The sequence below is a fragment of the Streptomyces axinellae genome (assembly GCF_039532135.1).
Lineage (GTDB): Bacteria > Actinomycetota > Actinomycetes > Streptomycetales > Streptomycetaceae > Streptomyces > Streptomyces axinellae.
The window spans coordinates 461,373-572,466 of the sequence record NZ_BAAARJ010000001.1; the positions used below are offsets into that span (position 1 = coordinate 461,373).

At 72.1% G+C, this 111,094-nt stretch carries 83 protein-coding genes and 3 pseudogenes; 49 read left to right on the plus strand and 37 right to left on the minus strand.

Annotated features, from left to right (window positions below):
* Window positions 1–442: 442 nt before the first annotated feature.
* A complete protein-coding gene (locus tag ABD339_RS01925; RefSeq protein ID WP_344561428.1) occupies window positions 443–1,852 on the plus strand; it encodes a peptidase C39 family protein in 1,410 nt (469 codons plus the stop codon).
* Window positions 1,853–2,099: 247 nt separating this feature from the next.
* On the opposite strand, the gene ABD339_RS01930 is transcribed toward ABD339_RS01925, so the two are convergent.
* Window positions 2,100–2,354, minus strand: coding sequence for a hypothetical protein (locus ABD339_RS01930; protein WP_344561429.1), 255 nt, complete (start codon window positions 2,352–2,354; stop codon window positions 2,100–2,102).
* A gap of 247 nt (window positions 2,355–2,601) precedes the next feature.
* Here ABD339_RS01930 and ABD339_RS01935 point away from each other — a divergent pair, with 247 nt between their 5' ends.
* The gene (locus ABD339_RS01935; RefSeq protein WP_344561431.1) at window positions 2,602–3,012 is read left to right on the plus strand and encodes a hypothetical protein; all 411 of its coding nucleotides are present in this window, start codon (window positions 2,602–2,604) and stop codon (window positions 3,010–3,012) included.
* A 55-nt stretch (window positions 3,013–3,067) separates the two neighbouring features.
* Here the strand turns inward: ABD339_RS01935 and ABD339_RS01940 are convergent, their stop codons facing one another.
* Window positions 3,068–3,640, minus strand: coding sequence for a TetR/AcrR family transcriptional regulator (locus ABD339_RS01940; protein ID WP_344561433.1), 573 nt, complete (start codon window positions 3,638–3,640; stop codon window positions 3,068–3,070).
* A 99-nt stretch (window positions 3,641–3,739) separates the two neighbouring features.
* Between ABD339_RS01940 and ABD339_RS01945 the strand changes: the two genes are divergently transcribed.
* Entirely contained in the window at window positions 3,740–4,993 is a 1,254-nt protein-coding gene (locus ABD339_RS01945) for an MFS transporter (RefSeq protein WP_344561435.1), read from the plus strand.
* Between the two features lie 743 nt (window positions 4,994–5,736).
* Here the strand turns inward: ABD339_RS01945 and ABD339_RS01950 are convergent.
* Entirely contained in the window at window positions 5,737–6,414 is a 678-nt protein-coding gene (locus tag ABD339_RS01950; RefSeq protein ID WP_344561437.1) for a pyridoxine/pyridoxamine 5'-phosphate oxidase, read from the minus strand.
* 255 nt (window positions 6,415–6,669) lie between these two features.
* On the opposite strand from ABD339_RS01950, the gene ABD339_RS01955 reads away from it, so the two are divergent.
* From ABD339_RS01955 to ABD339_RS01965, 3 genes are all read left to right on the plus strand, one after another.
* The gene (locus ABD339_RS01955; protein ID WP_344561439.1) at window positions 6,670–7,524 is read left to right on the plus strand and encodes a LysR family transcriptional regulator; all 855 of its coding nucleotides are present in this window, start codon (window positions 6,670–6,672) and stop codon (window positions 7,522–7,524) included.
* Window positions 7,525–7,640: 116 nt separating this feature from the next.
* Window positions 7,641–8,450 carry a GNAT family N-acetyltransferase gene (locus tag ABD339_RS01960; protein ID WP_344561441.1) on the plus strand — a complete coding sequence of 270 codons (810 nt, stop codon included), beginning with the start codon at window positions 7,641–7,643 and terminating at the stop codon, window positions 8,448–8,450.
* Window positions 8,451–8,580: 130 nt separating this feature from the next.
* Window positions 8,581–9,357 (plus strand): SDR family NAD(P)-dependent oxidoreductase, encoded by a 777-nt coding sequence (locus ABD339_RS01965; RefSeq protein WP_344561443.1) that lies wholly within the window; start codon window positions 8,581–8,583, stop codon window positions 9,355–9,357.
* A 113-nt stretch (window positions 9,358–9,470) separates the two neighbouring features.
* On the opposite strand, the gene ABD339_RS01970 is transcribed toward ABD339_RS01965, so the two are convergent.
* The 4 genes from ABD339_RS01970 to ABD339_RS01985 all read right to left on the minus strand — a co-directional run bounded on the left by ABD339_RS01970 (window position 9,471) and on the right by ABD339_RS01985 (window position 14,919).
* Window positions 9,471–10,355 carry a geranyl diphosphate 2-C-methyltransferase gene (locus ABD339_RS01970; protein ID WP_344561445.1) on the minus strand — a complete coding sequence of 295 codons (885 nt, stop codon included), beginning with the start codon at window positions 10,353–10,355 and terminating at the stop codon, window positions 9,471–9,473.
* 31 nt (window positions 10,356–10,386) lie between these two features.
* Window positions 10,387–11,814: a family 2 encapsulin nanocompartment cargo protein terpene cyclase gene (locus tag ABD339_RS01975; protein WP_344561447.1), complete on the minus strand. Its 1,428-nt coding sequence runs from the start codon at window positions 11,812–11,814 to the stop codon at window positions 10,387–10,389.
* A gap of 125 nt (window positions 11,815–11,939) precedes the next feature.
* A complete protein-coding gene (locus tag ABD339_RS01980; protein ID WP_344561449.1) occupies window positions 11,940–13,352 on the minus strand; it encodes a family 2B encapsulin nanocompartment shell protein in 1,413 nt (470 codons plus the stop codon).
* Window positions 13,353–13,881: 529 nt separating this feature from the next.
* Window positions 13,882–14,919: a sporulation protein gene (locus tag ABD339_RS01985; protein ID WP_344561451.1), complete on the minus strand. Its 1,038-nt coding sequence runs from the start codon at window positions 14,917–14,919 to the stop codon at window positions 13,882–13,884.
* Between the two features lie 138 nt (window positions 14,920–15,057).
* On the opposite strand from ABD339_RS01985, the gene ABD339_RS01990 reads away from it, so the two are divergent.
* The 3 genes from ABD339_RS01990 to ABD339_RS02000 all read left to right on the plus strand — a co-directional run bounded on the left by ABD339_RS01990 (window position 15,058) and on the right by ABD339_RS02000 (window position 18,138).
* Entirely contained in the window at window positions 15,058–15,633 is a 576-nt protein-coding gene (locus ABD339_RS01990) for a TerD family protein (protein WP_344561453.1), read from the plus strand.
* Window positions 15,634–15,870: 237 nt separating this feature from the next.
* On the plus strand, window positions 15,871–16,734 hold the full coding sequence (locus tag ABD339_RS01995; RefSeq protein WP_344561455.1) for an ion transporter: 864 nt from the start codon (window positions 15,871–15,873) through the stop codon (window positions 16,732–16,734).
* A gap of 264 nt (window positions 16,735–16,998) precedes the next feature.
* Window positions 16,999–18,138, plus strand: a complete 1,140-nt coding sequence (locus tag ABD339_RS02000; RefSeq protein WP_344561605.1) for an L-talarate/galactarate dehydratase — start codon at window positions 16,999–17,001, stop codon at window positions 18,136–18,138.
* A 79-nt stretch (window positions 18,139–18,217) separates the two neighbouring features.
* Here the strand turns inward: ABD339_RS02000 and ABD339_RS02005 are convergent, their stop codons facing one another.
* Both ABD339_RS02005 and ABD339_RS02010 read right to left on the minus strand, forming a co-directional pair.
* A complete protein-coding gene (locus ABD339_RS02005; RefSeq protein ID WP_344561457.1) occupies window positions 18,218–19,621 on the minus strand; it encodes a GntT/GntP/DsdX family permease in 1,404 nt (467 codons plus the stop codon).
* 82 nt (window positions 19,622–19,703) lie between these two features.
* Entirely contained in the window at window positions 19,704–20,237 is a 534-nt protein-coding gene (locus tag ABD339_RS02010) for a gluconokinase (RefSeq protein WP_344561607.1), read from the minus strand.
* A gap of 201 nt (window positions 20,238–20,438) precedes the next feature.
* Here ABD339_RS02010 and ABD339_RS02015 point away from each other — a divergent pair, with 201 nt between their 5' ends.
* Window positions 20,439–21,170, plus strand: coding sequence for a FadR/GntR family transcriptional regulator (locus ABD339_RS02015; protein ID WP_344561459.1), 732 nt, complete (start codon window positions 20,439–20,441; stop codon window positions 21,168–21,170).
* A 70-nt stretch (window positions 21,171–21,240) separates the two neighbouring features.
* Here the strand turns inward: ABD339_RS02015 and ABD339_RS02020 are convergent, their stop codons facing one another.
* Together ABD339_RS02020 and ABD339_RS02025 are read right to left on the minus strand one after the other, a co-directional pair.
* Window positions 21,241–22,257: a PHP domain-containing protein gene (locus ABD339_RS02020; protein WP_344561461.1), complete on the minus strand. Its 1,017-nt coding sequence runs from the start codon at window positions 22,255–22,257 to the stop codon at window positions 21,241–21,243.
* Window positions 22,258–22,427: 170 nt separating this feature from the next.
* Window positions 22,428–22,631: a hypothetical protein gene (locus ABD339_RS02025; RefSeq protein ID WP_344561463.1), complete on the minus strand. Its 204-nt coding sequence runs from the start codon at window positions 22,629–22,631 to the stop codon at window positions 22,428–22,430.
* 337 nt (window positions 22,632–22,968) lie between these two features.
* On the opposite strand from ABD339_RS02025, the gene ABD339_RS02030 reads away from it, so the two are divergent.
* Both ABD339_RS02030 and ABD339_RS02035 read left to right on the plus strand, forming a co-directional pair.
* A complete protein-coding gene (locus ABD339_RS02030; RefSeq protein WP_344561465.1) occupies window positions 22,969–23,202 on the plus strand; it encodes a hypothetical protein in 234 nt (77 codons plus the stop codon).
* A 106-nt stretch (window positions 23,203–23,308) separates the two neighbouring features.
* On the plus strand, window positions 23,309–23,968 hold the full coding sequence (locus ABD339_RS02035; RefSeq protein WP_344561467.1) for a GntR family transcriptional regulator: 660 nt from the start codon (window positions 23,309–23,311) through the stop codon (window positions 23,966–23,968).
* Between the two features lie 83 nt (window positions 23,969–24,051).
* On the opposite strand, the pseudogene ABD339_RS02040 reads toward ABD339_RS02035, so the two are convergent.
* The 3 genes and pseudogenes from ABD339_RS02040 to ABD339_RS02050 form a co-directional block, all read right to left on the minus strand.
* Window positions 24,052–24,957: pseudogene (locus ABD339_RS02040) on the minus strand (CaiB/BaiF CoA transferase family protein); the annotation flags it as partial.
* A gap of 187 nt (window positions 24,958–25,144) precedes the next feature.
* Window positions 25,145–26,587: an NADP-dependent phosphogluconate dehydrogenase gene (gene gndA, locus ABD339_RS02045; RefSeq protein WP_344561469.1), complete on the minus strand. Its 1,443-nt coding sequence runs from the start codon at window positions 26,585–26,587 to the stop codon at window positions 25,145–25,147.
* Between the two features lie 167 nt (window positions 26,588–26,754).
* Window positions 26,755–28,557 (minus strand): bifunctional 3'-5' exonuclease/DNA polymerase, encoded by a 1,803-nt coding sequence (locus tag ABD339_RS02050; protein ID WP_344561471.1) that lies wholly within the window; start codon window positions 28,555–28,557, stop codon window positions 26,755–26,757.
* Window positions 28,558–29,270: 713 nt separating this feature from the next.
* Between ABD339_RS02050 and ABD339_RS02055 the strand changes: the two genes are divergently transcribed.
* On the plus strand, window positions 29,271–29,552 hold the full coding sequence (locus tag ABD339_RS02055; protein WP_344561473.1) for a GlsB/YeaQ/YmgE family stress response membrane protein: 282 nt from the start codon (window positions 29,271–29,273) through the stop codon (window positions 29,550–29,552).
* A 15-nt stretch (window positions 29,553–29,567) separates the two neighbouring features.
* On the opposite strand, the gene ABD339_RS02060 is transcribed toward ABD339_RS02055, so the two are convergent.
* Window positions 29,568–30,215 (minus strand): TetR/AcrR family transcriptional regulator, encoded by a 648-nt coding sequence (locus ABD339_RS02060; RefSeq protein WP_344561475.1) that lies wholly within the window; start codon window positions 30,213–30,215, stop codon window positions 29,568–29,570.
* Window positions 30,216–30,426: 211 nt separating this feature from the next.
* Between ABD339_RS02060 and ABD339_RS02065 the strand changes: the two genes are divergently transcribed.
* Both ABD339_RS02065 and ABD339_RS02070 read left to right on the plus strand, forming a co-directional pair.
* Window positions 30,427–31,092, plus strand: a complete 666-nt coding sequence (locus ABD339_RS02065) for an MSMEG_1061 family FMN-dependent PPOX-type flavoprotein (RefSeq protein ID WP_344561477.1) — start codon at window positions 30,427–30,429, stop codon at window positions 31,090–31,092.
* A gap of 64 nt (window positions 31,093–31,156) precedes the next feature.
* Complete coding sequence (locus ABD339_RS02070) at window positions 31,157–32,065, plus strand: PDR/VanB family oxidoreductase (protein ID WP_344561479.1); 909 nt, start codon at window positions 31,157–31,159, stop codon at window positions 32,063–32,065.
* 255 nt (window positions 32,066–32,320) lie between these two features.
* Here the strand turns inward: ABD339_RS02070 and ABD339_RS02075 are convergent, their stop codons facing one another.
* Complete coding sequence (locus ABD339_RS02075) at window positions 32,321–33,691, minus strand: glycoside hydrolase family 18 protein (protein ID WP_425575851.1); 1,371 nt, start codon at window positions 33,689–33,691, stop codon at window positions 32,321–32,323.
* A 383-nt stretch (window positions 33,692–34,074) separates the two neighbouring features.
* Here ABD339_RS02075 and ABD339_RS02080 point away from each other — a divergent pair, with 383 nt between their 5' ends.
* Window positions 34,075–35,250, plus strand: a complete 1,176-nt coding sequence (locus ABD339_RS02080) for an acyl-CoA dehydrogenase family protein (protein WP_344561483.1) — start codon at window positions 34,075–34,077, stop codon at window positions 35,248–35,250.
* Between the two features lie 87 nt (window positions 35,251–35,337).
* On the opposite strand, the pseudogene ABD339_RS02085 reads toward ABD339_RS02080, so the two are convergent.
* The 5 genes and pseudogenes from ABD339_RS02085 to ABD339_RS02105 form a co-directional block, all read right to left on the minus strand.
* Window positions 35,338–36,470 (minus strand): annotated as a pseudogene (locus ABD339_RS02085) (IS630 family transposase).
* 73 nt (window positions 36,471–36,543) lie between these two features.
* The gene (locus ABD339_RS02090) at window positions 36,544–37,419 is read right to left on the minus strand and encodes an alpha/beta fold hydrolase (RefSeq protein WP_344561609.1); all 876 of its coding nucleotides are present in this window, start codon (window positions 37,417–37,419) and stop codon (window positions 36,544–36,546) included.
* A 772-nt stretch (window positions 37,420–38,191) separates the two neighbouring features.
* The gene (locus tag ABD339_RS02095; RefSeq protein ID WP_344561611.1) at window positions 38,192–38,797 is read right to left on the minus strand and encodes a hypothetical protein; all 606 of its coding nucleotides are present in this window, start codon (window positions 38,795–38,797) and stop codon (window positions 38,192–38,194) included.
* Between the two features lie 479 nt (window positions 38,798–39,276).
* Window positions 39,277–40,332, minus strand: a complete 1,056-nt coding sequence (locus ABD339_RS02100; protein ID WP_344561485.1) for a Gfo/Idh/MocA family protein — start codon at window positions 40,330–40,332, stop codon at window positions 39,277–39,279.
* A 149-nt stretch (window positions 40,333–40,481) separates the two neighbouring features.
* Window positions 40,482–40,892: a hypothetical protein gene (locus tag ABD339_RS02105; RefSeq protein ID WP_344561486.1), complete on the minus strand. Its 411-nt coding sequence runs from the start codon at window positions 40,890–40,892 to the stop codon at window positions 40,482–40,484.
* A 304-nt stretch (window positions 40,893–41,196) separates the two neighbouring features.
* Here ABD339_RS02105 and ABD339_RS02110 point away from each other — a divergent pair, with 304 nt between their 5' ends.
* The 5 genes from ABD339_RS02110 (at window position 41,197) to fxsA (ending at window position 47,386) form a co-directional block, all read left to right on the plus strand.
* On the plus strand, window positions 41,197–41,637 hold the full coding sequence (locus ABD339_RS02110) for an Lrp/AsnC family transcriptional regulator (RefSeq protein WP_344561487.1): 441 nt from the start codon (window positions 41,197–41,199) through the stop codon (window positions 41,635–41,637).
* Between the two features lie 217 nt (window positions 41,638–41,854).
* A complete protein-coding gene (locus ABD339_RS02115) occupies window positions 41,855–43,504 on the plus strand; it encodes an amidohydrolase (RefSeq protein ID WP_344561488.1) in 1,650 nt (549 codons plus the stop codon).
* Window positions 43,505–44,231: 727 nt separating this feature from the next.
* Window positions 44,232–45,950 carry an apolipoprotein N-acyltransferase gene (lnt, locus tag ABD339_RS02120; protein WP_425575852.1) on the plus strand — a complete coding sequence of 573 codons (1,719 nt, stop codon included), beginning with the start codon at window positions 44,232–44,234 and terminating at the stop codon, window positions 45,948–45,950.
* A complete protein-coding gene (locus tag ABD339_RS02125; RefSeq protein WP_344561489.1) occupies window positions 45,947–46,714 on the plus strand; it encodes a polyprenol monophosphomannose synthase in 768 nt (255 codons plus the stop codon). The genes lnt and ABD339_RS02125 overlap by 4 nt, the downstream gene beginning before the upstream one ends.
* 18 nt (window positions 46,715–46,732) lie before the next feature.
* Window positions 46,733–47,386 (plus strand): FxsA family membrane protein, encoded by a 654-nt coding sequence (gene fxsA, locus ABD339_RS02130; RefSeq protein ID WP_344561491.1) that lies wholly within the window; start codon window positions 46,733–46,735, stop codon window positions 47,384–47,386.
* A 208-nt stretch (window positions 47,387–47,594) separates the two neighbouring features.
* Here fxsA and ABD339_RS02135 read toward each other — a convergent pair whose 3' ends face one another.
* Window positions 47,595–47,984, minus strand: a complete 390-nt coding sequence (locus tag ABD339_RS02135; RefSeq protein WP_344561492.1) for an RNA polymerase-binding protein RbpA — start codon at window positions 47,982–47,984, stop codon at window positions 47,595–47,597.
* Between the two features lie 438 nt (window positions 47,985–48,422).
* Window positions 48,423–49,109: a membrane protein YczE gene (gene yczE, locus ABD339_RS02140; RefSeq protein ID WP_486388344.1), complete on the minus strand. Its 687-nt coding sequence runs from the start codon at window positions 49,107–49,109 to the stop codon at window positions 48,423–48,425.
* Between the two features lie 220 nt (window positions 49,110–49,329).
* Here yczE and yczR point away from each other — a divergent pair, with 220 nt between their 5' ends.
* Window positions 49,330–50,871, plus strand: coding sequence for a MocR-like transcription factor YczR (gene yczR / locus ABD339_RS02145; RefSeq protein ID WP_344561494.1), 1,542 nt, complete (start codon window positions 49,330–49,332; stop codon window positions 50,869–50,871).
* A 131-nt stretch (window positions 50,872–51,002) separates the two neighbouring features.
* On the opposite strand, the gene ABD339_RS02150 is transcribed toward yczR, so the two are convergent.
* The 3 genes from ABD339_RS02150 to ABD339_RS02160 form a co-directional block, all read right to left on the minus strand.
* Entirely contained in the window at window positions 51,003–52,595 is a 1,593-nt protein-coding gene (locus ABD339_RS02150; RefSeq protein WP_425575853.1) for a P-loop NTPase family protein, read from the minus strand.
* 76 nt (window positions 52,596–52,671) lie between these two features.
* On the minus strand, window positions 52,672–52,866 hold the full coding sequence (locus ABD339_RS02155; RefSeq protein ID WP_344561495.1) for a hypothetical protein: 195 nt from the start codon (window positions 52,864–52,866) through the stop codon (window positions 52,672–52,674).
* 170 nt (window positions 52,867–53,036) lie between these two features.
* Complete coding sequence (locus tag ABD339_RS02160; protein WP_344561497.1) at window positions 53,037–53,792, minus strand: YoaK family protein; 756 nt, start codon at window positions 53,790–53,792, stop codon at window positions 53,037–53,039.
* 429 nt (window positions 53,793–54,221) lie between these two features.
* Between ABD339_RS02160 and ABD339_RS02165 the strand changes: the two genes are divergently transcribed.
* The 6 genes from ABD339_RS02165 (at window position 54,222) to ABD339_RS02190 (ending at window position 63,424) form a co-directional block, all read left to right on the plus strand.
* Window positions 54,222–55,412, plus strand: coding sequence for an acyl-CoA dehydrogenase family protein (locus tag ABD339_RS02165; protein ID WP_344561498.1), 1,191 nt, complete (start codon window positions 54,222–54,224; stop codon window positions 55,410–55,412).
* Between the two features lie 207 nt (window positions 55,413–55,619).
* The gene (locus tag ABD339_RS02170) at window positions 55,620–58,019 is read left to right on the plus strand and encodes a serine/threonine-protein kinase (protein ID WP_344561500.1); all 2,400 of its coding nucleotides are present in this window, start codon (window positions 55,620–55,622) and stop codon (window positions 58,017–58,019) included.
* Between the two features lie 76 nt (window positions 58,020–58,095).
* Window positions 58,096–59,202 (plus strand): NAD(P)H-dependent flavin oxidoreductase, encoded by a 1,107-nt coding sequence (locus ABD339_RS02175; protein WP_344561502.1) that lies wholly within the window; start codon window positions 58,096–58,098, stop codon window positions 59,200–59,202.
* 259 nt (window positions 59,203–59,461) lie between these two features.
* Entirely contained in the window at window positions 59,462–61,012 is a 1,551-nt protein-coding gene (locus ABD339_RS02180; RefSeq protein WP_344561504.1) for an acyl-CoA synthetase, read from the plus strand.
* 181 nt (window positions 61,013–61,193) lie between these two features.
* Window positions 61,194–62,648, plus strand: coding sequence for an amino acid permease (locus ABD339_RS02185; RefSeq protein WP_344561506.1), 1,455 nt, complete (start codon window positions 61,194–61,196; stop codon window positions 62,646–62,648).
* 17 nt (window positions 62,649–62,665) lie between these two features.
* Entirely contained in the window at window positions 62,666–63,424 is a 759-nt protein-coding gene (locus ABD339_RS02190; RefSeq protein ID WP_344561508.1) for an alpha/beta fold hydrolase, read from the plus strand.
* Window positions 63,425–63,529: 105 nt separating this feature from the next.
* Here ABD339_RS02190 and ABD339_RS02195 read toward each other — a convergent pair whose 3' ends face one another.
* Window positions 63,530–65,155 carry an acyl-CoA synthetase gene (locus ABD339_RS02195; RefSeq protein ID WP_344561510.1) on the minus strand — a complete coding sequence of 542 codons (1,626 nt, stop codon included), beginning with the start codon at window positions 65,153–65,155 and terminating at the stop codon, window positions 63,530–63,532.
* A 209-nt stretch (window positions 65,156–65,364) separates the two neighbouring features.
* Here ABD339_RS02195 and ABD339_RS02200 point away from each other — a divergent pair, with 209 nt between their 5' ends.
* The 5 genes and pseudogenes from ABD339_RS02200 (at window position 65,365) to ABD339_RS02220 (ending at window position 69,853) form a co-directional block, all read left to right on the plus strand.
* Window positions 65,365–66,168, plus strand: a complete 804-nt coding sequence (locus tag ABD339_RS02200; RefSeq protein WP_344561512.1) for a crotonase/enoyl-CoA hydratase family protein — start codon at window positions 65,365–65,367, stop codon at window positions 66,166–66,168.
* Between the two features lie 61 nt (window positions 66,169–66,229).
* Window positions 66,230–67,192 (plus strand): Zn-ribbon domain-containing OB-fold protein, encoded by a 963-nt coding sequence (locus ABD339_RS02205; RefSeq protein WP_344561514.1) that lies wholly within the window; start codon window positions 66,230–66,232, stop codon window positions 67,190–67,192.
* Complete coding sequence (locus tag ABD339_RS02210; RefSeq protein ID WP_344561516.1) at window positions 67,189–68,316, plus strand: thiolase domain-containing protein; 1,128 nt, start codon at window positions 67,189–67,191, stop codon at window positions 68,314–68,316. The genes ABD339_RS02205 and ABD339_RS02210 overlap by 4 nt, the downstream gene beginning before the upstream one ends.
* Window positions 68,313–69,533 carry a thiolase domain-containing protein gene (locus ABD339_RS02215; RefSeq protein ID WP_344561518.1) on the plus strand — a complete coding sequence of 407 codons (1,221 nt, stop codon included), beginning with the start codon at window positions 68,313–68,315 and terminating at the stop codon, window positions 69,531–69,533. Before ABD339_RS02210 ends, ABD339_RS02215 begins: the two co-directional genes overlap by 4 nt.
* Before the next feature lie 100 nt (window positions 69,534–69,633).
* Window positions 69,634–69,853, plus strand: a pseudogene (locus tag ABD339_RS02220) (DUF397 domain-containing protein).
* A 169-nt stretch (window positions 69,854–70,022) separates the two neighbouring features.
* Here ABD339_RS02220 and ABD339_RS02225 read toward each other — a convergent pair.
* Complete coding sequence (locus tag ABD339_RS02225) at window positions 70,023–70,277, minus strand: hypothetical protein (RefSeq protein ID WP_344561520.1); 255 nt, start codon at window positions 70,275–70,277, stop codon at window positions 70,023–70,025.
* Between the two features lie 211 nt (window positions 70,278–70,488).
* Here ABD339_RS02225 and ABD339_RS02230 point away from each other — a divergent pair, with 211 nt between their 5' ends.
* Window positions 70,489–70,986 carry a hypothetical protein gene (locus ABD339_RS02230; protein WP_344561522.1) on the plus strand — a complete coding sequence of 166 codons (498 nt, stop codon included), beginning with the start codon at window positions 70,489–70,491 and terminating at the stop codon, window positions 70,984–70,986.
* A 168-nt stretch (window positions 70,987–71,154) separates the two neighbouring features.
* Here the strand turns inward: ABD339_RS02230 and ABD339_RS02235 are convergent, their stop codons facing one another.
* On the minus strand, window positions 71,155–73,182 hold the full coding sequence (locus ABD339_RS02235) for an N-acetylmuramoyl-L-alanine amidase (RefSeq protein ID WP_425575854.1): 2,028 nt from the start codon (window positions 73,180–73,182) through the stop codon (window positions 71,155–71,157).
* 283 nt (window positions 73,183–73,465) lie between these two features.
* Entirely contained in the window at window positions 73,466–74,647 is a 1,182-nt protein-coding gene (locus tag ABD339_RS02240) for an aminoglycoside phosphotransferase family protein (protein ID WP_344561524.1), read from the minus strand.
* A gap of 292 nt (window positions 74,648–74,939) precedes the next feature.
* On the opposite strand from ABD339_RS02240, the gene ABD339_RS02245 reads away from it, so the two are divergent.
* Entirely contained in the window at window positions 74,940–76,484 is a 1,545-nt protein-coding gene (locus ABD339_RS02245; protein ID WP_344561526.1) for a DNA-binding protein NsdB, read from the plus strand.
* Window positions 76,485–76,575: 91 nt separating this feature from the next.
* On the opposite strand, the gene ABD339_RS02250 is transcribed toward ABD339_RS02245, so the two are convergent.
* Window positions 76,576–78,168, minus strand: a complete 1,593-nt coding sequence (locus ABD339_RS02250; protein WP_344561528.1) for a PP2C family protein-serine/threonine phosphatase — start codon at window positions 78,166–78,168, stop codon at window positions 76,576–76,578.
* A 308-nt stretch (window positions 78,169–78,476) separates the two neighbouring features.
* Here ABD339_RS02250 and ABD339_RS02255 point away from each other — a divergent pair, with 308 nt between their 5' ends.
* The 11 genes from ABD339_RS02255 (at window position 78,477) to ABD339_RS02305 (ending at window position 97,871) form a co-directional block, all read left to right on the plus strand.
* Window positions 78,477–80,033: a HEAT repeat domain-containing protein gene (locus ABD339_RS02255; RefSeq protein WP_344561618.1), complete on the plus strand. Its 1,557-nt coding sequence runs from the start codon at window positions 78,477–78,479 to the stop codon at window positions 80,031–80,033.
* Between the two features lie 183 nt (window positions 80,034–80,216).
* Window positions 80,217–83,819, plus strand: a complete 3,603-nt coding sequence (locus tag ABD339_RS02260; RefSeq protein WP_344561530.1) for a hydantoinase B/oxoprolinase family protein — start codon at window positions 80,217–80,219, stop codon at window positions 83,817–83,819.
* 96 nt (window positions 83,820–83,915) lie between these two features.
* A complete protein-coding gene (locus ABD339_RS02265; RefSeq protein WP_344561532.1) occupies window positions 83,916–84,605 on the plus strand; it encodes a GntR family transcriptional regulator in 690 nt (229 codons plus the stop codon).
* Between the two features lie 231 nt (window positions 84,606–84,836).
* Window positions 84,837–86,357, plus strand: coding sequence for a hypothetical protein (locus ABD339_RS02270; RefSeq protein ID WP_344561620.1), 1,521 nt, complete (start codon window positions 84,837–84,839; stop codon window positions 86,355–86,357).
* A gap of 84 nt (window positions 86,358–86,441) precedes the next feature.
* Window positions 86,442–87,365 (plus strand): hypothetical protein, encoded by a 924-nt coding sequence (locus ABD339_RS02275; RefSeq protein WP_425575855.1) that lies wholly within the window; start codon window positions 86,442–86,444, stop codon window positions 87,363–87,365.
* Window positions 87,366–87,625: 260 nt separating this feature from the next.
* Window positions 87,626–92,725 (plus strand): hypothetical protein, encoded by a 5,100-nt coding sequence (locus tag ABD339_RS02280; protein WP_344561536.1) that lies wholly within the window; start codon window positions 87,626–87,628, stop codon window positions 92,723–92,725.
* Window positions 92,726–92,844: 119 nt separating this feature from the next.
* Window positions 92,845–93,093: a hypothetical protein gene (locus tag ABD339_RS02285; protein ID WP_344561538.1), complete on the plus strand. Its 249-nt coding sequence runs from the start codon at window positions 92,845–92,847 to the stop codon at window positions 93,091–93,093.
* A gap of 184 nt (window positions 93,094–93,277) precedes the next feature.
* Window positions 93,278–96,328 (plus strand): sensor histidine kinase, encoded by a 3,051-nt coding sequence (locus ABD339_RS02290; protein WP_344561542.1) that lies wholly within the window; start codon window positions 93,278–93,280, stop codon window positions 96,326–96,328.
* Window positions 96,325–96,774: a roadblock/LC7 domain-containing protein gene (locus tag ABD339_RS02295; protein ID WP_344561543.1), complete on the plus strand. Its 450-nt coding sequence runs from the start codon at window positions 96,325–96,327 to the stop codon at window positions 96,772–96,774. The genes ABD339_RS02290 and ABD339_RS02295 overlap by 4 nt, the downstream gene beginning before the upstream one ends.
* A 61-nt stretch (window positions 96,775–96,835) precedes the next feature.
* Complete coding sequence (locus tag ABD339_RS02300; RefSeq protein WP_344561544.1) at window positions 96,836–97,255, plus strand: DUF742 domain-containing protein; 420 nt, start codon at window positions 96,836–96,838, stop codon at window positions 97,253–97,255.
* Window positions 97,236–97,871 (plus strand): GTP-binding protein, encoded by a 636-nt coding sequence (locus ABD339_RS02305; protein WP_344561546.1) that lies wholly within the window; start codon window positions 97,236–97,238, stop codon window positions 97,869–97,871. Before ABD339_RS02300 ends, ABD339_RS02305 begins: the two co-directional genes overlap by 20 nt.
* A 72-nt stretch (window positions 97,872–97,943) precedes the next feature.
* On the opposite strand, the gene glpK is transcribed toward ABD339_RS02305, so the two are convergent.
* From glpK to ABD339_RS02320, 3 genes are all read right to left on the minus strand, one after another.
* Window positions 97,944–99,455: a glycerol kinase GlpK gene (gene glpK / locus ABD339_RS02310; RefSeq protein WP_344561548.1), complete on the minus strand. Its 1,512-nt coding sequence runs from the start codon at window positions 99,453–99,455 to the stop codon at window positions 97,944–97,946.
* A 218-nt stretch (window positions 99,456–99,673) separates the two neighbouring features.
* Window positions 99,674–100,867, minus strand: coding sequence for a lipid-transfer protein (locus tag ABD339_RS02315; RefSeq protein WP_344561550.1), 1,194 nt, complete (start codon window positions 100,865–100,867; stop codon window positions 99,674–99,676).
* Window positions 100,864–101,331: a Zn-ribbon domain-containing OB-fold protein gene (locus ABD339_RS02320; protein ID WP_344561552.1), complete on the minus strand. Its 468-nt coding sequence runs from the start codon at window positions 101,329–101,331 to the stop codon at window positions 100,864–100,866. The genes ABD339_RS02315 and ABD339_RS02320 overlap by 4 nt, the downstream gene beginning before the upstream one ends.
* A gap of 239 nt (window positions 101,332–101,570) precedes the next feature.
* Here ABD339_RS02320 and ABD339_RS02325 point away from each other — a divergent pair, with 239 nt between their 5' ends.
* Together ABD339_RS02325 and ABD339_RS02330 are read left to right on the plus strand one after the other, a co-directional pair.
* Complete coding sequence (locus ABD339_RS02325; RefSeq protein WP_344561554.1) at window positions 101,571–102,434, plus strand: M15 family metallopeptidase; 864 nt, start codon at window positions 101,571–101,573, stop codon at window positions 102,432–102,434.
* A gap of 124 nt (window positions 102,435–102,558) precedes the next feature.
* The gene (locus ABD339_RS02330) at window positions 102,559–103,365 is read left to right on the plus strand and encodes an SAM-dependent methyltransferase (protein WP_344561556.1); all 807 of its coding nucleotides are present in this window, start codon (window positions 102,559–102,561) and stop codon (window positions 103,363–103,365) included.
* Window positions 103,366–103,453: 88 nt separating this feature from the next.
* Here ABD339_RS02330 and ABD339_RS02335 read toward each other — a convergent pair whose 3' ends face one another.
* Window positions 103,454–105,955: a glycoside hydrolase family 31 protein gene (locus ABD339_RS02335; protein WP_344561558.1), complete on the minus strand. Its 2,502-nt coding sequence runs from the start codon at window positions 105,953–105,955 to the stop codon at window positions 103,454–103,456.
* 265 nt (window positions 105,956–106,220) lie between these two features.
* Between ABD339_RS02335 and ABD339_RS02340 the strand changes: the two genes are divergently transcribed.
* A complete protein-coding gene (locus ABD339_RS02340; RefSeq protein ID WP_344561560.1) occupies window positions 106,221–108,233 on the plus strand; it encodes an acetoacetate--CoA ligase in 2,013 nt (670 codons plus the stop codon).
* A gap of 96 nt (window positions 108,234–108,329) precedes the next feature.
* On the opposite strand, the gene ptsP is transcribed toward ABD339_RS02340, so the two are convergent.
* Both ptsP and ABD339_RS02350 read right to left on the minus strand, forming a co-directional pair.
* A complete protein-coding gene (gene ptsP, locus ABD339_RS02345) occupies window positions 108,330–110,000 on the minus strand; it encodes a phosphoenolpyruvate--protein phosphotransferase (protein ID WP_344561562.1) in 1,671 nt (556 codons plus the stop codon).
* A gap of 140 nt (window positions 110,001–110,140) precedes the next feature.
* Window positions 110,141–110,590 carry a PTS sugar transporter subunit IIA gene (locus tag ABD339_RS02350; RefSeq protein ID WP_344561566.1) on the minus strand — a complete coding sequence of 150 codons (450 nt, stop codon included), beginning with the start codon at window positions 110,588–110,590 and terminating at the stop codon, window positions 110,141–110,143.
* Window positions 110,591–111,094: the final 504 nt, after the last annotated feature.

Sequence of the window (111,094 nt, forward strand, 5' to 3'; positions counted from 1 at the left end):
CGCGTACGGAGGCGGGCAGGCGGCTGTGCCTCGTTCCCGGGCCCTCCCCGCGCCCCGCGCCTGGCTGCTGCCGGTGCGGGCGCATCCGGACGTTCCCGTGCCATGCGGCGCAGGGAACCCCTCGTCGCGCGGTGAACCCGTCCCGTGCCCCGCGGTGAGCCGTGCCCGGGGGGCCTCTGTACCGCGCGGCGAACCCCTCCCGGGCCGCTCGCCGGAGGCCCCGCGTGCCACTGGTCCAGGCCGATGAAAGGCGGCATGCCGAACGGCCGAAGCCCTGGCACGTGCCTCACGGAGCGGAGATAGTTGGCTTTCCGCGGGCGGCCCCGCGCCCGCCCCGCACCGCGAGGACCGCGACGCCGGCGCCCAGCGGATACGGAAACCAGCACCACCAGGCACCGAAGGACAGCTCACCGCACCGCACCATCGACTGGGGGCATCCCGTATGACCAGCAGATCCGCCAATCGCCGTACCGTCCTGGCAGCCGCCGTCGCCGCGGCGGCCTCGGCTGCCGCGGCACCCGCAGCACTGGCAGCCGACAGCCGGTCGGGTGGTCTCACCGGCCCGGCCCGCCCCGCCCCGCCGGCCGGGCCCGGACGTCGGGGAAGGGCATCGCTCGTGGATCTCCACTCCTGGACCACCCACCGGGACTGGGCCTCCGGCGAGAGCCGGGGCACCGGCGCCGAGGCGGGCCCGCGCCCCGGCATCGTGCTGGCCGCCCCCGCGGGCAGCGTCGAGTACGCCGACCCGCACACCGGCCGGAAGGCCACCTGGGACTACGCCACCTGGACCTCGCCCCGCCGCGAGCCCTCGGTGGCGGCCGGCGAGGTCATCGCCTCGTGGAACGCCCACACCCCGGCGGGCACCTGGATCAGGACCGAGCTGCGGGGCACCTACTCGGACGGCGGCGAGACGCCCTGGTACACCCTGGGCATCTGGACGGCGAAGGACGGCGACGACGTGCCGCGCCGCACCTCGGTGGACGGGCAGGGCGACGGCAAGAGCAGCATCTACACCGACACCTTCACCATCGACGACCTGGCTGGCGGGCGGCGCCTCACCTCCTACCGGCTGCGGCTGACGCTGTACCGCGCCCCGGGCAGCGGTGCCACGCCCAAGGTGTGGCGGGTCTCGGCGATGTGCTCCGATGTGCCCGACCGCTTCGAGGTGCCCGCCTCCGAGCCGGGACTGGGCCGCGCCGTCGAGCTGAAGGTGCCGCGCTATTCGCAGGAGATCCACAAGGGGCAGTACCCCGAATACGACAACGGCGGGGAGGCGTGGTGCAGCCCCACCTCCTCACAGATGATCATCGAGCACTGGGGCCGCAAGCCCAGCGCCGAGGACCTGGCCTGGGTCGATCCGGCCTACGCCGACCCGCAGGTGTGCCACGCGGCCCGCTACACCTTCGACTACCAGTACGAAGGCTGTGGCAACTGGCCCTTCAACGCCGCCTACGCCAGCACCTACAAGGACATGCAGGCCGTCGTCACCCGCCTCAACAACCTCAACGAAGCCGAGGAGTTCATCGCGGCCGGCCTCCCCCTGATCACCTCCCAGTCCTTCATCGAGACGGAGCTGGACGGCGCCGGATACGGCACGGCGGGCCACCTGATGACCGTCATCGGCTTCACCAGGAACGGCGACGTCATCGCCAACGACCCGGCCTCGCCCGACAATCCGTCCGTACGCCACGTCTACAAGCGTCGTCAGTTCGAGAACATCTGGCTGAGAACGAAGCGGAAGGACGCGGCAGGCAAGGTCAAGAGCGGTTCGGGCGGCGTGTGTTACGTGTACTTCCCGGTCAGGCCCGCACCAGCGCAGAGGCGGGTCCTCAAGAAGCACGGGCTCTGCTGAGCGGTGAGCGGCCCCGGCGGTCCGGTCAGCCTGCGGCGGCCGTGTCCCGGCCACTGCAGCGCGCCACGCGGCCCCGAGAGGCTCGTACTCGGTTCAGGGCTTTCCGGACCCAGTCGGCGTGACCGGTGACGCAGCGCCGCATCGCCGCATTGCGGCTTCCGCGTCCGGAAGAAGGGGCCTGGTGGTGGCTGTCGTACCCGTTGACGCGTCGGCCGGGCTGGCGGACATGTCGTACGTCGGCGCACGGTCAGGACGGCAGTACCCAGGAGGATCCGCCGGGGCTGTCGAGCCACAGGGCGTGGGTGCCGTCGGCGCCGACCGTGAGGCCGTAGCGCTCGACGGGTGGGCGGCCGGCCTGCTCCCAACAGTCGAGGAGCCCGGGCCGCTCCGCCCACAAGTTGCGGCCGGACGGCCCGTCGTAGTCGATGCGGGCCGTCCGGCCGTCCACCGCCATGCGAGCCCAGGCACCGGACGCGGGGTGGTGAATGACGTGAATCGTCACGGTGTCGGTGTCGGTCCGAGTCGCACCTGGGTTCGCCGGCCCGGGATCTACGAGTACCACCACAAGTGGACAGGTACCGAAAGGCCCTGATCCGACGGGGATATCCGCCAGTACGATCCGTCATTCGACAACAAGGGGATCCACGAACCGCCGACGCGCGCCCAACAGGGGCTGCGGCAACGCTGGTTCGGCCGACCGGTCGGCATCTCGGCCGCTCCCCTTCGGACAGCTCGTACCCGGGGGAATCATGTCCATCAGCAGTCGCGCTGCGGCGGTCGTCGTGGCCGTTGTCATAGCCGGATGTGCTACCGCATGCGGGGGAGACGGCCCTGGCGCCCCGTCGAGCGACCGCAGTGGGCCCGGCAGCCCCGGGAATTCTGTCACGTCGGCGCCCGTCGGGATCGAGGATCCGAGTACATCTCCGAAAGACCTCAGCCCCACGCCCATCGCTTCCGACCGCGCCGAGCTGACCGAGGGTGCGCTCGATGAGAGCTGGTCCGCGGCCGGCGAGGCCGACAAAGACGCGTTGTGCGACGGGCTGAGGATGTTCGGTACGGCGTGGGTCGCCCAGCAGATGCGCGAGAACGAGTCGGATGAGGATGTCGACTGGGACTACGCGGCGCTGCTGGTCAAGGGGAAGTGCGAGGCCCGTTCGTAGCCGTAGCCGTAGCGGCACGGGCATCGCGGCGGCCTGTGTCGGGCCCCGGGGCGGGTCAGTCCGGCAGCAGGTGTGACACGAGGGCGCGTGCCCATTCGGGGGTCAGGGCCTGGTTGGTGAAGACGGCCCGGTAGTAGAGGGGGGCGAGCAGGGCGTCCGTGGCGCGTTCGACGGTCGGGGCCTGATGGCCCCGGGCCTCTTCCCGTTCGAGCATGGCCCGGAGCTGCTCCTGGCGCTCTCTGGTGCACGCGCTGGCGCCTTGTTCGCCGGCCGTGCCGATGGTGGCGCGTACGAGGGGGAGGGTGTCCGGATCGCTGAGGTCCTTGGCGAGGTTGGACGCGTAGCGCTCCAGGTCGCCGCGGAGGCTCCCGGTGTCCGGCACCACGATGTCGCCGGAGAAACGGCTGGTCGCGACGTCGGTGAGCAGTTCACCGACCGAGCCCCAGCGGCGGTAGACCGTGGTGGCGTGCACGCCCGCGCGGGCGGCTACGACCGGGATGGTCAGCAGTTCGTCGCCCTGATCGGTGAGCAGTTCCTCGACGGCCCGGTGGACGGCCGCGCGGATTCGGGAGGAGCGGCCACCGGGCCGGCTGCCGGTGCGGGGCGGAGGGGAAGCCGAAGCGGACATGGGGCCAGTGTCGCATTGATCGCTGCGTTTTAAATGCAGTGATCAATGCGTTTGTGTTAGCGTCAAAGGCACTAACGCACAGATCATTGCGAGGAGCGCATGCCCGTCGAACCCGCTGTCGCCGTCCCCCTGTCCGCCGGCGGCACATACCCCGCGTCATGGAAGGGCGCCTTCTCCTGCGTGGCCGCCATCGCCGTCCTCTTCCTGGCCGCCTCCAGCGCGCCCTCCCCGCTCTATGTGATCTATCAGCGGCAATGGCAGTTCACGGCATGGGTGCTGACCGTCGTCTTCGCCCTCTACGTGGTCGGCCTGCTGGGCTCGCTGCTCGTGGTCGGGGCGCTCTCGGACCACCTCGGCCGCCGTCCGGTGATCGCCGCGGCGATCGGGCTGGAGATGGTCGCGCTCGCCTTGTTCTACGTCGCCGGGGACGTGTACGTACTGTCCGTCGCCCGGGTGCTGCAAGGAGTGGCGACCGGGGCTGCGACGACCGCCCTGAGCGCCACCCTCGCCGATCTCGAACCCCCGCATGCCCGGGGGCGCGCGGGGGTCATCACCTCGGTGGCCCCCATGGCCGGACTCGCCCTCGGTGCCCTCGGCAGCGGGATGCTGGTGGAATTCGGCCCCGCCCCGACCCGGCTGGTCTATGTACTGCTGTTCGGCGCGATGGTGCTGGCAGCGGTGTTCGTCGCCCTCATGCCGGAGACATCGCTCCGCCGGGAGGGAGCCCTCGCCTCCCTGCGCCCGCGCATCGGAACGCCCGCGCACCTGCGCGCCGACATCGTCCCGGTGGTGCCGGCGATGGTCGCGGGCTGGGCGCTGGCCGGGATGTACCTCTCCCTCGGCCCGTCCGTCGCGGCGCAGCTGTTCGGGCTGCGGAGCCATCTGGTCGGCGGCATCGTCGTGACGCTCTTGACGGGCACCGGGGCGATCGCGGTCTTCCTGTTCCGCTCCCGGCCCGCCACCTCACTGCTGGCCCCTTCGTCCGCGGTGCTCGGGCTCGGCACCCTGATATCGGTCGCCGGGATGACGCAGGACCTCGTCTGGCTCTCCGCTGCCGGCACCGTGGTCGCCGGCCTCGGCTTGGGCGCCTCGGCGCTGGCCACGTTCGGCACCTTCGCCCGGATCGCTCGCCCGCACGAGCGCAGCGCGGTCTTCACCCTGGCGAACGTCATCGCCTATCTGGGCAACAGCGTTCCCGCCGTGCTCGGTGGGATTGCCGTCACCTCCCTGGGGCTGAAGCCCGCCGCCGAGGGCTACGCGCTGGTGATCGTGCTGATCACCGTCATCGCCCTGGTGCTGCGCCTGAACCGGGTACGGGCGCAGCGCCGTGTCGTCCTCGCCCCGTGCGAGTGAGGCACCTGCCGGCAGAGACCGGGCGACCACCGATTCCTCCCGGCGACCGGGTACGGCATCCCACAACCACCCGGTACGGCGCCCCACCTCGCGCGACAAGCACAAGAACACGCGCGGCAAACACAGGAACCGGCGCCGGGACGAGAGCAGGGAGACATGGTGACAACCCCGACAAGGCCCCGGCAGAACCTTGAAGTCCGGCGGTCGGGCCACACGGCGATCCGGTACACGGCCGGCCGGAGGGCCGACCCTGGCTCTCATCCACGGCTGGGCCTGCCACCGCGGCGACTTCGACGCGGTGACCGGCCATCTGCCCGAGAACTACCGGGTCCTGGCGATCGACATCGCCGAGCACGGCGACTCACGCTCACGCCGCAGGAGGTGTGGACCATGGAAGAGTTCGCCCGCGACGTGGCGTGCCCGGCCGGAGGGCCGACCTGGCAGCTCAGACCGGGTGGGCCACCTTGCACCACGCGGCCCAAGCCTGGCTCGACGACTCCTCCCAGAACTTGGACGCACATCTCCTGCAAGCCTTCGACGATCTGTGCGCCCTCTCCGCTTCCGCCTCGGCCTCCGCCCCCACCGGCCCCGGTGCGCCTGAACGCCGGCAGCGAGCGCTCCGTCCTGTCCGGCGACCGGCTCTGAACGCGGCGGCACCCATGTCGGAGCGGCAGCCACCTTTGAGCGGCTTCAACGAGGGCGTGTCCCGGAGGCAGGAGACGGGGGACGCGTCCCTCGATCCCCTACGGCCACAACAGGTGCCGCTCCCATGGTGTGTCAGGGGTGAGGCGTTCATAGCTGAGGCGGGTGTGGACGCGGGCCTTGTCCGCCTGCCAGAACTCGACCGCGCCGGGGACGACGGTGTGCAGCGTCCACGCGTCGGTGACCAGGCCGGGGTCCTGTTCGACGCGGGCCAGCGATTCGCCGATGGCACGGTCACGTTCGGCCAAGCCGTCCAGGTGGCGGCTCTGGCGTCCCAGCAGGGCTTCCGCGCGTGCCGTGGTGGAGCGGGCGAGGAAGTCCGCCGCACCGCGCTCGGCGGACTCCGCGACCACCGGCCCCCGCACCCGGACCTGCCGGCCGAGCGCGGGCCAGTAGAAGGTCAGCGCCGCGCTCGGCCGCGCCGCCAGCTGGCGGCCCTTGGGGCTGTCGGCGTGGGCGGCGAACTGCCAGCCGCCCTCGTCGACGTTCTTGAGGATCAGCACCCTCGCCCACGGATCGCCGTGCTCGTCCGTCGTCGAGACGGTCATGGCGTGCGGGTCGGGCAAGCCGGCCTCGACCGCCTCGGTCAGCCACTCCAGGAACAGCGCTACGGGCTCCGCCGGAGCCAGGTCCGGGTCGAAGGCGGCCAGTGGTCCGGCGAAGACCTCCAGCCCGCGCAGCCACTCGCGCACATCCCCCCGCCCGTCCGCTGTGCCCACTGCGCCCTCCCCTTCCGCGGCGTCACCGACCTCCACGAGCCTACTCAGGCCCCTGACTCCCGGTGAGGGCTGCGTTTCCGGTGTGCCTGGTATGTCTGGCGTGTCTGGCGTGTCTGGCGTGTTCGGTTTTTCCGGCCCCTGGGCGAATTCGGTGGCGGGACAGGTGCGGGGTCGTGGGGTGAGTTCGCCGGCAGGGTGCCGTGAGTGTCCACGGCCCGTTCCGCCACGCCGATACCGCACGGGTATCGTCGGATCATGGAGCTACGCACGCTGCGCTATTTCACGGCCGTGGCCGAGGAACTCCATTTCGGCCGGGCCGCCGCGCGGCTGCACATGAGCCAGCCGCCGCTGAGCCGGGCGATCAAGCAGCTGGAGGCGGAGTTCGGCACCGCGCTGCTCGACCGCTCGCCCTCCGGAGTCGCGCTCACCGCGGTGGGGGCGGTGCTGCTCGACGAGGCGCGCGCACTGCTCGACCAGGCCGAACGGGTACGGGTGCGGATGGCAGCCGCGGCCGGCGCCGCGACCCTCACCGTCGGCATCCTGGGCGACGGCGCGGACCCGGGCGCCAACCGGCTGGCCGGTGCCTACCGCCGGAGCCACCCGAGCGTCGAGGTCGCTGTCCGCGACACCGACCTGACCGACCCCACCTGCGGGCTGCACGCGGGACTTGTCGATGTCGCCCTGACGCGGGGGCCGTTCGACGGAACCGGCCTGATGGTGCGCGAACTGCGCGCCGACCCGGTGGGCGCCCTGCTGCGCGCCGATGACCCGCTCGCCCGCCGCGACAGCCTGAAGCTGGCCGAACTGGCCGGGCGCCGCTGGTTCCTGTTCCCCGAGGGCGCCGACCCCGACTGGCAGTTGTACTGGAACGGCGGGCAGCCCCGCGAAGGCCCGGTGGTGCGCACCGTCCAGGAGTGCCGGCAGGCGGTCCTGTGGAACGGCACGGTCGGTATGACCCTCCTGGGCCACGAGCCGCCGCCGGGGCTCGCCGTGGTGCCGCTGGCCGACATGCCGCCGAGCCGCGTGGTGGTGGCCTGGAGCGAGGGTGACGTCAACCCGGTGCTGCACTCGTTCGTCCAGCTCACCGTCGCCGCGTACGGCGGGCTGTAGCGAGGCTTCGCGGGCCTCGGTGGTGGAGAGGAAAGGAGCGGGCCCGGCAGCGGCCGTGCCCGGAGCCGCCCCTCCGGGGGCAGCTCCCTGGCGCCAGGCAGCTTGCGAGGAACCCCGTGCACGTTCCCCCCGACTCGATCGAATCCCTGCAACAGTTGGCGACGGTATGGCGCGCGACGGTGACCGACCGGGACGCGGGCGCGGACACCCGAGACCTTCCGGGCATCACTGTGCGCTGGGCGGATTGCCGGTTCCCCTTCTGGAACTGCGCCATGCTGACCGACATCGGCCCGGACGCCGCGCTCCTGGCGCGCCGCCTGCACGAGGCGGCGGGCATCATGCGCGCCAAGGAACGCCCAGGCTTTCTGTGGGTCTTCGAGGACCTGCTCGACGACACGGCACGCGCGGCGCTCCCGGCAGCGGCCCGGCGAGCCGGTCTTGAACACGCGTTCCCCGGCACCGGCATGGCCGCCGACCTGCCGGACCTTCCCGAACCGGCGCATCCCGACCTGACGTTCGTACGCGTGGCAACCGAGGAACACCTGCGCGCCTACGCGGACATCAACGCACGGGCCTACGGCCTGCCTCTGGAAGACGGCCGCGACGGCCTCGCCGGCTCCACGCTGTGGAAGCACCAGGTGTACGCCTACCTCGGCATCCGGGGCGGCGGCGACGGCGAGCCGGTCACCTGCGCCGCGACGCTGGAAGCCGACGGCCGTCTGTTCGTCCTGCTGGTCGCCACGGCCCCCGGGTGGGAGCGCAGGGGCTACGGCGAGGCGGTGACGCGCAAGGCGCTGTACGAAGGCGCCCTGGCCACCGGAGTGACCCGCGCCGTCCTCCACGCGACCGCCGCCGGGGCACCGGTGTATCCGCGCATCGGCTTCCGGCCGAATTCGGCGGTGGGCTTCTTCGGCCTGGAGAGCTGAGGCCGCGGCGCGGAAGTCCGCACCGGGAGGCGGAGGGCGGGCCGCCGGGCCGGGCGCGTCCTGCGTACCCTGGTCCGGGGCCGCCGACCGGGACCGGCCCAGGGTCACCGCGCAACCGAGGAGCAGTCTCATGGCCGCCGCCGCACCGCCCGCCGCCTCCCGCATCGCTGTCGTCACCGGAGCCAGCAGCGGAATCGGCGCCGCCACGGCGCGCCGGCTGGCGGCTGCCGGCTACCGGGTGGTGCTGACCGCTCGCCGGGAGGAGCGCATCGAGGCGCTCGCCAAGGAGATCAACGAAGCGGGCCACCAGGCCAAGGCGTACCCGCTGGATGTGACGGACCGGTCCGCCGTCGAGGAGTTCGCCCGCGCCTTCAGCACCGTCGGCGTGCTGGTCAACAACGCGGGCGGCGCGCTCGGCGCCGACACCGTCGCTGCCGGGGACCCGGCCGACTGGCGGCAGATGTACGAGACCAACGTGCTCGGCACCCTCAACATCACCCAGGCGCTGCTGCCCGCGCTCACCGGGAGCGGCGACGGGACGGTGGTGGTCCTCTCCTCCACCGCCGGCCACGGTACCTATGAGGGCGGGGGCGGGTATGTGGCCGCGAAGCACGCCGAGCATGTGCTCGCCGAGACCCTGCGGCTGGAGATTGTCGGCACCCCGGTCCGGGTGATCGAGGTGGCGCCCGGCATGGTCAAGACCGAGGAGTTCGCCCTCACCCGCTTCCGTGGCGACGAGGAGAAGGCCGGGAAGGTGTACGAAGGGGTGGCCGAGCCGCTGACCGCCGACGATGTCGCCGACACCGTCGCCTGGGCCGTCACCCGCCCCAGTCACGTCAACATCGACCTTCTGGTGGTCCGCCCCCGCGCCCAGGCGTCCAACACCAAGGTGCACCGCGAGAGCTGACGGGTCGTCACACTCCGGCCACCGTCCGCCCTCGACGCCGGGGCCGGGGCCGGGGCCGGGGCCGGAGTCGTCAGTCGACGCCCCCGACCCCGCCCCCGGTGACCGGCGGCCGGTCAGACACGGTCGGCCGCGATCAGGAGGTACTGGAAGGAGCCGTCCTTGTAGGAGTTGATGAACGCCTCCTCGATTCCGGTGACCAGGGAAGAGGTGGCCCGCAGCTCCCAGTAGGGCAGCGTCGCGGCGGTGAGATCGACGACGGCCCCCGGCACGAGACGGTTGTCGGCCATGGCACGCAGATATTCGCGGCGGGAGTGGATGTTGCACTCGAAGTGCGCGTTGATCTGGGAAACCCACTTCGAAGGCTGGCCATGACGCGGATTCCAGCAGCCGGTGATGGTCACATAGCGACCGCCGGGGGCGAGGATGCGGGAGTGCTCGGCGAACAGATCGTGCAGATCGACATACATGCTCGACTCGTTGTTCCATGAGCCGGCGGCCAGCCCCGTCTCGAAGGGCATGTCGAGCATGTTGCACACGCGGGCCCGCACGTGATCCTCGATGCCCAGTTCCCGCGCGCGCCGGAGGGCGAAGTCGGCCTGCTTGGCCGACAGGGTGACACCCTCGACCTTGCATCCGAAGCGCTGGTGGGCCATGACCATCGAACCGCCCCGGCCGCAGCCCGCGTCCACCAGCGTGTCAGCACGCCCGATGGGGCCCAGATGGTCCAGGAGGACCTGGGTCTGCGCCGACTCCAGACGGTGGAGTTCGGCGATGAGCCGCTTCTCGTACTCGCTGTCTCCGGGGCTTCCGAGGGCGGCCCGGTCAACCTCGCCGATCCCGTAGTGGTGGTGGTAAAGCCCATCGACGTCGCCGAGACGGAGGTTGACCGGCCTGGCCTCCTGGTCCCAGTAGCGGGCGATCTCACCCTGGTAGGGCGACGCCGGGCCGGGGACGAAAACGGACGGAGCCTGGGCATTGGTGAGCGGGGTGCTGGTCACGAGCGGGTCCTCTCTTACAAGAAATCAGGTATTACAAGAAGTCGGGCAGGCTGTATCGGTAGGTATTGGTCTGATGCCAGTAGTGGTTGCCGTCCACCCACGCGGCGACTCCGCGCAAGAAGCGCAGCACGGCCGGGGCTGGGCAGGCGGCGGCCAGCGCGGTGGCTTCGGCTTCGAAGCCGTGCATCAGCTCGTTGTGGACCTCGATCGCCTTCAGATACGCCTCCCGCTCGGAGAGGCCCTCACGTTCGGCGATCACCACGGGCAGGTTGAGGTGCCGCCCGGGGCTCTTGAGTTCCTTGGTGTACGAGTACAGGTCGTTGACGATGGTGGTGGCGTTGCTGCCGAGCGCGATGACCCGCTGCATGGCGGGCTGGGCGTGCAGGTCCGCCGGGAGTTCATAGCCGCCGACGGTGTCGGTGATGGTGGGGCAGGGGCGGAAGTTGTTGAACTGGCGCATCGCCAGGTACTCCCACACCTCGGGCACCTCGTCCGCCTGGGTCCAGGCCGCCTCCGCGAGATAGCCCAGGTGCAGACGGCCCATGTCGTGCCGGAACCGGTCGGCCTGCGACGGGGTGGCCTGCCGGCGGAAGTACTCCATGGCGGAGTGGTAGGCGCGCCGGGGCGCGTCCGAGGCGAGCGATTCCGACCACGGCGGCTCGTACTCCTGCGCCGTGTGCAGCGGATCGAGAGCCGTGTGCGCCAGCAGAAGCCGGCTGCCGAGGCCGATGGGCGAGCCGCCGTGGTCCTCGCAGTAGCAGTCGTCGACCGCGTTCTCGGCGACCATCAGCCGGGTGGCGATCATCAAATGGTCCACCGTGGGGGCGTCCGGATGGCAGGCGACCATGTAGCGGCCCACGGAGAAGCCGTCGAACTGGTCCTCCCACTCCGGGGGATACGCCCGGACCTCGTCCACCGCCCACATCTTGATCCGGCGGCTGACCTCCGCCACCCGCACCGGGTCGGGGTCCGGCACGGGGTGGTGGTAGAGGCCCGGGATCGCCTCTCCCGCCCTGGGCGCCCCGGGGACGGCGGGCTCCGCGTCCGGGGATTCCGCGCCCGTGGGTTCGGCTCCCGTGCGTCCCGCGGTCGCCGGCTCCGGGACGCGGCCCAGGTGCAGACCAGCCGTGCCCAGGCCGGCGGGACCGCGCAGAATCCGCTCCAGGGCGACGCCCGGCCGCCGCACCGAGGCGGCGCTCTCCAGGCCCGCCACGCTCCCCACGGCGTGTGGGGCCAACGCTTCGCCACCCGGGCCGCCATCGGGGACAGGCACCTCCACCGGCACGGCACTCGGGGCGGGGAGGGGGACAGCACGAGAGACGGGGAGGGAGGGCGGGCCGGGCAGCGTCGGCCGGGTGCCGCACGCGGGGGAGCGGGAGTCGGGAGGGGAGTCGGCCCCCGCGCTGCCCGCGGCGGCAAGCGGGCTCGGCTGCCGGGGAGTAGGCCCGGGATCGGACATCCGTGGCTCCTTGTTGAGGTGGGGTGGGCTGCCCCGGATCCTGGGCAGGTGCGCCCGCTCCGGGAGGGTTGGGGCTGTCGTGGCCGGGGAGGGCGCGGGCTGTCGTGGCCGCCGGGCCGGCCCGGTCAGTCGTCCCAGTGGGCGATCTGCACGTTCTCCAGCACGCCGAGCGCGTCGGGCACCAGGATCGCGGTGGAGAAATAGGTGCTGACCAGGTAGGAGAGGATCGCCTGCTCGTTGATGCCCATGAAGCGCACCGACAGTCCCGGCTCGTACTCCTCCGGCAGGCCGGTCTGACGGAGACCGACGACCCCTTGGTTGTCCTCGCCGGTACGCATGGCGAAGACCGAGCTGGTGCCCTCCGCGCTGATGGGGATCTTGTTGCAGGGCAGGATCGGGACTCCGCGCCAGGCCGGGACCTGCTGCCCGCCGAGATCGACGTGGGTCGGGTAGAGGCCGCGCGCGTTGAACTCCCGTCCGATCGCCGCGATCGCTTTGGGGTGGGCGAGGAAGAGCTTGGTGCCCCGGCGGCGGCTGAGCAGTTCATCGAGGTCGTCCGGGGTGGGCGGGCCGTAGCGCGGCTGGATGCGCTGCGAGAAGGCGGCGTTGTGGAGCAGCCCGAACTCCCGGTTGTTGACCAGCTCGTATTCCTGGCGCTCGCGCAGCGCCTCGATGGTGAGCCGCAGCTGCTCCTCCGTCTGGTTCATCGGCCCGTTGTAGAGGTCGGCGACCCTGGTGTGGATGCGCAAAACGGTCTGGGCGACGGAGAGTTCGTATTCGCGCGGGTGGAGCTCGTAGTCGACGAAGGTGCCCGGCAGCTCGGCTTCCCCGGTGTGGCCCGACGACATCGCGATGTCGGCCTCGCCCTTGCGGTTCTGCCGCTGGAGGGGGAGCGTGCCGAAGTGCCGGACGTGGGCCTGGAGGCTGGGTGCCGAGGAGAGGATCGCGGCGAAGTCGTCACGCGAGAGGGTCAGCAGGGTGCCGGAGGTCTGCGCGGTGGCGGTGAAGTCCCAACTGGCATCCGCGTCGAGGAGGGTGTGCTCGCCGAACTGGCCGCCGTCGGCGATCACGCCCACGCCGGTCTCGTCGCCGTACTTGCCGACGGAGGTCCGCTGGATCCGGCCGTGTGCGATCAGGTAGATCCGCTCGGCCGGGGTGCCGCGCTCGACGAGCACCTCTCCGGCGCGGAAGTCGCGCTGTTCGCACCGGTCGGCGATGCGTGCCAGGACCTCGTCGTCCTCGAAGCCGCGCAGCAGGGCCAGTTCGCCCAACTCGCGGGGGATCACCCGGACCTCGGCACCGTCTTGGACGAACTCGATGCGACCGTCGCCGACGGTATAGGTCAGCCGGCGGTTCACCCGGTAGGTGCCGCCCTTGACCTCCACCCACGGCAGCGCGCGCAGCAGCCAGCGGGAGCTGATCCCCTGCATCTGCGGGGCGGTCTTGGTGGTGCTGGCGAGGTTCCGGGCGGCTGCGGTGCTCAGACTGGATTGCCGGGGCGGATCCAGCTGTGCTTCCGGGCTGCTCTCAACGGTCATCGAGCGAACTCTCCTTCGAGCCGGTGGTGATCGGCAGACGGGCGCGCCAACCAACGAAGGGGGAGAATGGGGACAAATCCATAGGAATCCGTGCGCTGCCCTGGCAACAGTACGACCGGTGCGCGCGGGCCGGCTCTTGAGGCCGGGGGAGTTACCTCGATGCGGTGTTCTTGACCCGCAACGGGTTTATCTGAAGAACCGCTGTCATTCGGACACCGTGATCGAGTACGCGCTCGGTCACCTCAACGGGGCCCCGCCTCGGCGCGGCGAACTCACCAGCCGCGCTGGCGCGTTGAGGCCGGGAACCGATCCGGCCCCGACGTCGGCCCGGGAGCCGGCGGGGTGGCTGGATCAGGGTGTGTCAGCGCGCCGCCGGCCGGCTCCCAGGGCCGGCCGGCGGCGCGCTCAGCTGTACAGGTGGGGGCTCTCAGGTGCCGCCGCCGGTGCGGGCCGGTGCCGACCGGTGCGGCCGGGCCGGCGCGGATACCGGTGCGTACGGAGCGGGCCCGCGAGGGCGGCGGCTCGCTGATCAGTCCTCTTCGCCCTCCTCGTCCTCGAACGCGTCGCCGATCTCATCGACGACCTCCGCCGCCACGAGTCCGCCCGCGACCCCGACAGCGAGCCCCGCCGCGCCCAGCGCGACGGCCGTGCCGACGCCGGGCCCGGAAGAGCGCGAGGAGTGGGACGCCGCGTGCCCGTGGCTGTCGTGGTGATGGCCCACGTCGTGGTGGTGACCGCCGTAGTGCGCGCCCGCCTCCTGGTGGTGGCCGGTCAACTGCCGCAGCCATCTGTCGACCTCGGCGTTCCAGTCCGTATGGGCCACCTCGTCATGGCTGACGGTGAAGCGGTTGAGGACGTCGTGCCCGTCGGAGAAGAGGCCGCCGCGCTTGTCGGCCTCCAGGACCACCTCGATGCCGCCCGGATCGGCGAGGAAGGTCACCTCGATCTCGTTGACGGAGTGCGCGAGGTGCGGGGGCGGGGTCAGCTCGATCTCCTGGTAGAAGGGCAGTTGCTGGCCGGTGCCGTTGATGTGCCCCAGCTCCAGATCCGCCGAGGTGAAGCCGCAGCCCAGCTGCCCCAGGGCTTCCAGGACCGCTTCCTGCGCGGGCAGGGGGGCCACTCGGACGGGGTCGAGGTCGCCCTTGTCCTTGGCTCCGGAGATCTCCAGCTCGGTGCGGACGCCGAGCGCGATGCCCAGCGGCTGCCCGTACAGCTCCGTGACGGGCGTCTCCCAGGGGAGGGTGATGGTGAAGGGCACGCTGCGCCGCTCGCCCTCGGCGAGCCGGAAGCCGCCGGTCGGGGTCCCGTGCCAGCCGCCCTCCGGGCCGCCGTCGAGGACGAAGTGCGCGAAGGCCAGGGCCCCTTCCTGCTCTCCGTCGTGGTGTTCGGCCTCCACATGGGCGACGAGTTCGAGACGGATGCGCTCGATCTCCGCGTCCGCCTTCCCGCCTTCCAGGTGCACCTGACCGGACAGGGTGCCGCCCGGCAGCACCGGCCCTTCTTCCAGGACCGTATCGACCGAGGGGCCGCCGACGCCGAGCGCCCCCATCAGCTTCTTGAACACCATCGCGGCGTTCACTCCTTCTGCTTCTGTTGTCGTGCTCACTTCGCTGGACTCAACGGGTGTGACCAGCCACAGCGAGATACTTCTACAGTCCTGTAGGTTTTCGGCACCGGTATACGCGCCAATCACCTGGAGGAAATCGTGGGAGTTTCGCTGTCCAAGGGCGGGAACGTCTCGCTGAGCAAGGAGGCCCCGGGCCTGACGGCAGTCACGGTGGGTCTGGGCTGGGACGTACGTACCACCACGGGGACCGACTTCGACCTGGACGCCAGCGCGCTGCTGGTGGACACCGGCAGCAAGGTCGTCTCCGACCAGCACTTCGTCTTCTTCAACAACCTCACCAGCCCCGACGGTTCGGTCGAGCACACGGGCGACAACCTCACCGGCGAAGGCGAGGGCGACGACGAGGCGATCAAGGTGAATCTCGCCGCCGTGCCGCCGGAGGTCGACAAGATCGTCTTTCCGGTCTCGATCCACGAGGCCGAAAGCCGCCAGCAGAGCTTCGGCCAGGTGCGCAACGCCTTCATCCGCGTCGTCAACCAGGCCGACAACAACGAACTGGCCCGCTACGACCTCACCGAGGACGCCTCGACCGAGACGGCCATGGTCTTCGGCGAGCTGTACCGCAACGGCGCCGAGTGGAAATTCCGCGCCGTCGGCCAGGGCTACGCCTCCGGGCTCCGCGGCATCGCCCAGGACTTCGGCGTCAACGTGTGAGCTGAACCGCCAGCGCGTGAGCTGGACCGCCGACGCGTGATCCGGCCGGAAACGTGTGCCCGGACCGACCGCCCGTGTGTGTTCGAACCAGCCGCGCGTGACCGGACCGCCCACGCGTGATCCGCGCCCCCTCCGCCCGCACGAAGCACCCCGACGGCGGCCCGTGCGGGCGAAGGGGGCGGGCGGCCATGAAGGAAACCCTCCCGTCCGCTGATGAAACCCGCGCCAGGAAGCCCGATGTCCGCGATCTCCTCACCGCCGTTGGGCGGGCACCATCCGCTGCCCGAACGATGCCGCGCGATCACCGAGTCGGGCTGGTTCGGTGTGCTCGCCTTCGCCCTCATCCTGGGCAACGCCGCCCTGCTCGGCGTCGAGACCTATCCGGGCGTCCAAGGGCGCTGGCACGCGGAGCTGAAGGCTGTCGATCACGCCTTCCTCGTCGTCTTCACCTTGGAGATCCTGCTGCGGTTCGCGGCCTGCGCCGACCGCCCGAAGGAGTTCTTCCGGGACCCGTGGAACGTCTTCGACCTCGCCGTGGTGCTCTTCGCCTACCTCCCCTTCGCCCGCGAGAACGCCACGGTGCTGCGCCTGCTGCGCCTCGCGCGTGTGCTGAGGGCCGCGCGGTTCCTGCCGCAGTTGCGCATCGTCCTCGTCGCGGTCGGCAAGAGCCTTCCCGGCACGCTCAGCTTCCTGCTCGTGGGCGCCCTGCTGCTCTACCTCTACTCGATGGTGGGCTGGGTCTTCTTCGCCGGGGAGGACCCCGAGCACTTCGGCTCCCTGGGCCGGGCAGGACTGACGCTGTTCTTGCTGATGACCCTGGACGGCCTGGGCGACGCCGTCCGTACCGGGCTGGAGATCTCCCGGTGGAGCATCGTCTACTTCGCCTCCTACGTGCTCCTCAGCTCCTTCGTCCTGGTCAACCTGCTGATCGGTGTGGTCCTCAACTCCCTTGAGGAAGCGCGGGACGCGGAGGAGGGGGGCCGCCGGACCTACGACGGAGCGCCGGTGCCGGAGACGGAGCTGAGCGCGAAGATCGCGGCGGCCCGCCGGGCCCTGGACGATCTGGAGGGCAGTTTGACGTCCGCCGGGCGGCGGCCGTGACCAGCGGGCGGGTGAAGTCGCCGGACAAGGCGGCGGGAGGACCGGCAGGGGAGCGGAGGGCGGAGTGCGGGTATGGAGGGTTTGCTGTCGGCGGTGGCGCCGGGTACGGGAAGGCTCTCCCCGGCGGCGCCCGACCGCGCACGCGCAGTCCCCGACACGCACACCGAAAGGACCCGCACGGTGACCTCTCGTCCCCGCCCCGCCGCCGCTCCCGCCGCCCCTGGGGCTTCCGGCCATCCGGCCGCGTTCGGCGAGCCGTTCGCCATCGCTCCCGGTGAGGCGGCCCTCGACCGCGTCTCCCAGGTCCGGCTCTCCCTCGTCCGGCTGCCGCTCGCCTCTCCCATCAGCGACGCCAAGGTACTGACGGGCCGTCAGAAACCGTTGACCGAGATCGCGTTCCTGTTCGCACGGATCACCACCGAGGGCGGCCACGAAGGAATCGGCTTCGGATACTCCAAGCGCGCCGGCGGGCCCGCCCTGTACGCGCACGCCGTGGAGATCGCCCCGGAGCTGATCGGAGAGGACCCCAGCGACACCGGCCGGCTGTGGCAGAAACTGGTCTGGGCGGGTGCCTCCATGGGGCGCAGCGGGCTGACCACGCAGTCCATCGCCGCCTTCGACATCGCCCTGTGGGACCTCAAGGCCCGCCGTGCCGGGCTCCCGCTGGCCAAGCTCCTCGGCGCCCACCGCGACTCGGTCAGCTGTTACAACACCTCCGGCGGATACCTGTCGATGCCCATCGAGCAGATACGGGAGAACGCCGACCGCTCCCTCGCGCGGGGCATCGGCGGCATCAAGATCAAGGTGGGCGGCCCCGATACCGGCGCCGACCTGCGACGCCTCACCGCCCTGCGCGAGCACCTCGGCGACCGGGTTCCGCTGATGGCCGACGCCAACCAGCAGTGGGACCGCCCGACAGCGGCCCGCATGGGACGCGCCCTCGAAGAGTTCGGCCTCACCTGGCTCGAAGAGCCTCTCGACGCGCACGATGCGGAGGGGCACGCCGCCCTCGCCGCCACGCTGGACACCCCCGTCGCGACCGGGGAGATGCTGACCAGCACCGCCGAGCACACCGACCTGATCATGAAGAACGCGGCCGACTTCATCCAGCCCGATGCCCCTCGGGTCGGCGGCATCACGCCCTTCTTGCAGATCATGGCCCTCGCGGACCACAAGTGCCTGTCCATGGCCCCGCACTTCGCGATGGAGATCCACCTTCACCTCGCAGCCGCCTACCCGCGCACCACCTGGGTCGAGCACTTCGAGTGGCTGGAGCCGATGTTCAACGAACGCCTGGAACTGCGCGAGGGACGCATGATCGTCCCCAGCCGTCCGGGCCTCGGCCTCTCCCTCAGCGAGCAGGCCGCCGAGTGGACGTCCGAGGAGGCGGCCCTCACCTCGTAGCCGCACCCGGCGGGGTGCCGGGGCGCACCCGGTCCTGCCGCGCGGCGCCCCCGCCCCCACCGGGCCCTGAGAGGCGGGGCTACAGCACCAGTGACAGCAGCAACAGCAGGACCAGTGCGACAACGGAGATGATCGTCTCCATCACCGACCAGGACTTGATCGTCTGCCCGACGCTCATCCCGAAGTACTCCTTCACCAGCCAGAACCCCGCGTCGTTGACGTGGCTGAAGAACAGGGAGCCCGCGCCCACGGCGAGGACCACCAGCGCGGCCTGGGCCGAGGACATGTCGGCGGCGAGCGGCGCGACCAGCCCGGCGGCCGAGACGGTGGCCACCGTCGCGGAACCGGTCGCCAGGCGGATGCCGACGGCGATGAGCCACCCGAGCAGCAGGGCCGGGATGGACCAGTCCCGGGACAGGTCCAGGATCATCTCCCCGATACCCACGTCCACCAGCGTCTGCTTGAAGCCGCCGCCCGCGCCGACGATCAGCAAGATGCCCGCGATCGGTCCGAGGGACGCGCCGACCGTCGAGGACAGCCGGTCCTTGCTGAAGCCTGCGGAGCGGCCGAGCGTGAACATGGCCACGAGCACTGCGACCAGCAGCGCGATCATCGGGTCGCCGACCACGTCCATGACGCGCTGCACGGTGTTCTCGGCATCGTCGACGACGATGTCGGTCAGCGCCTTGGCGAGCATCAGGGCGACGGGCAGCAGCACCGTCACCAGGGTGATGCCGAAGCCGGGCCGCCGCTCCAGGTCGGCCGTCGCGCGCTCCGGTACGACTCCCTCGGGCGGGGTGGTGTCCACCCACCGTGCGGCCACCTTGCCGAAGAGCGGACCGGCCACGATCAGCGTCGGGATGCCGACGAGCAGGCCCAGCGCCAGCGTCACGCCCAAGTTGGCGTGGATGGCGTCGATGGCGACGAGCGGACCCGGGTGCGGCGGGACGAGACCGTGCATCACCGAGAGCCCGGCGAGCGCCGGGATGCCGACCCGCATCACCGAGAAGTTGCCGCGCTTTGCCACCAGCAGCACCACGGGGATCAGCAGCACCAGCCCGACCTCGAAGAACATCGGCAGCCCGATGATCCCCGCGATGAGCGCCATGGCCCAGGGGATGGTGCGCCTGCCGGCCTTGGCCAGGATCGTGTCGACGATCTGGTCGGCGCCGCCGGAGTCGGCGAGCAGCTTGCCCAGAATGGCCCCGAGCGCGATGAGTACACCGACGCCGGAGACGGTGTCCCCGAGTCCGGTGGTGAAGCTCGCGATGGCCTTGTCCAGCGGCGCCGCCGCGACGGCGCCCAATGCGAGCGAGCCGACGGTCAGCGCCAGGAACGCGTGCAGCTTGAAGCGGGTGATGAGGACGACGATGACGGCGATGCCGACGACCGCGGCGATCCCCAGTTGGGCGTTGCCGGCGGACGAGATGGGGTCCGGCTGCTGCGACCCCGCTGCCAGCATCTCGGCACTGAGATGACGCACGGCTCTTCCTTCTTCGCGGTGAGTGGTTCTGTCTTCTTCGCGGTGAGTGGTTCTGTGGGATTGGAGGGGATGGCGGAGGGCTTCAGGGACGGGGGACCGGCCCGGCGGCGGGCCGCAGCGCGGCCAGCGCGCTGAGCGCGTGCTCGACGACCACCTGCGGCCCCGGGGCGACGGAGACGGTGACGCCGAGCTCGTCCGGCTCCAGGGGCTGGAGCGTCGCGAACTGGGAGTCCAGCAGGGCGACCGGCATGAAGTGGTCCTCGCGTGCGGCCATCCGCCGGGCGATCAGGGCGCGGTCGCCGGTGAGGTGCAGGTGGAAGACGCCGGGTGCGGCGGCCCGCAGCCGGTCACGGTAGGCCCGCTTGAGCGCGGAGCAGCTGACGACCCCGCCCCGCCGCTGGTGGCGGTGTGCCCAGGCGCCGATCGCGTCCAGCCAGGGCGCCCGGTCGGCGTCGTCCAGCGGGATACCGGCGGACATCTTGGCCACGTTCGCGGGCGGATGGAAGGCGTCGGCCTCGGCGTAGGGCACCTCCAGCGCCTCCGCGAGGAGCCGTCCGACCGTGGTCTTGCCGGTCCCGGCCACACCCATGACGACCACGACGTTCTGGTCCGTCATCTCACACCTCACTGCCTTGCTGTCCTCATCGACCTCGGCGCCGAGCACACTCAACCTCATAGGTCACATGTATTCAATAGCCGGACATCAATTAGTCATACTTAATTGACGTGACGCGGAGCACGTAGGCTGAACGTCCCGGGCGCTCGCCCAGCGGGGCGCGCGGGGCGGGGGCGGAACAACTCAGGAGAGCCACGACTCATGACCAGCCAGGCGGCACATCCGGACGGGGGACCGGCGCGCGAGCGGGGACTGCACGCCCAGGTGCTCGCCTCCCTTGGACCCGCGATCACTGCGGGCGAGCACCCCCCGGGCACCGTCCTGCTCACCGAGGAACTGGCCGCCCGGTACGAGGTCTCCCGCACGGTCGCCCGGGAGGCGGTACGGGTGCTGGAGTCCATGCACCTGGTCGAATCGCGCCGCCGGGTGGGGGTCACGGTCCTGCCCACCGAGCAGTGGAACGTCTATGACCCGCAGGTCATCACCTGGCGCCTCGCAGGCGCCGACCGTGGCCGCCAGCTTCGCTCCCTCACCGTGCTGCGCTCGGCCGTCGAACCGGTCGCCGCCCGCCTCGCCGCCGAACTGGCCACCCCGCAGGAGTGCGCCGCGCTGACCGAGCACGCCCTGGGCATGGTCGCCACCTCACGCGGCCAGCAGCTCGACAACTACCTGGTCCACGACATCGCCTTCCACGGCACCGTGCTGCGCGCCTCCCACAACGAGATGTTCGCCCGGCTCGGCGACGTCGTGGCCGCCGTCCTCACCGGGCGTACCCAGCACGAGGTCATGTTCAGCGACCCCCGCCAGGAGGCCGTCACCCTCCACGTGCAGGTGGCGGAGGCCGTCCGCGAGGGCGACGGCCCGCGCGCCGAGCGCGCCATGCGCACCATCACCGAGGACGCGATGGCCGAACTGGACGTCCTGGCTCCCTAGACGCAGAGTCGGCCAGGGCGCGGCGAGCACGCGCCCGCCGGGGCCGGGCGCGGTCCACGAGCGGTGGCGGTCACGCCCCGCCGGTCCAGCGCAGCAGCGCGTCGGTGGCAAGGGTGTTGATGACGCGCTCCACCGGCACCCCGCACTCGGCGGCGCGCACGCAGCCGCCCTCTTGCCAGCCGAGCTGACCGGGCGCGTGCGCGTCGGTGTCGATGGCGAAGTACGCCCCCGCGGCGAGGGCCCGCCGCAGCAGCCGGCGGGGCGGATCGCGGCGCTCCGGACGGCAGTTGATCTCCACCGCCGTCCGCGACTCGGCGCAGGCGGCGAAGACGGCGTCGGCGTCGAACTCCGACTCCGGGCGCCCTCTGCCCGAGGAGAGTCGGCCGGTGCAGTGCCCCAGCACGTCCACCAGGGGGTTGCGGACGGCGCGGACCATGCGCCGCGTCATCTCCCCGCGCGGCATCCGCAGCTTGGAGTGCACCGACGCGACCACCACATCGAGCCCGGCCAGCAACTCCTCCTCCTGGTCGAGCGCGCCGTCCTCCAGAATGTCGCATTCGATGCCGGTGAGCAGCCGGAACGGCGCCAGCCGTTCGCTCACCTCCGCGACCACCTCCAACTGCGCGCGCAGCCGGTCGGCGGACAGGCCGCGGGCGATCGTCAGACGTGGCGAGTGGTCGGTGAGCACCGCCCACTCGTGCCCGAGCGCCTTCGCCGTCGCCGCCATCTCTTCGATGGGGCTGCCACCGTCCGACCAGTCCGAGTGCAGATGGCAGTCGCCGCGCAGCGCCGCCCGCAGCTCCCGCGCCGCGCCGGGCAACGGCGGCTCCGCGTCCGCCCCGGCCTCCAGCCGGGCCAGGTAGCGCGGCACGTCGCCGCTCAGCGCCTCCCGCACGACCTGCGCGGTCTTGGGCCCCAGGCCCTTCAGCGACTCCAGCGTCCCCGCAGCCGCCCGCCGCTCGGCCTCCCCGTCCGGAAGCCCGGCCAGCACCTGCGCGGCCGTGCGGAAGGCCCGTACGCGATACGTCGGCGCCTGGGCGCGCTCCAGCAGGAACGCGATCCGCTCCAGTGCCGCCCGCGGCTCCATGGCCGCCCCTTCCGCCGGTCCCCGAGCCGTCTCCTCCCCGCTACGGTGACGCACCTGGGTCCTTCTCGCCCGCCGGGACTCCTTGGGCTCCCTCCTGGCGGGGCTCCTCGCCGGGCCTCCTTCCACGGGCTCCCCGTTGCGGCCGGTGCTCCGCCCGGCTGCCCGTGCTGTCAGTCGCGGAAGGAGCCGTCCGCCCGGCGCGCGTGGCCCGACAGCAGATGCCCGCACTGGGGGCAGTGGCGCCGTAGCCCCCGTTTGACGACATAGCCGATCCCCACCGTGCAGAGGTACATGAGCCCTACCGCCGTCTTCTGGACGAGCTTGCCCACACCGGATTTGGTGCACGTCGCGCAGTCGCGGCAACCGGATGCCATGGGGTTCCCCTTCGCTTGCTGTCACTTCGTGTTCCTGTGCGAAGAGACGCGCAGGGCGGGAGGGCGGGGTGCCCGGGCAGCGGCCCGGGGACCGCACCGGCACCCGGCTGTTACGGGAAGTGGACAATCGGCTCCCGGACGGGTGAACCACACCGGCTTCCGGAGGCGCCCCCGCCCACCAGCAGGTACGCATCAGAGCATGACAGAGCACACCAGCAGGACCCCGAGCACAGACGCGACCCCGGACACCGTCACAGCCAAGGCCGCGGGCCCCGGCCCGGCTGCGAAGACCGGTACAGCAGTGAAATCCGATACGGCCGTGAAATCCGATACAGCTGTGAAGACCGATACGGCCGTGAAGGCCCGTATGGGGGGACTCGTACGTGCCGCACTTCTCTGCGCTCTCACCGCCGGGGCGCTGACCCTGACCGCCCCCGCCCAGGCCGGGCCCGCCCACACGTCCACCTCGGCCCCTGCCCTCGCCCCGATGAAGCGCTGCCCGACGGGGGCCTACTGGGAGCCCCGCAACAGGGCGTGCGTGCCCATGTCGCGCCCGCTGGTGCGGCGTTAGCGCGGTGACCGGGGGGCCGGGCGGACCGGAGCCGGCGGATGGGGGCGTGCTCCGGGCCGCGAGGTAAAGTCTCCGCACCACTGTCGATGGGGAGGTCGCGGTCGAATTGGCTGAGCCCGGCCGTTCGCAGAGCAAAGCGGACTACGTCTACGATTCCCTGCTGCGCGAGATTCGCACCGCCGAGATTCCCGGCGGAACTCCCTTGCGGGCCGCAGCCGTTGCCGAGCGGCTGGGGGTCTCCATCACGCCGGTACGCGAGGCGCTCCGACGGCTGGAGCGGGACGGCCTGATCAGCTACGAGCGGCATCACGGGGCGACGGTCATCGACCTCAGCGATGAGGCCCTTTCGGAGTTCTACAGCGTCCGGGCCGCGATCGAGGGTCTGGGGGCGAGACTGGCCGCGGCCAGGATCACCAGGGAACAGCTCGACGAATTGTGGCAGTCGCACGCGTCGATGGTGGAGGACGAGCGGCGGGGAAGGCACGAACTGCTGGGCGAGCAGAGCCGTCAGCTGCATCTGGCGGTCACCGAAATCGGCGGCCCCGCCTTTCTGGGGGCCCACGCCCGATCCGTGCGCAACAGCTATCCGGTGCCTCCGGGCGCCTCGTTGTGGCTCGACCCGGCTCACGCGAAGAACAACCTGAACGTGCACGAGCGGATGCTCCGGGCCCTCCAGGTCGGGGACGGCAACACGGCCGAGCGCATCATGGTCGAGCACGTGCAATTCAGCAGCGACTACCGGCTGGGACGGCGCGGCCCCTGCTGAGGCGGGCGCTGATCGCCGCCGTCGCTCCGCCGGGGCCCGCCATGCGCGGTCGGTCCCACCGTTTCGCCAAGGGAACACGCAGGGGAGCCCTCGGGCTGGAGCTGGGCGGGATCGTGCTCGGTGGGACCGTCTCCGGCCAGGGCGAGCCGAGGGCCCGTCCACCGGATCGCGCCCGGGGTCCCGGACAGTCTGAACAGCACGTTCTGAACGCTCACGTGGCCCAGTTCCTCGTCCGGCATGTCCAAGATCGTGTTGAGCGCCCGGTATTGAGGGTCTTCGGCGATGTCGGAGGCGTCGTAGACGGGTGCGAACGCGGCCTGCGCCGCGCCGAACGCCTCGATCACCTCGTCCGCGTCGCGCTCGGCTATCCAGCGGCCGACCGCCGTGTCGAGTTCGTCCACGTGCTCGACCCTGCCCTGGCCGGTGGCGAACCACGGCTGCTCCACCAGGTCGCCCCTGCCGACCAGGCGCATCACCCGTGCGGCGATGGGCTGGGCGCTCGTCGAGATCGCCAGCCAGCGTCCGTCGCGGGTGCGGTAGGTGTTGCGCGGGGCGTTGCTGTGCGAACGGTTGCCGGTGCGCTGGGGGAGTACGCCCAGCGCGTTGTAGGCCGCGACCTGGGGGCCGAGAACCGACAGGATCGGTTCGATGAGGGCCATGTCGATCACCTGGCCCTGCCCGGTCTCGTCCCGGGAGCGCAGCGCGACCATGACCGCGTAGGACATGGCCAGTCCCGCGACGCCGTCCGCGAGAGCGAGCGGGGGCAGCCTCGGCGGGCCGTCCGGCTCGCCGGTCGCGGACGCGAAGCCGCTCATCGCCTCGGCCAGGGTGCCGAACCCGGGCTGCGAGGCCCTCGGCCCGAACTGACCGAAGCCCGTCATCCTGGCGACGACGAGCCGAGGGTTGACCCGCTGGAGCTCCGCCGGTCCGAGGCCCCACCGCTCCAGGGTTCCGGGGCGGAAGTTCTCGATCAGCACGTCGGTGGTCGCGTGATCTCACTGACCGGCGAGCGGAGGCTTGCGTCAAAGTGGCTGTACTGGCGGTTTGTTGGGCTCTTCTGGGCGTTGGGGTCCGTCGTTGCACGAAGGGGATCGAAATCCGGCGTCGCGCCGACCTCTTGCCCTCCGGTCGGGAAAGTTATAAAACTTCCCTCGCCCTCGCACAGGAACAGAGGGGTCAGCGCTCGACCTCCGTCCGGTCGCCGCCCCAGAGGGTGTGGAAGACGCCGTCGCGGTCGGTGCGCCGGTAGGTGTGCGCCCCGAAGTAGTCGCGCTGGCCCTGGGTGAGCGCGGCGGGCAGGCGGTCGGCGCGCAGGGAGTCGTAGTAGGCGAGGGCGGAGGAGAAGCCGGGGGTGGGGACACCCTGGGTGACGGCTGTGGCCAGCACCTGGCGCCAGTCGTCCTGGGCGGCGGCGATCTCGTCGGCGAACCTCTTGTCGGCGAGCAGGCTCGGCAGTTGGGGCTGGGCCGCGTAGGCGCCGGTGATCCGGTCGAGGAAGGCGGCCCGGATGATGCAGCCGCCGCGCCAGATCGCGGCGACCTTGCCGAGGTCGATGTTCCAGCCGTACTGCTCGCTGCCGGCGGCGATCTCGTGGAAACCCTGTGTGTACGAGACGATCTTCGAGGCGTACAGGGCCTGTTCGACGCGAGCGCAGAAGGCCGACGAGTCGGCCTCGCCGAGGGCGTGTGGCCTGGGCCCGGCCAGCTTGCGGGAGGCGGCACGCAGATCCGCGTGGCCGGAGACGGAGCGGGCGAAGACGGCCTCGGCGATTCCGGAGACCGGAGCGCCCAGGTCCAGGGCGATCTGCACGGTCCAGCGCCCCGTGCCCTTCTGCTCCGCCTGGTCCTCCACCACGTCGATGAACGGCTTGCCGGTCGCCGCGTCGGTGTGCGACAGGACCTCGGCGGTGATCTCGATGAGGTACGAATCGAGACGGCCCTCGTTCCAGGAGCGGAAGATGTCCGCGATCTCCGCGGGAGAGAAGCCGCCCACCTGCCGCAGCAGGTCGTACGCCTCGGCGATGAGCTGCATATCGGCGTACTCGATGCCGTTGTGCGTCATCTTGACGAAGTGGCCCGCACCGTCCGGGCCGCAGTGCGTGACGCAGGGAGTGCCGTCCGACTCCGCCTTCGCCGAGATCTTCTCCAGCATGGGGCCGAGCGAGGCGTAGGACTCCTCGGAGCCGCCGGGCATGATGCTCGGGCCGTGCAACGCGCCTTCCTCACCGCCGGAGACACCGGTACCGACGAAGTGGATGCCCTGCTCGCGCAACTCCTTCTCACGCCGCCGGGTGTCCGCGAAGTGCGCGTTCCCGCCGTCGATGATGACGTCTCCGTCTTCGAGGAGCGGGGCGAACTCCCTGATCACGGCGTCCGTCGCCTCCCCCGCCTGCACCATGACGACCAGGCGCCGAGGCCGCTCCAGAGCCGCCACGAACTCCTCGGGGCTCTGCGTGGCGACGAACTCGCCCTCCTCGCCGAACTGCTCGATGACCTCGCGTGTGCGGGCGGCGGTCCTGTTGTGCAGAGCGACGGTGTAGCCGTTGCGGGCGAAGTTACGGGCCAGGTTGCGCCCCATGACGGCCAATCCGGTGACGCCGATCTGGGCCGATGCTGTCATGTGTACCCCTTCTGGAGCGTGCTCGTGCGGGCGGGCCGGTGCCGCCGTACCCCTTCCGATGGTCTCGCGGCCCCCGCCGGTCCGCTCGCCGGGGCCGGTGGCGGGCCTGTGTAGGGAGGGCCACATGGCGCGTCCGCGAGGCAGCCGGCCGGCACACGACGGGCGCTCTATTTCGCGTCCGCGTAGCACTCCACGACCGCCGTGGTGAACGCGAACCGCACCGGGGTCGGGCCGAACGCCGCCACCCCGGCCTGCTCGCCCGCCGCCCCGATCGCCTCGGCGACCGCCTCCGCCTCCTCGGCCGGGCAGTGCACGATCACCTCGTCGTGCTGGAAGAACACCAGCTCGGCGGCCATGCCCGCCAGCCGCTGACGCAGCGCGGCCAGCATCAGCACCGCCCAGTCGGCGGCGCTGCCCTGCACCACGAAGTTCCGGGTGAACCGGCCTCGCGCCCTGGCCGCACCGCCTCCGCCGGACCACCGCTCTCCGCCCGCCTCCCCCTCGTCGGCCCCGGCCTCGGCGCCCGCCCCCTCACCGGCCTCCGGCCCGCTGCCGCCGTCCTCACCGGCCGCCCCGCCCTGCCCCGCCGGGGGACAGGTGCGGCCGAGGTGGGTACGCACCAGACGCCCTTCCTCACCCGCCCGCGCCGCCTCGTCCACATAGGCGACAGCGGCCGGGAAGCGTCTTCGGAGCGCGGCGAGGTTCTTGAGCCCGTCGCCGCTGGTCTGGCCGTAGATCGCGCCGAGCAGCGCCAGCTTCGCCTGGGCACGATCGCCGGAAAACGCCTTCTCCGACAGCTCCGTGTACAGATCGCGGCTACTGCCCGCCACCGCCATCAGCCCCGGATCCCGGGAGACAGCGGCCAGCACACGGGGCTCCATCTGATCGGCGTCCGCCACCACCAGGCGCCAGCCCGGGTCGGCGACCACGGCACGGCGCACCACCTTCGGAATCTGGAGCGCCCCGCCCCCGTTGGTCGTCCACCGTCCGGAGGCCGCCCCTCCGGGCACGTACTCCGCATGGAAGCGGCCCTCGCGCACCCAGGAGCGCAGCCAGGCCCAGCCGTGCGCGGTATAGAGCCGGTAGAGCTTCTTGTAGCGCAACAGGGGCTCGACGGCCGGATGATCGACCTTCTCCAGCTCCCACTTGCGGGTGGACGACAGCCGGATTCCGGCGCGCGCGAACGCCTGGAGCACCTCGGCCGCCAGATCCGGCCGGACCCGCACCTCGGGGCCGAATGCCCGCGAGACCTCCTCTTCCAGTTCGACAAGGCGGCGCGGCAGCCCGCCGCCCGCGTACCGCTCGCCCAGCAGCTCCCGCAGCAGCTCCCGGTGGACCTCGGCGCTCCAGGGGACACCCGCCCTGGTCATCTCGGCCGCCACCAGCGTGCCCGCCGACTCGCCCGCCAGCAGCAGCCGCATACGCTCCGGGTGCTCAGCCCGCTCCGTACGGCTCAGCTGCGCGGCGTACACCTCCAGCAGCACCTCCAGCGGATCCGTGCCCTCGGGCAGCGGCACCGGCCCGGCTTCGAACAGCGAAGGCTGCGGGTCGGACTCGCGTGGCACGGCCTGCCGGTCCGGCGGGACGGGCAGCCCGTGCAGCCGCGCCCACGCCGCCGGCAGCGAGCGGGCGTGCCCCGCCCTGCCCTCATGGCCCAGCAGCAGGGCCTCGGCCGCCTCCACGTCGTAGCACCGCTCCACGCGCGCCCCGGCCCCACCTCCTGGCCGGGAGGACGCGGAGGCCGCCAGCTCCGGATGGATCCCGGCCGTCGAGCGCCACACCCAGCGGGCCGCCTCCGGTCTGGACTGCACCGCTGCCGCCGCCGACCTCTCGGTGCGCACGGGGCCCGACCGCCGGCCCCGTGCGTCCACCGGACACACGCGCACCCGTCCGTCCCCCACGGGGGCCAGTGCCCACCTGACTCCGGTGACCTCGTCGGACGTGACGCGTTCCGCCACTGCCTCTGCCATGCCGCCGAGTCTCCCAGCCCGCACTGACAACGCCCCCGGCCGCTGCCGGGCGCCTGCTCCGTCCCCCGTCCCCGCCTCGCCTCGCGCCGGGCGGGGCTGAGACGCGCGCGCCGCGAGTCCGCGAGGGTTCGCGGAGGTCACGCTCCGGTGAGGAGCGTGACAGACGCAGCTTGTTTGTCCGGCCTCCCTCCGAAGTGCTTGATCACCGGTGCACGGATGCGCTGAGGCGGCGCGGCGCGGCGCGGCCTGGGCGGGCAGGCCCCAGCTGGGTTTGCCTCCGGGCCGGCCGTGGACGCCGGTGTCTCCGACGTGGATGCCCGTGAGGGCGCGCAGCACTGCCCGGTCGCGGGCACGGCGCAAGGCCGCGGCGTCCGGGCTCGGCCGATCGGCCGCGTGGAAGAGGTCTGGGGCGCCGATCCGCCACAGTTGGTTGTCCCAGCCACGCGCGCCGAGCCCACAGGGCGATCGGCCGGCTCGGGGTGCTGGCCGCGCAGCAGATCGCGGATCAGCTCCGCGGTGATCTCGATCTCGGTACGGGGCATGCGGAGCAGCCACTGGCGGGCGGCGGCAGGCCGCTGGGGCGGGCGGGGCCAGGCGGCCGGCGGGGCTCCCGGTGGCAGGGAGCGGGCCCGCGGCCCCGGTGTGGAACATATTCGCCGTCCGGCTGGACACCCGTACGACGGACGCATCCCGTGCGGGCAGAAGGGGACTCCATGGATATCTCAGGAATCGTCAGCGCCGTCATCATCGGCCTCGTCATCGGCGCACTCGGCCGTCTTGTCCTGCCGGGGCGGCAGAACGTCGGGCTGCTCTGGACGCTCGTGGTCGGCATCGTCGCCGCACTGGTGGGAACGGCCATCGCCGGCGCGGTCGGTGTCGCCGATACCCGGGGGATCGACTGGATAGAACTCGCCATCCAGGTCGCCCTCGCGGCAGTAGGGGTCGGGATCCTGGACGGTGCGAAAGCGCGCGGCCGGTCGGAACGCCGCCGGTAGCCGGCCCCGCGTCCGCTATGGCTGCGCGTTGTCCGATGGTTCCGCTCCGTGCGTGAGGTAGCGCGTGAGCATGGCGACGAGTTCGTTCTCGAACCGATGGAGGTCGATGGAGTCGGGGGCGGCGATCAGCTTGTGGGCGAGGAGTTCGATCGTGGAGACGACGAGCCGGGCGGCGGTCTCCGTGTCGCCGACCTTGACCTCCGGGCGGCGTTCGAGCAACTCCCGGGTGTAGGCGACCCGTTCCTGTTCGTGACGGGAGATCCTCTGGAGAAGTTCCGGGACAAGTGGTGCGTGCTCGGCCATCACGCGGAGCAACTGCGGGTCGTCGAGGTGGTTGTCGATCGCGGCCCGTACGAACATGCGGATGATCTCTTCGAGGGAGTCGGGGAGTTCACCGTCCTGGCTCCGTGCCACGGCGCTCGCCCCCTCGTCGAGGTGCCGGATCACCAGCTCGACCAGGATCGCATCCTTGTTCGGGTAGTACTGGTACAGCGAGCCGATCGAGATCCGGGCGCGCTCGGCGATCCGGTTGGTGGTCCCGGCGGCGTAGCCGTGTTCGGCGAAAACATGAGCAGCCGCGGTGAGGATGCGCTGCCTGGTGAGTTCGGCGCGAGCCTGGCGTGGCTGTTTACGTGGCTGAAGTCCGCGATGGCCGGACGTCATGACACCTCCTGGGCAGCGCCGTGAACGCGAGTGGCGCAGGACCTGAATAATTGCTCACAATGTTGCCATGAACTGCGACGGAGCACAGAACGGCGGCCGTCGGCAGGGAGTGTGGCGGCGGGTGACGCGGGGTGGGTGCGCCCCACAGCCACCCGATGCTCCTCCCCGTACTGCCCGCCCCGCCCCCGTCTCTTCCCTGGAAGGAGTCTCCATGGTGAATGTCGGCGCACAGCTCGTTACCCGGCCTGGCGCACAGCCAGTTGCGCGGCCCCGGCGGGTGTCACCGGCCGAGGTCCGGGCCCGGCTCGGGGAGCCCGATCCCATGCTCAAGAGCAAGATTCTCGACCGGATCGACGATTACTCCCGGCTGTTCATCGCGCATTCCCCTTTCCTCTCGGTGGCGACGGCGGACGCGGCGGGGCGCGCCGACTGCTCACCCCGTGGCGACTATCCGGGATTTGTGAAGGTCCTCGACGAGCACACGCTCGCGATACCCGACCGGCCCGGAAACAAGATCGCCGACACTTTCGGCAATCTCGCCGAGAACGACGGCATCGGGCTGCTTTTCCTGATCCCCGGCGCACGCGAAACACTGCGGGTCAACGGCCGCGCCTATCCGACGGACGAACCCGATGTTCTCGCCAGGATGCGGACCGAGGCCAAAGAAGCGGTGCTGGCGATCGTCGTGGACGTGGAGGAGGTCTATTTCCACTGCGGTCGTGCGCTCATCCGCTCCCGGATGTGGGAGCCCGAGAGCCAGGCGCTCGCCGAGGAACTCCCGTCGGTCGGCGAGGTCGCCACCGCCCAGATGGGGCTCGACACCGACCCGGGCGTGATGGAGAGCGGCCTCGAAGAAGCCTATCGGAAGCTCTACTGAACGCCTTGACCGAATTGGCCCCACGCACAGGCCGAGGCGGCCACCGAGGGAAATGGGAACCCCCATGCAACAGATCATCGTCGACCGTATCGACCAGGTCGCCGAAGATGTCGTCTCGCTCGTTCTGCGCGGTGCCTCGGGCCCGCTCGCGCCCTGGGAGCCGGGAGCGCACATCGATGTGGCGCTGCCGAACTGGCTCACCCGGCAGTATTCGCTGTGCGGGGATACGGCCGATCGGGAGACCTATCGCATCGCGATACGGTACGACCCCCTCAGCCGGGGCGGTTCGGAATACATCCACCGGTTCCTACGCCGGGGCCGCGGACTCGAAGTGTCGCTGCCGCGCAACCACTTCGCACTCGAACCCGCGCCGGAATATCTCTTTCTCGCCGGGGGAATCGGTATCACCCCCCTGCTGCCGATGATGCGGGCGGCCCTCGCGTCGGCCGTTCCGGCGTCGCTCGTGTACCTGGGCCGGTCGCTCGCGACCATGCCGTTCACCGAAGAGCTGCGCTCCTCCTTCGGCGACCGGGTACGGATCGTCCCGACCAAGCAGCAGGGCAGGCCCGACCTCGGCACGCTGGGCCCCGGGCTGGACTCCGGCGCCCTGGTCTACTGCTGCGGCCCCGCGTCGATGCTCGCCGCCGCCCAGGACGCGTTCCCCGCCGGGCGGCTGCGGGCGGAGCGCTTTCACCCGGTGGCCAGGGCGTTCGCGCCGAACACGGAGTTCGAGGCGGCGCTGGCCCGCTCGGGGCGGACGGTGCGGGTGCCGGCCGACGAGTCGCTCCTTGAGGCCCTGGCCCACGCCGGGCGGCCTGTTCAGGCCGGCTGCCGCGAAGGTGTCTGCGGCAGTTGCGAACTCACCGTGCTCGACGGCGAGCCCGAGCACCGGGACGACATCGGTGCCCCCGCCGGCCGCATGTACGCGTGCGTCTCCCGCGCGCGGTCGGCCCGGCTCGTGCTGGATCTCTGACGAAGGTCTTCCGGTCCGGCACGCGGGCCGCGGGAGGGCGGGTACCGCACCTGGACCGCGGGGAGGCGGGTACCGCACGTTCGTCGCCGGGCGAGCCCCGGCTGTGGCGGATGTGGGACGCAGCACGGCCCCGCGGCGGATCGCGCAGCGGGGCCGTACGTCGTCTCGCACGAGGCTGCGGGGCGTACGCCTGTGACGCCGGGTGGGCCCCGCTGTTCTTGTCCGGTTACGGCCGCGATGCCGCCTCGGCCATGGTCACTTGATGGCCTTGATCAGCTCTCCGTTCGCCGTGTCACCGCTCAGCTCCCAGAAGAAGGTGCCGCCCAGGCCCTGCTGTGCGGCCCAGCTGCCCTTGGTGCCGATGGTCTCGGGGGTGTCGTAGCTCCACCACTGGTTGCCGCAGTATGCGTAGGCGGTGCCGCCGACCTTGCCGGTTGCCGGGCACCTGGTCTTGAGGTCCTTGTAGTCCTCGATTCCCTGTTCGTACTTGCCCGGCGCGGGCCCGCTCGCGGTGCCGCCCGGCACGGACTGAGTGACTCCGCTCCAGCCCCGGCCGTAGAAGCCCAGCCCGTACAGCAGCTTGCCGCTGGGTACGCCCAGGCCCTTGAGCTTGGCGATCGTCGCCTCGGTGTTGAAGCCGTTCTTGGGGATGCCCTGGTACGAGCTGAGCGGGGAGTGCGGAGCCGTGGGTCCCTGCGCGTCCCACGCCCCGAAGTAGTCGTAGGTCATCGGCAGGTACCAGTCCACATACTGCGCCGCCGCCTTGTAGTCGGTGGCATCCATCTTGCCGCCGGAGGAGGCGTCGGCGGTGATGGCCGCGGTGACCAGCTTGCCGCTGAACTTCGCGCGCAGCGCCTTCAGTACGTTCGCGAAGGCGTCCCGCCCGCTGGTGTCGCACGTCAGGCCGCAGGCGTTGGGGTACTCCCAGTCGATGTCGATGCCGTCGAAGAGCCCGGCCCAGCGCGAGTCGTTGACCAGGTTGTAGCAGGACTCGGCGAACGCCTGGGGGTTGCGGGCCGCCTCGCCGAAGCCGCCGGACCAGGTCCAGCCGCCGAAGGACCACAGGACCTTCAGGCCGGGGTGCTTCTTCTTGAGTTTCAGCAACTGGTTGAAATTGCCGCGCAGCGGCTGGTCCCAGGTGTCGGCCTGACCATCGACGCTCTGGTCGGCGGTGTATGCCTTCTCGTAGTCGGCGTAGCTGTCACCGACCGTGCACCGGCCGCCCTGGACATTGCCGAAGGCGTAGTTGATGTGGGTGAGCTTGGCCGCCGAGCCCGAGGTCTCGACGTTCTTGACGTGGTAATTGCGCTGGTAGACACCCCAGTTGGTGAAGTACCCGATGGTCTTGCCCGCCGCGATGGACTGTCTGGCGGCGGGCGGGTTCGCGGCGGCGGTCTCCGTGGCGGAGGCGGCGGCCGTGACGGACTTCGGGGGCGCGACGGGGGACTGCCGTTCGCCCGGTGAGGCGCCGGCCGAGGCCGAGGCCGTGGCCGACAAGAGGGTCGTCGCGAGCACCGTGGCACAGGCCGCGCCCAGGAAGGCGGAGAGCCTGCGGCGCTTGGGGAGCGCGCGGCGAGCGGTTGCGGGCTGAGTGGAACGCAAGCGTCTTTCTTCCGGTCCGAGCATGGTTCTCCTCGCGTGTGGGGTGCGGAGGGTGAGTGCTGCGGCCGTGCCATGCGTGTCCGTATGTCGTGGCATGCATGGACACTTCTGTACGTCCTACGTTCACCGGAATGTAGAAGGACTAGACCAGTCCGTCAATGGTTCGGACCAATTGCCGTGCGGAGGGACCCGTTCCGGCGCGGGGCGCCGCCGTGCGCCGGTGACGTGTGTCGCCCGATCGGGCATACTCCCATTCGCCGCCACCGCTGGTCAGCCGCACTCGTAACCCGAGGAGGCAGGATCACGGCACAGCAGCGGCACCCGGCCCCGCCTCGCGGGCCAGTGTCCACGGCACGGCGTCAACACCCAGGAGTCGTCGCCGCAGTTCCTGACGAAGGAGAGCGCACATGCCGGAGTACGGTCCGCGGCCGGTGGAGCGTGAACTGCCCACCGAGGAAGCCCGCGATCTGCTGGCACTCGCCCGCGACCTGGCCCAGCGTGAGGTCGAACCCGCCGCGGCCGAGGGCGAGCGCACCGGCACCTTTCCGCGCGAGACCTTCGCACTCCTGTCACGGTCCGGCCTGCTCGGCCTGCCCTACCCCGAGGAGTACGGCGGCGGGGGGCAGCCCCATGAGGTCTACCTCCAGGTCCTGGAGGAGCTGGCCGCCGCCCGGCTCACTGTCGGCCTCGGCACCAGCGTTCACTCTCTCGCCTGCCACGGCCTCGCACACTTCGGTACCAAGGAACAGCGTGCCGAGCATCTGCCCGCCATGCTCGGCGGCGAACTGCTGGGCGCCTACTGCCTGTCCGAGCCCGCTTCCGGATCCGACGCCGCAGCGCTGCGCACCCGCGCCGTGCGGGACGGCGACGACTGGCTGCTGAGCGGCACCAAGGCGTGGATCACCCACGCGGGCATCGCCGACTTCTACACCGTGCTCGCCCGCACCGGTGAGGACGGCCCCCGCGGCATCACGGCGTTCCTGGTCCCCGGCGACGCCGAAGGGCTCAGCGCGGCGCCGCCCGAGCGCAAGATGGGGCTCAACGGCTCGCCGACCGCACAACTTCACCTGGACGGTGTACGGGTCCCCGACTCGCGGCGGCTGGGGGAGGTGGGCCAGGGCTTCTCCGTCGCGCTCTCCTCCCTCGACGGCGGACGGCTCGGTATCGCGGCCTGCGCCATCGGCGTCGCCCAGGCCGCCATGGACGAGGCTTTGGCCTACACGGCGGGCCGCGAACAATTCGGCCGCCCCATCAGCGACTTCCAGGGGCTCCGCTTCATGCTCGCCGACATGGGCACCCAGATCGAGGCCGGCCGCGCCCTCTATCTCGCGGCGGCGCGGCGGCACGATGCGGGACAGCCCTTCTCGCGGCAGGCCGCCATGGCGAAGCTGTTCTGCACCGACGCGGCGATGCGCGTCACCACCGACGCGGTCCAACTGCTGGGCGGTTATGGCTACACCGCCGACTTCTCCGCGGAGCGCTCTATGCGCGAGGCCAAGGTGCTCCAGATCGTGGAGGGCACCAACCAGATCCAGCGCATGGTGATCGCCCGTCACCTCGCCGGCCCGGAGAGCTCCCGCTGAGTCATACGGGCCGCGTGACGCGGGCGAGGGGCCGCCCCTGGCCGGCGGGGGCTCCGGCTTCCCCGCCTGCCGGGGGCCTATGCCGTATCAGGCAATGTTCGCCCTGTTCACGACCTTGCGGAGGCGTTCGTCGGTTGCGTGCTTGTTCCGCCAGATGATGTAGCGGCGGATCATGCTGCCTTGCTCCTTGTGGCCGGCAATATCGGTGGCATCCAGCGCGAGATGGCGCAGGGCGGTGAACTGTGCCTCGATGCGGTTCAGCCAGGAGCTGTTGGTCGGTGTATAGGCGGGCTCGACGTTGTTGGCCGCGGCCAGTCGCCGACCCGGGTGTCCTTCTTCGTGGTGAGGTGCGGGGAGAAGTTGTCGAGCACGATCGCGATGCGGAGCTTGGGCGGGTAGAGGCTGCGCGGGTAACGGCAGAACTCCAGGAAGCTCGTGCGGTTCTTCCCCGGCTTGATGTGGCCGTAGAGCTTGTCCCGGGCAAGGTCGTAGGCGGCGAACAGGTGCCGGACCCCATGAGGCCGGGCGTAGGTCGCGCGGCGGCGGGGCCTGGGCTCGCGGGCTGGGTCCTTGTGCTTCCCGCCGCGCTCGGCCCATTGCCGCCCCGGGTGGGGCTGGAGATTCAGCGGCCCGAACTCGTCCAGACACAAAACAACTTCCGGCTCGCCGTCCTCGGGTATCACCTCGCCGTCGGCGATCGCATAGAGATGCTCGACCCGCGCCTTCTTGGCCGCGTAGTCCGGATCTCGGGAAGTCTTCCAGGTCTTTACACGTCGAAACGAGATGCCCTCCTCGCGGAGCAGGACCCGAAGGCCCTCGTGGCTGATGTCGTCGACCACCCCCTCGGCGACCAGGAAGTCGGCCAGCTTGGCCAGGCTCCAGGTCGAAAACGGCAGGCCGTGCTCGGCCGGCTTGGACTTGGCGATTTTCTTGATCTCCCGGCGTTCCGGGAGGGGGGAGGTTCTGGGCCGGCCGCCTTTGTATTTCGGGCAGAGCGAGTCGAAGCCGTCGGCGTTGAAGTTGTGGATCACATCCCGGACCCGGCCCGGGCTCGTGAACGTCACCTCGGCGATCTTCGCCACGGGCATGCCCTGCGCGGCCAGCAGCATCATCTGGGCCCGCTGCCAGGTCACCACCGACCCCGTGCCTCTGCGGATGATCCGCAGCAACCGCCTGCCCTCGTCGTCATCAAGCTCCCGGACCTGTACACGTTCAGCCACCCGCACAGCTTGACGCAGATCGCTGTCCGGCACGTGCACGCCTCGCGCCCCGGCACGGCCACGAACCGATCGTTTACTGGCCGGTGATGGTCTTTTCAAGGAGGCATGTGAGGATCGACTCGGCATGAGTCCACAGCAGGGCACCGCCGATCCCCGGCACGACATGATGACAAGCACCGGGCACACGGGCAGCAAGCAGTGCTCCGTTATCGGGCGAGTGGCTGGTGTCCTGCTCGCCGTACCAGATATCGACGGGGACAGCGATCTCGTCGAGGGCGAACGGCCACCGCCCCATCGCCAGGACCGTGTCACGGGCGTAGCCAGCGGCACCTTGAGTAAATCCCTCGTCCAAGGCCCTGCGGTAGCCAGCCGCGAACTCAGGATCCTGGTACACGGCACGGTCACACCCTGGGCTCCCGGCCATGATCATGTCCCACATCGCCTCCGCAGTGAAGCCGGCGAAGAACTCCTCGGCGCCAGCCGGATCGCACTCGGTCCGCTCGACAAGACCACGCAGGTCCGCGTTCAGAACTGGAGCGAACTCCGGCCTGGCGACCTCGTCCGCACCGGATACGACAGCCAGTGCCGAGGCGACCCCCTCCGCAGCGCAGGCAAGAGCGAATGGTGCACCTTGCGAATTCCCGACCACAACAGGTTGCCCCAGCCCCCGCTGCACACAGAGTTGGCGCATATCTCCAGCGAAGTCAGAGAAGGTCCGCCCAGGGGCGGGCGTCGAGACACCAAGACCCGGACGATCCACAGAGACAAGACGCACTCCGAGCGCCTCAACAATGCCTGCGCCGAATCCGAGCCACCGGCTCGTAGCCGCACCAGGACACAACAGAACAGGCGCCCCGTCCAACGGCCCCCACTCTGCCCAGCCAAGCAGCCGTCCATCAGACAGAGCACTCTCACCCAGCCGGGCAGGAACGTCGGTGTATCCAGTCATGATCAACATCATGGCCATAGACCTGAAGTCCTGCACCCGACTTTCACCATGGCCTCGAACAGGGCAAACGTTGCCTGACGCGGCACTCGGTATATTGCTCACCGGTTCAGGGGGTGACGTTTTCGCGCACCCTCTCCGGGACGACGTGCCGGGACCGTCACCCGAGGACCGGCCACCGGGCCCCGATGACGGGCAACACCCCGAGCGGCCACCTCCCGTCCAGGCGCTCGCCGAGACGTTGTGGGCCCAGGCGACGGGTCAAAAGCCCCCGCCTCCGCCGCCCCCACACGAGGCGCTGCTCCCGCCCCCGCACGAAACCCCGCCGTCGCCGTCGCTCTCACCGGCCGTCCATGCCTGCCCCGTGAACTTGCCGCTCGGACCACCGCGTCCGTAAGTACGCGGGTTCAGATTGGCCGGTCGGGTGGTCATCCAGAAGATGAGCACGACGACTACCAGAAAGATTCCCCCGAACACCAGCCACGCGATCATGCGCGCCCCCCTGACTCGCTGCCGCCGCTGCCGTTCCCTTGCCCCCGGACAAGGCGGCGAAACGGACACCGCCAGGCCACCGGCCCCTCTCTCGGCGCCACGAATTCGCCGCGTGCCCCGCTGGCTTTGTCGCTGGCGTCGGCATCACTCGCCTTGGTGGCGGCACTCTTCGCCGCACTGGCCGACCGACAGCCGCACGCGCGTACCGACCTGTCCGCCTCCGAGCGCCCGGCCGCGCGTCGCGCGTCGAGGTGGCCCGGCGGTGCTCAGCAGAAACGCTCGCTCAGGCCCCCGCGGCCTCCCTCACCTCGTCGACCACCTTGGAGCTGAGCGCCGCCCGCACCAGACCGGCCGCCAGCGATGCCAGCTCGTCCTTCTTGACGAGCCCGGCCAGCTTCTCCGCGGACTCGGGAAGCCCCAGCTTTCCCGCTCCCTGGAGCGCCTTGGGGTCCAGATACGGCTGGAATTCGGGCCAGACGGCCTGCGCTTCCCGCAGGAAGATCGACACGCCCACGGGGCCGAGCCCCGGCACCTCGCGCAGGCCCGCCTCGGGATCGTCCCGCTCGCGCAGTTTGCGCAGGTCGCCCCCGTACTCCTCCTTCAACAGCTCGGCCCCCTCGCCGAGTTGGGTGGCGGTGCGCTCGTCGTAGCGGCGGTACCCGCCCTCCCCGAGCGCGTCCACCCGCTGCTGCCAGGTCGCCTCGGCCATCCGCCGCGCGTCCCGCATCCCGGCCTCCGAGAGCGCGCGCGAGCTGGCAACGGCGATGTCCGCGCGGATACGGGCACTCAGCAACAGCGAGAGCACCAGAAGGCGGTAGAGCGGGGAAGGGGTATTACGCAGCGTGATGCCTGCCTCCTCCGCGTATGTCTGACCGTGGTGCTCCAGCAGTGCCCGGACGAGTGCTGCCTGGCGCTGCTGCTGCCCGCCCGAGGAACGGCCGCCCCTGCCCTGACCGCTCTTGCCCGTAGGGGCCTTCCGGCTGGTGCCGCGACTGGTGGTCCGGCTTGTGTTCCTGCTGGTGCCGTGTGCCGGGCGCGTGCTGCTCGTACGGCGCGTGTTACTCGTACGGCGCGTGCTGCTGGTCGTGCCGCCGGTGCGGCCCGTGCTGCTCTTGGTGCTCGTGCTGGCCATGGCCCTCTCCTAGACGTTCTCGGGTCCTCGGCATGCTGGACGTACTCGGGTCCCGGGTCCCCATCCACAGAGCGTCTACGCGGGCCACGTCGGCCTTCTGGCCCACTCTTCCGGCGGAGTGTGTTCACAAGCGTACGAGCGCGCCGGTCCGCAGGTCAGCGGGGAAGCGGGGGAGCGGCGCGCAGGGCGAGAAGATGCGGCCACCCTATGCGCCAACCCGGCCCCGCCCCTACGCGCTACCACCCGGCGACATCCGGCAGCGCCACCGGACGCGAGCCCTCAGCCAGCGAGCGGGCTCCGGCGACGCCGACCAGGGAGGCCGCGACCGCGGCGCGTACCGGCACCCGGGGCGGCGCCCCCTCGGTCACCGTGCGCCAGAACGCCTCCACCACCCGTGCGGTGCCCACCTCTCCCGGCTCCACGACCTCGCCGTACAGCCGTACGGGCTCCGCCGCGCGCACCTCGTCGCGCAGTGAACCACCGTGCGCCCAGGGCTCGTTGCGCAGCCGTACCGACCATGCATCCCGGCCCGGCGCGCGCAGCGACTCCGCGAGCCCCTCGGTGCCGCGCACCGACAGCCACGACCAGTGGCTGTCCGGCTCGCCCTGGAGGAACGTCTGCCGGGTGAGCGCGAGGGCGCCTGTCGAGAGCCAGGTGACCAGGACGACCGCCATGGGCCGCGGGCCCGTCCCCACCGGGTGCGCTGTCACCTGCATCGGCCAGGCGCCGGTGACATCCAGGACGGGGGAGAGGGTGTGCGTGCAGTAGGCGCTCGGAGTGATCCGTCCGCGCCAGTGCGCCGGATCCCCCGCCAGTGCGGTCACCTCGGCGGGTGCCAGGCCGTGTACGTAGTCGCACTCGATCAGCTCGACGTCGCCGATCTCCCGGCCGCCGACCAGCGAGGCGATGGTGCGCACATGCGGGTGTTCGACGTAGTTCTCGGCGAAGGAGTAGGTCGCCGAGGACTCCTCGGCGGCTTCGACCAGTGCCCTGCCCTCCTCCTCGCTCACGCACGCGGCGCACTCGCTCAGCACGTGGACGCCCCGGCGCAGAAAGGTGATGGCGGGTTCGGCATGCGCGTCGAAGTCGTTGGCCAGGACGACGGCCGCCACGTCCTCGGCCGTCAGTTCCTGCCATCGCCGGGCCGTACGCGCGGCGGGGAACTCCGCCGACGCGGCGGCCAGCAACTCCGGATCCGGGTCGCACACCGCCGCGACTTCGAACCCCGCCCGCGCACACCAGCGGGCCAGTACCAGCCCGCGCCGCAGTCCCGCGATCATCACTCCCGACACGCGGGCCACCTTGACCCGAACTCCCGGTGACGGCAACTCAATTGAGACCCGGCGCGGCGCTCCGGGTCCCGGTTTCCGTCGCGGCTCCGGCTTTCACCTCGCGGCGGGCGCGCTGCCCCGGCGCCGGGCGCCGGCGAACCGCCCGGGGATCAGCGGCGGTTCTGGCCGATCACCGGCATGGGCCGGGAGCCGGGGCCGCCGACGTGGGAGAACGGCTGGGTGCGCCAGTCCAGCCCCTCGGGCAGGGTGAGCAGTTCGCCCACGCCGCGCTCGCGGGCGGTGCCGTCCGCGGGGGTGGCCTCGCGTACCGGGCGGCCCGCTCCCTGGCACACCGTCAGCCCGAAGGGGTCCCATTTCGAAGCGCACATCGCGTGCTCGGGCAGCTTCTCCTCCAGCGACAGCATGGCGATCGCCTGCCGGCAGTCCGGGCAGATGACGCGGTAGCTCTCGTAGGTCTCCTCCTCGTCGGGAAGCAGCCCCTCTATGCCTTGATGACCGCTCTGCGCCGAGGCCGCTGCCGCGTCCTGGCGAACAGCGTTGACCGACTTCGTCGTGCGCATGGAAATTCCCCCTCGGGTGAACCTGCCGGGCTGGGCTTCCGGCCACAGCAAGCACTTCCCGTCGTGTCTGTTCCGTAATCTCGACGTCCCGGAGGACACGGGAGCATATGTGTGTCCTTGGTCACACACGTGTGCCCCCGTGTCACCGGCGCAGCGCCCGTCCGTCGTGGCGCGCCCCGCTCCCGCGTCAGGATCCGATTCCCGGACCCGGACGGCCCGCTCCCGTGCGACAGAGCATCCCATGCGCGCCGTCTGGGCACGGACAGTGTGCCGGAGCGCGGCGAGCACAGTACGGTGATCCGCTGTGGAGGAACTGGACAGGCACATCGTGGAACTGCTCGTCAGGGACGGGCGGATGAGCTACACCGACCTGGGCAAGGCCACCGGCCTGTCCACCTCGGCCGTACACCAGCGGGTACGCCGCCTCGAACAGCGGGGCGTCATCCGCGGCTACGCGGCCCTGGTCGACCCCGAAGCCGTGGGGCTTCCGATGACCGCGTTCATCTCCGTCAAACCGTTCGACCCCAGCGCCCCCGACGACATCGCCGAACGGCTCGCCGATGTACCCGAGATCGAGGCGTGCCACAGCGTCGCAGGCGACGAGAACTACATTCTCAAGGTGCGCGTGGCCACCCCGATCGAGCTGGAGCACCTGCTGGCCCGCATCCGCTCCCTCGCGGGGGTCTCCACCCGGACCACGGTCGTCCTCTCCACCCCGTACGAGGCGCGCCCACCCCGCATCTGAGAGCAAGCCGCACCCGTGGCCCGCCACAGGGCCGCGCGGCCGTGCTCCGCCGCCGGGCCTGCCCGCCGCGCTCCGCCGCGGGCCTGCCCCGCTGCGCGCGCCCCCGCCGCACGCGCTTCCGCCGCCCATGCGGCGGGGCCCGTTCGTACGTCCGGCCGCGCCCCCGCCGCACACCCCCCGGGGCCCGCCGGTCCCGCCGGAGCGGGAGACTGTCCCCATGAGCGACAGCACAGCCCCCTCCTCCCGGTCCGGACCCCGCACCCTCCTGTTGCGCGGCGGCGAGGTCCACAGCCCGGCCGACCCCTTCGCGACCGCGATGGTGGTGGAGGGCGACAGCATCGCCTGGATCGGCTCGGAGGGGGCCGCCGACTCCTTCGCCGACGGCGTGGACGAGACCGTGCACCTCGACGGCGCGCTCGTGACCCCCGCCTTCACCGACGCCCATGTGCACACGACGGCGACCGGCCTCGCGCTGACCGGCCTCGACCTGTCCGGCGCCGCCACCCTCGCCGAAGCCCTCGCCGCGATCCGCGCCCACGCCGAGGCCCGGCCCGACGACCGGATCCTGCTCGGCACGGGCTGGGACGCCGGTGCCTGGCCCGAGCAGCGCTACCCCGGCCGTGCCGAACTCGACGAGGCGACCGGCGGCAGGCCCCTCTACCTCACCCGCGTCGATGTGCACTCGGCGCTGGTCACCACGGCCTTGCTCGACCTCGTCCCCGGGATCGCCGCCCGCGAGGGCTACGCGCCGGACGGGCCGCTGACCGGCGACGCGCACCACGCGGTCCGTGAAGTCGCGTACGCAGCGCTCACGCCCCGCCAGCGGGCCGAAGCCCAGCGCGCCGCGCTCGCGCACGCCGCGTCGCTGGGTATCGGCGCCCTCCACGAGTGTGCGGGCCCCGACATCTCCAGCGAGGAGGACCTGCTCGCGCTCTTCGCGCTGGCCGCCGAGGAGCCGGGCCCGCGCGTGTTCGGCTACTGGGCCGAACTCGTCACCTCTGCAAAGGAAGCGGCCCGTGTCCACGAGCTGGGCGCCCTGGGTGCCGCCGGTGACCTCTTCGCCGACGGGTCCCTCGGCTCCCACACCGCACACCTGTGCGCACCGTACGCGGACGCGCCGCACACCACCGGCAGCGCGAATCTGGACGCCGAGGCCGTCGCCGCCCACGTCGCGACCTGTACCGAGGCCGGGCTCCAGGCCGGTTTCCACGCCATCGGCGACGCCGCCGTCCAAACCGTCACCGACGGCACGCGAGCGGCGGCCGAGCGCGTCGGCCTAGCCCGCGTCCGGGCGGCACGCCACCGCGTCGAGCACGCCGAAATGCTGACCGCGCGCACCGTCTCCGATTTCGCCGAACTCGCCCTCACCGCCTCGGTCCAGCCCGCGTTCGACGCGGCCTGGGGCGGCGAAGACGGCATGTACGCACGCCGGCTGGGCGCCGGGCGCGCCGCCGGACTCAACCCGTACGCAGACCTCCTGCGCGCCGGGGTCCCGCTCGCGCTGGGCTCCGACAGCCCCGTGACCCCCCTCGGTCCCTGGGAGACCATCAGAGCCGCCGCGTTCCACCGCACCCCTCGCCACCGGATCTCCGTACGCGGCGCGTTCACCGCGCACACCCGGGGCGGCTGGCGGGCCATCGGCCAGGACGGCGCCGGAGTTCTCGCCCCCGGCGCCCCGGCCGACTACGCGCTCTGGCACACCGGGGCGCTCGTCGTCCAGTCTCCCGACACCCGCGTCGCCAACTGGTCCACGGACCCGCGTTCGGGCACCCCGGGGCTGCCGGATCTGACGCCGGGGACCCAAGTCCCGGTCTGTCTGCGGACGGTGATCGGCGGCCGGACGGTCTACGCGCGGCCGGACGAGTGACGTAGGCGAAGAGGATACGGCCGAACGAGACCCCCTCGGCCTGTCGCCCAACCGCCGCCCTCTCCGCACTGACCTGCTGATTTGCCGAAACACCCCAGGCCACCAGGCTGTTGACAAAAAACCGCCGTGGCCGGGTAGGTTCGGCCGCGTCCACCACAGGCACGTCCGACCGGGGAACTTCCGCGCAGTCGTCGAACGCCGCTGGGCCACGGGGTGGTGTGCCGCACCGGCGCACCACCACTGGGAGCCAGGTCCAGCGCCCGCGGCACGGGGGCGGAAGCTGTCGGCTGGTCGGCGGGTGTGACCCGGGACGGGGCCCGGACGCTCAGTAGACAACGGCTTTCGGACGATCCGCAGCCAGCGGGTCCCAGGTCGGCCCGAAGGGCGCCGGGCCCCAACCCGCAGCTCCGCGGCGGACGATCCGCGGACCGGTGGCTCCGCACCTTCCCCACCCCCCGCACGAAACTCCCCGCACGAGACCGTCGCCGAGCACGCCACCAGGTGCTTCCGCCGCTTTCCACAGCTTTACGGTCCCGCGCTCCGCCGTGCCCCTCGCGCGTTGTACGGTCACTGCACTACCGGACGACCTGCGAGGAAGGCTGCGACCTTGGCACCGGGCCCCGACACCACCTCCGCTTCCGCCCCGGGCGAACCCCGGGAGCGCAAGGCGGCTGCGCCCCGCAGTGCGCCGGACAGCTCAGTGCCCTCGGATGAGCCGGCGAACGCAGTGACCGAGCCGGACAGCACAGGACCCGAACCGGACAGCCCGGCGCCGCCGGAAGAGCCGCGGGACGAGGGCGTGCCACCGGGTGCCGGGCGGCCCACCCGCAGGCGGCGACTGGCCGCGCTCGCACGGCGTGAGGCGCCGCGTACGGGGCTCGCCGTGCTCAGCGGCCTCGCCCTCGCGCTGGCCTTCCCTCCGTACGGCGTCTGGCCGCTGTCCCTCGCCGCCGTCGCGGCCTTCGGGCTGCTGGTGCGGGGGCGTACGGCCCGCCAGGGCGCCTGGAGCGGCTTCGCCTTCGGCCTGCCCTTCTTCGTCTTCCTGCTGAAGTGGCTGCACGTCGTCGGATGGGACGCGACGATCGGACTGGCCTTCATCCAGGCCCTGTTCGTCGCTCTGCTGGGTGCCGCGTTCGCTCTCGCCACCCGGCTGCCGGCCTGGCCGCTGTGGTGCGCCTGCCTGTGGATCACCGAGGAGTATCTGCGCGACCGGATCCCCTTCGGGGGATTCCCCTGGGGACGGCTCGCCTTCGCGAACACCGGCTCTCCCTACACCCCCCTCGCCGCTCTCGGAGGCGCTCCGCTGGTCAGCTTCGCGGTGGCGCTGACGGGCACGCTGCTGGCCGCCGCCGTACTGGCCGCCTGGCGCCTGCGCGCCGCGCCCGCGGCCCGCACCCGGCGGGCCTACGGCACGGCAGCGGGCGCACTCGTGCTCGCCGCCGCCGTCACCGCCGCGGGATTCGCGGTGCCCGTCCCCACCAAGGCGGACGACACCGCGCGCATCGCGATCGTGCAGGGCAACGTCTCCAAGCCGGGCATGGACTTCCTGGGCCGGCCCATGAAGATCCTCAACAACCACGTCGAGGCAACCCTCGACCTTGCCAAGCGCGTCAAGCAGGGCAAGGAACCCAAGCCCGACCTCGTGATCTGGCCGGAGAACGCCTCGGACCTCGACCCCTTCACGTGGCCGGAGGCGGGCCGCCGCATCGATGAGGCCGTCAAGGCCGTCGGTGTTCCCGTCCTGGTCGGCGCCCTCGTCGACCACCCGACCAAGGAGGGCTATGTCGAGAACCAGGGCATCGTCTGGGACCCGAAGAAGGGCCCCGGCGCCTCCTACACCAAGCAGCATCCGGTGCCGTTCGGCGAGTACGTCCCCTTCCGCAACCAGCTCAGCAAGGTCATCACGCGCCTCCAGCAGGTTCCCAGGGACTTCTACCCGGGCGACCACACCGGCGTCCTCCAGACGGGCCCCGCCCGCCTCGGCGACGTGATCTGCTTCGAGGTGGCCTACGACGAGATCCCCAGGGACACGGTGCGCGACGGCGCCCGCGCCCTGGTCGTCCAGACCAACAACGCCACCTACGGCAGGACGGGCCAGCCCGAGCAGCAGCTGGTGATGTCCAAGCTCCGCGCCGTCGAGCACGGCCGTGCGGTGGTCACGGCGGCCACGAGCGGCATCAGCGCCGTCGTCGCGCCCGACGGCACGGTGCAGCAGCGCACGGACGAATTCACCCGCGACGTCCTCACCGCCGACCTGCCGCTGCGCGACGGTCTCACCGTCGCGGACCACGTCGGCGCCGTCCCCGAGCAGGTGATCGCTATCGTGGGCGTGCTCGCCTGCGCGGGGGCCTGGATTCTCGGCCGCAGACAGCGCACAGCCGGCTCACGGGAGTCCGGCACGGGGAAGCAAGACCGACCAGCACAACCGGAGAGGCAGCACCAGTGAAGGACGGCGGACAGCGGCGCTACGAACCGCTCGGCACGGCCTTGGTCATCATTCCGACCTACAACGAGGCCGACAACATCAAGCCCGTCGTCTCCCGGGTGCGTGCCGCCGTGCCCGCAGCGCACCTCCTGATCGCCGACGACAACAGCCCCGACGGCACCGGCAAGATCGCCGATGAGCTGTCGGCGGAGGACGACCACGTCCACGTCCTGCACCGCAAGGGCAAGGAGGGCCTGGGCGCGGCCTATCTGGCGGGCTTCCGCTGGGGCATCGACAACGGCTACGGCGTGCTGATCGAGATGGACGCCGACGGCTCCCACCCCCCGGAGGAACTGCCCCGGCTGCTCACCGCGCTGGCCGGGGCCGATCTGGTCATCGGCTCGCGCTGGGTGCCCGGCGGGCGGATCGTCAACTGGCCCAAGTCGCGCGAAATCCTCTCGCGGGGCGCCAGCACCTATTCCCGAGTCCTCCTGGATGTCTCCGTACGGGATGTGACAGCGGGTTTCCGCGCCTTCCGCAAGGAGACACTGGAGGGCATCGGCATGGACTCCATCGCCTCGCAAGGCTACTGCTTCCAGGTCGATCTCACCCGCCGCACCGTCCACGCCGGATACCACGTGGTGGAGGTCCCCATCACCTTCGTGGAGCGCGAGCGCGGGGACTCGAAGATGAGCCGCGACATCATGGCCGAGGCACTGTGGCGCATCGCTGCCTGGGGCCTTGAGGACCGCGTCAAGAAGGTCCGCGGACGCCGCCGGGGCTGAGCCAGGCACACTTGAGGCATGACGACGCGCGCACCCTTCCCGTACGAGCCCTCCGGTCAGGAACAGGGCGACGGCGCCGGGGGTCCCGGAGGACCGGGGCAGGGCCCCGGCGGGCCCAGGCGCCGCTCCAAGACCCGTACGCTGCTGCCGCTGGCCGTCGCCGCCTGGGTGGTCCTGGAGATCTGGTTGCTCACGCTGCTCGCGGACGCGACAAGCGGGCTGATCGTCCTCATCGTGCTCGTAGCGGGCTTCGTGCTCGGCTCCGCGGTGATCAAGCGGGCGGGGCGCAGGGCCTGGCGGAATCTCGCGGAGACCGTCCAGCGCGCGCAGGAGCAGGGGGGCGGTGCGGAGCCCCAGCCGGAGGCCGAGGGGCGTGCGGGGCGCGGCAGCGGCATGGCGATGCTCGGCGGTCTGCTGATCATGATCCCGGGCCTCGCCTCCGATGCCGTGGGGCTGCTGTGCCTCTTCCCGCCCACGGCGAAGCTGCTGCGCGGCACGACGAAGCGCTATCTGGAGCGCCGCAGCGGCTTCGCGCCCGGCACCCTCGGCGACGCCTACCAGCAGGCGCGCGGTGCCGAGGAGCGCATCCGGATGCACCGTCCCGACGGCAAGGTCGTCCAGGGCGAGGTCGTCCCGGACGAGGAGCGGGACAAGGGCAAGGGCAAGGACTGACCGCGGGGCCGGAGCGTACCCCGGGCCCCGGGCGGGCGTCGTGCGCGCGCATCGCCGTATCCCGGGGGGCGTCACAGCTCAGTGACGCCCCCCGGGATACGGCGCGGAGATGCCCTGAGGGTGCGGATACGGCACAGCGAGAGGGCCCCGGGTCATAACAGTGACCCCGGGCCCTCTCGCTGTATTCATACGGTGCGAGACCGCCGGATCAGGCGGACTTGCGCTTGCTCCCGCTGTTGTCATCACGAGGATGCACCGCGATGTTCATCGTGCCGGAGCGCAGCACCGCGAGCCGCTCCGCGAGGACCTCTTCCAGCTCCTCACGGGTGCGCCGCTCCATGAGCATGTCCCAGTGCGTACGTGCGGGCTTGCCCTTCTTCTCCTCCGGACCCTCGCCGTCGACCAGGAGTGCCTGTGCACCGCACACCTTGCACTCCCACTCGGATGGAATCTCGGCCTCTACCGAGAACGGCATCTCGAATCGATGTCCGTTCTGGCATGCGTACTCCACGGCCTGGCGCGGTGCCAGGTCGATGCCGCGGTCGGTCTCGTAGCTGGTCACCACGAGTCGCGTGCCGCGAAGAGCTCGCTCACTCATGAATTCGTGCCTCCCGGGCTGGTCGCCCACAGGACAGGTGTCGCTGTCGTCGTCATCCGGTCAACGTCCGGTCGGCGGTGAAGATTCCCGTATCGGGACATGCGCCCACCCGTTTACCCACCGCCACCCCCGAGAGGGTGGCGCTGTGCGCCGCTGCCTTCCTTTGTGCCACCGCTTCGTCGAGTCTGCGGTACCCCCCGGTGACCGGTTTGTCACAACTGACAGGAGATGTCACCCACTGTTCGCATCCCTTTGGCGTGCAGTAACGGTCCATCCGGTGAGCCAAGCGCGTACACTACCGGCCCGGCGCGCAGAGGTCTAAATCCGGTCCGGGGCCACGTTGCCCACCGCGGCTGCCGCTCTCTTACAGGTACCCGCGCAAGCAGGGTGAAACCGGGAACGAGGAAGACCGTCGGCGGCAAGGCCGCGTACCGCTGATCACTCGTGAGGGGCGCGCGGGGGAGCGGTGCTCGTGCGTGCGGGCGCTCGTCGCCGCCGCAGTATCGCGCGCCGCGCCGGTCCGCGCGCCACCACCAGCGAGCCGCCGCGCTCGGCAGGGGCGGTGAACAGCCGGAGGAAGAACTGGGCCAGCGGGCCGATGGCCAGCGCGTACAGCACCGTGCCCGCGCCCGCCGAGCCGCCCAGCAGTATGCCGGTGGTCAGGACGGTCAGCTCGATACCGGTCCGCAGCAGCCGGATGGACCTGCCCGTCACCTTGTGGAGGCCGGTCATCAGCCCGTCGCGCGGGCCGGCGCCGAAGCGGGCCGCGATGTACAGGCCCGTCGCGAGCCCGTTGAGCACCACGGCCGCCACCAGCAGAGGGATACGTACGGCCAGCGCCCGCGGCTCGGGCAGCAGCCACAAAGTGGCATCCATCGAGACGCCGATCAAGAACACGTTGGAGACGGTGCCCAGCCCGGGGCGCTGCCGCATCGGCCACCACAGAACCAGTACGGCGGCGCCCACGATGACCGAGATCGTGCCGATCGAGAGCCCTGTGTGCTGTGAGAGGCCCTGGTGGAATACATCCCAGGGGGCCAGCCCCAGCCCCGCGGCCACCATCAGGCCGGCGCTCGACCCGTACAGCAGCAGACCTGCGTAGAGCTGAACCAGCCGGCGGAACAGGTGGCCGCCTGAACTCCCCCGATCGGAACTCCCCGAAACGGAACTCCCCGGGTCGGAACTTCCCGGGGCGGAATCTCTCAGGCTGGAACCCTTCGCGCCGGGACCCCTCAAGCCGGACAAAGAACTACCCCTCTCTCGTGCCACTCCCTTGACCCGTGGCATTCTGTGGGCAGGAACCAGGCCACTTCTACGTCCAATCCAAGGAAGGTGGACTGCCCAGATGGCGCAGTGGAACTCTGCGGTAGGTGCCCCCCAGCTCGCGCGGCTCCTCGACTCCCAACACCCCGGGCGGGACGGCGCGGTGCCGACGGCGCGCAAGGTGCCCGCCTACCGCTCCTTGGCCGACGGGCTGCGCCTCCTCGTCCTCGAAGGGCGCATCCCGGTGGCGACCCGGCTGCCGGCCGAGCGCGAGCTGGCCACGGCGCTCCACGTCAGCCGCACCACCGTCGCGGCGGCCTTCGAGGCGCTGCGCTCCGACGGGTTCCTCGAATCCCGCCGGGGTTCCGGGAGCTGGACGGCCGTGCCCGCGGGCAAGCCACTGCCCACCCGGGGGCTCGACCCGCTCCCGCCCGACAGCGAGGGCACCGTCATCGACCTGGGCTGCGCCGCGCTGCCCGCGCCCGAACCGCACCTCAGTCAGGCGTTCCAGGGCGCGCTGGCCGCGCTGCCGCCCTACGCCCACACGCACGGCGACTACCCCGCCGGGCTGCCCGTCCTGCGGCAGGCGCTCGCCGACCGCTACACCGAGCGCGGTGTGCCGACGATGCCGCAGCAGATCATGGTCACCACCGGCGCCATGGGCGGGGTGGGGGCCCTCGCCCGGATGCTGGCCCCGCACGGGGAGCGCATCGCCGTCGAACACCCCTCCTACGCCAATGTGCTCCAGCTGCTGCGCGAGACGGGCGCCCGCCTCGTCCCCGTCCCGATGGCGGACCGGCTCGCGGGCTGGGACCTGCCGGCCTGGCACCGCACGCTGCGGGAGGCGGCACCCCGGCTCGCCTACGTCGTCGCCGACTTCCACAACCCCACCGGCGCGCTGGCCGGGGCGGAGCAGCGCCGCGAACTCGTGACGGCCGCCCGTGACTCGGGCACTATCCTGATCGCCGACGAGACCATGGCCGATCTCCCGATGGGGCCGCCCGGCTCGACGGGAGAACTGGGCAGCGATGCGCCGAACTGCCAACTCCCGCCTCCGATGGCCTCGTTCGACACCGGCGGCTCCAGCGTCATCACCGTGGGCTCGGTCAGCAAGTCCATCTGGGCGGGGCTGCGCATCGGCTGGGTCCGGGCGGCGCCCGAGGTGATCCGCAGTCTCACAGCTGCCCGGGCCTACGCCGACCTCGGCAGCCCCGTGCTCGAACAGCTCGCCGTCACCGAACTGCTGACCGGCGAGGGCTGGGAGCGGGCGGTCACCCTGCGCCGGGCCCGCGCGCGGGAGAACCGCGAGGCGCTCACCTCGGCCCTGCGCGCCCACCTGCCCGACTGGGAGTTCACCGTCCCGCGCGGCGGCCTCACCCTGTGGGTGCGTACGGGTGGCCTGTCCGGCTCGCGGATCGCCGAGGCGGGCGAACGCGTCGGAGTACGTATACCCTCCGGGCCGCGCTTCGGGGTGGACGGGGCCTTCGAGGGCTTCGTGCGGCTTCCGTTCACCATCGCCGAGCCGCTCGCCAGAGAAGCGGCGGTCCGGCTCGCCGCCGCTGCCGACCTGGTGCGCTCCGGGGCCCCCGCGCTCTCGGACCTGCCACGTTCGTACGTGGCCTGAGAACCTCGCGCGACCGGAGGGGCGGCGGCGCATACGCGGTCAGTGGAAAACGGCCCGCGCTCCCGCGGGCACCGGGCTCGTGGGCCCGTATGCCGTCCCGGGCCGACCCCCCTGCGTTCCCGCCCGGGGTCCTACCTCCTCCGGCCTGTCGGTGTGCCGACGGCCTCCAGCGCGCCGAGGGCCTCCAGCAGTCCCGGCGGGGCCGGAGCGGCGGCGTTGGCGGCGGGCTCCGGCAGCAGCGCCCACACCGCCGCACGCTCCGGGCCGGGGGCCGATTCGTCGAACGGGTCCGGCGTCGCGGGCACCTGGAGGCGCAGCACCGGTCCCGGGCCCAGCCGGGCGAACCCCCGCCCCGGCGGCGGGTGCGGGGCAGAGCCCGTATGCGGGGCGAGGCCGAGCACACCGGCCGCCTGCTCCGGGGAGACCGGGCCCAACACCGCCCGTGCCCTGGTGTGGGCGAGCACGGGGGCGGACAACTCCCCGGCCCCGTCGAACTGTTCGGCCACTACCACGCTCACCCCCGCGGCCCGGCCGTGCCGCAGGGGCACACCCAGCAGATCCTGCGGGTCGCGCCGCCCCTCGGCCCTGGCCAGGTGGCTCAGCACGGCCGGCCGGTCCACCAGCACCCACAGCGGCTGCCGTACATCCTCCGGCGCGCGCTCACCGCGCTGCCGGGCCCGGCCGGCCGACAGCAGCCGCCGCTCCGTCTCGCGCTCCACCCACTCCAGCGCCGAGAGCACCCCGCAGAGCGTGGACTCCACGCCCAGCACTCCGCGCCGTGCGGCCAGGCAGGAGAACTCCCCGCCCCCGTCGCCGTCCACCACCAGCACCTCGCCGCGCCGCAGGGCCTGGAGTGCCACCGAGCGCAGCAGCGAACTCGTGCCCGACCCCGGTGTCCCCATCGCCAGCAGGTGCGGCTCGGCCGACCGTGGGCCGGTACGCCACACCACCGGGGACACGTCGCGGGTCCCGTCGAGGCCGCAGACCTCCACGGGGACGGTCCGCCGCACCTCGGGCTCGTCGGTGAAGCCGAGTACGGTCTCGCCGGGTGCGGTGACGAACGGCTGTGCGTGGATGCCGGTGGGCAGCGGCTCCAGCGCGGTCATCCGCAGCAGGTTGCACTCCTCGTGCCATGTGAAGCGGTACTCGCGCAGGCGTCCCGACTTGGCCGCCAGCGACTGCTCCACGCACGATCGCCGGGCCGCCTCCCCGTCCGGGAACCAGGCCGGGTAGCGCAGCAGCAGGGTGCTCAGCCTGCCGTCGCGGCCGAAGGCGAAGCCTCCGAAAGCGCGCTCCCACCCTCCGTCCAGCGCGTAAAGGGGTTCGGGGTGGGGGTCGCCGTCCACGGCGAAGTAGGGCACCAGCGCTTCGTAGAGGCTCTGGAGGCGGGCCGCCTCCTCGTCGGTGGGTACCTGCTCCCCGGCCTCCGGCAGGCGGGCCCGCTCTCTGCCGCACCATGCGGCGGCGCCCGTCAACGAGAGGGCGGCGAGGGCCGGTCCGTAGGGCATCAGCCACAGTGCCGACCCGCACGCCGCCACCAGGAACAGCGCGAGGCGCCGCCGCTCCTTGGGGGCGCGGGCCCACCACTTCCGTACTGTCACGGACAGCCGCCCGAGTCCGCGCCGGAGCACCAGCAAGGGACGCAGTACGCCGGGCAGCAGTTTGATGCCGGGCCGCGGGGTGTCCGCCTCGCCCCACCGCGGTGCCAGGGACCACCGGCTCACACGCAGCTCCTTTTGGCCCGCCTCGGTTGCGTTGACCGCTCTGCGCGGCTCTCCCGTCCCTCCTGCTTCTGCCGGCTCAGGGTTTGATGCCGCCCAGCAGGCCGGCGAGGCTCTCGCCGCCCGCCTTGATGCTGGGCGCCATGGCGGTGCTCGCCAGGTAGAAGCCCAGAAGCGCGCACACCAGGGCGTGCGAGACCTTGAGGCCGTCCTTGCGGAAGAACAGAAAGACGATCACACCGAGCAGCACGACACCCGAGACGGAGAGAATCACCAGTGACTCCTGATGTAGGGGACGGTCACCATGAGCTTCACCATCTTCACAGATCGTGCGGATCGTATAAATAGGGCAAATAGGTGATTTACCCAGTAACCCCTTAAAGGGGCTCGCGCTGAGTGCCTGTCACCTTCGCGTGCCGACCGGCCCGTCCGACGAGGACGCCGTCACTCCGCGGCCGGAGTGCGGAAGCGCCAGGGGCCGCTGCCCTGGCATGCCAGCGCAGCGGCCAGTGCCACGGCGGGCAGGGCGAAGGCCAGCGGCGCGGCCAGTGCCCGGAGACCGACGGCGCATGCCGCCCCGACGGCCACCGCCAGCAGCCGTGCGCCCGACCACCACTCCACCGGCCGCTCCCGGCCGGCGAGCCGCGCGAAGAACACCGTGAGCGTCCCTGTGAAGTAGGTGCTCGGGGCCGTCCGGGAGCCGCCCGCCAGCATCGCGGCCGACTGGGCGCCCATCGCGCCCGAGGCGGCCAGCAGCAGGAGCGGGCGCCACATGCCCTCCGGGTGTCCGGAGAGTGCCCCGGCGACCCCGGCGAACCCTGCCAGTGCCAGCGTCTCCAGGTACAGGCACAGCATCACGCGGGGAGGCCATCCCGAAGCCCCTGCCCCGAGTGGCCCTGGTCCCGCTCCGAGTCCGAGTCCGTGAGAGGTCCGCTCTCCACCCCGGCACAGCCGGGTGGCCAGCACCGTGCCCGTCGCGTATCCGCCGAGCGACACCAGCGCGGGTACGCCGCTCTCACCGTCGGCGCCCGCCGCGACGCCCAGCAGTACGAGGTTGCCGGTCATCACTCCGGCGAACACGTGCCCGAGCGCCGTCAGGGCCAGCGCGTCCACCGCGCCGGACGCGGTGGCCAGGAGCACCACCGACCAGTGCGCGCGGCCATTCATGCCCCCGGCGCGTGTCCCGACCGACTTGCCCATCCGCCCAACCTAAGCCGCGTGTGCCGCCCGCGCCTCGTGCCCTGCATCGTCCCGACGCGCGGGGGTGTCCGGAGACTCCCTCGGCTGTGGTGGGGGAGGGGGTGCGCTCCGGGGCACGAGAGGGGGAGCGGTGCTGTGCCCCGGACCACCGGCCGGCCGGTCGGCGAGGTCGTGCGGATTTCGGCCGGCCGCTCTCCGGGGAGCGGCCGGCCGTGCGCCGTCGTTCCCCGGAGCCCTCCCCACCACCCCGCAGTCAGCGCATAGATGTGGCAGGGGAGTTGGACGGGATTCTCCCGTACGCCGCCGGTGCGGCACGGTCCGGCGCCCCGGCCGCCGTCCGGCCGGTCGCGTCACCACCATTCCCTTGTGGTGGAACACGTTCTACCGTGAGCGCCGCCGCCAGGTCATGCCACGTGAAGCGGAGGGGCCGTGTACCTCGAATACACCACTGGACAACAGGAATTGCGCGCGGAGTTGAGGGAGTACTTCGCCCGGATCGTGCCGCCGGACGCACACGAACGCTACGCCGAGGCCGCCGAGCAGAAGCGGTTCTACCGCGAGACCATCCGACGGCTGGGCACCGATGGCTGGCTGGGCGTCAGCTGGCCGCGTGAGTACGGCGGGCGGGGCATGACTGCGGTCGAGCAGTTCATCTTCTTCGACGAGGCGGCCCAGGCAGGTGTCCCGCTGCCGCTGATGGCGCTCAACACCGTCGGTCCCACGATCATGCGCTACGGCACCGACGAGCAGAAGGATTTCTTCCTCCCCCGGGTCCTCTCCGGGGAGCTGGACTTCGCCATCGGCTACAGCGAGCCCGACGCCGGCACCGACCTCGCCTCGCTCAGGACCCGCGCCGTGCGCGAGGGCGACACCGAGACAGGCCACTACGTGGTCAACGGGCAGAAGATCTGGACCACCAACGGCGACACCGCCGACTGGGTGTGGCTCGCCGTACGCACCGACCCCGAGGTCAAACCGCACAAAGGGATCACTTTGCTGCTCGTACCGACGAGCGATCCCGGGTACTCGTGCACCCTCATCAACACCCTCGCCTCGCACGACACCACGGCCAGCTACTACGAGAACGTCCGCGTCCCCGCCTCCCGCCGCGTCGGTGAGGAGAACGGCGGCTGGCGCCTGATCACCAACCAGCTCAACCACGAACGGGTGACTCTCGCGGCGCACGGCACCATGGCCATCCGTGCCCTGTCCGACACCCGGCGCTGGGCCGCCGAGACCAAGCTCGCCGACGGGCGCCGAGTCATCGACCTGGCCTGGGTCCGCACCCGTCTGGCGCGTACCCATGCCCGCCTGGACGCGATGAAGCTGCTCAACTGGCAGATGGTGGACGGCCTCGACAAGGGCACGCTCACCCCGCACGACGCCTCCGCGGTCAAGGTCTACGGCAGCGAGGCACGCCGCGACGCCTACGCCTGGCTCCTGGAGGTCGTCGGCGCCGCCGGACCGCTCAAGGAGGGCTCGGCCGGAGCCGTGCTGGGCGGCGAACTGGAGCGCGGCTACCGCAGCGCCGTCATCTTCACCTTCGGCGGCGGCAACAACGAGATCCAGCGCGAGATCATCTCCTGGATCGGCCTGGGCATGCCGCGTGTCCGCCGCTGAACGGGCGGGGAGCGCGCCGTCGGTGGCCGCGCGCCGGCCCGTGTGAGGCCGCGGCGCCCCGCCGCGGACTCTCCGCCGCCGTCGGGCCGCAACCAGCCAATCGCGTATACCTGGCCCCCGCACGGCATACACATAAAGGAATGAGGCAGCCATACTGGGCAGACAGGGGAGGGACGTACTGAGCAACGACGGGGGCGACAGCACGCGATGGCGGAGGACACCCTGATTCAGGGCCGTTACCGTCTGCTCGATCTCATCGGGCGCGGCGGCATGGGCGAAGTATGGCGCGCGCGCGATGAATCGCTGGGCAGAAGAGTGGCGGTCAAATGTCTCAAACCGCTCGCGGAAGGCGGGGACAGCGCGTTCATGCGCGTCCTGCGCGAGCGGTTCCGGCGCGAGGCCCGCGTGGCCGCCGCGCTCCAGCACCGCGGCGTGACGGTGGTGCACGATTTCGGCGAACACGAAGGGCAGCTCTATCTGGTGATGGAGCTGCTGGAAGGGCGCAACCTCAGCCAGCTGCTGGAGGCGGGCAAACCGTCCCCGCTGCCGGTCATCGAGGTGATCGAGGTGGCCGAACAGGTCGCCGCGGCGCTCGCTTACACGCATGACCAGGGCGTGGTGCACCGCGATCTGAAACCGGCCAACGTCATGCGTACGGGTGACGGTACGGTCAAGATCTGCGATTTCGGCATCGCCAGACTCGCTCACGACATCGGCTTCACCGCCAAGCTCACCGGCACCGGCATCGCCATGGGCACCCCGCACTACATGTCGCCCGAGCAGATCGCCGGCGCCACCGTCGATCACCGCAGCGACCTGTACTCGCTGGGCTGCGTGCTCTACGAACTCGCCACCGCAGCACCGCCGTTCGAGGGCGGTGACGCCTGGTCCGTGCTGGTGGGCCACCGCGATACGACGCCCGCGCCGCCGCGTGCCCGGCGCCCCGAGCTGCCCGGCCCGCTGGAGCACGTCATCCTCGGGCTGCTCGCCAAGGACCCGGACCAGCGCCCGTACTCCGCGACCGCGCTCGCGCCCGGCCTGAGGGCGGCTCGCGCGGGCACCCCGGGAGGCGGCCACGCGGCTGTGACCGCCATGGGCGCCCGCTCCGGGCACCTCACCCGGCTCGGTGCCGCCCCGGCCTCCTCGCGGACACCGGTGCAGCACCCCGCGCGCGTCCCGGGGGTTGTCAGCGTTCCGGCGCACCTTCCCGCCACCGTCCCGGCGCGGCCTCCCGCCTGGAGCGAGGGCATCTGCGGCGGTTCCCGTGCCAGCGGCGCCTGGTCGGCGGTGGAAACGGCGGCCCCGGCCTCCGGCGCGCCCGAGGGGGAGAGGACATCCGCAGAGTCCGGAGCGGCCGGGGCGCCCGGTGCGCTGAGCGCGCTGACCGGCCCGTGGACGGGCCCGCACGGTGCGGGCCGGCCGGCACCCGTAGCCGTACCGGGCCAGGGCGGGCCGCCCGCCATCTCCTCGGCGCGCCACCGGGCCGTGCCGCCCGCTCCGTCCCGCGAGCTGCTGGCCGTCCTGGCCGAACGGCACGGCGCCGGGCTCGGCCTGGGCCGGCTCGGCAGATGGGAGGAGGCGCACGAGGTGCACCGTGCCGTGGCCGCCGAGCGCGAGCTGGCGCTCGGTCCCGGCCATCCCGACACGCTGGCCAGCCGCTATGAGACGGGCTTCGCCCTCTCCCGGCTCGGCCGCCACCGGGAGGCTCTGGAGGAGTACACGCGGGTGGCCTCGGAGCGGGGAGCGACGCTCGGCCGCGAGCACCCCGACACTCTCGCGGCGCGGCAGGAAACCGCCTACGTACTCGGCCAGTTGGGCCGGTATCTGGAGGCGCACGAGCTGTATGCCGCCGTCCTGGCGGCGCGCGAACGCACCATGGGGCCCGACCACCCCGACACGCTGCGCTGCCGTCACAATCTCGCCTTCAACCTCAGCAGGCTCGGCCGCCCGGCGGACTCGTACGAGCTGGCGGCGGAAGTCGCCCGCGCCCGTGCCCGCGTGCTGGGCGCCGGGCATCCCGACACGCTGGTGACCCGCTACGAGGTCGGCTACGCGCTGGGCAGGCTGGGGCGCTGGGCCGAGGCGCTGGAGACCTACCTCGCCGTCGCGGCCCTGCGCGGCGAGAGCCTGGGCCCGGACCACCCCGACACCCTCGCGGCCCGCTATGAGTCGGGCGTGTGCCTGGGCCGGCTCGGCCGCCCCGCCGAAGCACTGGAGCTGTACCGGGACCTGGCGCTCGCCCGCGCCCGCGTCCAGGGCCGGGACCATCCGGAGACCCTGCGCGCGTTGCACGGGCTGGGCGTCAACCTCGGGCGCCTCGGCCGCTGGCCACAGGCGCTCACCCAGGCTCGCGAGGTGTGCGAGGCCCGGGAGCGGGTGCTCGGGCCCGAGCACCCGGACACCCTGGTCAGTCACCGCGAGGTCGCCGTGGCACTGGGCTGGCTGGGCCGTTGGGAGGAGGCGCTGAAGGTCTACGGATACGTCGCCGACGTGCGGGAGCGCGTGCTGGGCCCCGCCGATCCCGGCACCTTGGCAAGCAGGAACGACGAGGCGCACTGTCTGGAGCAGCTGACCCGCTCCATCGAGGCTGCCGGGGCCCACCGGTGACGCCGGTCCGGGCGGATCTGACAGAGCATCAGAGAATCTCTTCCCTCCGCCGCGCCGCTGCGGCATCCTGCCGCCCATGCAGACGGAGCTGAGCAGACAACTGGGAGCAGAGCACGCCCTCTTCGGCTTCACCCCCTTCCCCGCCGTCGCCGCCGCGCTCACCCGCGCGGGCGGCTTCGGCGTCCTGGGCGCCGTCCGCTACGGCGCCTCGGACGAACTCAGACGCGACCTGGACTGGATGGAGACCCACACCGGCGGCCTGCCCTACGGGCTCGATGTGGTGATGCCCGCGAAGAAGGTGGAGGGCGTCACCGAGGCCGAGGTCGAGGCGATGATCCCGGAGGGGCACCGTCAGTACGTACGCGAGACCCTCGCCAAGTACGACGTGCCCGAAATGCCCGAGGGGGAGGGCGGCGGCTGGCGCATCACCGGATGGATGGAGAGCGTCGCCCGCAGCCAGCTCGACGTCGCCTTCGACTACCCCGTCAAGCTGCTGGCCAACGCACTCGGCTCGCCGCCCGCCGATGTGATCGAGCGCGCGCACCGCCAGGGCATCCCCGTCGCGGCGCTGGCGGGCAGCGCCCGGCACGCCGAGCGGCACAAGGCGGCGGGCATCGACATCGTCGTCGCCCAGGGCTACGAGGCCGGCGGCCACACCGGTGAGATCGCCTCCATGGTGCTCACCCCCGAGGTCGTCCGCGCCGTGGACCCGCTGCCCGTGCTGTGCGCGGGCGGCATCGGCAGCGGCGAACAGATCGCCGCAGCCCTGGCCCTGGGCGCACAGGGGGCGTGGCTCGGCTCCATCTGGCTGACCACCTCCGAGGCCGAACTGCACTCGCGTGCCCTGACGCACAAGCTGCTGGCGGCCGGAGCCGGTGACACGGTGCGCTCGCGCGCGCTGACGGGGAAGCCCGCGCGCCAGTTGCGGACGGAGTGGACCGACGCCTGGGAGAGTCCCGAGGGGCCGGGCACGCTGCCCATGCCGCTCCAGGGGCTGCTGGTGGCCGAGGCCAACAGTCGGATTCAGAAGTACGAGGTCGAGCCCCTGCTGGGCACCCCCGTGGGGCAGATCGTGGGCTCCATGAACACCGAACGCCCGGTGCGGGCCGTCGTGGACGAGCTGACCCGCGGATTCGAGCGGGCCGTCGCCCGCCTCAACACGATCGCCGGCGTCGGCAGCTGAAGCGGAACGACTCGGGCAACCCCGGTACGACTCGAAGCGACCCGGAACGATTCCCAGCAACTCGGAATAATTCGGACTGGCCCGCCCTGGCTCGGCCTCGCGGACGACGGTCCGCGACCGGGCGCGAGTCTCAGCCGGTGCGATACGCGGACACGCGGACACGCAGAGATGCGGATACGCGAACGCGCGGATATCCGGCCGGCCGTGAGGGCGGGGCGTCCCGAGATGACCCAGCGCACCCACCGAGAGGAGCAGCAACGTGCCGGACGCACCCAACGGGTTCTGGGCGCAGGCCCAGGCGGACCCCGCGCGGACCGTACTCGTCGCCCCGGACGGCGAGGAGTGGTCAGCCGACCGCCTGCACGCGGAGTGCAACAAGCTCGTCGGCGGCCTCAGAGCGGCCGGGCTGGAGGCCGGCGACGCCTTCGCGACCGTGCTGCCCAACGGGCCGGAGTTTCTCGCCGCCTATCTGGCCGCCACCCAGGCAGGGCTCTACATGGTGCCCGTCAACCACCATCTCGTCGGACCGGAGATCGCCTGGATCCTCGCCGACTCCGGCGCCAAGGCGCTCCTCGCGCACGCCCGCTTCGGCGAGACCGCGCGCACCGCGGCCGAGGAGGCGGGCCTGCCGCCGCAGCGCCGCTACTGCGTGGGCGCGGCCGACGGATTCCGGCCGTACGCCGACCTGCTGGCCGGGCAGTCGGGGGCGCCGCCCGAGGGGCGGGCCGGGGGCTGGGTCATGAACTACACCTCGGGAACCACCGGTCGCCCGCGCGGCATCCGCAGGCCGCTGTCCGGCAAACGTCCGGAGGAGACCTCTCTGGGGGGATTCCTCGGGATCTTCGGGATCCGGCCCTTCGACGGCAACGTCCACCTGGTCTGCTCCCCGCTGTACCACACCGCCGTACTCCAGTTCGCCGGGGCCGCGCTGCACATCGGCCACCCGCTGGTGCTGATGGACAAGTGGGAGCCGGAGGAGATGCTGCGGCTCATCGACACCCACCGCTGCACCCACACGCACATGGTGCCGACGCAGTTCCACCGCCTGCTCGCCCTGCCGCAGCCCACCCGGGAGGCGTACGACGTCTCGTCCATGCGGCACGCCATCCACGGTGCCGCGCCCTGCCCCGACCATGTGAAGCGGGCGATGATCGAGTGGTGGGGGAAGTGCGTGGAGGAGTATTACGCGGCGAGCGAGGGCGGCGGGGCCTTCGCCACGGCGGAGGACTGGCTGAAGAAGCCCGGCACCGTCGGCAGGCCCTGGCCGATCAGTGAACTGGCCGTCTTCGATGACGAGGGCAACCGGCTCCCGCCGGGCGAACTGGGCACCGTCTACATGAAGATGAACACCCCCGGGTTCTCGTACCACAAGGACGAGGGCAAGACCCGCAAGAACCGTATCGGGGACTTCTTCACCGTCGGGGACCTGGGCTACCTGGACGAGGAGGGCTATCTCTTCCTCCGGGACCGCAAGATCGACATGATCATTTCCGGCGGTGTGAACATCTATCCGGCCGAGATCGAGTCGGCCCTGCTCACCCACCCGGCCGTCGCCGACGCCGCCGTCTTCGGTATTCCGCACGATGACTGGGGCGAGGAGGTCAGGGCCGTCGTCGAGCCGGCGCCCGGGCAGCAGCCCGGCCCCGCACTGGAAGAGGCCCTCCTGGCGCACTGCGCGCAGCGCCTGGCCGGCTACAAGCGCCCCAGGACAGTGGACTTCATCACCGAGATGCCGCGCGATCCCAACGGCAAGCTCTACAAGCGCAGGCTGCGCGAACCGTTCTGGAAGGGGCGGGAGCGGGCCATGTGACCCGGCCCGGCAGCACACGGGTACGGCAGTGACCGAAAAGATGCCAGATGTGATGCTCAATGGAGATCGTGTAACCACTTTCTCTCTACACCTGCCAGGGTCATGATGATCAATCGTGGCAGCGGGCCGCGCCCGCCGCCACGATTGATCACCCGTACCCACGGCAGGAAGAAGAAGATCCATGGCCGGGCTCTGGAGCGGCGAGGGCATCCTCCGCCGCAAACCCATCGAGCAGATCGACGAGACGGAAGGGGGCTCGGGCCAGCAACTGTCCCGCACGCTCGGCCTCCGGCACCTGACCGCGATCGGCGTCGGCGGCATCATCGGCGCGGGCGTCTTCAGCCTCGCCGGAACGGTGGCCAACGGCAAGGCGGGCCCCGCCGTGCTGATCTCGTTCCTGGTCGCGGGCCTGGCCAGCGCCTGCGCCGCGCTCTCCTACGCGGAGTTCGCCGGGCTCATCCCGAAGGCGGGGTCCGCCTACACCTACGGGTACGCCGTGCTGGGCGAGATCGGTGGCTGGTTCATCGGCTGGGACCTGCTCCTGGAGTACACCGCGATCGTGGCGGTGGTCGCGATCGGCATCTCCGGATACTTCTCCTTCCTGATCAACGAGATGGGCGCCTCGCTGCCCGCCTGGATGCTCGGCGCGCCCGGAACGGGGGACGGCCACCGGGTGGACCTGTTCGCGGCGCTGCTGTGTCTGCTGATCGCGTTCGCGCTGACCCGCGGCATCAAGAGCGCGGCGCGCTTCGAACTGGTGGTCGTCGTCCTGAAGGTCGCGGTCGTCCTGCTGGTGATCGTCGTCGGCGTCTTCCACATCAAGACCGGCAACTACCAGCCGTTCTTCCCCTTCGGGCTCTCCGGTGCCTTCACGGGAGCCGCGACGGTCTTCTTCGCCGTCTTCGGCTACGACGCGATGAGCACCGCGGCGGAGGAGTCCAAGGACGCCCAGAAGCACATGCCCAAGGCGATCATCTACTCGCTGGTCATCTCCATGGTGCTGTACGTCGCCGTCTGTCTGGTGCTGACGGGCATGCAGAACTACAAGGACATCGACCCCGACAGTGGCTTCTCCACCGCCTTCAAGTCCGTCGGGCTCAGCAGCGTCGCCGACATCATCGCCGTCGGCGCCATCATCGGCATTCTCACGGTGATGTTCACCTTCATGATGGGCGTCACCCGCGTCTGGTTCGCCATGAGCCGGGACGGGCTGTTGCCCAAGTGGTTCGCCAAGACCCACCCGGTGCGCAAGGTTCCCACCCGCGTCACCTGGATCGTCGGTGCGGGCTCCGCGGTGATCGCCGGCTTCCTGCCCATCGAGGAGGCCGCAGAGATGACCAACATCGGCATCCTGCTCGCCTTCGTCGTGGTGTGTGTCGCCGTGATCGTCCTGCGCTACAAGCAGCCCGATCTGCCGCGCCAGTTCCGTCTGCCGGGGATGCCCGTGGTGCCGGTGCTCGGCGTGGTCTTCTCGCTGTGGCTGACGACCTATCTGTCCTGGGTGACCTGGGTGCGCTTCGGCATCTGGTTCGTCATCGGCCTGGCCGTCTACTTCGCGTATTCCTACCGGCGCTCGGAGCTGGCCAAGCGGCCCGCCGGGGAGGCGTCGCCGTCCGTGGGGAAGAAGGACGGGTAACGGGTACGGTCCCGCCTATGAGTGAAAACGGAACGCGGACCGTCCGTACGGGCGGGGTACGGCTCGTCTACCGTGCCTGGGGCGCGGAGAGGGGCGTACCCGTCGTGCTGCTGCACTGCCTGGGCGAGGACGGCGAGGACTGGCGCGGCCCGCTGATCTCCCAGCTCGGCGCCGCGCACCCCGTGTACGCGCTGGACCTGCGCGGACACGGCGACAGCGACTGGCCGGGCGCCTACGCCATGGACGATTTCCGGCGGGACCTGCTCGGCTTCCTCGACGCACTCGGCATCGGAGCGGCGATTTTGATCGGCCACTCCTTCGGATCCGTGGTCGCCTACCTCTTCGCGCAGGAGCACCCGGACCGGGTGGCGCGGCTGGTGCTGGAGGAGACCGGTGCGATGAAGCCCGTACGCCCGCCGCAGGAGGTGCCGGACCGGCCGCAGGGCGAGCAGTCGTTCGACTGGGAGGTGAAGGTCCAGTGGACGCGCCAGCGCAACGAGCCCGATCCGCGCTGGTGGGACGACCTCGACCGGATCACGGCACCGACCCTTCTGATCGGCGGCGGCGACCGCAGCCACCTGCCCCAGGAGGACCTGGCGCGCATGGCCGAACGGATCCCGCGGGCACGGCACATCACCGTCGCGGGAGCCGGGCACCTCGTCCACGAAGCCCGGCCCACGGAGTTCGCCTCGGCCGTACAGACCTTCCTGGCCGAGTGCGCCGGGGATGACGGAGGCGGCGGGGACGACGGGGACGGCGCGGGCGACCGGAGCTGAGGTCCGGCGCCGACCGCCGGTCGCCGACCGCCGACCGACCGCCAGCGCCGGTCGCCCGGCGGTGCCGGGGTGCGGAAGGGGGACCTCCGCCCTCTCGCGGCGGGCTCAGCCCCCGGCCTGCTGGGCGGTCTCCTTCGCCCACCGGTAGTCGGCCTTGCCGCTCGGCGAGCGCTGGATACGGTCGCAGAAGACGACCGTACGCGGCACCTTGTAGCCGGCGAGACGGGTGCGGCAGTGTGTGGTGACGCCTTCGCCGCTGAGCGGTTCCGCGTCCGCGCGCAGCTCGACGACGGCGGCGACCCGGCTGCCCCACTTCGGGTCCGGTATGCCGGCCACGAGCGCGTCATAGATGTCCGGGTGGGCTTTGAGGGCCTCCTCCACCTCTTCCGGGTACACCTTCTCGCCGCCCGTGTTGATGCACTGCGAGCCCCGGCCGAGCACGGTGACCACGCCGTCCTCGTCAACGGTCGCCATGTCGCCCAGCAGCACCCAGCGGGCGCCCCGCGCGGTGAAGAACGTCTCGGCGCTCTTGGCCGGGTCGTTGTAGTAGCCCAGCGGCACATGGCCGCGCAGCGCCATCCGGCCCACCTCGCCGGGCGGCACCGGCTCGTGGGTGGCCGGATCGACCACGGCCATGCCGTCGTTGACGGTGATGCGGAATCCCTTCCCCGGCCCCGAGTCCGCCGTGGCCGTCCCGTTGAAGCCGGATTCGGAGGAGCCGAAGTTGTTGATGAGCAGCGCGTGCGGCACCAGTGCGGCGAACTGCTCGCGCACCGTCTTCGACAAGACCGCGCCCGAACTGGAGACCGCCAGCAGCGAGGAGCAGTCCGTACCCTTCAACGGTCCGGCCAGCGCGTCGGCCAGAGGCCGCAGCATGGCGTCCCCGACCAGCGAGACCGCCGTCACCCGCTCGCGCTCGATCGTGCGCAGCACCTCCTCGGGCACGAACTTGCGGTGGATGACGACCTTCTGGCCGTAGTTCAGCCCGATGAAGAGGGTGAGGGTGGAAGTCCCGTGCATCAGCGGGGGAGTGGGGAAGAAGACCAGCCCCTCGCCGCCGGCCGCAGCCCGCTCGGCCAGTTCCCCGGGCCGCTGTACGGGCTCGCCCGTGGGCGCGCCGCCGCCCAGGCCGGAGAAGAACAGGTCTTCCGCCCGCCACATCACCCCCTTCGGCAGGCCCGTGGTGCCGCCGGTGTAGATGATGAACAGGTCATCCCCCGAACGGGGCGCGAAGTCCCGCGCGGGGGAGCCGGCCGCCACCGCCTCGTCGAAGGGCACCGGCGTTCTGCCAGGCTCCGGCGCACCCTCGGGGGCCGTGCCGACGCGCAGCAGGTGGCGCAGCTTGTCCGTGCGGGGCAGCGCGGCGGCCACCCGCGCGGTGAACTCGCCGTCGAAGACGAGTGCGGTCAAGTCGGCGTCCCGGTAGAGGTAGGCCAACTCGTCCTCGACATAGCGGTAGTTGACGTTGACCGGCACCGCACGGATCTTCAGGCAGGCCAGCAGCGTCTGCACGTACTCGACGCCGTTGTACAGGTGCAGGCCGACGTGGTCGCCCGCCGCCACTCCGCTGCCGGCCAGGTGGTGGGCGAGGCGGTTGGCCGCGCGGTCCAGCTGCTCGTAGGTCAGCCGCCGCTCCTGGCCGGTGCCCGGATGGTCCACGTACACCAGTGCCTCGCGGCCCGGGACGCTGTCGGCGATCGACTCGAACAGGTCGGCAAGGTTGTACTCCACGGCGCACTCCTCCATGCCCGGAACGGATGGTGGCAGTCGGTGACCGTCGGTGGCGGACGGTGTGCAGGTCATCAGAGCACCGGCGCGGGGAGACGGGAAGGGGGCGGCACAAGAAAACTGACTACCTGTCAGAAAACTCTTGAAGTACCGGCCCGGCTACTGCAACCTGTTCCAGGTCCCAGGCGGACCGCAGACGGGAGGACACCGTGATGGGCGGCACCGAACACCTGTCCCTGGAGCGCGTGGGAGCCACCCTCGTGCTCACTCTCAACCGCCCCGAAGCCAAGAACGCCCTCTCGCTGCCCATGCTCGTCGGCCTCCACGACGGCTGGCTGGAGGCCGACGAGGACGACGACGTGCGCTCCGTCGTCCTCACCGGAGCCGGCGGCACCTTCTGCGCCGGCATGGACCTCAAGGCGCTGGCGGACGGCGGCGGCATGAGCGGCGACCACTACCGCCGACGGCTGCGCGAGGACCCCGACCTGCACTGGAAGGCGATGCTGCGACACCACCGGCCCCGCAAACCGGTCATCGCCGCCGTCGAGGGCCACTGCGTGGCAGGCGGCACGGAGATCCTCCAGGGCACCGACATCCGGGTGGCGGGACAGGGCGCGGTCTTCGGGCTCTACGAGGTGCGCCGGGGGCTGTTCCCGATCGGCGGCTCCACGGTCCGCCTCCCGCGCCAGATCCCGCGCACCCACGCGCTGGAGATGCTGCTCACCGGACGGCCCTACCCGGCAGAGGAGGCCGCCCGGATCGGTCTGATCGGCCATGTCGTCCCGGACGGGAGCGCGCTGGAGAAGGCGCTGGAGATCGCCGAACGCGTCAACGCGTGCGGACCGTTGGCCGTCGAGGCCGTGAAGGCGTCCGTCCACGACACGGCCTCACTGCCGGAAGCCGACGGACTCGCGCTCGAACTGGAGCGCGGATGGCCGCTGTTCGGCACGGCCGACGCGAAGGAAGGCTCGCGTGCCTTCGCCGAGAAACGCGAGCCGCACTTCCATCGGCGGTGAGGACCGCGCCGCCATCCCGCACACGGCAACCAGGCCAGCTCTTACGGGGAGGTACCCATCTATGAACGCAGCCTCCGCACCCGCACCGCTCAGCGCTCCGCTGGTCGTCGAGTTCCCGTTCACCAGGTCACTCGGCCCCGTGCAAAGCGCGTTCCTCACCGGGCTCAGGGAGCGGACCGTCCTCGGCGTCACGGCATCCGACGGTCGGGTACTCGTCCCGCCGGCCGAGTACGACCCGGTCACCGCAGAGGAGATCCGCGACCTGGTCGAGGTCGCCCAGAGTGGCACCGTCACCACCTGGTCCTGGAACGGGACACCGCGCCGGGGCCAGCCCCTGGACCATCCCTTCGCCTGGGTGCTGGTCCGCCTCGACGGCGCCGACAGTGCCCTGCTGCACGCGCTGGACGCACCCGGCCCCGACGCCGTGCACACCGGCATGCGTGTCCGTGTCCGCTGGGCGGCCGAGCGCACGGGTGCCATCACCGACATCGCCTGCTTCGAGCCGGCCGGACACGAGGCCCCGGCAGGTGAAGCCGCCCCGCACAGCGGGCAGTTCGCCGATCCGGTCACCGGCATCGTCGCCAAGGCCCGCCTCGACTACACCTACACCCCCGGCCGGGCCCAGACCCGCTACCTCCAGGCGCTGGCCGGACGCCGCACGCTCGGAGAGCGCTGCCCCGAGTGCCGCAACGTCTACGTACCGCCGCGCGGCGCCTGCCCCACCTGCGGCGTCCCCACCGGCGAGCAGGTCGAGGTCGGGCCCGGCGGGACCGTCACCACCTTCTGCGTCGTCAACATCAAGGCCAAGAACCTCGACATCGAAGTGCCCTACGTCTACGGACACATCGCGCTCGACGGCGCCGGGCTCGCGCTGCACGGCCGCATCGCCGGCATCCCCTACGACCAGGTGCGCATGGGCCTGCGCGTGGAGCCCGTCTGGACCGGGAACGGACGCTACCCCGACCACTACCGCCCCACCGGCGAGCCCGACGCCGCCTACGACACCTACAAGGAGCTGCTGTGACACGCCCCGGGGAGGTCGCCGTCGTCGCCTTCGCGCAGACCCGGCACGTACGCGCGGCCGACGAACTGTCCGAAGTCGAGATGCTGATGCCGGTGCTGCGCGAGGTACTGGACCGGACCGGGCTGAGCGCCGGCGAGATCGGCTTCACCTGCTCCGGCTCCTGCGACTACCTCGCCGGGCGCGCCTTCTCCTTCACCATGGCGCTGGACGGCGTCGGCGCCTGGCCCCCGATCTCCGAGTCGCACGTGGAGATGGACGGTGCCTGGGCACTGTACGAGGCGTGGGTGAAGATCCTGACCGGCGAGGCCGAGACAGCGCTGGTCTACTCCTACGGCAAGTCCTCCCCGGGTGACCTGCCCGAGGTCCTCACCCGTCAGCTCGACCCCTACTACCTCGCCCCGCTGTGGCCCGACTCCGTCTCCCTGGCCGCTCTCCAGGCCCGCGCCCTCCTCGACGCGGGGGAGACCGACGAGCGGGAGCTGGCCCGGATCGCCGCCCGCAGCAGGGCGTCCGCCGCCGACAACCCCCGTGCGCAGCTCCGGAGTTCCGCGCCGGTGGACGAGCTGCTGGAGCGCGGCTACCTGGCCGAGCCCCTGCGGGTGCACGACGTGCCGCCCGTCACCGACGGCGCGGCAGCCGTCGTGCTGGCCGCCGGGGACACCGCCCGCCGGCTCACGGCGCGGCCCGCCTGGATCCGCGGCATGGACCACCGTATCGAGGCCCACAGCCTGGGCGTACGCGACCTCACCGACTCGCCGTCCACCCGGCTGGCCGCCGAACGCGCCGGACTCTTCGACGCCGCCGCGCCCCCGCCCGACACGGCCGAACTGCACGCGCCCTTCACCTCCCAGGAGGTCGTACTCCGCAAGGCGCTCCGGCTGGACGGCGAGACCGCGGTCAACCCCTCGGGCGGGCCGCTGGCCGCCAACCCCGTGATGGCCGCTGGGCTCATCAGGATCGGCGAGGCGGCGGCGCGCATCAGCCGCGGCGAGTCGCGCCGCGCCGTCGCCCACGCCACCTCGGGCCCCTGTCTTCAGCAGAACCTGGTCGCCGTCCTGGAGTCCGACGAGGCGGCTCCGAGAGAAACGGCCCGGGACGACGCAGCCCAAGGAGAGCCCGCATGAGCAGCGCCGCACATGCCGCACGGTCCACGCACGCCGCACCCACCGCGCGCGCCGCGCACAAGGAACCGGTGGCCGTCATCGGCGTCGGCCAGACCAAACACGTGGCGGCCCGCCACGACGTCTCCCTGGCCGGACTGGTGCGGGAGGCCGCCGTACGGGCGCTGGAGGACGCGGGCCTGACCTGGCAGGACATCGACGCCGTGGTCCTCGGTAAGGCGCCCGACTTCTTCGAAGGCGTCATGATGCCCGAGCTGTACCTGGCGGACGCGCTCGGCGCCGTCGGCAAGCCGATGCTGCGCGTACACACCGCGGGCTCCGTCGGCGGCAGTACGGCGCTGGTCGCCGCCAACCTCGTCGCCGCCCGCGTGCACCGCACGGTTCTCACCCTCGCCTTCGAAAAGCAGTCCGAGTCCAACGCGATGTGGGGCCTGTCCCTGCCCGTCCCCTTCCAGCAGCCGCTGCTTGCGGGCGCGGGCGGCTTCTTCGCGCCCCATGTGCGCGCCTATATGCACCGCACCGGAGCGCCGGACCACATCGGATCCCTGGTCGCCTACAAGGACCGCCGCAACGCGCTGAAGAACCCGTACGCACACCTCCACGAGAAGGACCTCACCCTGGAGAAGGTCCGCTCCTCACCCATGCTGTGGGACCCCGTCCGCTACTCGGAGACCTGCCCCTCCTCCGACGGGGCCTGCGCCATGGTGCTCACCGACCGCGACGGCGCCCGCGCGGCCGGGCGGCCCGCCTGGGTGCACGGCGGCGCGATGCGCAGCGAACCCACCCTGTTCGCGGGCAAGGACGCCGTCTCGCCCCGCGCGGGCAGCGACTGCGCGGCCGACGTCTACCGCCAGGCCCGGATCACCGACCCGCGCCGGGAGATCGACGCGGTCGAGATGTACGTGCCCTTCTCCTGGTACGAGCCGATGTGGCTGGAGAACCTCGGCTTCGCCAAGGAGGGCGAGGGCTGGCGGATGACCGAGTCGGGCGCCACCGAACTGGACGGCGACCTGCCGGTCAACCCCTCCGGAGGGGTGCTCTCCACCAACCCCATCGGCGCCTCCGGCATGCTCCGTTTCGCCGAGGCGGCCCTCCAGGTGCGCGGCATGGCAGGCGAGCACCAGGTGGAGGGGGCGCGCAGAGCGCTCGGCCACGCCTACGGGGGCGGCTCCCAGTTCTTCTCCATGTGGCTGGTCGCCGACACCCCGCCCGCGTCCTGAACCCCGCCCGGCAGCCCGGCGAACGGCTCCGCGGCCTGTCCGCGCGGGCACAGCCGTGGTGAGGGTGGCGGCCGGGACGACGACCGGGAGGAGCACAGGAGTGGCCTACAGCACCACCGAGCAGCCCGAACTCGATCTGAGCCACGTCGCAGTGGCAGTCGAGCAGCCGGGGCAGCGGCGATGTGGGGATCGCCTTCGTCGAGGGTTTCGTCGCGATGCGGCAGGGCCGCCGGCCCGACAAACCCGCACTCATCCCCGACCCGGGAGAGTGGCGCGCCTTCGTGCGGGGTGCGCGCGAAGGGGAGTTCGACCTCACATGAGCAGCCGGGCGACCCGCTCAGCTCCCCCTCGTGGACCAGGGTGAGCCGGTGGGTGACGCGGGTGACCGCCACACGCAGGTCGTGCCCGCCCCGTGGCGACCGGGCGGCGACGCCCACCGGATCGGCGATCACGACCCGGTCGAACTCCAGCCCCTTCGCCTCGTCACCGTCAGCACCGCCACCGGAACATCAAGCGCCGCAGCGCCGCAGCGCCGCAGCGCCGCAGCGCCGCAGCGCCGCCGCGCACCGCCCGGACCTCGCCGGGCAGCGCGGGGGCCAGCGCGTCCGCGAGCCCCTCCGGCGCGATCAACGCGAGCTTCCCGCCGCCTTCTTCGCGCAGCCCCGCCACCTCCTCGCCCACCGCGCGCACCGCCTCGTGCCCGAGCGCGCCCGGCGCCGCGCGCACGGCACGCGGCGCGCACACAGCAGCGCCCCCGCCCACCCGGCCGCCGTCCCCCTCGCGCCGCCTCGCCGTTTCAGCCCTGGCCCCGGCCTCAGCGCCACCGCACGGGTCACCGGTCACCGCGTCCGCCAAGACCGGGGGCCTCGGGCCGGAGGCGTGGCCGTTCTCGTACGGGGGTCTCGTACGGGGGCTCTGCCGTGGGTGTGGAGTGGCGGCCACGTACTATTGCGGCATGTCGTTCCTCCGCCGCCGCAGTGCTGCCGTGCCAGCGGGCCCGGACTTCGATGTCCTGGCCATGGACCCGTCCGACTGGCCCGGGAATCTCGGCGCCGGGCTGCTGCCCGCGCCCGACGGCACCTGTCAGGGCGTCTTCCTGCGGTACGACCTGTTCGGCGGACGCGGACCCGCGATGATCATCGGCAACCTGCCCGAAGGCTCACCCGCGCGGGAGGTCGGGGACGACCAGGTGCCGTTCGAGGTCGCCCAGCTGCTCGCCGCGCTGGAGAACGACGAGCCGGTCGAGGTCACCGGCACCGAGGACGACCCGGTGATGCACGAGGACAACCTCCTGATCGTGCGGCGCATCAAGCTGTCGGAAGACCGCATCTCCTGCGTCCAGTTCGACCGCAGTGACGGCGTCCTGGTCACCATCGCCAGCTGGGACCGGCCGATCACCAACGACCTCTACGCGCTGCTCAAGCCGCTGCCCGCCGAGATGTTCCAGCAGTGACCCCTGGGCCCCGCAGGCCCGTCCCCGACGGTGGCCCGGCCCCCTTCTCTTCTTCCTTCCCCCCGTCCCACGGGTGGCCGCACACGTCACGAGGGCGGCGGCACTCCCGTGCTCACCGCCCTCGCACCGCCCCTCGCCCGACCGGGCTCCGTCATCGCCGCACGGTGACTAGCGGGAGCTGACCATCCGTACATCCTCGGCCCGCACGAACGCCACGCGGTGACCGAGCTGGATCTGGTAGTACGCCTGCTTCCCGCGCACCACCTGGAACGTACGGGCATCCGGGTCGAAGTCCACGGCGTACAGATACTCGCCCCTGGTCTTCAGCCCGGCGACATACCGCTGGCCCGCCAGAACCTTGTACGGCAGGGGCGACAGCGCCTGGACGGGGACGTTCCCGGGATAGGCCGCCTTCTCCGGGTAGGCGCGGCCGTAGACCGGAATTTCCTCGTGCCCCGCCCTGGGAGTGATCATGGCGCCCTCGGCGGGCACGGCGGTCGGGCGGGTGGCCGGGTTGTGGAACCACGCCTTCTGCCCGAGATACCAGATGGCCGTCCACGAGCCCTCGCGACCGGCCACCGCGTACTGCTGGCCGGTGGTGGCGCGTGCCCCGGTGTCGTTCACGCCCGTCGTGGAGGGGCCACCGTCCGGTCGCAGGCCCACGTCCTTGACCAGCGAGGATGAAGCATCCGGTGCGGTGTGCAGCCGCACCGCCGCCGAACCGTGCGCCGGGCACGGCTTGTCCGCGCTCTCGCAACCGGTGAAGACCGGCTTGTTCTTGTCGTACGCGGGCCGGATGGTCACCACCTGGGAGCCCCGGCCGGCAGTCGGCGTGAAGGGCTTACCGAGCAGCTTGAAGTAGCGCTGCCAGTCCCAGTACGGGCCCGGGTCGGTGTGCATCCCGGCAACCGTGGAGGCCGTCGTGCCCGGCACGTTGTCGTGTCCCAGGACGTGCTGGCGATCGAGCGGAATGCCGTACCGGTCGGCCAGATACCGCACCAGCCGCGCCGAGCTGCGGTACATCGCCTCCGTGTACCACGCGTCCGGATCGGTCAGGAAGCCCTCGTGCTCCACGCCGATCGACTTGGAGTTGACGTACCAGTTGCCCGCGTGCCAGGAGGTGTCCTTGTTCCGCACGTGCTGTGCCACATGCCCGTCCGAGGAACGCAGCGTGTAGTTCCACGACACGTAGGCCGGATCCTTTATCAGCCGCAGCGTCGTCTCGTACGAGCCCTCGGTGTCGTGCACCACGATGTAGTCGATCTTCTGCGAGCCGGGGCGACGGGTCCTGTCGTGGTTGCCGTAGTCGGGCTGGCCCTGGTTGTTGGTGAACTGCTCGTAGGGCGCCGGATACCACTCGCAGTCCAGGGCACGCGGACACTCGGCCCCGCCCCGGTCCCAGGCCCCGGACGCCCGGGTGGCGGGCCGCTCGGCGCGCAGCTTCGGGCTCGCCTTGAGGGTGACGGTCTCACCCGTATCGGTGACGCGGCGCTCGCCCTCGCGCAGTACGCCGTAGACCTCGTCGGCGAACCCGGTCGCCGTCGGCCGCCCACTGCCTCCGTCGGGGAAGGCGGCAACCGCCTCGTACCAGTCGGCCGGATCGGCGCTCAGCGGATGGCCGAGCCGCCGCTGGGCCGCGGCCAGCAGTGCGGCACCGCCCGCCACGTTCGCGGCGACGGTGGAGCGCAGCTCGGCGCGGGGCCTGCCGGTCAGCTCGGCGGCCCGCTCCAGCGTCCGCAGCCGGGCCGGCGGGCTCTTCTCCTGGAGAGCTTCCCGAGCCTTGGCCGCCTTGGAGGGAGCGGCCGTGCGCGCGGCACGCTGCGTATCGCCCCGTGCGTCCTCCGTCCCCTCGTGCCCCGTCGAGCCGGAGTGGGCCAGCGCGGCGCGCGCGTCGGTGAGGTGCATCGGGCCGTAGCCGCCCGAAACGCTTGGCGCCCCCGCGTGCGTATCCCAGCGGGACTGGAGATACGAGACGCCAAGCAGCACGCTCTCCGGCACCCGGTAGTGCTCGGCCGCGTCGACGAAGCTCCGCCGGAGCGAGATCTCACCCGGCTGGTCGGCCGCCGCGTGTGTGCCTGCCGAGAGCAGCGGCACCAGAAGCGCGGCCGTCGCCGCACCGACAGCGGCCGAACGTGCCGTACGCCGACCGTTGCGCGGGGCCGTGCGTCTGTTGGGGTCACGGAAGGATCCTGGCAAAGCAGCCTCCTCGGACTGTGCGCCGTGGAATCACGGGCGCGGGCAGTCCACAGAGGTATCGGCTGGCCGACGATCCGTCAATCATCTCTGAGACAGGGGATGCCGCGGCACCCGCGCGTCCCACGCGGGGAATGCCGCACCTCCGCGCGGCGCGGGCGGCCCTCCGCCGCCCCGCGCTGTCTTGCCCCCGCCGGGCCCGCGGCTCTCGGCGGGGGAGGAGGGGAACGGTCCCCGCCAGCAATCCGGACCGGTGAGGAGCGGCCGGCCCCCGGTGCCGCCCGGCTCAGCGGGTGCCGACCGCCGCCCGTACGGCGCGGCGCGCCATCCCGCAGTCGTCGTGCAGCCGCCGCAACAGCAGCCGCTGCTCCTCACCTGTGGGCATGCCACCGGCCCGGACGGCGGCGGCCGACTGCGCCGTTGCCTGCGGGGAGGAGTCGCGCATGGTGCGCTGCACCGCCATCTCGTACGTGCGGATCTCCCGGGTGAGGACGAGCATCAGATTCACCAGAAAGGCGTCCCGGGCGGCGGGACCCGCCGCTTGGGCGTACTGGCTGATCTGCCGCCTCGCCACCGGCGCGTCCCCCAGTACGGACCACAGCGTCGCGAGGTCGTATCCGGGCAGGTACCAGCCCGCGTGTTCCCAGTCGACCAGCGAGGGGCCGGCCGGGCCCAGCATCACGTTGGTCAGCAGCGCGTCCCCGTGGCAGAACTGCCAGGACACGCTGCGCCGGCTGCCGGGGCCGGAGGGCTGTGCCAGGCCGTGGAGCAGCTTCTGGAGATCGCCCAGGTCCCGGTCGGTCAACAGCCCCTGCTCGTGGAAGCGGGTGATGCGCGCCGGGTAGTCGATCGGACGCTCGAAGAGCGCCACCGGGGGCGACCAGGCGTTGATCCGGGTGAACGAGCCGATCACCGCCCGCAGATCGGACCGCGACGGTGCCTCGAAAGGATGACGCTGGGCGGCGGCCACCCGCCCCGGCACTCGTTCGATCACCAGCGTGCAGGCGTCCGGATCGGCCGCGATCAGACGCGGCACCCGCACCGGGGGCCGGTGCCTGACGAAGGCACGGTAGGCGGCTATTTCGTGCCGGAAGCGCTCCGCCCACGCGGGGGAGTGGTCCAGCAGGCACTTGGCGATGACGGTGTTGCGGCCGGCCGTGCCCGCCAGCAGCACGGAGCGCCCACGCCTGCGCAGCAGCTGCGCGGGCGTGAAGTCCGGGCAGACCCGGTGGACCGAGGCGATGGCGGAACGGAGCTGCGCACCCTGTGGGCCGGACAAGTCCAGTCTCCCGCTGAGGGGTTGAGGCCCGGTGCCCCGCGCGCGCCGGGACTTTCCGGAACCGGCGAGCGGCCCGGCCGTACGGGGCGGTCCGGGCGGCAGAACGGCGGGCCCTGCGGCGCAGGGCTGCACCGGGGGCGCCGCCCGGGGCCGGGGCTGCACGGACACGGGGGCCGTTGCTGGATACATGGGCGAGCAGGATCCCTTCGTGCGCCGACAGGTTGGCCGCACCTCCCCGGTCTCGCACCCGTCCGTTCGCACGGGACGGAACGGCCCGTTCGCACGACCGGAAGAGCCTCCGCCGACCTGTGCACCCTGGGGAATGCGGGTCGGACAGAATGACCGGGGTGGCGCGTTCCTACAGCACACCCGGAGGCGGGTGGCACACCATCTGGCGAACCCTGGCGAACCCTGGCGAATGCTCGCCGGGCCGCTGCGCTGAAGTTACTGTCAACTTCAGCCGAGAACCTGGGGGCTTGACGTGACCAAGGGACCCAACGCACGCCTCGCGGACCTCTTCGGCCTCGCCGGCTGGTCAAAGGGCGAACTCGCCCGGCTGGTCAACCGGCAGGCGGCAGCGATGGGGCATCCGCAGCTGGCGACGGACACCTCGCGTGTGCGGCGTTGGATCGACACGGGGGAGACCCCGCGAGATCCGGTGCCGAAAGTGCTTGCCGCCCTGTTCACCGAGCGACTCGGCCGTGTCGTGACCATCGAGGACCTCGGCTTCAGCAGGCCGGGTCACGCGGGGAGGGGCGAGCCCGCTGAAGGGCTGCCACTGCCGCCCGGCCAGATTGCCGCGGTCCTCACCGAATTCACGGGAATGGACCTCATGCTCAACCGACGCGGCTTGGTGGGCGCGGGCGCCGCGCTCGCCGCAGGATCAGCACTCACCACTGCCATGTACGACTGGCTCCGGACAGAGCCGGTACAACTCTCCGCCACTAGGGCGCCTGGCGCCCCCGGCCCGCTGTCCCACGTGGACCAGGCGTCCTTCGACCGATACGAGGCGGCCCCCGTGGGGGCGCAGGAGATCGAGGCACTGGAGCACTCCGTCGAGGTCTTCCGCGCCTGGGACGCCGCGCGCGGCGGCGGTCTCCAGCGCAAGGCCGTCGTGGGCCAGCTCAACGAGGTGGGCGGCATGCTCGCCTACCACCACCCCGAGCCCCTCCAGAACAGACTGTGGGGGGTGGCCGCCAACCTCGCGGTGCTCGCCGGCTGGATGTCGCACGACGTGGGCATGGAGCCCACGGCGCAGAAATACTTCATCATCGCCGCCCACGCAGCCAGAGAGGGCGGCGACCGGCCGCGCGCGGGGGAGGCCCTCTCGCGTGCGGCACGCCAGATGGTGCACCTGGGAAGGCCCGATGACGCGCTCGACCTGATGAAGCTCGCCCAGTCGGGCTCCGGCGACCGGGCCCTGCCCCGCACCCGCGCCATGCTCCACACCATCGAGGCGTGGGCGCAGGCGTCGATGGGGCGGGGGCAGGCCATGCGGCGCACCCTCGGCAAGGCCGAGGAACTGTTCGCGGCGGACAAGGGCGATGTGCCGCCGCCCAGTTGGATGCAGATGTTCGACGAGGCGGACCTGCACGGCATGCAGGCGCTCGCCTTCCGCACGCTCGCGGAGCACGAACCGGTGGCGGCCGAGACGGCCCAGCGGCATGCCCGGCGGGCGCTGGCCCTGCGCGAGGACGGCCGCGAGCGCTCCCAGATCTTCGACTACATCTCGCTCGCCTCCGCCTGTTTCCTCTCCGACGACCCCGAGCAGGCCGACCGTTACGCGCGGCTCGCGCTGCTGTCCATCAACGAGAACTCCTCCCACCGCACCTGGGACCGGCTGCGCGAGATGTATCGCCTCACCGGGCAGTACGCCGGATACCCCAAGATCGAGGATCTGCGCGAGGAGATCGAGGACGCGCTGCCGCGTGCGCCCAAGCCCTCCAGAAGCGCCAAGGGCCTCAAAGCCCCGGAGGACGTCCGGCGTTCGAGGAGCGGAGGCGTCAGGGGGATCAGATCCGTATGAGCCCCGCCCGAGGTGCCTGATGGCCGGGAACCCTGATGGCCGGGGACGATGCCAGGTCACACCGTCACACCAGGGCCAGGAGGCGAACCGGCTACGGGGTGACGCGCGCGACCAGCACGCAGGCGTCGTCCTCGCGCTCCCGGTCGCCGAACTCCTCGGCTACAGCACGGACGCATTCCCGCGCTGTCCCCGCCGAGGCGAACCGGGGCGCGAGACCGAGCAGCCGCTCCGCGCCCGTGCGAGGCTCCTCCCCGCCGGGCTCCGGGCTCAACTGCGCGCTGCGGGGCGCCAGTCCGTCGGTGTGCAGCACCAGGAGGTCGCCCGGCGCCAGGTGTTCGGTGCGCTGTCCGTAGGCGGCGCCCGAGGTGACACCCAGCAGCACGCCCTCGGGCCTGGCCATCGCCTGCCCGGCGCCCTCGCGGAAGAGCAGCGGCGCCGGGTGGCCCGCCTGCGACCACGTGAGGGTGCGGTGGCGCGGGTCGTAGCGGCAGCACACGGCGCTGCCGAGCGCGGGCTGCGCCGCCGAGTCCAGCAGCTGGTTCAGATGCCCCATCAGTGCGGCGGGCTCCACCCCGGCCACCGCCATGCCCCGCACCGCCCCCAGCAGCATCGCCATACCGGAGGTGGCGGCGACCCCGTGCCCGGTGAGATCGCCGGCGGTCAGCAGCATGGACCCGTCGGGCAGTTCCATCGCGTCGTACCAGTCGCCCCCGATCAGCGCTCCCGTGGCCGAGGGCAGATAGTGCGCGGCCAGATCCAGCGCACCGGCCTCCGCGTCTCCGTGCGGGAAGCGGAACGAGCCGCGCCAGGGCGGGAGTACGGCCTCCTGCAGCTCAACGGCGACCCGGCGCTCGGTCTGCGCGAGCTGCCGCTCGCGCTGGAGGAAGTCCCGGCTCTCGCTCACGGCGCTCTCGCTGCGGCGCAGCTCGCTCACATCCCGCAGTACCGCCCACATCGAGGCCGTCCCGCCGTCGTCGTCGAGCACGGGCTCGCCCACCATGTGCAGCGTCCGTACCGAGCCGTCCGGGCGCACCACGCGGAACTCGCGGTCGATGGCCCGGCCGTCCACGAGGCAGTCGGTGAAGGCGGCGGCCAGCGCGGGCTGGTCCTCGGGGATCACCCACGAGGGAAGCTCGTCCAGGGAGAGCGGGCCGTCCTCCTGCGTCCTGCCGAAGATGGCGTACAGCTCATCGGACCAGACCACCTCGTCCATCAGCAGATTCCAGTCGGCGCTGCCCACCCGGCCCACCAGGGGGGAGGCCGCGGGAGTGCCCGCGCGGGGGGTCGGCACGGCGCCGTAGGCGGCGCCCAGGGCGCCTTCCGGGGCGGGGTCCCGGGGCTCCCCGTAGAGGCCGGGTCCCGGGGGGGTGGTCGGTGGGGCGGGCCGTCCGCGCGGCGGGCCGTCCGGGCCCTGGAGGGATTCCGCCGGCAGCCCTTCACGTAACTGGTCGAGGTGGCTGCCGAGGTCGTCCAGCTGGTGGACGGCCAGCTCGCACAGCGCACGCTGCCAGCGCAAGCGTGGGTCGGCCTCGCCCGGAGGGCCCTCGTCCGCCTCGCCTCCGGTGCCCCGCCGCACCGCGTCCACGCCGCCGCGCAGCCTTCGGGTCTGCGTGATCAGGGCATCCAGCGCGCCGCGCTCGGGGGGCTGCGCGGCCGGTCGGTCCGCATGGAAATGGGACGACATAGAGGCTCCCGTACGGGGTGAGGGTCGGTTACGACTTTCGCACAGCCCGCGACCGCCTGTAAGGGATTCGGCCAGACCCGATGCGGTGGTGCTTCGGTCATATGTCACAGACCGCCGTTTCGTACCGACTGGTCGGCCCGATCCGTCCCGACTCGGCGGAACACGCTCTTCCGGGTAAGCTCCGGCTCTTGACCAGGCACGTGCTCCCGGAGGTAAAACTCAGGAGTAGAACCGCGGTCACCGGCAAGAATGGCGGGCAACGGAAATCCCGTTGCCAGTCGAATACCCCGCACCGGATGCTGACTCTTATGTTCGTCGATTCCGTCGATTCAGACATAGCGCCCAGCGGCACGCTGCTCGGCCTCCTTCAGCGAGGCCGTGGCGACGGGACGCTGCACGCGCTCGCGGCGCCCCGTGCCGAAGCGCTCGCCGCGCTGCGGCACTGCGTTCTGCACGACCCCAGGCGCGACTGGCAGATCGAGCACCGCTCGCTGTATTACGCCCGTCTGCACAGCGAGCTGGACGCCTGCCTCGACGACATCGCCGCACACCTCTTCGACCCCGAAGACCTGCTGTGCACGCCCGAAGAAGCCGAGGCCCGCACCGGACTGGCGCTCTCCGTCCTCGGCCACCTCGCCTCGTACGGCGGCGCCCCCCGGAGCCGGACCGGCGATGAGGACGCCCACGAGCCCGTCGACGGGCTCGGCGGTGGCACCGGGGAGAGCGCCGCCGGGGGCAGCGAGGCCGGTGACAACGCCGCGCTGCGGCTGCTGCGCCGTTACGCCGCCGTCGGCACCAACTGGCAGTGGGCGCTGGACGAGCTGGCCGTCCGCGACGACGACGCCGGACTGCGCCCCCTGGGCCCCACCATCCTGGCCCGCTTCCCCCGGACTCCGGAAGGCGATGCCGAGCTGGCCGCCGCCGCGCGGGGCGCCTTCGAGCCCCGCCCCTGGCGGCTGTGGGCCGAGGACCCCGACCACCCCGAGCAGGCCGAGCGGTTGCGACGCGTCCAGGAGAGCGGCTTCTTCGACCGCTGGCAGCGCCAGCTGCGCACCCCCGGCCCGCGCCCCGGCTGGAGCGTCCAGGAAATCCTCGACTGGGCCCAGGACGGACACGACCAGCACCCCCCGCAACACCGTGTGGCACCGGCCGCCCGCTGTCTGTCGGCCGTCGCCGGCGCGGAGGAGCGGCCTCAGCTGCTCGCCGCGGCCCGAGGCCCCCGCGAGGCCGCGCGCGCGGCGGCGCTGCGCCACCTCGCCGACCGCAACGACCCCGATGTGCTCGACCTGATCGAGGAGGCGGCGGGTCACCCCGACGAGACCGTCTCCGGCTCCGCGCTCTCCGCCTTCGCCCGGATGCGGTCCATGGCCGCGCTCGAACGCGCCAGGCGATGGGCCGCGGCCCCCGAGGACACCCTGGCCCCCGGGCTCGCCGCTGTCGCCGCCGAGATGCTCGCCTGCCGGGGCGGAGCGCGGGACACCGACGCGGTGCTCGCCGCACTGCGGCGCACGGTCCGGCTCGAAGGCCCGGACAGCCCCGCGCTGTGGCCGCTCGTCGAGGGTGCTGGCCGGCTGACCATCGGCTGCGCCGCGCCCATCCTGCGGCACATCTACCGGGAGACCGCCTCCTCCCAGCTGCGCTTGCGCGCGGCCCGCGCACTGGCCGTCACCGACCCGTCCTTTCCCGCGGGTTTCGCCATCGAATGCCTGTGGGACTGCGAGGAGGCCACCCGCGAGGTGGCCGCGGGCCACGCCACCACGGGTGACGCCCGCGTGGTCGACCGCCTCCGCCGCCTCGCGGCGGATCCGGCCGAGGAAGCCGGAGTCCAGGACGCGGTCCGCGACCGCCTCCGCCCGGGTCGCTAGTACCCCGCACTCCCCGACGCTCGGCTCCGCTCGCGCGGGCGGTGCCCCCACGACGACGCTCCTTGAGGGGCAGACATCGCCGGTCACGGCACCAGCCGTCGCGGCGGGAAGCGGCGGCGCGGTGGCGCGTCTCGCCGTGCCGTCGCCGCGGCGTGAGGGCCGGTCGCGGGGCACCATGGGGGAATGGGCGCTCGGTGGGAGTTCTGGGTGGACAGGGGCGGGACGTTCACGGATGTCGTGGGGCGGCGTCCGGACGGCACCGTCGTGGCCGAGAAGGTGCTGTCGCACGATCCGGGACGGCCGGACCAGGATGCCGCTGTCACCGGCATCAAGCGGCTGCTGGGCATCCCGCCGGACGCCCCTGTCCCGGCGGACCGCATCGACGCGGTCAAGATGGGCACCACCGTGGCCACCAACGCGCTCCTGGAGCGCAAGGGCGAGCCGACGGTCCTCCTCATCACGCGCGGCTTCCGTGACGCGCTCCGTATCGCGTACCAGAACCGGCCCGGCATCTTCGACCGCCGCATCGTGCTGCCCGAGGCCCTGTACGAACGAGTGATCGAGGTTCCGGAGCGGACCGGTGCCGACGGCCGGACGGTGCTGCCGCTCGACGCGGCGGCGACCGCGGAGGCCCTGCGCGCGGCGTACGGCGACGGCTTCCGCAGCGCCGCGGTCGTACTGCTGCACTCCTACCGTCACCCGGCGCACGAACGCGAGGTCGCGCGCCTGGCACGCGAGTGCGGGTTCCCGCAGGTGAGCTGCTCCCACGAGGTGAGCCCGCTCATCAAGCTGGTGCCACGAGGCGATACCACCGTCGCGGACGCCTACCTCTCGCCCGTGCTGCGCCGCTACGTCGATGAAGTGGCGGCCGAACTGCGCGGCGTGCGGCTGATGTTCATGCAGTCCAACGGCGGGCTGCGCGAGGCGGGGCACTTCCGGGGCAAGGACGCGGTGCTCTCCGGGCCTGCGGGCGGCGTGGTGGGCATGGCCCGCAGCTGCGCCGAGGTCGGACACGAGCGGGTCATCGGCTTCGACATGGGCGGCACCTCCACCGACGTGTCGCACTACGCGGGCGAGCTGGAGCGGGTCTTCGGCACCCAGGTCGCGGGGGTGCGGATGCGCGCGCCCATGATGGACATCCACACCGTGGCGGCGGGCGGCGGCTCGGTGCTGCACTTCGACGGCGCCCGCTACCGGGTGGGGCCCGACTCGGCAGGAGCCGTGCCCGGGCCCGCCTGCTACCGGCGGAAGGGACCGCTGACCGTCACCGACGCCAATGTGATGCTCGGCAGGATCCAGCCCGCGCACTTCCCCGCCGTCTTCGGACCCCGGGGCGATCAGCCGCTGGACGCGGAGGCCGTACGCGCGGGCTTCGGCCGGCTGGCGCGGGAGATCGGCGACGGGCGCACCCCGGAGGAAGTGGCGGCGGGATTCCTGGAGATCGCCGTGCTCAGCATGGCCAACGCCGTCAAGAAGATCTCCGTACAGCGCGGCCACGACATCACCCGCTACGCTCTCGCCAGCTTCGGCGGCGCCGGCGGCCAGCACGCCTGCGCCGTCGCGGACGCGCTGGGCATCGGCACCGTGGTGGTGCCGCCGCTGGCCGGGGTGCTGTCCGCGTACGGCATCGGGGTGGCCGACGCGACGGCCCTGCGTGAGCAGTCCGTCGAGTCGGAACTGACGGACGAGCGACTCACGGAGGTACGGGAGCTGTGCGCCCGTCTGGAGCGGCGCACCCGTCAGGAACTGCGCGCGGACGGCATTCCCGAGGAGGCCATCACCACCTCCTCCCGGCTCCAGCTGCGTTACGCGGGCTCGGATGCTTCACTGACCGTCCCGCTGAACGAAGCCGGCCGGATGGCGGAGGATTTCGCCGCGCAACACCGTGCCCGCTACGGCTTCACCATGGACAAGCCGCTCGTGGTCGCCACCGCCGTGGCCGAGGCGACGGGCGCCGCCGGGCCCGTCACCGCCCATCCGGTGACGCCCGAGCCCGGCGAGGGCAGGCCCCGGCCCGCGGACCTGGTGCGCATGTTCACGGGCGGGCGCTGGCGCGAGACGGCTCTGTACCGGCGGGCGGAACTGCGGCCGGGGCAGCGTGTGGAGGGGCCCGCCGTCATCGCGGAACCGGATGCCACGACGGTAGTGGACCCCGGCTGGGCGGCGGCGGCCGATCCGAACGGCCATCTGCTGCTGACCCGGGTCCGCGACCGGGACGCCGCGCCCGCGCTGGGCACCGCCGTCGATCCGGTGCGCCTGGAGGTCTTCAACAACCTCTTCATGGCCATCGCCGAACAGATGGGCGTGCGCCTGGAGAACACCGCGCACTCCGTCAACATCAAGGAGCGGCTCGACTTTTCCTGCGCCCTCTTCGACCCCGAGGGCAACCTCATCGCCAACGCGCCGCACATTCCGGTGCACCTGGGCTCGATGGGGGAGTCCATCAAGGAGGTGCTGCGGCGCAACGAGGGCCGGATGCGCCCCGGGGACGTGTACGCGATCAACGATCCGTACCACGGCGGCACCCATCTGCCCGATGTCACCGTGGTCACCCCTGTCTTCGGAGAGGGGGAGGAGCGGCGGCTGCTCTTTCTCGTCGCCTCGCGCGGCCACCACGCCGAGATCGGCGGCCTCACCCCCGGCTCCATGCCGGCCTTCAGCCGCACTGTCGAGGAAGAGGGAGTGCTCTTCGACAACTGGCCCCTGGTACGCGACGGCGTACTGCGCGAGGAGGAGACCCGCGCGCTGCTCACCTCGGCCCGCTACCCCTCGCGCGACCCGGACACCAACCTCGCCGACCTGCGGGCCCAGATCGCGGCGAACGAGAAGGGCATCGCGGAACTGCGCAAAATGACCGGCCAGTTCGGCCTTGACGTCGTACAGGCGTACATGCGGCACGTACGCGGCAACGCCGAGGAGTCCGTGCGCCGCATCATCGCCACCCTCGGCGACGGGGAGTACGCGTACGAGACCGACAGCGGCGCCGTCATCCGGCTCGCCGTGACCGTGGACCGGGAGCGGCGCACCGCGCGGCTCGACTTCTCCGGCACCTCGCCCCAGCGCGAGGACAACCTCAACGCGCCCAGCTCCGTGGTGATGGCGGCCGTGCTGTATGTCTTCCGCACACTCGTGGCCGATGACATCCCGCTCAACAGCGGCTGTCTGACGCCGCTGGAGGTGCGCATCCCCGACGGGTCGATGCTCGCGCCCGCCTACCCGGCCGCGACCGTCGCGGGAAACGTGGAGACCTCCCAGGCCGTCACCGGCACCCTCTACGAGGCCCTCGGCATCCAGGCCGAGGGCTCGGGCACGATGAACAACGTGACATTCGGCAACGACCGCGTCCAGTACTACGAGACGGTCGCGAGCGGCTCCGGCGCGGGCGAGGGCTTCGACGGCGCCGACGCCGTGCAGACCCATATGACCAACTCCCGGCTCACCGACCCCGAAGTGCTCGAATTCCGGTATCCGGTGCGCGTCGAGGACTTCCACGTCCGCGAGGGCAGCGGGGGCGCCGGACAGTGGTGCGGCGGCGACGGGGTGGTGCGCGCCCTGCGCTTCCTGGAGCCGGTCACCGTCGCCCTGCTGACGGGGCACCGCCGTATCGCCCCCTACGGCATGCGAGGAGGCGCGGTGGGCGCACTGGGCGTCAACACCGTGGAGCGCGCGGACGGCAGCACGGAGGACCTCGCGGGGCGGGACGCCGTGGAACTGGCGGCGGGCGACATGCTGGTGCTGCGTACTCCGGGAGGCGGCGGCTACGGCACCCGGCCGCCCGCCGGGTGAGGCACATGGGGGCGGACCTCGCTGCCCGCGGGGCCGTGCGCCTCCCCGGCGATCCTCGTGTTGTCCCAATTCCCCGGGGTGCGGTTCACTTCAGCCATGGATGATCACGTGCTGGCGGAACTCGCCGACGACCGCGCCCTGTTGGGGCGCACCAGCGCGGCCGAGCGGGTGGCCGACATCCTGCGCACCCGCATCACGGAGGGCGGCTTCCCGCCCGGTGCCCGGCTCGCCGAGGAGGAGATAGGCGGTGCGCTGGGAGTCTCACGCAACACCCTGCGCGAGGCGTTCCGGCTGCTCACCCACGAGCGGCTGCTGGTACACCAGCTCAACCGGGGCATGTTCGTCCGCGTGCTGACCGCCGAGGACCTGGAGGACATCTACCGGGTGCGCGGCCTGGCCGAGTGCGCCGTGCTGCGGGTGCTGGGAGCCCCGCCGTACCCGCTCGACGCCGTCGAGGCAGCCGTGGAAGCGGGCCGGCGCGCCGCCCGGCTGCGGCACTGGCGCGATCTGGGCACCGCCAACATGCGATTCCACCAGGCGCTGGTCGAACTGGCCGGAAGCCCGCGCACCGACGAGGCGATGCGGGGTGTGCTGGCCGAGCTGCGGCTCGTCTTCCACGTCGTGGACGATCCCCGGCGACTCCACGAGCCCTACCTGAGCCGCAACGAGGAGATCCTGCGCACACTCCAAGGCGGCGAGGCGCGCACCGCCGAACGACTCCTCGCCGGCTATCTCGACGACTCGCACCGTCAACTCGCCGGCGCGTACGCGGACCGGCTCGGCTGACCGGCGCCGGCGGCCCGTCCGCTCCCCTCGCCCGTCCGCCCCGGCCGCGCGTCCCCTGGCCGGGCGGAACGCCGGGGGAGCCGCGTAGGATCTCCCGGGTTCCCCGTGGCCGCGTGCCGTCCCACCGCGCCGGACGGCGGCCCGGAGGCGGGCGTACGGACCGTGACAACCGTGCCGTTTCGGCTCTTGTCAGTGCCAACGCTTAATGTGTCCGTCGTGACTGAGCACGCCATGACGAGCACCGCGCGGGGGAGAGGTGTCCCCGCCTCCTCCCCGGCCCCGGGCCCCGCCGCCGACGAGGGTCTGGCCCGGCGGCTGCGCGCGCTCGCCTGCACCGCGCCGCTGCACGATCTGGACACGCGCAAGGCCAACCTCGCGGGCGAGTACAGCACCTACGAGATGGCCGAGCTGGCCCTCGCCGCGATCGACCAGGTCACGCTCCAGATGGACTTCGACACCGGAGCCGATCACGAGCAGATAGTGACCAGGCTCCTGACCCGCGTCGCCGCGCAGGCACCGGGCCGGGATCCGGCCGAGCACGAGCGCGTCGCTCGCTGGGTGCTGGAGAATCTCATCAATGTCGGCAGCGTCGATCGCGGCTTCCGCGCCGTCTACGGCACCTTCGGCCCCGACGGCGTCTATGTGCGCAGGGACTACGACTTCAAGCTGATCGAGGAAGTCCCGGGCCCCGGCGGCAGCGTCTATCTGCGCACCACGGACGAGGCCGTCAACGTCCTGGTCGGCGCGCTCGACACCGACGTGACCAGCGCCCAGATCGCCGCCGAGGTCAAGCTGGAAGTCCTCATCAGCCGAGGCCGCCTCGCCGACGCGCAGCTCGCCGCCGAGCAGGCCCGCTACCGCACCGTCCAGTACGCGGAGACGCTGCGCCGCACCCTGGAGGCCACCCGCCGCGACGTACGCTCCGTGGACTGGCTGAGCGCCGTCCCCGACATGATCGCCGAAGCGCTCGACCACGTCGCCGACCGCTACCGCCATGAGAACGCGATCCTCACCAACATCCGCAAGGCCCGCGACGAGGCCGCCTCCGAGCGGGGCCCCGACCACAAGCGCCGTGCCGCCGAACTGGTGGACATCGTCAAGGACTGCATCCGCCGCCACACCCAGCTCCAGTCCCGGCTGCTGGAGGCCGGACCGCTCTTCCGTGCGGAGCAGGACCGCCAGGCGTTCGCCCCGCCCGCGGCCCGCGCCGGTCTGGACCTGTACGGGCAACTGCTCGCTCCCCTGCTGCCCCTTCCGGTGGAACGCGCCACCAGGGTGACCGATGCCTTCTTCGCGCGGGGCGCCGGATTGCGCACCCCCGGCGCGGTGCGCCTCGGGGATCTGACCGACCTGCTCCTGACCCCGGCCGCGCCCCGCGAGCACCTGGGTGCCGAGATGCCCGAGCCCGACCTGGTCGCCACCCCCGATGACAGCCGCTTCAGCGAGGAGCAGCTGGGAGCCGCCATGGAACTGCTCGAACTGCCGCCCGACGCGCCACGCCGGCTCTCCGGACTGCTGGCCGACGCCCGGCGCCGCGATCCCGAACTGCCTTATCTGGTCGCCCTGTTGGCGGTCCATGCGGCCAGCCCGCCGGTGGGGACCGCCTACCGGCAGGGTGAGCCGCGACTGCTGTTCGCGGTGGACGACGGCGAACAGCTCGATGATCCGGAGTTCGGCGGCGCCGACCTCATCGTCGGCACCGCCCTGCTGGACGCCGCGGGGATGGCGGCCGACCGGACGGAGGCGGCGTGACCACCGAGGGAGGAGGCCGCCCGCCCGCGGCACACGGGGACGGCGCGCGCGTGCCGGGCCGAGGAGCCGTCGCGCACCGAGGAGATGAGTGCCTGTGACCGACCGAGAAGAGCACCCGTGACCGAGTTCGCCGACTTCACGGCAGATCCCGAACAGGACCCGCCCGAGGGTACACGCGCGGCAGGGCCCGTCACCCCTGCCGACGCCGCAGATGCCGCGCGCCTGGTCTCCTTCGGCCTGCACCCCAAGCTCGTGCCGGCCCGGGATGCCGAGTACACCGAACTGCTGCGCCGCTATCGCGACGAGCCCGCCTTCGCCCGGCTCGCCGACGCGGTCGCCACCGGGCTCGGCCTGGTCGTCCTGGAGGTCTCCACCCGCGCCGGCATGGCGCTGGCGGCGGCCGAGGACTCGGTGTTCGCGGTCCGTATGGGCGACTACGCCCGCCGCGCGAGCGCCGATTCGGCCGACCGCTTCCTGCACGGCCTCGCCCACCTCGCCGTAGCCGCCATGGCCTTTCCCCGGCCCGAGGACCTCGCCGACGACGGCTACATCGGCCGCATCAGCGTCAACGGCGTGGACTCCTTCGTCCGGCAGGCGTGCCGCAAGCTCGACGAAAGAGCCGAGGCCGAGGGCGAGAACACCGATCCGGTCACCGACGCGCCCGGACTGGAGGCGGCCTGGCGGGTCTACGCCCGGCGCAGCTCGACCGGGGCCACCAAGGACGCCCGGCGGCTGGCCGGTTCGACCACCGGCATCATCGCCAAGGCCGTGGCCTTTCTCGCCGACTCCGGCTTCCTCCAGCGCACCGGCGACGACGCGGGAGGCACGTATCGCACCACGGCCCGCTATCAGCTCCAGGTCCGCGACATGGCGGGCAACTCCGCCATGGCCGAACTGCTGGAGCTGGGCGTCGTCCCCGTCTCCGACGGTACGGCCAGCCTGCTGCCGCCCCGGGACGGCGAGGACCTCGACCTCGCGCCGGACGCCGGGCTGCCCTTCCACTCCTGAGCCCCGCACCCAGGCGCCCGCCGACCGGACCTCGAAGGCATTCCGATCCTGGAGCGGCGCCCCGGCACCACGGCCGGCCGGCCCGTACTCCGTGCCGAACGGCAAACGACCGCAGTTACCAGCCCCGGCCGGTCCGGAGCAGACCGCCTCAGAACAGACCGCCCCAGAACAGATCAGCCCAGATCGGCCCAGCCGAGACCGACCGGCCCCACCGGCCAGGCCCGGTCGGACCGACCCGATAGACACGAGAGCCCGCTGCCATGTACGAGCTGTCCCGGATCCGCCTCTACTCCATCGGGCCCGCCGGTGCGCGCTACGCCGACACCGTGCTGGACCTGCGCGGAGTCGGCGCGACCGTCCCCAGCCCGGCCCCCGCGCAGGCGGACTTCTTCGAGGAGGAGCCCCATGGCCCGCCCCGCCGCCCCGCCCCGGCCGGCGTGCTGTTCCTGGAGAACGGCGGCGGCAAGTCCGTCCTCCTCAAGCTGATCTTCTCCGTGATGCTGCCGGGCCACCGCAACACCCTGGGCGGCGCCAGCTCCGGCGTACTCCGCAAGTTCCTGCTCGCCGACGACTGCGGCCATGTCGCTCTGGAGTGGCAGCACACCAGGACCGGCGAGACCATCGTCGTCGGCAAGGTCAGCGAGTGGCGCGGACGCCAGGTCTCCGGTGACCCGCGCAAGTTCGCCGAGGCGTGGTATTCCTTCCGCCCCGGCCCCGGCATGTCCCTGGACTCCCTGCCCGTGGCCGAGTCCGCCGCCCTGCGGCCCTCGGCGGAGGGCGCCTCGGCGGCGCGCGGCAGGCGCCGCACCATGAAGGGCTTCCGCGACGTCCTCACGGAGACGGGCAAGGCGTACCCCAACCTCGACGTCGCCTGGGAAGAGATCCACGAGCGCTGGAACGAACACCTCACCGGTCTGGGCCTGGACCCGGAACTCTTCCGCTACCAGCGCGAGATGAACGCCGACGAGGGCGAGGCCGCCGGTCTGTTCGCCGTCAAGAACGACTCGGACTTCACCGACCTGCTGCTCCGCGCCGTCACCGACACCCGGGACACCGACGGCCTCGCGGACCTGGTGCACGGCTTCGCCCACAAGCTGGGCCGGCGCGCCGAGCTGACCGCCGAGCGCGACTTCACCGCCGGCTCCCTGGACTTCCTGCACCGCATCACCGAGGCGGCCGGGACGCGCGCCCGCGCCCGCGAGATCCACGTCGGCGCCGAGCGCCGCACCCGTGCGCTCGCCCAACGCCTGTCCGCGCGCGGCACCCAGGAACACGGCCGCGCCGCCGAGCTGGCCGAGCAGCTGGCCCAGGCCCAGGAGTCCGTCACCGAGGCCGAGAGTGCCCGCTCCCGCGCCTCGGACATCGCCGCCGAACTCGCCTACCGGCACGCCTCCCTGGCGCTCGCCTCGGCGGAGAAGTCGGCCGCCGCGCAAAAGCGCGAGCTGAGCGAGGCCCGCACGCTGCACGCCGCGTGGCAGGCGGCCGAGACCGTACTCGCACACCGCACGGCCGCCGACCGCTCCGCGCGCGTGGCCGCCGCCATCCAGGAGGCCGAGCGGGACGCGGCCCCCGCCCTGGCTGCCCGTGCCAGGGCGGCAGCCGCACTCGTTCGCGCCCTCAACGCCTCGGCCGAGGACGGCGAGCGCATCGCCACCGAACAGGAGGAGCGCTCGGCCGCGCTCCAGAGCGAGAGCGAGAGCGCACACCGGGACGCCACGACCGCCGCCACCGAGGCCCAGCGCGCCCGCAGCGAGACCGGGCACCTGCGCCAGCGCCTCGCCGAGGTCGAGCAGGAGACCGCCGAGGCCGTACGGGCCGGGTGGCTGGATGACACCGGCCCGGACGCCGACCCGGCCCGCGCGGCGCTGGCGGCCAGCGACGCGGAGAAGACCGCCGTGGCCGCCTTCGAGTCGGCGCGCGAAGCCGCCCGGCGAGGGGCCGAGCGGGCCCGCGAGAGCGGCGTGGCACACGCGAGTGCCGAACTGGCCGCGGCACGTGCCGAAGACGCGGCGGAGGCGGCCGAGTCCACGTACGCGGCGGAGCGTGCCACGGCCGAGGCGCTCGGCGCCGAAGCGCGACTGGCCGAACTGCTGGGACTCCCCGCGGCCTGGGGCGGCCCGGCCGCCACCACAGCCGCATCCGCAGCCACCCCTTCCGTGCCGGGGCAGCGCGGCACCGCCGATGCGCGCGGCGCCCAGGCGGTCAACGAACAGGACCCGCAGGGACAGCCGGCTACGTCCGCCACGGGGCCGGGCCGATGGCAGTCCGCTGTGCAAGGTGCGCTGTCCGCCGAGGAGTTGGACCGCAACGCCGACACCCTCACCCAACTATTGGAGGACGGGGTCGCCGCCGCCGAGCGGCAGCTGTTCGAGCTGCGCACCAGGGCGGCAGAGGACTCCCGGATGCTCGGCGCTCTCGGCGACGGCGGGCTGCTGCCGCCCGGGCCCGATGTGACGGCCACCGTCGAATTCCTGGGCGAGCACGGCGTCCCCGCGCTGCCCGGCTGGCGCTACCTGGCCCAGGCCGTCGATCCCGCCGACCACGCCGCCGTGCTCGCGGCCCGCCCCGAACTGGTCGACGGCGTCGTCATCACCGACCCCGACAGCCACGCGCGCGCCCGCGAGGTCCTGGCCGGTGCCGCGCTGCTGCCCCGCTCGGCCGTCGCCGTCGGCACGTCCGCGGCGCTGCTGGCCCCCGCCCCGGCGCCCGGCTCCGGCGCGGAGAGCGGGGTCTTTCTCGTACCGCCCAACCCCGCGATGCACGACGAGCGCGCGGCCGACGACGAGCGCCGCCAGCTCAAGGAGCGCGCCGCCGCCCGCGACGAGGAGATCCGCTCCCTCGCGGCGCGGCTGTCCGCCGACCGGGCGCTCGGCGCCCGGCTCTCCTCCTGGCGCGCGGGATGCCCCCGGGGCCGCCTCGCCGAACTCGCCGACGCCGCTGCCGCCGCCCGCGAGGCCGCCGAACTCGCCCAGCAGCGCCTCCTCGACGCCCGGGGGGCCCGGCAGGAGGCAGACGAAGCGGCTGCCGAGACCGCACGAGTGCGCGACGAGCGTCAGGAGGAGGCGCAGCGTGCCCGGCGCAGCGCGGACGCTCTGGCGGGCCTCGCCTTCCGGCTGCGCGAGCGCTCCGGCTGGCAGACCCGGCTGCGCGAGCTGGCGGACGAGGCCGCCGCTGCCGAGGAGCGCGCCGCCGTGTGCGTCGAGCGGGCCGGGGCGGCAGACGAGGAACGGCGCGCAGCGCAGCGCGCTGCCGACGACGCACGCCGTACCGCGCGCACCCTGCGCGCCGAGCGGGCCGAGATCGCCGGTGTGCCCGACGACCCGGAGGAATCCGCCGCCGGCACGGCTGGTTCGGATCCCGATTCCGCATCCCGGCCCGAGGGCGAGTCCGGAAGCGATTCCGCCGAGGCGCACGGGAGGCAGCCGAACCGGGCCAGACAGCCGAAACAGACTGAGGCCGCCCGCCCCGCCTCCCTCCCCGACCTCCGGGAGGCATACCGCTCCGCCTCGCAGCTGTACGAGAAGGTGGGCGTCGGCGCCGACCTGCGCGCGGAGCAGGCCCGTGCCGAGAGCGACGAGTCCGCGGCACTGGCCACCCTCGACCGGCTCACCAACAAGGTGCGCACCCGGGCCGCCCAGCTCCTCGAAGGGCCCGACGGCGCCGACGGCCCCTCCCGCCAGGCGGCAGCCGCGCGCGCCGAAGCACTCGTACAGAAACTGGAGGCGCGCGGCTCGGAGGCCAGCGAGCAACTGGGCCGCCTGCGGGGCGAGGCCGAGCGCCTCGCCCCGCAGGACGGCGAGCGCCACACGGACCTGGCCGAGGAGTTGGTGCCCGCCGACGCGGCGCAGGCCCAGACGCTGCTGCGCACAGCCAACGCCGAACTGGCGGCGCGCGGCGACGACCTGGACGCCGCCCGTACGGTGCACGGCTCCTTGACGCGCGCCCACACGGCCGCCGAAGACGCGGCGGTCGGCTTCGACGAGACCGCCACGACGCTGCGCGACCTGCTGCGCGATCCTTCCCCGAGTTCTCAGCCCCGCCCGAAGGGGGGAGACCCCGACCCGGGCCCGGGGGAAGGGGAAGGCGAGGAGAGCGTCGAGCCCTACCCGGGCAGCCCGGCCGAGGCGCGGCAGGCCGCAGCCGAGGCCCGGCGCTCGCTGCGCGGCTGCGCGGCCGACCTCACCGCGGCCGAGCAGGCCCTGCGCGAGGCCGGCGACCTGCTCGTGCGGCACGCCAACTCCAGCCGCTACGAGCAGGTCCGCACCCCGGCCCGGCAGCAGATCCGTGAACTGCCCGCCGCCTCGCTGCCGGAGCACGCCGCCGCCTGGGCCGCAGCCTTCGCCCCCCGGCTGCGCGTGCTCACCGACGAGCTGACCCAGCTGGAGCGCAACCGCGACAGCATCGTCGACCGGCTGCGCGGCCTGGTGGAATCAGCCCTCACCACGTTGCGCTCGGCCCAGCGGCTCTCACGGCTGCCGGAGGGGCTGGGGGAGTGGTCGGGTCAGGAATTCCTGCGCATCCGCTTCGACGATCCCGACCAGGCGACCCTCACCGAGCGGCTGGGCGAGGTCATCGACGAGGCCACCCGCGCCGCCGTGCGCAAGAACTCCGACCTGCGCCGGGACGGCATGTCGCTGCTGCTGCGCGGGGTGCATGCCGCGCTCCAGCCGCGCGGGGTCTCCGTGGAGATCCTCAAGCCGGACGCGGTGCTGCGCGCCGAGCGCGTCCCGGTCGGACAGATGGGCGACGTCTTCTCCGGAGGCCAGCTGCTGACCGCCGCCATCGCGCTGTACTGCACCATGGCCGCGCTGCGCAGCAACGACCGGGGCAACGACAAGCACCGGCACGCCGGCACCCTCTTCCTCGACAACCCCATCGGCCGCGCCAACGCCACCTACCTACTGGAGTTGCAGCGCGCGGTGGCCGACGCGCTGGGTGTCCAGCTCCTCTACACGACGGGCCTGTTCGACACCACGGCGCTCGCCGAATTCCCGCTGGTGATCCGGCTGCGCAACGACGCGGACCTGCGGGCCGGACTGAAGTACATCAGCGTCGAGGAGCACTTGAGGCCCGGCCTGCCCCAGGCGGAGGCCGACGAGAGCGAGCCCGCCGTGCACGGCGAGATCACGGCGACACGGATGTTCCGCCGCCCCGGCGAGGACGCGGCGGACGCGCGGCCGGCGTCGGAAGCGGGCCGGACGGTGGCAGAGCCGAAGGGGGCCGAGCCGCTTCCCGGGCCTGAGCGGGGGCTTCCCGGGCCTGAACAGCCGGACGGGACACAGGAGAATGCGCCGGATGCCCGGAAGGACGTTCCCGCTCCTCAGCCGCCGCGGGACGAGCGGGACGAGGCACCCCGCTAGCCGCCCCGGCGCCTCGGCGCGGGGCGGCGGCCTCGCCCCGGCGGGCGGCGCGCGCCCGCTGCCGCGCGACGCTGCTCGGCTCGGAGAGGACGCCGTTGCGCTGCACCCACACCTGCCGCGTGATCCACACATCCAGGACCGCCCAGGTCGCCACGACCGTGCTGCCGACCGTGCACAGCACCATCGGAAAGGCCAGCCACACAGCGGCCATCGAGCAGAAGAACGCGACCATGAGCTGCACCAGCGTCAGCGCGACGATGATCACCGCGCGCACCGCCGCCGTCCGGACCGGGTCCGCGAGACGAGCTTTCGTGTACATCTCTTTCACTCCCCCTTCACGACCCCTCGCACCTCGTACGGTTCCATAAACGTGTCCTGTGCCACAAACTTCGAACGCCTGTAAGGGCATCGACGGACAACTCAGGATGAGGCAGGCTGGTCTGCCTGTTCCAACGGTCAGACGTCTCTACGAGTTGCCAGCGCCTCAGTAGTAAGCTCGCGCCGTTTGCTGTCGGTACACGCCCCCGCGCTGGGGAGGACGTAGGGGAGGCCATGCGCTTTCGCGGGAAGTCCATCCGCCGGAAGATCGTGGTGCTGCTGCTTGTGCCGCTGGTCTCGCTGGTGTCGATCTGGGGCTTCGCCACCTACATCACCGCCGTCGAGGCCAACAGCCTGTTGAGGCAGGACGAGATCACCCGCGAGGTCAGCAACCCCACCGAAGAGGCCGTCCAGGCCCTCCAGGGCGAACGCCGTCAGATCCTCGTCCATCTCGCCGACCCGGGCCGCGCCGAGAGCATGACGACCTTGCGCAAGCTCCAGCGGGAGACCGACCGCAAGGTCTCCGTCATCCGGCGCAACGCCTCCCACGGCGAGCTGCGCTCCGACCTCGGCCCGGACGCCGACGCCCGCCTCGACGAGCTCCTGGAGGCGCTCGACGGCCTGGGCAAGCTGCGCTCGCAGGTCGGACACAACACCATCACCCGGGGCGGCGCCTTCCAGGCGTACAACGAACTCGTCGATCCCGCCTACGCGTTCATCGGCTCCCTCAACGGGGTGGACGACGCCGGCCTGGAAAAGCAGGGGCGGGCCCTGGTCGGCGCCACCCGCGCCCGCGAATACCTCTCGCGCGAGGACTCGCTGATGGCCGCGGCCTATGTCGCGGGCGAGTTCACCCGGGGCGACCAGCGTGCGCTGTCCGACCGCGTGGCCGAGCGCAACATCACCTACCAGACGAATCTGTCCGCGCTGCCCGCCGCCGACCGGCAGCTCTTCGAGGACTACTGGGACGGCACCGACGGCCGCACCCTGCGCAGTTACGAGGACGCCGTCATCGCCGCCGGACCGCGCAGTTCCACGGGGCCGGTCAGCCCCGAGCGCTGGCACTCGGCCATGAACACCGCGCTGGACGACCTCGACCGGCTGGGGAAGAAGGCCCAGGACCGCTACGACGAGCGCATCGCTCCCGTCGCCACCCGGGTGCTCATCCAGGCCGCCGCCGCCGGAGTCCTCGGCTTCCTCGCCGTCCTGGCCTCGCTCGTGATCTCCTTCCGCGTCGGACGCGGGCTCATACGCGACTTGAACGTCCTCCGCAAGGAGGCCAATGAGTCCGCCGGGGTGCGCCTTCCCAGCATGATGCGCCGCCTCGCCGCGGGCGATCAGGTGGACGTCGAGACGGAATCGCCCCGCCTGAACTACCCGCCGGATGAGATGGGCCAGGTCGGCCAGGCGCTCAACACCCTCCAGCGGGCCGCTGTCGAGGCCGCCGTCAAACAGGCCGACATGCGGCGCGGCGTCTCCGAGGTCTTCGTCAACCTCGCCCGCCGCAACCAGGTCCTGCTGCACCGTCAGCTGACCCTCCTGGACGCCATGGAGCGCCGCACCGAGGACTCGGACGAGCTGGCCGACCTCTTCCGCATCGACCACCTCACCACCCGCATGCGCCGCCACGCCGAGGGCCTGGTCATCCTCTCGGGTGCCGCACCCGCCCGGCAGTGGCGCAAGCCCGTACAGCTCATGGACGTCGTCCGCGCGGCCGTCTCCGAGGTGGAGGACTACGAGCGCATCGAGGTGCGGCGCCTGCCCCGGCTGGCCGTGGACGGCGGAGCGGTGGCGGACCTGACGCATCTGATCGCCGAACTGCTGGAGAACGCCACGGTGTTCTCGCCGCCGCACACCGCCGTGCAGGTGCTGGGCGAGCGCGTGGTCAACGGCTTCACCCTGGAGATCCACGACCGGGGCCTGGGCATGACAGCCGAGGCGCTGCTGGACGCCAATCTGAGGCTCGCCGAGACCCCCGAATTCGAACTGTCCGACACCGACCGGCTCGGCCTGTTCGTCGTCTCCCGGCTCGCCCAGCGCCAGGGCGTCCGTGTCTCGCTCCAGCCCTCGCCCTACGGCGGCACCACGGCCGTCGTCCTCATCCCCGGCGCCGTTCTCACCGAGACGCCGGGCAGGGACAACGAGGTGGCCGCCGGGCGCAGCCCCGCCACCGGGAGCGGACCCCGCCGCCGCGGGGGCGATGCCGAGCCGCACGGCCCCAGACCTGGGGCAGAGCGGGGGGAGGCGGCGGATCCGCTCTCCCAGCCGACCGTCCCGCTGCTGGAGGGCGGCCGTGAGCGGCGCCCGCTCGACGGCCCCGTCGAACTGGAGGCCCCGCTCGACGCTCCCGAAGCGCGCGGCACCGGCGGCAGGCCCCTCCGCAGGCGGGAGCGCGGCGGCTCGACGGCACCGGCCGCACCCAACGGCGAGCAGCACCAGCAGGCACGGGACGAGACGGGCCCCGCCTCCCGCGGGCCCTCCCGGGGTGGGACTCGTACCGGCCGCCGCACCGGAGAGCCGGGCCTACCGGACGAACCCGCCTCGTCGCAGGGGCCCGCACCGCTGCCGCGCAGGCGTCCGGGTGCACCGGTACTGGTCTCCGACCACGGCCGCCCGGTGGACGGCGCCCGCCAGGCCCTCGGCGGCCAGAAGCGGAGCGGGGAGTGCGACCGGGACGGCGACCGGAACACGGGCGCGGCCACCGACAGCGAGGAGAACGGCACGACTCGGCTGCCCCGCCGTCGCAAGCCCGCACCCGCGCCGACCCCCGCGCCGGCCGAGGAGACCCGGGCTCCCGCCGGCACCCCCGATGCCGCGTCCGCCCCCCGCCCCGGGGCCTCCTCCGAGGGGTCGGCGAACACCGGCGGGCTGCCGCGCCGCGTCCGGCAGGCCAGCCTCGCACCGCAGCTCAGGTCCGACTCACCGGCTCCGGACAACGCCGGCCCCGGGCCCGCCCCCGGAAAGGGGCCGCGGGCCACCCCGGCGGTCGGCCCGGCCGAGCGCGACGCCGAAGAGGTACGCAGCAAAATGGCCTCCCTCCAGCGCGGCTGGGAGCGCGGCAGGCGGCACAACGAGGAGCTGGAGGACGCCGGACGCACGGACACCCGGCACAAGGCCGCACCCGGCAGGCACCACCACGAACACGACGCGCACGGCGCCAACGGCCCGCACAGCGCGAATGACGCACACCGCGCCGACGACGCACCCAGCAGCGCCCCCGACCCGTCGGGGGACGCGGCGGGGGAGCCGGCACAGGGAACAACACCGGAGGGGGACGGTCGATGACCGCACCGAACGCCGCAGCGCACCATGCCACGGGCGGCGAACTCAACTGGCTGCTCGACGAACTGGTCGAGCGCGTCGGCAGCATCCGCAAGGCGCTCGTCCTCTCCGGGGACGGCCTCGCCCGGGGTGCCTCGGAAGGGCTCAGCAGGGAGGACAGCGAGCATCTGGCGGCTGTCGCTTCCGGTTTCCACAGCCTGGCCAAGGGCGTGGGCCGCCACTTCGAGGCCGGAGACGTCCGTCAGACCGTCGTCGAGCTGGAAGAGGCGTTCCTCTTCGTCACCGCCGCGGGCGACGGCAGCTGCCTGGCCGTGCTCTCCGAGGCCGATTCGGACGTGGGTCTGGTCGCCTACGAGATGACGCTGCTGGTCAAGCGTGTAGGTGTGCACCTGGGCACCGCGCCGCGCACCGCACCGGCCCAGGACAGTGATACCGCCCGTACCGACTGACAGCACGAGCCGGGGTCGCCGGGGGACGAAGGATGAGGAAGCGAGGGGACGGGCGCTGGCCATGACGGACCGATGGTTCGACGATGCGGCGGGACCCGTGGTGCGGCCGTACGCGATGACGCGCGGTCGTACGCGCAGCAGTGCCGAGGAGGCACAACTCGACCTCATCGCCCTCGTGATCGCCGACAGCACCCGGCGCGCCCCGGCGGACGGCGCGATTCGCGACGCCGTGGAGGAAGACCCGCTGGCGGACCGCACGCTCGCCCCCGAGCACGTCGAGATCGTCACGCTCTGCCGCCGCTCCGCCCTCTCGGTCGCCGAACTGGCCGCCGAACTCGACCTGCCGGTCGGAGTCGTACGCGTCCTGATCGGCGACCTGATGGAGGCCGAGCTGGTGCGCGTGACCCGTCCCGTTCCTCCGGCGGAACTGCCGGACGAGAGCATCCTGAGAGAGGTGATCAATGGTCTTCGGGCGCTCTAAACGGGGCGGCAAGGCCGCACCCGTCGAGCCGGTCACACTGAAGATCCTGGTCGCGGGCGGCTTCGGGGTCGGCAAGACGACCCTCGTGGGAGCGGTCAGCGAGATCAGACCGCTGCGCACCGAGGAGACCCTCAGCGAGGCGGGCCGGCCGGTGGACAGGACCGACGGGGTGGAGTCGAAGTCGACGACCACGGTGGCCATGGACTTCGGCCGCATCACCATCCACGACGAACTGGTGCTCTACCTCTTCGGCACCCCCGGCCAGGACCGGTTCTGGTTCCTGTGGGACGAACTGGCGCAAGGGTCCCTCGGTGCCGTCGTCCTGGCCGACACCAGACGGCTGGAGAAGAGCTTCGCGGCCATCGACTACTTCGAGCGGCGCGGCATCCCCTTCACCGTGGCCGTCAACTGCTTCGACGACGCCATGCGTTACCCCATCGAGACGGTCCGCGAAGCGCTGGACCTGGACGGCGAGGTACCGGTCATGCTGTGCGACGCGCGCTCGCGCGAGTCCTCGCGGGACGTGCTGATCTCGGTCGTCGAACACGCCCTGCGCGCTTCGGCCCGGACGACGGCCGCCACCCAGGCGGTGGAGCGCACCCGCGCCCGCACCTGACCCGCCCGTGCCCGGATCAGGGGCACGGGCGGGCCGGGCCCGCTGGGTACGGGCCGGGCCGCGGGGGCGCGGCTAGCCCGCGTCCTCCTGGTGCCAGCCGAAGCTGCGCTCGACCGCCTTGTGCCAGTTGGCGAACTCCCTGTCGCGCTCCTCCGCGCCCATCCGCGGAGTCCATTCGGCATCCCGCTTCCAGTGCGCGCGCAGCTCATCCAGGCTCGACCACACCCCGGTGGCCAGGCCCGCGGCGTAGGCGGCTCCCAGGCAGGTCGTTTCGGAGACCACGGGACGGATCACCGGCACACCCAGCACGTCCGCCTGATGCTGCATCAGCAGCCCGTTCGCGGTCATGCCGCCGTCCACCTTGAGCGTGGTGATCTCCACGCCCGAGTCCTGGTACATCGCGTCCACCACCTCACGCGTCTGCCAGCTGGTCGCCTCCAGCACGGCGCGGGCCAGGTGCGCCTTGGTGACGTAGCGGGTCAGGCCGGTGACGACACCGCGCGCGTCCGAGCGCCAGTAGGGCGCGAACAGGCCGGAGAAGGCCGGGACGATGTAGGCGCCGCCGTTGTCCTCGACGCTCGCGGCCAGCGGTTCGATCTCGGAGGCGTCGCCGATGATGCCGAGCTGGTCCCTGAACCACTGCACCAGGGCGCCGGTGATGGCGATGGAGCCCTCCAGGCAGTAGACGGGCGCCTCGTTCCCCAGCCGGTAGCCCATCGTCGTCAGCAGTCCGTTCTTGCTGGGCACCGGGCGGTTGCCGGTGTTGAGCAGCAGGAAGGAGCCGGTGCCGTAGGTGTTCTTGGCCTCGCCCACCCGGTAGCACGTCTGCCCGAAGACCGCCGCCTGCTGGTCGCCGAGGGCCGAGGCGACCGGCACGCCGGCCAGGACCCCGACGGCCGTGCCGTAGACCTCCGAGGACGACTTGATCTCCGGCAGCACCGCCGCCGGGATGCCCATCGCGTCCAGCACGCTCTGGTCCCACTCCAGCGACTCCAGGTTCATCAGCATCGTGCGGGACGCGTTGGTCACATCGGTGACGTGCGCGCCGCCGTCGGTGCCGCCGGTCAGGTTCCAGATCAGCCAGGAGTCGATCGTGCCGAACGCGATCTCGCCGTTCACCGCCCGCTGCCGCAGCCCCGGCACGTTCTCCAGCAGCCAGGCCACCTTGGGCCCCGCGAAATAGCTGGCCAGCGGCAGTCCGGTGCGGTCGCGGAAGCGGTCTTGGCCGTCCTCCCCGCCCAGCTCCGTGCACAGCGCCGAGGTGCGGGTGTCCTGCCAGACGACGGCGTTGTGCACGGGCGCACCGGTCGCCCGGTCCCACAGCACCGTCGTCTCGCGCTGGTTGGTGATGCCGACGGCACTGAGCTCGTCGGCCCGCAGCCCCGCACCGGCCAGCGCCCCGGCGACCACGCCCTGCACCTTCGACCAGATCTCGGTGGCGTCGTGCTCCACCCAGCCGGGCTTGGGGAAGATCTGGCGGTGCTCGCGCTGATCGACGGCGACGATGGCGCCGTGCTGGTCGAAGATGATGCAGCGGCTGGAGGTGGTGCCCTGGTCGATGGATGCGACGTATGTGTCCGTCATGCTTGACGACCCCTCAGTAAGTGGGTAAGGACGGCGTTATCAGAGTGCGGCATCACACGGCGGCCTCGCAGATCAGCGCGCCCGGCACTCCGCCGAACAGCGGGCCCGCCACCGGTACGCCGGAGGCCGGGGAACCGGCGTTCCGCGACGAGTGTGACGGCAGTGTTCAGCCGGCCCGCGGGGTCGTCAAGGCCGGGGACACAACCGGGCGCGCGGGTTCAGCGGACGGCGACCACGGCCGAGCCGTGCCCGAACAGCCCCTGGTTCGCGGCGATCCCGGCCCCCGCCTGCGGAACCTGCCGTTCCCCCGCCTGCCCCCTCAGCTGCCGGGTGAGCTCGCACACCTGGGCGATGGCCTGCGCGGGAACCGCCTCGCCGAAGGAGGCCAGTCCGCCGCTCGTGTTCACCGGGATCCGGCCGCCCAGTGAGGTGGCCCTCGTCCGCAGGAGCTGCGCACCCTCGCCGGGTGCCGCCAGCCCCAGGTCCTCATACCACTGAAGCTCCAGCGCGGTGGACAGGTCGTAGACCTCCGCGAGGCTCATGTCACCGGGCCCGAGCCCGGCCTCCTCGTAGGCGCTGTGCGCGATCGACGCGCGGAAGGAGCGCTCACCGGCCGGCACCCCGGCCGCGGAGTCGGTCGCGATGTCCGGCAGGTCCAGCACGGTGTTCGGGTAGGAAGGGGTGACGGTGGAGACCGCGCGCAGGCGCACCAGCGGGCTCGTGGGGGCGTGCCGCCGGGCGAAGTCCATGCCTGCCAGCACCAGTGCGGCCCCACCGTCGGAGGTCGCACAGATGTCCAGGAGTCGCAGCGGGTCGGCGACCACCGCCGAAGCGGCGACCTCCTCGGCGCTCACCTCCTTGCGGTAGCGGGCGTACGGATTGAGGGCGCCGGCCCGCGCGTTCTTCACCTTGACGTGCGCGAAATCCTCCGGCGTATCGCCGTGCAGCGCCATCCGGCGGCGCGCGTACAGCCCGAAATACGCGGGGTTGGTCGCGCCCAGCAGCCGGAAGCGCAGCCAGTCGGGGTCCTCGGGCCGTTCGCCCCCGGCAGGCCGGAAGAAGCCCTTGGGTGCCGAGTCCGCGCCCACCACCAGCACCACATCCGCCAGTCCTGCCAGGATCTGCGCCCGTGCCGTACCGATGGCCTGCGCCCCCGAGGCGCAGGCCGCGTACACGCTGGTGACCCGCGCGCCCTGCCAGCCCAGCGCGCGGGCGAACGTCGCCCCCGCCACATAGCCGGGATAGCCGCCGCGCACGGTGGCGGCGCCCACGACCGAGCCGACGTCCCGCCACTGGAGTCCGGCGTCCGCGAGTGCTTCGCGCGCCGCCTTCACGCCGTACGCGGTGAAGGGATGCCCCCACTTGCCCCACGGGTGCATCCCCGCGCCGAGGACCGCGACGTCGCCGCTCACGGCCGCGTCCCGCTCTCGTCCGCCGGGAGGGGCCGCCAGTTCCAGGTCGCCAAGGTCCGGCCGTCGCCACCGGTCTCCCGCAGCACACCGGGCACCAGTTCGGCCGCCATGCCCACCGTGAGCTGACCGGTGGTGGTGCCGGGCGGCGCCTGGCCGAGTACGACCAGCCGCTCGGCCGCCAGCTCAACGGCGAGCAGCACGAACGGTTCCCACGCGCTGCCGGGGTCCGAGAGGTAGGGCGCGGGCGGACGGTAGCGCGCGTCGGTGAAGGACCAGAGGCGGCCCCGGCGGGAGAGCGGCACCTCCACAAGGTCCTCGCTGCCGCAGCCGGGGTTGCGGCACGTGAGGTCCTCGCGCGGGAAGAAGACCGAGGCGCAGGCCCGGCACCGTGTGCCCAGCAGTGTGAACGCCGCTCCCTCCGCGGTGAACCAGCCCTCCACGGCGGGCGCATGAGTGCGCGGCACAGCCCCTCCCGGACCTGAGAACTGACGGGTCGTCAGGAAGTCTGACACGTGCGCGTTCCGACTGTCACGGGGATGTCACCAGATACTCACACGCACGTACGCCCTGCGGATCTTCCGAACCGGTGCGGGGGGACCCGCGTCCACTCAGAACAAGAACGGTGGCGCGGGGCCGACGGGGGTGGTCCTGTGCCACCGTTCGTCTTTTCCCCGCCCCCCATTCCCTGGTAGAGGAGGGGACCATGAGACACATCCGCTCCGCCTTCCACGCCTCGGCCCTCGCGCTCGCCCTCCTCTCCCTCGCGACGGCGCCCGCCTCGGCCCACACCGCCCCTCCGGACCCGGCACCCCGGACGGCCTCGGCGACCCCAGCGGGCCCGCCGCGCGCTCACCGCGACCAGGCCCCCGAGGAGTTCGTGGCCCTGCGGGACATCGCGCCGACCATCCGGCAGGAGATCCGCTACTACACCCCGCACAATTTCGTCGGCACGCCGATCGACGGCTACGAGCGCCCGATGTGCATCGTCACCAAGGACACCGCCAAGGCCCTCGCCCGCGCACAGCGCTCCCTCCTCAAGCGCGGCTACACCCTCAAGGTCTACGACTGCTACCGCCCCCAGCGCGCCGTGGACCACTTCGTCCGCTGGGCCGAGGACCTGGACGACGAGAAGATGAAGGGCGAGTTCTACCCCCAGGTGGAGAAGAACCGGCTCTTCGCGGACGGCTACATCTCCGAGAAGTCCGGCCACAGCCGCGGCAGCACCGTGGACATCACCCTCGCCAGGCTCCCCGCCGCCCCCACCCGCCCCTACCGGCCCGGTGAGCCCCTCGTCCCCTGCTACGCGCCCAAGGCCGAACGCTTCCCCGACAACTCGGTGGACGCCGGCACCGGCTTCGACTGCTTCGACACCCTCTCCCACACCGACGACCCCCGCATCACCGGCACCCAGCGCGCCAACCGCCTGCTCCTCAAGGAGACCCTGGAGCGCGGCGGCTTCACCAATCTGCCCGAGGAGTGGTGGCACTTCACCCACAAGCCGGAGACCTTCCCCGACACCTATTTCGACTTCCCCGTCTCCCCGCGCTCCCTCCCCGCCCACCACTGACCGCCCGCGCCCGGGGGCAGGCCGCGCGAGCCCGGCCCGGTGCCGCTACGTTGGGCGCCACACCCGCACACACCCGCGAAGCGGGAACCGGCGCACCAGCAGCCCTCGACAAGGAGAGCCCGCCATGACAGAACGCACGGAGCCCCGGCAGACAGAGATCGACACCTCGATCCCGCACTCCGCGCGCATCTGGAACTACCTCCTGGGCGGCAAGGACCACTACGCCGTGGACCGCGCGGCCGGCGACAAGGTGTGCGAGGTCTTCCCCGGCATGGTCGACATCACCCGCCACTCCCGCGCCTTCACCGGCCGGGTCGTGCGGCATCTCGGCCACGAGGCGGGCATCCGGCAGTACCTGGACATCGGTACGGGCCTGCCCACCGTCGACAACACCCACGAGATCGCCCAGCGGGTGGCGCCCGAGTCCCGGATCGTCTACGTGGACAACGACCCGCTGGTACTCGCCCACGCGCAGGCCCTGCTGACCAGCACCCCGCAGGGCGCCACCAGCTACCTGCACGCCGACGTGCGCGACCCCGACGCGATCTTGACCGCCTGCGCCGAGACCCTTGATCTGAGCCGCCCCGTCGGCCTGATGCTGATGGGCATCCTCGGCCTGGTCAGCGACTACGACGAGGCCCGTGCGGTAACCGTACGCCTGCTCGACGCGCTGCCCTCCGGCAGCTACCTGGCGCTCAACGACGGCAGTACCACCGACCCCGACTATGTCGAGGCCATCCGCCGCTTCAACGCGAACAGCGGCGCCGTTCCCTACACTCCGCGCACCCCCGAGCAGATCACGGGCTTCTTCGAGGGCTTGGAACTGCTGGAGCCGGGCGTCACCTCCTGCCCCCGCTGGCGCCCCGAAGCGCTCCCGTTCGGCGAGCCCCCGGAGATCGCCGTGCACGGCGGACTCGCCCGCAAGCCCTGACACCGGGCGCGGGGGCGCAACCACCGGCCCCCGCGCCCGCCTTCACCCGCCACGCGCTCCTTCGGCCCCTTCGCCCCCAGGTACCCGGTCAGCCCTCGCACACTGTCCGCACCCGGACCGCGTACCCCACGGCGCCCCGGTCCTCGCGCTCCACCACGACCCCGCCATCCCGCGTGCCCCGCACCGTGAACCGCTCCGCCTCCGGGCGGTCCCACCCCTCGCCCGGGTCGGGAATCACCAGCCCGCTGCCCGTACGTCCCGGAGCCGGCGGCCACACCTCCAGCTCCGTCTCCCCGCCCGCGCCCCGCACCGGCACCGCCGCGCCCGCCCTGGCCAGCACCGGAATCCGCCCGCGGGGCGCGGCCAGCCGAACCGTACGCGGGCCCTCGTAGGCCCGCCCCGTCGCCGTGTCGTACCAGCGTCCGCTCGGCAGCCGCACCTCACGCGTCCGGGCCCCCGGCTCCAGCACCGGCGCCACCAGCAGCGCGTCCCCCAGCAAGAACGCGTCCTCGCAGTCGCGCAGCGCCCGGTCCCTGGGGTGCTGCCACCACACCGGGCGCACATACGGAGCACCCGTACGGTGCGCCAACTGAGCCAGCGTCACGAAGTAGGGCATCAGCCGCTCCCGCTCCTCCAGCGCCGCACGCGCGCCCTCCAACACCTCGGCGCCGAACTCCCACGGCTCCCCGGGCCCGGGCCCCATGGCCGTACGCGTACGGAAAAGCGGCAGATACGCGCCCAGTTGGAACCAGCGCAGATACAACTCGGGGGAGGGCCCTTCCGCGCGCCCGCCGATGTCCGGACCCGAGTACGGCACCCCGCACAGCCCCAGCCCCAGTACGAGCGACAGCGAGGCGCGCAGGCTCTCCCAGCCGGTCGCCACCTCCCCCGACCACGTCCCGCCGTACCGCTGCATTCCCGCCCAGCCCGAACCGGAGAACACGAACGGCCGCTGCCCGGGCCGCAGTTCCCGCAACCCCGCGTGACCGGCCTTGGCCATCGCCAGCGCGTAGACGTTGTGCGCCTCCCGATGGTCCCCGCCCCGCCCCTCCAGCGCGTGCCGCGCCGAGAGCGGAAGCGCGCGGTCCACCGGCGGGCGGAACGGGGAGAATATCCGGAGCGCCGAGCACGCCGCGCACCCGGAGCGCACAGCGGGCCCGTTCATGCCGTGCCCCACTCCGGCGAACCCCTGCGCCAGCCGCTCCGCGTACAACTCGCCCCACCACTTGCGCACCCGCCGATCCGTGAAGTCCGGAAAGACCGCGTCGGCCGGCCCCGTCGCCCCCATCACCTCGCGTCCGCGCGCATCCCGCACGAACACGTCGGCGGCCATCCCACTGTCGTACACCGCGTACCCGGCCTCTGCCTTCACCTCGGGGCCGACGAGTGACACCAGCCGCACCCCGTCGCCCCGCAGCTCCGCCGCCAGCCGGGGCAGATCCGGGAAGCGCCGCTCATCCACCGTGAAGACACGGTGGTCACGGTAGTGGCCGGCATCCAGGTGCAGCGCACTCAGCGGCAGCCCCCTGCCGCGGTAGCCCTCGGCCACCCCGCGCACTTCCCGTTCGCCGCCCAGCCCCCGCCCCGCGTGCTGATGCCCCAGCGCCCAGCGCGGCGGCAGCGCGGGCGCGCCCGTCAGCGCCGCCCAGCCGTGCAGCACACGTGAGGGAGCGCCCGCCACCAGCCAGTAGCGCATCGGGCCCCCGCTCATCCGTATCTCGCAGCGAGCGGGCCGGTCGTGCCCCGAGCCCAGCCCCTCCGAGCCCTCCCGTACGGACACCGTGCCGTCCCAGGAGTTGTCGTGAAAGACCAGCAAGGTGCCCGCGTCCACCACGCTCAACAACACCGGCATCGTGATGTGGAGCGGATCGTCGCCGGGCCCTGAAGAGCCGGGACCCGCGTTCCAGAGCCGGTGGACACCCTCCCGCAGCCGGGGGCCGGCCGAAGTGCCGCCCAGCCCGAAGAACCGGGCATCCGGCGGCAGTTCGGAGCGCTGCATCCACCGCGACCCACCCTCACCGCCTGCTCCCCCCGCCCCCTCACCGCCCCCGCGCTCCGAGCCTCCGACACCCTCAGCCGCCCGGACTTCCCCGGCCGGTCGCGCCTCCTCACGCGCGCGCGCCTCCTGCTCGCACTCCCACCACCGGGGTGGCAGATCCCGCCGCAACAGCGCACCGCCCGGCGTCCGTACCTCCACGCCGCCGCGCCGGGAGACCACCACCAGCATGCGCTCGGACACCACCCGCCAGCCGCCGTCCTTGTCCGGCTCCAGCCGGGCCCTGGGATCCGGATCGGGACACGCGCCCGCCAGCGCGTACGACGGCTCGGGACCGGCACCGTCCCAACCGAGGAACACCGGCCCGCCCACGGTCACCCGCACGTACAACTCCGAGCGCGCGAACCGGATCACCCCGCCGCCCGGCCCCTGCTCGGCCCCCACCGTCTCCCCCGGAGTACGGGCACGCTCCGGCCGCTGCCGGGGCAGCCCGGCCGCGTCCGGCCGCCGTCCGCGCCACGCCGAACGCAGGGCCCGCACCCCCTGGCCCGAACCGAACACTCTTACCGACCGCACCAGGTCACGCGCGTCCATGCCGCTCAGCCTGCCATCGACGACGGGCCCCGTCAGCGCTGTTCAGCCGTCGTTCACCCCCCGGTCACCGCAGGCCACCCCTGGCCACGCCACATCCGCCGCACCCGCACGGTGTGATTCCCGCCCTGGCACAACAGATGATCACGTGGCATCGTCCTGCCCAACCCGCACGCAGCCCTGACCCGGCCGGAACCCCGGCTCCGGACAGCGGCGCGGGGGAGAAGGCCGACGCGCGAAGCCGCGCACAGCAAGCCAGGGAGCCGCAATGACCCCAGCCGACAGCACCTCGCACCCTGCCGGACCCGAGGCCCTCTGGCGCCCCGACCCCGCCGGCTTCGCCGCCACCCGCCTGATCCGCTTCCAGACCTGGGCGGCCCGGCACCACGGCGCCCCGGCACCGGACCCGGGCAATCCGGTCGCCTCATACAGGGCACTGCACCGCTGGTCCACCCGGGAACTGGCCACCTTCTGGGGCGCCTTCGCGCAGTGGTCCGGCATCCGGTTCACCACCCCCTACGAGACCGTACTGGCCGACAGCGCCATGCCCGGAGCCACCTGGTTCCCCGGCGCCACCCTCAACTACGCCGAGCACGCGCTGCGCACCGCCGACGACCCGGCCCACGCAGACCAGCCCGCCATCCTCCACGTCGACGAATCCCACCGGCCCACTCACGTCACCTGGGCCGAGCTGCGCTCCCAGGTCGCCTCGCTCGCCGAAGCGCTGCGCCGTCTCGGGGTACGCCCCGGTGACCGGGTCAGCGGCTACCTCCCCAACATCCCCCAGGCTGCCGCCGCCCTGCTGGCCACCGCCGCCGTCGGCGCCGTGTGGACCTCCTGCGCCCCCGACTTCGGCGCCCGCAGCGTCCTGGACCGCTTCCAGCAGGTCGAGCCCGTCGTCCTGTTCACTGTTGACGGCTACCGCTACGGCGGCAAGGAACACGACCGGCGCGAGACCGTCAGCGAACTCCGTGCCGAACTGCCCACCCTCCGCGCCGTCGTCCACGTCCCGCTGCTGGGCACCCCCGCACCCGAGGGCGCACTGGAGTGGGCGGACCTCACCACGGGCGAGACCGAACCCCGCTTCGAACAAGTCCCCTTCGGCCATCCGCTGTGGGTCCTCTACTCCTCCGGTACGACCGGGCTGCCCAAGGCCATCGTCCAGTCCCAGGGCGGCATCCTGATCGAACACCTCAAGCAGCTCACCCTCCACAACGACATCGGCCCCGGCGACCGCTTCTTCTGGTACACCTCCACCGGCTGGATGATGTGGAACCTCCTCATCTCGGGGCTCCTCACCGGTGCGACCGTCGTCACCTACGACGGCAGCCCCGGATACCCCGACACCTCTGCCCAGTGGCGCGTCGTCGAGAGCACCGGCACCACCGTCTACGGCACCTCCGCCGCCTACGTCATGGCCTGCCGCAAAGCCGGCCTCCACCCCGGCCGCGACTTCGACCTCGCCCAGGTCACATGCGTCGCCACCACCGGCTCCCCGCTCCCGCCCGACGGCTTCCGATGGATCCACGACGAAGTGTCCGAAGACATGTGGATCGCCTCCGTCAGCGGCGGCACCGACGTGTGCAGCTGCTTCGCCGGCGCCGTCCCCACCCTCCCCGTCCACACCGGAGAGCTTCAGGCCCCCTCCCTCGCCGTGGACCTCCAGGCATGGGACCCACACGGCAAGCCCCTCACCGACGAGGTCGGCGAACTGGTCGTCACCCAGCCCATGCCCTCCATGCCGGTCCGCTTCTGGAACGACCCGGACGGATCCCGCTACCACGACAGCTACTTCGACATGTACCCCGGCGTCTGGCGCCACGGCGACTGGATCACCCTCACCAGCCGCAACACCGTCATCATTCACGGCCGCTCCGACTCCACCCTCAACCGGCAGGGCGTGCGCATGGGATCCGCCGACATCTACGAGGCCGTCGAACGCCTCCCCGAAATCCGGGAATCCCTCGTCATCGGCGTCGAAACCTCCGACGGCGGCTACTGGATGCCGCTGTTCGTCCACCTCGCCGAGGGCGCCGTCCTCGACGACGGCCTGCGCGCCCGCGTCAAGCAGACCATCCGGCACAGCCTCTCGCCCCGCCACGTGCCCGACGAGATCATCGAGATCCCGGCCGTCCCCCACACCCTCACCGGCAAGCGCCTCGAAGTCCCGGTCAAACGACTCCTCCAAGGCACCGCAATGGAGAAGGCCGTCAACCCCGGCTCCGTCGACAATCCCGGCCTGCTCGACTTCTACGCGGGCCTGGCGACCGAGCGCGCATGACGAAAAGTTCCCCGCGCCCCTGTCAGGGGCGCGGGGAACTGCGCGAGAAACCACGGCGGACCGGGGGGTCGGCAACGGACCTCGCCCCCCGGAAGCTCACTCCCCGGACAGCACCGCCTGAGCGGCGGCCCGAGCATCCGGCCCCGTATCCGCGGCCCGTGCCGCCGCAGCCGCCCGCTCGCACTGCGCCAGCGTGTGCTTCGCCAACTGCGCCCGCACGATCGGAATCGCCGAGGACCCCATCGACAAGCTGGTCACCCCGAGCCCGGTCAGCACACAGGCCAGCAGCGGATCCGCCGCGGCCTCACCGCACACCCCGCAGCTCTTGCCCTCGGCCTTGGCCGCCTCGGCCGAAACGGCCACCAGATCCAGCAGCGCGGGCTGCCACGGGTCCTGAAGCCGGGAGACCGCGCCCACCTGACGGTCGGCGGCGAACGTGTACTGCGCCAGGTCGTTGGTGCCCAACGACAGGAACTCCACCTCCTGGAGCACCGAACGCGCCCGCAGCGCGGCCGACGGAATCTCCACCATCGCCCCGAACTTCGCGTGCAGCCCCGCCTCCCGGCACGCGTCGGCGAACGCCTTCGCGTCGGTCCTGTCCGCCACCATGGGCGCCATGACCTCAAGGTAGACGGGCAGCCCCTCGGCAGCCTTCGCCAGCGCGCTCAACTGGCCCCGCAGCACCTCGGGATGATCCAGCAGCGTCCGCAGACCCCGCACACCCAGAGCCGGATTCGGCTCGTCGGCAGGGGTCAGGAACTCCAGCGGCTTGTCCGCACCCGCATCCAGCACACGTACGACAACCCGCCCCTCGGGGAAGGCTTCCAGCACCTGCCGGTACGCCTCGACCTGCTTGGCCTCCGACGGCGCCCGCTCACTGTCGTCCAGGAACAGGAACTCCGTTCGGAAGAGCCCCACCCCCTCGGCCCCCGCCTCCACGGCGGCGGGCACGTCCGCGGGACCGCCCACGTTCGCCAGGAGCGGCACCTTGTGCCCGTCCGACGTGGCACCGGGCCCGGTCGCCGACTCGATGGCCGCCTTGCGCTCCTCGGCATCCCGCGCCAGCGCCTCACGCTCCGCCTCGGTCGGGTTCACGGCGACCTCGCCGGTGCTGCCGTCCACAGCCACTACCGTGCCCTCGGCCAGCCCGCCCGCACCCGGCAGCGCCACCACGGCCGGAACCCCCAGCGCACGCGCGAGAATCGCGCTGTGACTGGTCGGCCCGCCCTCCTCGGTCACGAACCCGAGCACCAGAGCCGGGTCCAGCAGCGCCGTGTCCGCCGGCGCCAGGTCCCGCGCGATCAGCACGTACGGCTCGTCGCTGTCCGGGACCCCCGGCATCGGAACGCCCAGCAGCCGGGCGACGATACGGTTCCGCACATCGTCCAGGTCGGCCACCCGGCCCGCCAGGTAGTCCCCGGCCTGCGAGAGCAGCGCCCGATAGGCGGCGAACGCGTCATAGACCCCTCGCTCGGCCGTGCTCCCGACGGCGATCCGCCGCTCGACATCGGCCATCAGCTCAGGATCCTGCGCCATCATGGCCTGCGCCTCCAGCACGGCCTGGGCCTCGCCGCCGGCGAGATTCCCGCGCGCCATCAGGTCGGCCGCCACGGCATCGACGGCCTGCCGCGCCCGCTGCTGCTCGCGCGGTGCGTCCTCGGTGGCGATCTGCTCGGCCGGGGGCTCCAGCACAGCGGTACCCATGTGCCGAGCCTGGCCGATCGCCACCCCGTGGCTCACACCCACGCCTCGAAGCGTTGTGTCCATCTCACCCGTCTCCGGTCAAGCGGCGGCCCCGAGGCCCCCGCGGTGGTTCTGCCCGGCCCGTACATCCGCGAGGCCCGTTGGCTCCCGCGCGGCACGAGAAAGATAAAGAAATAAGGAAGGGAACAAGCCGGGCCCGTGCGTCAACTCCAGCCGAAGAGCGGCTGTCCCGCCTCGATCTCGCCCTCGTCCACCAGCCCGCTGAGCGATTCGGCGGTGGCCTCCAGCGCGATGACCGGAGAAACCGGCGACTTTCCCGCCGCCTCCACGGCCGCCGGGTCCCAGCGGACCATGGACTGGCCGCGGGTCACGGTGTCGCCCTTGGCCACCAGCAGCTCGAAACCCTCGCCGTTCAACTGCACGGTGTCGATCCCCAGGTGCGTCAGCACCCCGTGCCCGTCCGAGTCGACGACGACGAACGCGTGCGGATGCAGGGAGACGACGATCCCGTCCACAGGCGCCACCGCCTCGGTCTTCTCCCTCACGGGGTCGATGGCGGTGCCGGGCCCCACCATCGCTCCGGAGAACACCGGGTCGGGCACAGCGGTCAAGCCAATGGCACGTCCGGCCAAAGGGGACGTCACGGTGGTCATGTGGGTGGCCTCCCAGGGAGCGGAGTTTCGATCAGCCGCCGTCGCTACCTCTACGGACGGCGCACCGGTCAGAAGCGTAAGTCATAGGAACAGAGGGTTCCGCACGAGTGCACGGGCGCGCCGCCCACCCCCAACCCGCCCTCCCGACCCCGCACCGAGCGGGGAAGCAGGACGCAGAACCGATTTGCCTCCCCACGACCCGGCCTGTACGGTCGTACCCCTGCCCGGCGCCGATGGCGAGGGCGGCATCCAATCTCCTTTCGATTTCGCTCCGTTGACGGATTGCGTTCGCTCGCACCCCGAATTCGGAGCAGGGAAATCGAAGTGGTAGAGTTGGAGACACCGAAAGGGAAGCGCCCGGAGAAGCCGGTGAGATGGTTTCGAAGGAAGCGTCCGTTCCTTGAGAACTCAACAGCGTGCCAAAAGTCAACGCCAGATATGTTGATACCCCGATCTGCCGGGTTTCCGGTGGGTTGAGGTTCCTTTGAAAAAGTCCCTTCCTTT

Excerpts from the sequence above, each read along its gene's own strand:
- ABD339_RS02075 (WP_425575851.1), bottom strand. The coding sequence starts at position 33,691 with ATGCTCGGACCGGAAGAAAGACGCTTGCGTTCCACTCAGCCCGCAACC.
- ABD339_RS01935 (WP_344561431.1), top strand. The coding sequence starts at position 2,602 with ATGTCCATCAGCAGTCGCGCTGCGGCGGTCGTCGTGGCCGTTGTCATA.
- ABD339_RS01925 (WP_344561428.1), top strand. The coding sequence starts at position 443 with ATGACCAGCAGATCCGCCAATCGCCGTACCGTCCTGGCAGCCGCCGTC.
- ABD339_RS02175 (WP_344561502.1), top strand. The coding sequence starts at position 58,096 with ATGCAGACGGAGCTGAGCAGACAACTGGGAGCAGAGCACGCCCTCTTC.
- ABD339_RS02060 (WP_344561475.1), bottom strand. The coding sequence starts at position 30,215 with ATGACGTCCGGCCATCGCGGACTTCAGCCACGTAAACAGCCACGCCAG.
- ABD339_RS02330 (WP_344561556.1), top strand. The coding sequence starts at position 102,559 with ATGACAGAACGCACGGAGCCCCGGCAGACAGAGATCGACACCTCGATC.
- ABD339_RS02230 (WP_344561522.1), top strand. The coding sequence starts at position 70,489 with ATGTCGTTCCTCCGCCGCCGCAGTGCTGCCGTGCCAGCGGGCCCGGAC.
- ABD339_RS02340 (WP_344561560.1), top strand. The coding sequence starts at position 106,221 with ATGACCCCAGCCGACAGCACCTCGCACCCTGCCGGACCCGAGGCCCTC.
- ABD339_RS02270 (WP_344561620.1), top strand. The coding sequence starts at position 84,837 with ATGACGAGCACCGCGCGGGGGAGAGGTGTCCCCGCCTCCTCCCCGGCC.
- ABD339_RS02265 (WP_344561532.1), top strand. The coding sequence starts at position 83,916 with ATGGATGATCACGTGCTGGCGGAACTCGCCGACGACCGCGCCCTGTTG.
- ABD339_RS02080 (WP_344561483.1), top strand. The coding sequence starts at position 34,075 with ATGCCGGAGTACGGTCCGCGGCCGGTGGAGCGTGAACTGCCCACCGAG.
- glpK (WP_344561548.1), bottom strand. The coding sequence starts at position 99,455 with ATGACGGACACATACGTCGCATCCATCGACCAGGGCACCACCTCCAGC.
- ABD339_RS02090 (WP_344561609.1), bottom strand. The coding sequence starts at position 37,419 with ATGACTGGATACACCGACGTTCCTGCCCGGCTGGGTGAGAGTGCTCTG.
- ABD339_RS02055 (WP_344561473.1), top strand. The coding sequence starts at position 29,271 with ATGGATATCTCAGGAATCGTCAGCGCCGTCATCATCGGCCTCGTCATC.
- ptsP (WP_344561562.1), bottom strand. The coding sequence starts at position 110,000 with ATGGACACAACGCTTCGAGGCGTGGGTGTGAGCCACGGGGTGGCGATC.
- ABD339_RS02335 (WP_344561558.1), bottom strand. The coding sequence starts at position 105,955 with ATGGACGCGCGTGACCTGGTGCGGTCGGTAAGAGTGTTCGGTTCGGGC.
- ABD339_RS02065 (WP_344561477.1), top strand. The coding sequence starts at position 30,427 with ATGGTGAATGTCGGCGCACAGCTCGTTACCCGGCCTGGCGCACAGCCA.
- ABD339_RS02290 (WP_344561542.1), top strand. The coding sequence starts at position 93,278 with ATGCGCTTTCGCGGGAAGTCCATCCGCCGGAAGATCGTGGTGCTGCTG.
- ABD339_RS02260 (WP_344561530.1), top strand. The coding sequence starts at position 80,217 with ATGGGCGCTCGGTGGGAGTTCTGGGTGGACAGGGGCGGGACGTTCACG.
- gndA (WP_344561469.1), bottom strand. The coding sequence starts at position 26,587 with ATGACAGCATCGGCCCAGATCGGCGTCACCGGATTGGCCGTCATGGGG.
- ABD339_RS01985 (WP_344561451.1), bottom strand. The coding sequence starts at position 14,919 with ATGGTGTTCAAGAAGCTGATGGGGGCGCTCGGCGTCGGCGGCCCCTCG.
- yczR (WP_344561494.1), top strand. The coding sequence starts at position 49,330 with ATGGCGCAGTGGAACTCTGCGGTAGGTGCCCCCCAGCTCGCGCGGCTC.
- ABD339_RS02295 (WP_344561543.1), top strand. The coding sequence starts at position 96,325 with ATGACCGCACCGAACGCCGCAGCGCACCATGCCACGGGCGGCGAACTC.
- ABD339_RS02050 (WP_344561471.1), bottom strand. The coding sequence starts at position 28,557 with ATGGCAGAGGCAGTGGCGGAACGCGTCACGTCCGACGAGGTCACCGGA.
- ABD339_RS02020 (WP_344561461.1), bottom strand. The coding sequence starts at position 22,257 with ATGGAGCCGCGGGCGGCACTGGAGCGGATCGCGTTCCTGCTGGAGCGC.
- ABD339_RS01980 (WP_344561449.1), bottom strand. The coding sequence starts at position 13,352 with ATGACCGTTGAGAGCAGCCCGGAAGCACAGCTGGATCCGCCCCGGCAA.
- ABD339_RS02015 (WP_344561459.1), top strand. The coding sequence starts at position 20,439 with ATGACCAGCCAGGCGGCACATCCGGACGGGGGACCGGCGCGCGAGCGG.
- ABD339_RS02275 (WP_425575855.1), top strand. The coding sequence starts at position 86,442 with ATGAGTGCCTGTGACCGACCGAGAAGAGCACCCGTGACCGAGTTCGCC.
- ABD339_RS01955 (WP_344561439.1), top strand. The coding sequence starts at position 6,670 with ATGGAGCTACGCACGCTGCGCTATTTCACGGCCGTGGCCGAGGAACTC.
- ABD339_RS02025 (WP_344561463.1), bottom strand. The coding sequence starts at position 22,631 with ATGGCATCCGGTTGCCGCGACTGCGCGACGTGCACCAAATCCGGTGTG.
- ABD339_RS01965 (WP_344561443.1), top strand. The coding sequence starts at position 8,581 with ATGGCCGCCGCCGCACCGCCCGCCGCCTCCCGCATCGCTGTCGTCACC.
- ABD339_RS02160 (WP_344561497.1), bottom strand. The coding sequence starts at position 53,792 with ATGGGCAAGTCGGTCGGGACACGCGCCGGGGGCATGAATGGCCGCGCG.
- ABD339_RS02115 (WP_344561488.1), top strand. The coding sequence starts at position 41,855 with ATGAGCGACAGCACAGCCCCCTCCTCCCGGTCCGGACCCCGCACCCTC.
- ABD339_RS02070 (WP_344561479.1), top strand. The coding sequence starts at position 31,157 with ATGCAACAGATCATCGTCGACCGTATCGACCAGGTCGCCGAAGATGTC.
- ABD339_RS02255 (WP_344561618.1), top strand. The coding sequence starts at position 78,477 with ATGTTCGTCGATTCCGTCGATTCAGACATAGCGCCCAGCGGCACGCTG.
- ABD339_RS02280 (WP_344561536.1), top strand. The coding sequence starts at position 87,626 with ATGTACGAGCTGTCCCGGATCCGCCTCTACTCCATCGGGCCCGCCGGT.
- ABD339_RS02135 (WP_344561492.1), bottom strand. The coding sequence starts at position 47,984 with ATGAGTGAGCGAGCTCTTCGCGGCACGCGACTCGTGGTGACCAGCTAC.
- ABD339_RS02185 (WP_344561506.1), top strand. The coding sequence starts at position 61,194 with ATGGCCGGGCTCTGGAGCGGCGAGGGCATCCTCCGCCGCAAACCCATC.
- ABD339_RS02240 (WP_344561524.1), bottom strand. The coding sequence starts at position 74,647 with ATGTATCCAGCAACGGCCCCCGTGTCCGTGCAGCCCCGGCCCCGGGCG.
- fxsA (WP_344561491.1), top strand. The coding sequence starts at position 46,733 with ATGACGACGCGCGCACCCTTCCCGTACGAGCCCTCCGGTCAGGAACAG.
- ABD339_RS02325 (WP_344561554.1), top strand. The coding sequence starts at position 101,571 with ATGAGACACATCCGCTCCGCCTTCCACGCCTCGGCCCTCGCGCTCGCC.
- ABD339_RS02300 (WP_344561544.1), top strand. The coding sequence starts at position 96,836 with ATGACGGACCGATGGTTCGACGATGCGGCGGGACCCGTGGTGCGGCCG.
- ABD339_RS01945 (WP_344561435.1), top strand. The coding sequence starts at position 3,740 with ATGCCCGTCGAACCCGCTGTCGCCGTCCCCCTGTCCGCCGGCGGCACA.
- ABD339_RS02200 (WP_344561512.1), top strand. The coding sequence starts at position 65,365 with ATGGGCGGCACCGAACACCTGTCCCTGGAGCGCGTGGGAGCCACCCTC.
- ABD339_RS02170 (WP_344561500.1), top strand. The coding sequence starts at position 55,620 with ATGGCGGAGGACACCCTGATTCAGGGCCGTTACCGTCTGCTCGATCTC.
- ABD339_RS01940 (WP_344561433.1), bottom strand. The coding sequence starts at position 3,640 with ATGTCCGCTTCGGCTTCCCCTCCGCCCCGCACCGGCAGCCGGCCCGGT.
- ABD339_RS02215 (WP_344561518.1), top strand. The coding sequence starts at position 68,313 with ATGAGCAGCGCCGCACATGCCGCACGGTCCACGCACGCCGCACCCACC.
- ABD339_RS02205 (WP_344561514.1), top strand. The coding sequence starts at position 66,230 with ATGAACGCAGCCTCCGCACCCGCACCGCTCAGCGCTCCGCTGGTCGTC.
- ABD339_RS02010 (WP_344561607.1), bottom strand. The coding sequence starts at position 20,237 with ATGACGGACCAGAACGTCGTGGTCGTCATGGGTGTGGCCGGGACCGGC.
- ABD339_RS01975 (WP_344561447.1), bottom strand. The coding sequence starts at position 11,814 with ATGTCCGATCCCGGGCCTACTCCCCGGCAGCCGAGCCCGCTTGCCGCC.
- ABD339_RS02250 (WP_344561528.1), bottom strand. The coding sequence starts at position 78,168 with ATGTCGTCCCATTTCCATGCGGACCGACCGGCCGCGCAGCCCCCCGAG.
- ABD339_RS02305 (WP_344561546.1), top strand. The coding sequence starts at position 97,236 with ATGGTCTTCGGGCGCTCTAAACGGGGCGGCAAGGCCGCACCCGTCGAG.
- ABD339_RS02105 (WP_344561486.1), bottom strand. The coding sequence starts at position 40,892 with ATGCGCACGACGAAGTCGGTCAACGCTGTTCGCCAGGACGCGGCAGCG.
- ABD339_RS02190 (WP_344561508.1), top strand. The coding sequence starts at position 62,666 with ATGAGTGAAAACGGAACGCGGACCGTCCGTACGGGCGGGGTACGGCTC.
- ABD339_RS02350 (WP_344561566.1), bottom strand. The coding sequence starts at position 110,590 with ATGACCACCGTGACGTCCCCTTTGGCCGGACGTGCCATTGGCTTGACC.
- ABD339_RS01995 (WP_344561455.1), top strand. The coding sequence starts at position 15,871 with ATGTCCGCGATCTCCTCACCGCCGTTGGGCGGGCACCATCCGCTGCCC.